At 46.3% G+C, this 115,343-nt stretch carries 104 protein-coding genes, 1 pseudogene and 1 CRISPR repeat array (1 of these 106 running past the window's edge); of the genes and pseudogenes, 59 read left to right on the top strand and 46 right to left on the bottom strand.

Going from position 1 to position 115,343, the window contains the following annotated elements; genetic code table 11:
* Positions 1-514 precede the first annotated feature (514 nt).
* Both HMPREF6485_RS06185 and HMPREF6485_RS06180 read right to left on the bottom strand, forming a co-directional pair.
* Complete coding sequence (locus tag HMPREF6485_RS06185; protein WP_004345453.1) at positions 515-829, bottom strand: helix-turn-helix domain-containing protein; 315 nt, start codon at positions 827-829, stop codon at positions 515-517.
* 11 nt (positions 830-840) lie between these two features.
* Positions 841-1,128 carry a helix-turn-helix domain-containing protein gene (locus HMPREF6485_RS06180; RefSeq protein WP_004345452.1) on the bottom strand — a complete coding sequence of 96 codons (288 nt, stop codon included), beginning with the start codon at positions 1,126-1,128 and terminating at the stop codon, positions 841-843.
* Between the two features lie 431 nt (positions 1,129-1,559).
* Between HMPREF6485_RS06180 and HMPREF6485_RS06175 the strand changes: the two genes are divergently transcribed.
* From HMPREF6485_RS06175 to HMPREF6485_RS06155, 5 genes are all read left to right on the top strand, one after another.
* On the top strand, positions 1,560-2,843 hold the full coding sequence (locus HMPREF6485_RS06175) for a VapE domain-containing protein (RefSeq protein ID WP_004345450.1): 1,284 nt from the start codon (positions 1,560-1,562) through the stop codon (positions 2,841-2,843).
* A gap of 198 nt (positions 2,844-3,041) precedes the next feature.
* Positions 3,042-4,043, top strand: coding sequence for a toprim domain-containing protein (locus HMPREF6485_RS06170; RefSeq protein ID WP_004345449.1), 1,002 nt, complete (start codon positions 3,042-3,044; stop codon positions 4,041-4,043).
* Positions 4,044-4,048: 5 nt separating this feature from the next.
* The gene (locus HMPREF6485_RS06165; RefSeq protein WP_004345448.1) at positions 4,049-4,546 is read left to right on the top strand and encodes a DUF3408 domain-containing protein; all 498 of its coding nucleotides are present in this window, start codon (positions 4,049-4,051) and stop codon (positions 4,544-4,546) included.
* A gap of 363 nt (positions 4,547-4,909) precedes the next feature.
* Entirely contained in the window at positions 4,910-5,341 is a 432-nt protein-coding gene (locus tag HMPREF6485_RS06160; protein WP_004345447.1) for a plasmid mobilization protein, read from the top strand.
* Positions 5,325-6,389, top strand: a complete 1,065-nt coding sequence (locus HMPREF6485_RS06155; protein ID WP_004345446.1) for a relaxase/mobilization nuclease domain-containing protein — start codon at positions 5,325-5,327, stop codon at positions 6,387-6,389. Before HMPREF6485_RS06160 ends, HMPREF6485_RS06155 begins: the two co-directional genes overlap by 17 nt.
* A 521-nt stretch (positions 6,390-6,910) precedes the next feature.
* On the opposite strand, the gene HMPREF6485_RS06150 is transcribed toward HMPREF6485_RS06155, so the two are convergent.
* Entirely contained in the window at positions 6,911-7,573 is a 663-nt protein-coding gene (locus tag HMPREF6485_RS06150) for a DUF4923 family protein (RefSeq protein WP_004345443.1), read from the bottom strand.
* A gap of 123 nt (positions 7,574-7,696) precedes the next feature.
* Here HMPREF6485_RS06150 and HMPREF6485_RS06145 point away from each other — a divergent pair, with 123 nt between their 5' ends.
* From HMPREF6485_RS06145 to HMPREF6485_RS06130, 3 genes are all read left to right on the top strand, one after another.
* Positions 7,697-8,005, top strand: coding sequence for a hypothetical protein (locus tag HMPREF6485_RS06145; RefSeq protein WP_155814393.1), 309 nt, complete (start codon positions 7,697-7,699; stop codon positions 8,003-8,005).
* Positions 8,006-8,250: 245 nt separating this feature from the next.
* On the top strand, positions 8,251-9,423 hold the full coding sequence (locus tag HMPREF6485_RS06140) for an AAA family ATPase (RefSeq protein ID WP_004345440.1): 1,173 nt from the start codon (positions 8,251-8,253) through the stop codon (positions 9,421-9,423).
* Positions 9,424-9,963: 540 nt separating this feature from the next.
* Positions 9,964-11,256, top strand: coding sequence for an MATE family efflux transporter (locus tag HMPREF6485_RS06130; RefSeq protein WP_004345438.1), 1,293 nt, complete (start codon positions 9,964-9,966; stop codon positions 11,254-11,256).
* Here HMPREF6485_RS06130 and HMPREF6485_RS06125 read toward each other — a convergent pair.
* The 3 genes from HMPREF6485_RS06125 to HMPREF6485_RS06115 all read right to left on the bottom strand — a co-directional run bounded on the left by HMPREF6485_RS06125 (position 11,243) and on the right by HMPREF6485_RS06115 (position 15,154).
* Positions 11,243-12,127: a CvfB family protein gene (locus HMPREF6485_RS06125; protein ID WP_044125891.1), complete on the bottom strand. Its 885-nt coding sequence runs from the start codon at positions 12,125-12,127 to the stop codon at positions 11,243-11,245. The genes HMPREF6485_RS06130 and HMPREF6485_RS06125 overlap by 14 nt on opposite strands.
* 22 nt (positions 12,128-12,149) lie before the next feature.
* A complete protein-coding gene (locus HMPREF6485_RS06120; RefSeq protein ID WP_004345435.1) occupies positions 12,150-12,914 on the bottom strand; it encodes an ABC transporter ATP-binding protein in 765 nt (254 codons plus the stop codon).
* A 113-nt stretch (positions 12,915-13,027) separates the two neighbouring features.
* Positions 13,028-15,154, bottom strand: a complete 2,127-nt coding sequence (locus HMPREF6485_RS06115; protein WP_004345434.1) for a cation:proton antiporter — start codon at positions 15,152-15,154, stop codon at positions 13,028-13,030.
* A gap of 244 nt (positions 15,155-15,398) precedes the next feature.
* Here HMPREF6485_RS06115 and HMPREF6485_RS06110 point away from each other — a divergent pair, with 244 nt between their 5' ends.
* A complete protein-coding gene (locus HMPREF6485_RS06110) occupies positions 15,399-16,412 on the top strand; it encodes an aspartate-semialdehyde dehydrogenase (RefSeq protein WP_004345432.1) in 1,014 nt (337 codons plus the stop codon).
* A gap of 601 nt (positions 16,413-17,013) precedes the next feature.
* Positions 17,014-17,700 carry a porin family protein gene (locus tag HMPREF6485_RS06105; RefSeq protein WP_004345431.1) on the top strand — a complete coding sequence of 229 codons (687 nt, stop codon included), beginning with the start codon at positions 17,014-17,016 and terminating at the stop codon, positions 17,698-17,700.
* Positions 17,701-18,001: 301 nt separating this feature from the next.
* Positions 18,002-18,895: direct repeats of the CRISPR family, unit length 48 nt; unit sequence TGTTGTGATTTGCTTGAAAATTTGTACCTTTGTGGTAGCAACAACAAC.
* A gap of 122 nt (positions 18,896-19,017) precedes the next feature.
* Here the strand turns inward: HMPREF6485_RS06105 and cas2 are convergent.
* Both cas2 and cas1 read right to left on the bottom strand, forming a co-directional pair.
* Entirely contained in the window at positions 19,018-19,359 is a 342-nt protein-coding gene (gene cas2, locus HMPREF6485_RS06100) for a CRISPR-associated endonuclease Cas2 (protein ID WP_004345427.1), read from the bottom strand.
* 6 nt (positions 19,360-19,365) lie between these two features.
* Positions 19,366-20,297: pseudogene (gene cas1, locus HMPREF6485_RS06095) on the bottom strand (type II CRISPR-associated endonuclease Cas1).
* 316 nt (positions 20,298-20,613) lie between these two features.
* Here cas1 and HMPREF6485_RS06090 point away from each other — a divergent pair.
* From HMPREF6485_RS06090 to HMPREF6485_RS06015, 16 genes are all read left to right on the top strand, one after another.
* Positions 20,614-21,105, top strand: coding sequence for a helix-turn-helix domain-containing protein (locus tag HMPREF6485_RS06090; RefSeq protein WP_004345423.1), 492 nt, complete (start codon positions 20,614-20,616; stop codon positions 21,103-21,105).
* Positions 21,106-21,431: 326 nt separating this feature from the next.
* Entirely contained in the window at positions 21,432-21,569 is a 138-nt protein-coding gene (locus HMPREF6485_RS14155) for a hypothetical protein (protein WP_004345419.1), read from the top strand.
* Positions 21,570-21,572: 3 nt separating this feature from the next.
* Entirely contained in the window at positions 21,573-23,102 is a 1,530-nt protein-coding gene (locus HMPREF6485_RS06080; protein ID WP_004345418.1) for a DUF7833 domain-containing protein, read from the top strand.
* 38 nt (positions 23,103-23,140) lie between these two features.
* Positions 23,141-24,166 carry a toprim domain-containing protein gene (locus HMPREF6485_RS06075; RefSeq protein WP_004345416.1) on the top strand — a complete coding sequence of 342 codons (1,026 nt, stop codon included), beginning with the start codon at positions 23,141-23,143 and terminating at the stop codon, positions 24,164-24,166.
* Between the two features lie 112 nt (positions 24,167-24,278).
* A complete protein-coding gene (locus HMPREF6485_RS06070; protein ID WP_007410640.1) occupies positions 24,279-24,794 on the top strand; it encodes a hypothetical protein in 516 nt (171 codons plus the stop codon).
* Between the two features lie 169 nt (positions 24,795-24,963).
* A complete protein-coding gene (locus tag HMPREF6485_RS06065) occupies positions 24,964-25,542 on the top strand; it encodes a hypothetical protein (protein ID WP_004345412.1) in 579 nt (192 codons plus the stop codon).
* A gap of 11 nt (positions 25,543-25,553) precedes the next feature.
* Positions 25,554-26,066: a hypothetical protein gene (locus tag HMPREF6485_RS06060; protein ID WP_004345411.1), complete on the top strand. Its 513-nt coding sequence runs from the start codon at positions 25,554-25,556 to the stop codon at positions 26,064-26,066.
* Positions 26,067-26,245: 179 nt separating this feature from the next.
* The gene (locus HMPREF6485_RS06055; RefSeq protein ID WP_234396551.1) at positions 26,246-26,476 is read left to right on the top strand and encodes a hypothetical protein; all 231 of its coding nucleotides are present in this window, start codon (positions 26,246-26,248) and stop codon (positions 26,474-26,476) included.
* 22 nt (positions 26,477-26,498) lie between these two features.
* Positions 26,499-27,101: a MerR family transcriptional regulator gene (locus HMPREF6485_RS06050; RefSeq protein WP_004345409.1), complete on the top strand. Its 603-nt coding sequence runs from the start codon at positions 26,499-26,501 to the stop codon at positions 27,099-27,101.
* On the top strand, positions 27,098-27,412 hold the full coding sequence (locus HMPREF6485_RS06045; protein WP_004345408.1) for a hypothetical protein: 315 nt from the start codon (positions 27,098-27,100) through the stop codon (positions 27,410-27,412). Before HMPREF6485_RS06050 ends, HMPREF6485_RS06045 begins: the two co-directional genes overlap by 4 nt.
* The gene (locus tag HMPREF6485_RS06040; RefSeq protein WP_004345407.1) at positions 27,402-27,938 is read left to right on the top strand and encodes a hypothetical protein; all 537 of its coding nucleotides are present in this window, start codon (positions 27,402-27,404) and stop codon (positions 27,936-27,938) included. The genes HMPREF6485_RS06045 and HMPREF6485_RS06040 overlap by 11 nt, the downstream gene beginning before the upstream one ends.
* 51 nt (positions 27,939-27,989) lie before the next feature.
* Positions 27,990-28,331, top strand: a complete 342-nt coding sequence (locus tag HMPREF6485_RS06035) for a hypothetical protein (protein ID WP_004345406.1) — start codon at positions 27,990-27,992, stop codon at positions 28,329-28,331.
* 3 nt (positions 28,332-28,334) lie between these two features.
* On the top strand, positions 28,335-29,930 hold the full coding sequence (locus HMPREF6485_RS06030; protein WP_004345405.1) for a DNA cytosine methyltransferase: 1,596 nt from the start codon (positions 28,335-28,337) through the stop codon (positions 29,928-29,930).
* Positions 29,931-29,969: 39 nt separating this feature from the next.
* The gene (locus tag HMPREF6485_RS06025; protein ID WP_004345404.1) at positions 29,970-30,422 is read left to right on the top strand and encodes a hypothetical protein; all 453 of its coding nucleotides are present in this window, start codon (positions 29,970-29,972) and stop codon (positions 30,420-30,422) included.
* Positions 30,423-30,811: 389 nt separating this feature from the next.
* Positions 30,812-31,591, top strand: a complete 780-nt coding sequence (locus HMPREF6485_RS06020) for a ParA family protein (RefSeq protein WP_004345403.1) — start codon at positions 30,812-30,814, stop codon at positions 31,589-31,591.
* A 10-nt stretch (positions 31,592-31,601) separates the two neighbouring features.
* Entirely contained in the window at positions 31,602-31,961 is a 360-nt protein-coding gene (locus HMPREF6485_RS06015; RefSeq protein WP_004345402.1) for a hypothetical protein, read from the top strand.
* Positions 31,962-32,076: 115 nt separating this feature from the next.
* Here the strand turns inward: HMPREF6485_RS06015 and HMPREF6485_RS06010 are convergent, their stop codons facing one another.
* Positions 32,077-33,105 (bottom strand): toprim domain-containing protein, encoded by a 1,029-nt coding sequence (locus HMPREF6485_RS06010; RefSeq protein WP_004345401.1) that lies wholly within the window; start codon positions 33,103-33,105, stop codon positions 32,077-32,079.
* A gap of 100 nt (positions 33,106-33,205) precedes the next feature.
* Positions 33,206-33,691, bottom strand: a complete 486-nt coding sequence (locus HMPREF6485_RS06005; protein ID WP_232209187.1) for a hypothetical protein — start codon at positions 33,689-33,691, stop codon at positions 33,206-33,208.
* A gap of 789 nt (positions 33,692-34,480) precedes the next feature.
* Between HMPREF6485_RS06005 and HMPREF6485_RS06000 the strand changes: the two genes are divergently transcribed.
* The 19 genes from HMPREF6485_RS06000 (at position 34,481) to HMPREF6485_RS05910 (ending at position 53,838) form a co-directional block, all read left to right on the top strand.
* The gene (locus HMPREF6485_RS06000; RefSeq protein ID WP_004345395.1) at positions 34,481-35,008 is read left to right on the top strand and encodes a hypothetical protein; all 528 of its coding nucleotides are present in this window, start codon (positions 34,481-34,483) and stop codon (positions 35,006-35,008) included.
* A 3-nt stretch (positions 35,009-35,011) separates the two neighbouring features.
* Entirely contained in the window at positions 35,012-35,368 is a 357-nt protein-coding gene (locus tag HMPREF6485_RS05995; RefSeq protein ID WP_004345392.1) for a DUF4134 family protein, read from the top strand.
* 51 nt (positions 35,369-35,419) lie between these two features.
* The gene (locus HMPREF6485_RS05990; RefSeq protein WP_004345390.1) at positions 35,420-35,809 is read left to right on the top strand and encodes a DUF4134 domain-containing protein; all 390 of its coding nucleotides are present in this window, start codon (positions 35,420-35,422) and stop codon (positions 35,807-35,809) included.
* Positions 35,810-35,819: 10 nt separating this feature from the next.
* Positions 35,820-36,116, top strand: a complete 297-nt coding sequence (locus HMPREF6485_RS05985) for a DUF4133 domain-containing protein (RefSeq protein WP_004345388.1) — start codon at positions 35,820-35,822, stop codon at positions 36,114-36,116.
* Between the two features lie 33 nt (positions 36,117-36,149).
* Entirely contained in the window at positions 36,150-39,065 is a 2,916-nt protein-coding gene (locus HMPREF6485_RS05980; protein ID WP_004345386.1) for a TraG/VirB4 family ATPase, read from the top strand.
* 13 nt (positions 39,066-39,078) lie between these two features.
* A complete protein-coding gene (locus tag HMPREF6485_RS05975; protein WP_004345384.1) occupies positions 39,079-41,712 on the top strand; it encodes a coiled-coil domain-containing protein in 2,634 nt (877 codons plus the stop codon).
* A gap of 171 nt (positions 41,713-41,883) precedes the next feature.
* On the top strand, positions 41,884-42,561 hold the full coding sequence (locus HMPREF6485_RS05970; protein WP_248622245.1) for a hypothetical protein: 678 nt from the start codon (positions 41,884-41,886) through the stop codon (positions 42,559-42,561).
* Positions 42,554-43,333, top strand: a complete 780-nt coding sequence (locus HMPREF6485_RS05965; RefSeq protein ID WP_004345374.1) for a DUF5045 domain-containing protein — start codon at positions 42,554-42,556, stop codon at positions 43,331-43,333. The genes HMPREF6485_RS05970 and HMPREF6485_RS05965 overlap by 8 nt, the downstream gene beginning before the upstream one ends.
* A 52-nt stretch (positions 43,334-43,385) precedes the next feature.
* Positions 43,386-44,570 (top strand): hypothetical protein, encoded by a 1,185-nt coding sequence (locus HMPREF6485_RS05960; protein ID WP_004345372.1) that lies wholly within the window; start codon positions 43,386-43,388, stop codon positions 44,568-44,570.
* 12 nt (positions 44,571-44,582) lie between these two features.
* On the top strand, positions 44,583-45,200 hold the full coding sequence (traK, locus tag HMPREF6485_RS05955) for a conjugative transposon protein TraK (RefSeq protein WP_004345370.1): 618 nt from the start codon (positions 44,583-44,585) through the stop codon (positions 45,198-45,200).
* A gap of 20 nt (positions 45,201-45,220) precedes the next feature.
* On the top strand, positions 45,221-45,544 hold the full coding sequence (locus HMPREF6485_RS05950) for a hypothetical protein (RefSeq protein ID WP_004345368.1): 324 nt from the start codon (positions 45,221-45,223) through the stop codon (positions 45,542-45,544).
* A gap of 136 nt (positions 45,545-45,680) precedes the next feature.
* Complete coding sequence (locus HMPREF6485_RS05945) at positions 45,681-46,868, top strand: conjugative transposon protein TraM (protein WP_248622243.1); 1,188 nt, start codon at positions 45,681-45,683, stop codon at positions 46,866-46,868.
* Positions 46,869-46,893: 25 nt separating this feature from the next.
* Positions 46,894-47,742, top strand: a complete 849-nt coding sequence (gene traN, locus HMPREF6485_RS05940) for a conjugative transposon protein TraN (RefSeq protein ID WP_004345365.1) — start codon at positions 46,894-46,896, stop codon at positions 47,740-47,742.
* 205 nt (positions 47,743-47,947) lie between these two features.
* Positions 47,948-48,289: a hypothetical protein gene (locus HMPREF6485_RS14355; RefSeq protein WP_248622241.1), complete on the top strand. Its 342-nt coding sequence runs from the start codon at positions 47,948-47,950 to the stop codon at positions 48,287-48,289.
* Between the two features lie 12 nt (positions 48,290-48,301).
* Complete coding sequence (locus HMPREF6485_RS05930; RefSeq protein ID WP_004345362.1) at positions 48,302-49,075, top strand: hypothetical protein; 774 nt, start codon at positions 48,302-48,304, stop codon at positions 49,073-49,075.
* Positions 49,076-49,089: 14 nt separating this feature from the next.
* Positions 49,090-50,427 (top strand): hypothetical protein, encoded by a 1,338-nt coding sequence (locus tag HMPREF6485_RS05925; protein WP_004345361.1) that lies wholly within the window; start codon positions 49,090-49,092, stop codon positions 50,425-50,427.
* A 33-nt stretch (positions 50,428-50,460) separates the two neighbouring features.
* A complete protein-coding gene (locus HMPREF6485_RS05920) occupies positions 50,461-51,312 on the top strand; it encodes a M23 family metallopeptidase (protein WP_004345360.1) in 852 nt (283 codons plus the stop codon).
* Positions 51,312-51,596 (top strand): hypothetical protein, encoded by a 285-nt coding sequence (locus HMPREF6485_RS05915; RefSeq protein ID WP_004345359.1) that lies wholly within the window; start codon positions 51,312-51,314, stop codon positions 51,594-51,596. Before HMPREF6485_RS05920 ends, HMPREF6485_RS05915 begins: the two co-directional genes overlap by 1 nt.
* Before the next feature lie 10 nt (positions 51,597-51,606).
* Positions 51,607-53,838: a hypothetical protein gene (locus tag HMPREF6485_RS05910; RefSeq protein WP_004345358.1), complete on the top strand. Its 2,232-nt coding sequence runs from the start codon at positions 51,607-51,609 to the stop codon at positions 53,836-53,838.
* A gap of 197 nt (positions 53,839-54,035) precedes the next feature.
* Here HMPREF6485_RS05910 and HMPREF6485_RS05905 read toward each other — a convergent pair whose 3' ends face one another.
* From HMPREF6485_RS05905 to HMPREF6485_RS05875, 8 genes are all read right to left on the bottom strand, one after another.
* A complete protein-coding gene (locus HMPREF6485_RS05905) occupies positions 54,036-54,485 on the bottom strand; it encodes a hypothetical protein (protein WP_004345357.1) in 450 nt (149 codons plus the stop codon).
* Positions 54,486-54,549: 64 nt separating this feature from the next.
* Entirely contained in the window at positions 54,550-54,699 is a 150-nt protein-coding gene (locus HMPREF6485_RS14150) for a hypothetical protein (protein WP_004345356.1), read from the bottom strand.
* Positions 54,700-54,728: 29 nt separating this feature from the next.
* Positions 54,729-54,977: a hypothetical protein gene (locus HMPREF6485_RS05900; protein ID WP_004345355.1), complete on the bottom strand. Its 249-nt coding sequence runs from the start codon at positions 54,975-54,977 to the stop codon at positions 54,729-54,731.
* Positions 54,978-54,999: 22 nt separating this feature from the next.
* Positions 55,000-55,359: a helix-turn-helix domain-containing protein gene (locus tag HMPREF6485_RS05895; RefSeq protein WP_004345354.1), complete on the bottom strand. Its 360-nt coding sequence runs from the start codon at positions 55,357-55,359 to the stop codon at positions 55,000-55,002.
* Complete coding sequence (locus tag HMPREF6485_RS05890) at positions 55,356-55,667, bottom strand: type II toxin-antitoxin system HigB family toxin (protein ID WP_004345353.1); 312 nt, start codon at positions 55,665-55,667, stop codon at positions 55,356-55,358. The genes HMPREF6485_RS05895 and HMPREF6485_RS05890 overlap by 4 nt, the downstream gene beginning before the upstream one ends.
* A 143-nt stretch (positions 55,668-55,810) precedes the next feature.
* Positions 55,811-57,244, bottom strand: coding sequence for a class I SAM-dependent methyltransferase (locus HMPREF6485_RS05885; RefSeq protein ID WP_004345349.1), 1,434 nt, complete (start codon positions 57,242-57,244; stop codon positions 55,811-55,813).
* Positions 57,245-57,260: 16 nt separating this feature from the next.
* Positions 57,261-57,725, bottom strand: coding sequence for a MutS N-terminal domain-containing protein (locus tag HMPREF6485_RS05880; protein ID WP_044125886.1), 465 nt, complete (start codon positions 57,723-57,725; stop codon positions 57,261-57,263).
* An 18-nt stretch (positions 57,726-57,743) separates the two neighbouring features.
* A complete protein-coding gene (locus tag HMPREF6485_RS05875) occupies positions 57,744-57,980 on the bottom strand; it encodes a hypothetical protein (protein ID WP_004345345.1) in 237 nt (78 codons plus the stop codon).
* A gap of 742 nt (positions 57,981-58,722) precedes the next feature.
* Between HMPREF6485_RS05875 and HMPREF6485_RS05865 the strand changes: the two genes are divergently transcribed.
* The 4 genes from HMPREF6485_RS05865 (at position 58,723) to HMPREF6485_RS05850 (ending at position 67,593) form a co-directional block, all read left to right on the top strand.
* Positions 58,723-62,874: a zincin-like metallopeptidase domain-containing protein gene (locus HMPREF6485_RS05865; RefSeq protein ID WP_004345341.1), complete on the top strand. Its 4,152-nt coding sequence runs from the start codon at positions 58,723-58,725 to the stop codon at positions 62,872-62,874.
* Between the two features lie 43 nt (positions 62,875-62,917).
* Entirely contained in the window at positions 62,918-64,372 is a 1,455-nt protein-coding gene (locus HMPREF6485_RS05860; protein WP_004345340.1) for a glucosaminidase domain-containing protein, read from the top strand.
* A 29-nt stretch (positions 64,373-64,401) separates the two neighbouring features.
* A complete protein-coding gene (locus tag HMPREF6485_RS05855; RefSeq protein ID WP_004345339.1) occupies positions 64,402-65,013 on the top strand; it encodes a hypothetical protein in 612 nt (203 codons plus the stop codon).
* A 105-nt stretch (positions 65,014-65,118) separates the two neighbouring features.
* On the top strand, positions 65,119-67,593 hold the full coding sequence (locus tag HMPREF6485_RS05850) for an ArdC-like ssDNA-binding domain-containing protein (protein ID WP_004345338.1): 2,475 nt from the start codon (positions 65,119-65,121) through the stop codon (positions 67,591-67,593).
* A 146-nt stretch (positions 67,594-67,739) separates the two neighbouring features.
* Here the strand turns inward: HMPREF6485_RS05850 and HMPREF6485_RS05845 are convergent, their stop codons facing one another.
* Both HMPREF6485_RS05845 and HMPREF6485_RS05840 read right to left on the bottom strand, forming a co-directional pair.
* Positions 67,740-68,342, bottom strand: a complete 603-nt coding sequence (locus HMPREF6485_RS05845; RefSeq protein WP_004345336.1) for a hypothetical protein — start codon at positions 68,340-68,342, stop codon at positions 67,740-67,742.
* 17 nt (positions 68,343-68,359) lie between these two features.
* Positions 68,360-69,121, bottom strand: a complete 762-nt coding sequence (locus HMPREF6485_RS05840; protein ID WP_004345335.1) for a DUF4099 domain-containing protein — start codon at positions 69,119-69,121, stop codon at positions 68,360-68,362.
* A 213-nt stretch (positions 69,122-69,334) separates the two neighbouring features.
* Here HMPREF6485_RS05840 and HMPREF6485_RS05835 point away from each other — a divergent pair, with 213 nt between their 5' ends.
* Genes HMPREF6485_RS05835 through HMPREF6485_RS05825 form a run of 3 tightly spaced genes read left to right on the top strand, consistent with a single transcriptional unit; the run spans position 69,335 to position 74,165 of the window.
* The gene (locus HMPREF6485_RS05835) at positions 69,335-70,348 is read left to right on the top strand and encodes a glucosaminidase domain-containing protein (RefSeq protein ID WP_004345333.1); all 1,014 of its coding nucleotides are present in this window, start codon (positions 69,335-69,337) and stop codon (positions 70,346-70,348) included.
* A 36-nt stretch (positions 70,349-70,384) separates the two neighbouring features.
* The gene (locus HMPREF6485_RS05830; protein ID WP_004345332.1) at positions 70,385-71,596 is read left to right on the top strand and encodes an OmpA family protein; all 1,212 of its coding nucleotides are present in this window, start codon (positions 70,385-70,387) and stop codon (positions 71,594-71,596) included.
* Positions 71,597-71,618: 22 nt separating this feature from the next.
* Positions 71,619-74,165 carry a hypothetical protein gene (locus HMPREF6485_RS05825; RefSeq protein ID WP_004345330.1) on the top strand — a complete coding sequence of 849 codons (2,547 nt, stop codon included), beginning with the start codon at positions 71,619-71,621 and terminating at the stop codon, positions 74,163-74,165.
* On the opposite strand, the gene HMPREF6485_RS14350 is transcribed toward HMPREF6485_RS05825, so the two are convergent.
* Entirely contained in the window at positions 74,162-74,326 is a 165-nt protein-coding gene (locus HMPREF6485_RS14350; protein WP_232209192.1) for a hypothetical protein, read from the bottom strand. The two genes, HMPREF6485_RS05825 and HMPREF6485_RS14350, sit on opposite strands and share 4 nt — an antisense overlap.
* On the opposite strand from HMPREF6485_RS14350, the gene HMPREF6485_RS05820 reads away from it, so the two are divergent.
* From HMPREF6485_RS05820 to HMPREF6485_RS05805, 4 genes are read left to right on the top strand one after another with little or no spacing between them, the layout of a single operon-like run.
* Positions 74,252-74,683, top strand: a complete 432-nt coding sequence (locus HMPREF6485_RS05820) for a PH domain-containing protein (protein ID WP_232209191.1) — start codon at positions 74,252-74,254, stop codon at positions 74,681-74,683. The genes HMPREF6485_RS14350 and HMPREF6485_RS05820 overlap by 75 nt on opposite strands.
* A gap of 37 nt (positions 74,684-74,720) precedes the next feature.
* Entirely contained in the window at positions 74,721-75,404 is a 684-nt protein-coding gene (locus HMPREF6485_RS05815) for a hypothetical protein (RefSeq protein ID WP_004345328.1), read from the top strand.
* Entirely contained in the window at positions 75,401-76,120 is a 720-nt protein-coding gene (locus tag HMPREF6485_RS05810; protein ID WP_004345326.1) for a hypothetical protein, read from the top strand. The genes HMPREF6485_RS05815 and HMPREF6485_RS05810 overlap by 4 nt, the downstream gene beginning before the upstream one ends.
* Before the next feature lie 5 nt (positions 76,121-76,125).
* Positions 76,126-78,369, top strand: coding sequence for a type IV secretory system conjugative DNA transfer family protein (locus HMPREF6485_RS05805; protein ID WP_004345325.1), 2,244 nt, complete (start codon positions 76,126-76,128; stop codon positions 78,367-78,369).
* A gap of 75 nt (positions 78,370-78,444) precedes the next feature.
* Here HMPREF6485_RS05805 and HMPREF6485_RS05800 read toward each other — a convergent pair whose 3' ends face one another.
* The 14 genes from HMPREF6485_RS05800 to HMPREF6485_RS05725 form a co-directional block, all read right to left on the bottom strand.
* Entirely contained in the window at positions 78,445-79,284 is an 840-nt protein-coding gene (locus HMPREF6485_RS05800; RefSeq protein ID WP_004345324.1) for a Fic family protein, read from the bottom strand.
* Between the two features lie 83 nt (positions 79,285-79,367).
* A complete protein-coding gene (locus HMPREF6485_RS05795; protein ID WP_004345323.1) occupies positions 79,368-79,769 on the bottom strand; it encodes a hypothetical protein in 402 nt (133 codons plus the stop codon).
* A gap of 63 nt (positions 79,770-79,832) precedes the next feature.
* The gene (locus tag HMPREF6485_RS05790) at positions 79,833-80,159 is read right to left on the bottom strand and encodes a hypothetical protein (protein ID WP_004345322.1); all 327 of its coding nucleotides are present in this window, start codon (positions 80,157-80,159) and stop codon (positions 79,833-79,835) included.
* 40 nt (positions 80,160-80,199) lie between these two features.
* A complete protein-coding gene (locus tag HMPREF6485_RS13160; protein WP_004345320.1) occupies positions 80,200-80,613 on the bottom strand; it encodes a hypothetical protein in 414 nt (137 codons plus the stop codon).
* Between the two features lie 567 nt (positions 80,614-81,180).
* Complete coding sequence (mobV, locus tag HMPREF6485_RS05775) at positions 81,181-82,704, bottom strand: MobV family relaxase (protein ID WP_004345318.1); 1,524 nt, start codon at positions 82,702-82,704, stop codon at positions 81,181-81,183.
* Between the two features lie 642 nt (positions 82,705-83,346).
* Positions 83,347-83,724 carry a hypothetical protein gene (locus tag HMPREF6485_RS05765; RefSeq protein WP_004345314.1) on the bottom strand — a complete coding sequence of 126 codons (378 nt, stop codon included), beginning with the start codon at positions 83,722-83,724 and terminating at the stop codon, positions 83,347-83,349.
* A gap of 85 nt (positions 83,725-83,809) precedes the next feature.
* The gene (locus HMPREF6485_RS05760; RefSeq protein WP_004345312.1) at positions 83,810-84,520 is read right to left on the bottom strand and encodes a hypothetical protein; all 711 of its coding nucleotides are present in this window, start codon (positions 84,518-84,520) and stop codon (positions 83,810-83,812) included.
* Positions 84,521-84,527: 7 nt separating this feature from the next.
* Positions 84,528-85,007 (bottom strand): hypothetical protein, encoded by a 480-nt coding sequence (locus HMPREF6485_RS05755; RefSeq protein WP_004345311.1) that lies wholly within the window; start codon positions 85,005-85,007, stop codon positions 84,528-84,530.
* Positions 85,008-85,019: 12 nt separating this feature from the next.
* Positions 85,020-86,036 (bottom strand): hypothetical protein, encoded by a 1,017-nt coding sequence (locus tag HMPREF6485_RS05750; RefSeq protein WP_004345310.1) that lies wholly within the window; start codon positions 86,034-86,036, stop codon positions 85,020-85,022.
* Between the two features lie 238 nt (positions 86,037-86,274).
* Entirely contained in the window at positions 86,275-86,553 is a 279-nt protein-coding gene (locus HMPREF6485_RS05745; protein ID WP_007411086.1) for a hypothetical protein, read from the bottom strand.
* A 60-nt stretch (positions 86,554-86,613) separates the two neighbouring features.
* A complete protein-coding gene (locus HMPREF6485_RS05740; RefSeq protein WP_007411088.1) occupies positions 86,614-86,769 on the bottom strand; it encodes a hypothetical protein in 156 nt (51 codons plus the stop codon).
* 1,006 nt (positions 86,770-87,775) lie between these two features.
* A complete protein-coding gene (locus tag HMPREF6485_RS05735; RefSeq protein WP_004345305.1) occupies positions 87,776-88,144 on the bottom strand; it encodes a single-stranded DNA-binding protein in 369 nt (122 codons plus the stop codon).
* A gap of 1,015 nt (positions 88,145-89,159) precedes the next feature.
* The gene (locus HMPREF6485_RS05730; protein ID WP_004345304.1) at positions 89,160-89,501 is read right to left on the bottom strand and encodes a hypothetical protein; all 342 of its coding nucleotides are present in this window, start codon (positions 89,499-89,501) and stop codon (positions 89,160-89,162) included.
* Positions 89,502-89,548: 47 nt separating this feature from the next.
* Positions 89,549-89,857 (bottom strand): hypothetical protein, encoded by a 309-nt coding sequence (locus HMPREF6485_RS05725; protein WP_004345303.1) that lies wholly within the window; start codon positions 89,855-89,857, stop codon positions 89,549-89,551.
* Between the two features lie 142 nt (positions 89,858-89,999).
* Here HMPREF6485_RS05725 and HMPREF6485_RS05720 point away from each other — a divergent pair, with 142 nt between their 5' ends.
* The gene (locus tag HMPREF6485_RS05720) at positions 90,000-90,344 is read left to right on the top strand and encodes a hypothetical protein (RefSeq protein ID WP_004345302.1); all 345 of its coding nucleotides are present in this window, start codon (positions 90,000-90,002) and stop codon (positions 90,342-90,344) included.
* Between the two features lie 568 nt (positions 90,345-90,912).
* Here the strand turns inward: HMPREF6485_RS05720 and HMPREF6485_RS05710 are convergent.
* Both HMPREF6485_RS05710 and HMPREF6485_RS05705 read right to left on the bottom strand, forming a co-directional pair.
* Positions 90,913-91,491, bottom strand: coding sequence for a hypothetical protein (locus HMPREF6485_RS05710; protein ID WP_044126292.1), 579 nt, complete (start codon positions 91,489-91,491; stop codon positions 90,913-90,915).
* A 76-nt stretch (positions 91,492-91,567) separates the two neighbouring features.
* Positions 91,568-92,056 carry an LPD11 domain-containing protein gene (locus HMPREF6485_RS05705; protein WP_004345295.1) on the bottom strand — a complete coding sequence of 163 codons (489 nt, stop codon included), beginning with the start codon at positions 92,054-92,056 and terminating at the stop codon, positions 91,568-91,570.
* Between the two features lie 543 nt (positions 92,057-92,599).
* Between HMPREF6485_RS05705 and HMPREF6485_RS05700 the strand changes: the two genes are divergently transcribed.
* Complete coding sequence (locus tag HMPREF6485_RS05700; RefSeq protein WP_004345294.1) at positions 92,600-93,547, top strand: IS30 family transposase; 948 nt, start codon at positions 92,600-92,602, stop codon at positions 93,545-93,547.
* Here HMPREF6485_RS05700 and cas9 read toward each other — a convergent pair.
* The 9 genes from cas9 to ruvA form a co-directional block, all read right to left on the bottom strand.
* The gene (cas9, locus tag HMPREF6485_RS05695) at positions 93,544-97,917 is read right to left on the bottom strand and encodes a type II CRISPR RNA-guided endonuclease Cas9 (RefSeq protein ID WP_004345292.1); all 4,374 of its coding nucleotides are present in this window, start codon (positions 97,915-97,917) and stop codon (positions 93,544-93,546) included. The two genes, HMPREF6485_RS05700 and cas9, sit on opposite strands and share 4 nt — an antisense overlap.
* A 292-nt stretch (positions 97,918-98,209) precedes the next feature.
* A complete protein-coding gene (locus tag HMPREF6485_RS05690) occupies positions 98,210-98,584 on the bottom strand; it encodes a RidA family protein (protein ID WP_004340102.1) in 375 nt (124 codons plus the stop codon).
* Between the two features lie 4 nt (positions 98,585-98,588).
* Positions 98,589-99,809, bottom strand: coding sequence for a threonine ammonia-lyase (gene ilvA, locus HMPREF6485_RS05685; RefSeq protein ID WP_004340101.1), 1,221 nt, complete (start codon positions 99,807-99,809; stop codon positions 98,589-98,591).
* A gap of 56 nt (positions 99,810-99,865) precedes the next feature.
* Positions 99,866-100,597 (bottom strand): LytR/AlgR family response regulator transcription factor, encoded by a 732-nt coding sequence (locus tag HMPREF6485_RS05680; protein ID WP_044125876.1) that lies wholly within the window; start codon positions 100,595-100,597, stop codon positions 99,866-99,868.
* 31 nt (positions 100,598-100,628) lie between these two features.
* Positions 100,629-101,753, bottom strand: coding sequence for a sensor histidine kinase (locus HMPREF6485_RS05675; protein WP_004345289.1), 1,125 nt, complete (start codon positions 101,751-101,753; stop codon positions 100,629-100,631).
* 296 nt (positions 101,754-102,049) lie between these two features.
* Positions 102,050-103,900 (bottom strand): carbohydrate-binding domain-containing protein, encoded by a 1,851-nt coding sequence (locus HMPREF6485_RS05665; protein WP_004340098.1) that lies wholly within the window; start codon positions 103,898-103,900, stop codon positions 102,050-102,052.
* Between the two features lie 122 nt (positions 103,901-104,022).
* On the bottom strand, positions 104,023-106,122 hold the full coding sequence (locus tag HMPREF6485_RS05660; RefSeq protein ID WP_004345286.1) for a glycoside hydrolase family 43 protein: 2,100 nt from the start codon (positions 106,120-106,122) through the stop codon (positions 104,023-104,025).
* Between the two features lie 615 nt (positions 106,123-106,737).
* Positions 106,738-114,429: a T9SS outer membrane translocon Sov/SprA gene (gene sov, locus HMPREF6485_RS05655; RefSeq protein ID WP_004345285.1), complete on the bottom strand. Its 7,692-nt coding sequence runs from the start codon at positions 114,427-114,429 to the stop codon at positions 106,738-106,740.
* A gap of 30 nt (positions 114,430-114,459) precedes the next feature.
* Positions 114,460-115,077: a Holliday junction branch migration protein RuvA gene (gene ruvA / locus HMPREF6485_RS05650; RefSeq protein ID WP_004340095.1), complete on the bottom strand. Its 618-nt coding sequence runs from the start codon at positions 115,075-115,077 to the stop codon at positions 114,460-114,462.
* Between the two features lie 233 nt (positions 115,078-115,310).
* Between ruvA and HMPREF6485_RS05645 the strand changes: the two genes are divergently transcribed.
* A protein-coding gene (locus HMPREF6485_RS05645; protein WP_004340094.1) for a diaminopimelate dehydrogenase crosses the window boundary here: on the top strand, positions 115,311-115,343 show its 5' portion. It continues 867 nt past the right edge of the window; the window shows 33 of its 900 coding nt (coding positions 1-33); its start codon is at positions 115,311-115,313; its stop codon lies beyond the right edge, outside the window.

Genomic DNA, 115,343 nt, shown 5'->3' with positions numbered 1-115,343 from the left:
ATGCGAGAAATAAAGAATGATAAACACCCCTATCTTAAACGTAATTCTGGATAAATTTACAATCAAATGTTATATCCTGTTCCCCCCTCAGTTTGGGTTGAAATAAGCAAGAGAAAATTTATAATAATAAAAAATAAATTTGTTATTATAAATTTTTTATTTATAATTATATTTTGTGTGATTTATAACCTTAATTCCGCAGCATAAATTCTTGTAAGAACTCTAAGTTTCTGAGAAACAAAGTTCTCAAAACACTTGGATATAGTCAGAAATTTCACCTATCTTGGTGCTGCAAACATAACAAGTAAGCAAAAAACTGACATGACAAAGGTAGCAATTAAAAACGAGAATATCACTTCTTTCGGTGGAATTTACATCATTTCTTTGTGGCTTTTCATACTTCCCCATTGGTTTGGGTGGGGGATTTCATGACTATGCAAGAACCATGAACCCCAGAAAATCCCCATATCAATGGATAAATCCCAAAAATGTCACTTCAATATATAAAAGTACCTCACAAGGAATAATGCTGCGGAATTGAGGTCCTATAACAATCCTCCAGTAATCTCTCCAAGTCCGAAGCCTTGTAGAGAATCTTTCCTGCAAACTGCGTGTAGGGAATAATCTTTCTGTCTCGATAGTCTTGCAAGGTGCGAGGGCTTATATACAGCCGCTCGCACACCTCCTTTCCCGTTAGGAAATGCTCACCGCCAAATAGAGGCTTGTGCGTCTGTGCCACTTCCTTAATTCTCCTGTTCACACTGTGGATAGCGGACAGCACCACCTGCATCTCGTCCGCATCCATGCTTAAATCTCTAACTGTTTCCATCTTTTCATTGTTTATTTGTTGTTCTTGGTTTTCTCTGACTTTATCTGTAACAACCGTTCCACGTCTTCACGCTTGTAATAGCACTTGTGTCCGATTTGTGTAAACGGAAGCATGCCCGTATCACGGTAATGCTGCAAGGTGCGCTTGCTGATGTTGAGTAACCGACACACATCTCCGTTGTGCAGCCAATCAGTGTGCTTACTCGATTCTCCAAATGCCTTGTGGCAGGTCTGGGCAAGAACGACAATTTCGTCCCTCAGCATTGCCCATTGCTTGTCGGTAATGATAAAATATCCCATAGCGTTATATTGTTTTGTTTATATTTTCCTTTTGCGATTTGCTTTCCATCGCATGTTTCTGCGTGCAAAAGTATGCGCTTCTTTCCATTCCACAAAGCGGCAAGGAACAGCAGGGAAGAATAGGGAAACAGAAGGAAATGAGGTTATCTTTCTTACTCTTCTTCCGGTCCTTATCTTCCTTTTTTCTACGTTTGTTTTAGTCAAAGCAATACAGTGCTGATTGAAGCAAACAGGTACAGACATTTCCTATTACTTTTCTACACTTGTGCGCTTGTTCTTGGCTTAAATCCTTATTTTCCTGCTGTTTCCTGAAAGAATTCCGTAAGAAATCTATTGCCAATGAGCGCAACATTATGCAAGCACTCTCCGAATGCTTGGAACATTGACATTCTCGCCGTAACTTCATTCTAGGAAACCAAAACGGATAAACAATGAAAAATGAAGCAGATAAAAGCAGAATGAAAACAACTGGCAATTCTACCGAACGCAGGGGAAACACCTCCAAGAACAGCGAGATAGAAACCTATCTCCGGACGCACTATGCGTTCAGGTACAACACCGTGCTGGGCAGAACAGAATACCGTAGCTATAAAGATGCAGGCAGTCGTTTCACAAAAGTAGGTCGCTATGAAATCAACTCTCTCCGTAGGAAACTTGACTTCGACGTGGGTATCGTTACATCGTCCGACAACCTCTATTCCATCATTGAAAGCAGCTTTTCACCACGCATCAATCCCATACAGGAATACTTCAAGGCTTTGCCAACGGTTGATGCTTCGGAAGTACTGCGCAAGATAGAGATAGGTCAAGGCGCAATCGCCAATCTCGCTTCGTGTGTTACCGTCCGCAACGCTGAAAAATGGCTGCCGTACCTCACCAAGTGGCTCGTGGCAGTGGTTGCCAACACCATGGACGACCGAGAGTGTCGTAACCACACCTGCCTTGTACTGACAGGAGAACAGGGAAAGTTCAAGACAACGTTCCTTGACCTGCTCTGTCCTTCTGCCCTTCACGGTTACAGTTACACGGGTAAGATATATCCTCAGGAGAAGGACACGCTCACCTATATCGGGCAGAACCTCATCGTAAACATTGACGACCAGCTCAAAGCCCTCAACAAGCGGGACGAGAATGAACTGAAGAACCTTATCACCTGCCCGATGGTCAAATACCGTATGCCCTACGACAAGTATGTGGAGGAACATCCACACCTGGCGAGCTTCGTGGCTTCGGTGAACGGCAACGATTTCCTGACTGATCCCACGGGCAGCCGACGATTCCTGCCCTTTGAGGTGCTATCCATTGATATAGAACGAGCAAAGGCTATTTCTATGGATGCCGTCTATACCGAAGCCAAAGTCCTGCTAAACTCAGGCTTCCGATATTGGTTTGACGATGATGAGATAGTGGAGTTATACAAAGAGAGCGAGGAATTTCAGGTGCAGACCGCAGAAATGGAACTCCTGCTACGTTGCTTTGAGAAGCCTGCGGAGGATAGTCCCCACTGCTCCTATATGACCACAACGGAGATACTTACCTACTTAGGTACCTATACACATCATCCATTGTCCTTAAAACACATGGGCGAAGCCTTGAAAAGGACAGGCTTTGAGAAAGTGAGCAGGAGGCGTGACGGTGGCAGTCCCATCTATGTGTACAAAGTAAGGAAGATACTACCCTGTCCCCTGCTTGGTAGTTGTAGTAGCCTGATGTAGTAGGGCGTGTAGTATTGCTGTGCACTACAAATTATCACTGATTATCAATAACTTACAACATATTAGTATGTAGTAAGAAGAAAGATAAAAAAGTTTGGAAGGGAAAAACTTTGGAAAAGATAATCAAGGAAGTAGAGTCCTGTCGAACAGAATATTTTGAGATAAGAAAGAAATGTTCAACCAATAAATATCGCAATAATGAAAGAAGATTTATCACTCATCAAGCGATACCCCATCGTGGAGTATCTTGAAAGGAAAGGCATCAAGCCTGTACGCAGGACACCAGCCTATGCCCTTTATCGCTCACCGCTTAGGGAGGAAACGCATCCGAGCTTCAAGGTGGACACGGAGAAGAACCTCTGGATAGATTATGCCGAGGGACGTGGCGGAAGCATCATCGACCTCTGTATGCGCATGGAGCGATGCAGCCTGTCGGAAGCCATCCGCCTTTTGGGGCGGAACGCTCCCGATACAACGTGCAGTCCTCGTATGGTATGTGTACATGGCACTTCCAATCAGGAAAGTATTGGACAGGCTACATCGGCAAACGGGACAAGGAGACTGACAGGCATATCAGACACCTTGCCGCCACATTTGCAGGACTACCTCATGAAAGAACGCTACATTGATTTGGCAAAGGCAAAGCCATTCCTCAAATGTATCAGCTATGAGGTAAGGGGGCAGCATTATCAAGCCATCGGCTTCGCCAATCAGTCGGGTGGCTATGAGCTTCGGGACAGCGGCTCGTTCAAGGGAACGATTGCCCCGAAGGACATTACCCCTATATTCATGGATAGGTCGAGAAATAAGGTGACTGACAAAATACAACCGGTCTGTGTGTTCGAGGGCTTCATGGACTTCCTTTCTTTCCTTTCAATGAAAGAAGAAGTAACGAGTGCCTGTCTTGTGCTGAACTCCGTAAGCAACGTTGCAAGGGCTATCCGCTATCTGAACGACAGACACCTAACCCATATCCGTGCCTTCCTTGACAATGACGATGCTGGACGGAAAGCAACCAATGATTTCATCAGGGCAGGTTTCAAGGTGGAGGATATGTCCGTGCATTACGGACGGTTCAAAGACCTCAACGAGTACCATATCCACAGGGTGCGTGGACAGCAGAAAAGACAATCACTGAATACATTACAACCGCAAACCAATTCTATCAAGACAAAACAAGTTAAATATAAAATGAGATAAAGACAATGGAAAAGAAGAAAACAACAGACGAGGAGCATGACCTCTTATATTACCTGGGTGGTAACGAAGAAGATACTTCTTCAAAGACAACTGAACAAAAAGACATACTTATCCCTAAATGGGAAGAGGTCAGGAAGCAGGAAAAAAGAGCACCTATAAACCAGTCGGGTATTCCATCGGAGAACTCGGAACATGAGCAGCATGTTGTATCATCACAGGATGCAGTGCCATCACAGCACACAGAGAACACAGCCGTTCAAAGACGCATCAGCGCCAAGATGAGAAAGGAAACGCTTGAAGCCTACAAGCAAGCCTATCTTGTTCCAACCAAATTGATAGGCCGAAAGGCGGTCTATCTGAGCAGGGAGACACAGGAGCGGGCGGACTTCATCGTGCGCAGATTGGGCGACAGGGGCAGCAACCTTTCAAGTTTTGTGGAGAACATCGTGCGCCTTCATCTGGAGGAATATGGTGAGGATATAGAGAAATGGAGAAGATTGTAAACCGACAGAAAGGGACGAGGGGGATAAGAGGAGGAACATCTCTTTCATTTTCACTTCTCCCTCAACCCTTTTTCGGGAGTATGAAAACGGACATTTGTCAAGCATACTGAACGGTGGGAATGCCACGAACGCAGTCAGACACGGAATGCCGTGCATTCACTTTTTGGCAACAAAACGCCTTATGCGTAAACGGTCTGTTAGGGTAGCATTGCAAGACGTCAGTTTGTACCCACAAACTGCGCTTGCTCCCCTCGATAAACAGCCGGGGAGATTAGACCGTAATCACTCCGTTCTCATCGGTCATCATTCAGAAATTAAGCAGCAATGAATCATCTATAATGATTAACTTTCGGAGAAATTTATATGAATAAATACAGAAGAAAAGCTACCCAATGGCAGCAGAAGGACAATGAAGAAAAGCAGATGAACAAGACGGAGTTCATCAAGGTTAGGTGTACTTTGGAGGAGAAGCAGCGCATCAAGGCAAAGGCAGAAAGCACAGGGCGGAAGTTCTCCGAGTACTGCCGTGAGATTCTTTTGAATGGTGAAGTGGTAGCCGTTCCCAAGATGACCGACAATGAAAAGGAAGCCATTGCCGTACTCCACCGAACGGGAATGTACTACGCACAGGTTTCCAACCTCATCAGGATAAAGGACGAGTCATGGGTGCCGATAACCAAGAACCTTTCGATATGTGCCAAAGAAGCATTTAAGCGTTTTTTCGACCCTCACTTCCGCATTGGTGACGATATATATAAGGTCTTAAATCTGCCGAGATATGATAGGAAAGTGTAAGGCGATAGCACACGGAAGTACTGCATTGGACTATATCTTCAGAGAGGGCAAGCTGGGTAATCGGCTTGCCTTCCATAACCTTTGTAGCAGAGAATCAAAGGCTATTTACGAGGAAATGAAGGTAGTCGGCGACTACAATACCCGATGCAGGAACAAGTTCCTGCGCATTGAAATCGGCATCGCACCACAGGACGAGAAGAAACTATCAGTTTCTGAACTTGCCCAAATAGCCCATCTGTTTGCCAAGAAAATGGGACTTGACAACCATCAGTGGGTGGCAGTAACGCACAAGGATACAGACAACAGGCATATCCACATCATCGCCAACCGCATCAGTCTGTACGGTGAGGTATATGATACCACTTTTGTGAGCAACAGGGCAGCAAGGGTGGCGGAGGACATTAGCAGGGAGAAAGGCTTGACCATCGCAAAGGAGGTCAAGGCGGAGAGAAAACACCAAAAGGCAAAAGTCAATCCCACAAGGGAGGAAGCAAAGAAAGAACTGCAAGGGATATGCTATAGCCTGCTTGATAAATACAAAGGTACAGGCATCACGGGACATTCCATGTTCCTCTATGAGTTGAACAAGCAAGGAGTAACCATAGAACGCATGAAAAACAAGCAGGGCAAGGTATATGGCTTGAAGTTCTCATACAGAGGACAATCTTTCAAGGCATCGGAAGTAGGCAGAGAGTTTGGCTACCGTTCTTTGCAAAAGAACTTCGAGGCAGGTAAGAAAGCCGATACGAATATATCTGACCAAGTAATACGCAAATCGTCAAAGCATACAGATACTAAGGATGCTGGCTATCAACTCGTACCCCCAAGCCGTTCATACAGTCCACCACCAACTAAGGAAACGCCAAAAATCGCACAAACTATAAGAGATATGGCAGATGCAGCCATCAGCACAGCCGATGATTTGGTGGAGGGAGTAGGCGGAATGATTACGCCAACTACACATGGCGATGACTATGCCGAGACCGCATGGCAGCGCAAGCTCAGAAACCAAGCTAACAGAAAGAAGAAGCGAGGGAGAGGATTATAGCAACTCCAACAGCAACAATCCAAAATGCAGATATGTGAATATTTCTTTGAAAACGCTTGTTATTCGGTAACAAAGTATTATCTTTGCAAACAGAATAACAAGCGTTCTTTGTTAGGCAGAAAACAGCGACACCAAGTAGTTCGCTCGTTTCCAAATCGTTACCTATTCAGTTTGACAAACAAGCTAACTTTTTTATTTCCAATAAGTTGTATTTTAGATATTATCTTGCGCTGCAACTGTGGCCCTTTTAGTTTCCAACTGTGGCTCTTTCGCAAGCCCGAGGGGCCCAAATGGCAAATCGGAGGGGCTTTCGCAGGGTTCCAAGTCCCGTGTTCCAATCTGGTTGGAGAGTTTTCGTGGAAGTGTTTTTGTAAAGGTTGTTCGTCATCAAGAGACACTTCCTGCCGGCTTCTCAGGAACGGTCGGGGCATCAACGGTTTCCCGAACACGGGAAAGGGACGCACTCGGAGCTCTCTCCTCATGCGTCCCATGCTTGTTATTACCGTCTTTTGTTACTTGGATTATTGCTTCATGTCAAACCCTAAACGCACACCGTCGTAGTTTTTGCTGATTTCGCCGATAGAAGCTATCGTGGTGTTGCCGCTCATGGCCGAGAGGGTTTGGATGAGCGTGAGTAGTTTTTTCGATTCAAAAAGTATGCTGATGCCCGAACCGTTGCGCTTGGCATAGCCGGTGAGGTTGAGCAGTAGTCCTTGCAGGCGCAACTGTGAGGTGGCGGTGTCGAAGGTGTAGGTGCCGCTCCAACTCTTACCGTCGAGTTTGGCCGCGAAGGTTCCGTCGCTTTCAAATTGGATATAGGTGTTGGAACGAGTGAACCCTAATTTCTTGTATTGCACCTCGAGTTTTTTCTCCACTTCGGTCGCAGCCACTTCGCCACCGGCCTTGGCCAAAGCACTCTGCGAGGTGAAAGCACAACCGGGTCCGTCGTAGCGCCAAATGCCCAGGAGTTGTTTGGAGGTCAGCTTGTCCAGTCCGATGACCGAAGAGAGCACGTTGCCGATGGTCTCGCCGTCGGTGGCGGCCCCCAATATGCCTCCGAGCACGCTGCCCGTAGACAAAGTTGTCGATGTGGCTTGAGACGAAGTGTCTCCCATTGTTCCCATTCCTCCACAACCAGACAGCAGCAGGGCCGCGCCCGCAATCATCAGTGTTATCTTCTTCATTGTGATGTTTCGTTTAAAGCAAGTTCTCTTTAAAATTTAATTTCCGTGCGCAAAGGTCGGCTTTTTCTTCCAATCGTAAAAGGGGAAAATCCTATTTCGCAGGAGGAAATCCCTATCGGGGACATGAAACTGCCTTCTTGGAGACCTCTGGCGAGGCCGCGGGATGGGGAGAAAAAGCCCGCATTACACCACAACGGAGTTGACATAGGTCAAAAAACGACCGGCAATGACACCGTTTTTCGCCCGAAAAGATGGCCGAAAGGAGAGAAAAACATACCTTTGCAGCTCAAACCAATATTTAGTAAGGATAACATGATGGATAAAAGTTTGATTCAAGTAAATGCCAAAATCGGCGACCAGACGGCCAGCCGTTGCCGGCAAATGCTGAAAGAACGCCGTGAAGCTTTGGCTTCGAAAGGCAAGAGAAAGTAAAGTTGTTGCCGTCCGAAAGGGCTGACAACATGAGACCGACAGCTGTTTTAAGCACCATACACACATCGGGAGCGTCCTGCAAGGGGTGCTCCCGATGTCTTTATGAAGTAACGAAAGGCAAGAAGACAGGAAGCAAGTAGATAAAACGAAAAAAGAAATAAAAACAACAACGCGTTTACTGTCAAATGAAGATATTTTCCTATCTTTGCAGAAGATAGGATTTTGAGCTAAAACCATCATCAAATATGAAACACTTAGTAATTCGCCATTTTGGTCCAATAAAAGAGGCGGACATGGATTTAAGACGTGTCAATATCATTATTGGGCCACAGAGTTCCGGAAAGAGCACCATACTGAAGATTGCATGTTTCTGCGACTGGATGGAAAGGCAGATAGAACTAACTCAAAATCCTGATAAATACTGCGACTCAAACTTCTTCATCGAAAATCTTATAGGTTTTCACAAGTTGGAAGGCTATCTGCAACAGGAGACTTATATCAGATATGAAAATGATGCCGTTTCCTTTGATTATTCAGAGAAGAACAAGAAATGTACCTTCAAATGGAACGAGGCGAAGCGTTGGAAATACAAGCGGACCAAGATTGCCTATATCCCGGCTGAGAGAAATCTTGTGGCTGCAATACCAAACTGGTATCAAGTGAACATGAATAAGGATAACATTCTTGATTTCATGAAAGAGTGGGAATTTGCCCGCAAGGCATTCCTAAAAGGAGAACAGATACTTGATTTACCTGTCAAATACGAATATAATGCGTATAATCAAGGAGATCGCATAAAGCTGGAAAATGGAAAGGAACTTGATCTGACAGTCGCATCGAGTGGGCTTCAAGCCTTGACTCCTCTATATGTGATGCTTCGCTATCTAACTTCGGAATATTATAAGGAAGCTCATACCAACGTTGAACAAGACATGCTCAGACAAAACTTGCATGAAGTTGTGGCAAAGGAATGTGCCGGTCTGACCAAGGGAGAACAGCAGAATATCATCGACACGATTCTCACCCCCCACCACACAGACTTGTTCGTTGAAGAACCTGAAGCGCACATTTTTCCTTCTACACAGAAAAGTTTTGTGTATTCACTTGTAGAAATGCTTAATGGAAATGTGCAACATACATGTTTCCTCGCAACTCACAGTCCATATATCCTAACGGCATTCAACAATATCATTTTGGCGGGTGAGACGATGGCAATGTCTAAAGAGAAGGCAGATAAAGTTTCTGTGATAATGCCCAAACGCCAAACACTATGCTATGATGAAGTTGCAGCCTTTGAGATGTCGAACGGGAGAAACCATTCTATCATGGACGAAGACTTCCGTTTGATTTCCGCTGACGCCATTGATGCAGCCTCGCAAGAAATAAGTAACGACTTTGACTATCTGTTGAATATATGAGAAACGTGCCGGACAGCTGTGTGAGGAAAACAACAGACTCCATTATAAAGTTTCAGAAACTACGAAGCATTATCAGATTTCACAATTCTCAAAGGAGTTTATACAAAAAGGTAAAAGTAGACGGGGGTGCTTTACATGAGGGTGCGAAGTGTGACAACATGCTTTGCTCTGCCGATGAACATGAAGAAAGATATATAGAACTGAAAGGGTCTGACATTCCACATGCAATCGTACAACTTCGTACAACCATCCTTAAACTTGGCGAACATGATGGCAATCGTCACTCGTATGTTGTATGCACAAAGGTTGCTCCGCGAATTACGACTGCCATACAAAAAGCAAAAGTCGAGTTTCGGAAAAGGCTGAAGTCAGACCTTCAAATTAAGGAAACTCCGTTGGATGTACAACTGTAAAAATATGGTGTGCCAACAAGTCTCCGCATAAAACTTCGAGATACACTGCATGGCAAGGAGAGACTAATAATCTTCAGAAACGGCGGGCTTCATTTTCCGGCTTTTTTATCTACCTTTGCAGAACACTATGCATCATCGCGACCAACAAATACTCCGCTTGGCGTTGCCGTCGATTGTTTCCAACATCACGGTGCCGCTATTGGGACTTGTCGATGTGGCTATTGTAGGCCACATAGGCGATGCCCGGTATATCAGTGCCATAGCCGTAGGCACGACGATATTCAACGTGCTCTACTGGGTGTTCGGCTTCCTGCGCATGGGCACCGGGGGCATGACATCGCAAGCCTACGGCCGCAGGGAGCTCGACGAGGTGGTGCGCATCCTCTTGCGCACGCTCTCCATCGGCTTCGGCATCGGGCTGCTATTCGTGCTCTTGCAACGCCCCGTCATCAGCCTGGGGCTGTGGGCCATGCAGCCCGACGACTCCATGCTCGGCCTCTGCCGGCTCTACTGCAACATCTGTATATGGGGGGCTCCCGCCATGCTGAGTCTGTATGGGCTGACGGGATGGTTCGTGGGCATGCAGAACACACGCCTGCCGATGGTGGTTTCCATCTCGCAAAACATCATCAACATCGTGACCAGCCTCACGCTGGTGCTCGGTTTCCGGATGGACATAGCCGGTGTGGCAGCCGGAACGGTCATCGCCCAGTGGGGCGGACTGCTTATAGCCGTCTCACTGCTGTGGCGGCACTACGGCCGGTTGCGCATCCACGCCCGCTTGCAAGGGCTGTTCAATCGCGAAGCACTTGTCCGTTTCTTCGTTGTCAACCGCGACATATTCCTGCGCACACTCTTTCTCGTGGCCGTGTTTCTCTCGTTCACGGCAGCCGGTTCGCGACAGGGGGTGCTTATTCTGGCCGTCAACACACTGCTCATGCAGCTCTTCACGATATTCTCTTACTTCAGCGACGGGTTCGCCTACGCCGGAGAGGCACTTTGCGGCCGTTACCACGGGGCGGGCAACCGGCAGGCCTTCCACGAGACGGTAAGGAGACTCTTCGTGCTGGGGAGCATCGTCACGGTAGCTTTCACCTTATTATATATAAGTGGGGGACACGCTTTCCTGCACCTGCTCACGAGCGATGAGACGGTCGTGGAGGCCGCGGGAGCCTACTTCCCGTGGGCAGTGGCCATACCGGCGGCAGGCATGGCCGCCTTCATCTTCGACGGCATCTTCGTGGGCATCACCCACACCAAGGGGCTGCTGCTGTCATCGGTGATGGCTGCTGTGTGTTTCTTCGCCGTCTACATGGGCCTGAAAACAACAATGGCCAACCACGCGTTGTGGCTGGCCTTCATCGTTTATCTTTTCGCAAGGGGTGTTGTGGAAGCGGTCATCTACCTTAAACGAGCCTGATGCTCATGGGACTCACCTCGATGAGCCGGCGGCGATAGAGATCGCCCACAGCACGCTTGAACACCTTTTTGCTCACGTGGAAACGCGCATAGATGTCATCGGCCTCGCTCTTGTCGCCAAGGTCGCACGTGCCGTCGTTGTCCTTGAGATACTGATAGAGCGTTTCGGCAAAGTCGGTCGTCTGCTTCCGGCCCACAGGTTGCAGGGCCACATCAATCTTCCCGTCGGGGCGCACTTGGCTAATGTAGCCTTTCATGCGGTCGCCCGCATGCACATATTGAAATATCTGGTCTTTATAGAGCAGGCCGGCAAAGCGGTTGTCCACAATCACCTTGAAGCCGCGGTCGGTCTTCTTCCACACAAGCAGCTCCACTTCATCACCGGGGCGATAGGGCGGACGAGAGGTGTCGAGAAACTTGTCAACCTTGGCTGAAGCCATGATGCGGTAACTCTCTTCGTCGATGTGGACATACACGACATGGCTGTCGCCTATCACCATCTTTCGTTTCATCTCGTGGAAAGGACAAAAGAGGTCTTTCATCAGTCCCCAACCAAGGAAAGCTCCGTATTCATTCACCCATTTCACTTCCAGATAGGCAAAGTCTCCCACCTTGGCCAGCGGTTTCTCGGTGGTGGCGATGGGGCGTTCGTCTTGGTCGAGATAGATGAAACACTCCACCTCGTCGCCCGGCTGCAACCCTTCGGGCACATAGCGCTGGGGCATGAGGATGTCTCCCTCGCGGCCTCCGTCGAGATACATGCCGAACACCTCGCCATAGCCTTCGCGGCGGGCAACTTCTTTCACACGCAACCGATTGTATTCGCCAAGTCTCGGTTGGCGTGGGTCGTTATACTGATTTTCTTTTTCCATTATCTTCTCTTTGTTTAAATGATTATCCGGCATTTTCCTTTCCTTCTGTTACCGGGCTTTCTTCTGCCGGGGACGGCGTGCTTGGAGCCGGCTCAGCACCGGCAGACCGTTCAGGATGGGCAGCACCCAAGGAATCTCCAACCACCTGCCCGTCTTTCAGATGTATGGTTCGGTCGGTGATGGCAGCAAGTCCCTCGTCGTGGGTCACGATGACAAACGTCTGGCCGAACTTGTCGCGCAGGTCGAAGAAAAGGCGGTGGAGCTCGTCCTTGTTCTTGGAATCGAGACTGCCCGAAGGTTCGTCGGCCAGTATGACGGACGGATTGTTTACCAGCGCACGGGCCACGGCCACACGCTGCTTTTCGCCTCCCGACAGTTGGGCGGGCTTGTGGGAAGCACGGTCGGCAAGCCCCATAAAGTCAAGAAGTTCAGTTGCCCTCCGCTTGGCCTCTCCCCTACTCCGACCCGCGATAAACGCCGGAATCATCACGTTTTCAAGTGCTGAGAACTCGGGCAGGAGCTGATGGAACTGAAAAACAAAACCGAGATGCAGATTGCGGAAGTCACTCAACTTTCCCGTTGACAACTTACCGACATCCACACCGTCTACCACGACCTGCCCACTGTCGGGCCGGTCGAGTGTACCGATGATTTGCAAAAGTGTGGTTTTACCCGCCCCACTGGGGCCGATGATGCTCACCACCTCTCCTTGGTCTATACGCAAGTCAATGCCTTTGAGCACCTGCAACGAGCCGAAGCTCTTGGTTATACCTTTGATGTCTATCATTTGATGTCTATCATTTGATGTGATTTTTGTTACTTAATAGAGATGCTCGGACTCTTATTCCTGCCACTCCTGTCACCGCCAACCGTTTTTTCCGGCGACCTTTGACGCAGATTTCAACGCCGCCAATGGCGCTTTACCCACGAACTGAGCAACTCGTAGGCACTTACTTCCTCCTGATGCTGGGGCTCCGCAAAGGTCATGGAGTCGGGTGCTTCACCATACTGATCGGGGAAAATGATGAGCAAGTTCATACCCGAAAAGTGGTGTGTCAGCTCATCGGGCAGCCGGTCGAGAGCCGTCTTGTAAGACACCGTACCCTTTCTCGCCGCCACCACCACGAAGAGATGGTCGGAAGCTATGGTGGAAGCCAGGCGCGGAAGTTCGTTCCAATGCTCCATGAGAGCATAGTCGGCTCTCACGGCAGGATGCCGGTTTTGCACAAACTCGTTGATAAGGGCCAACGACTCCTTACGTCCATGAAACTGCACACGGCACTCCAGATTGCCGGCCAGACGCGACAGGCGTTCGAGCCAGCGATAGAATCCCGGTTCAAACTCGGCCCGTGAGGGCACAGCCACCTGTATGCGGCGGATGGTATTGAGCGGCTGGCGGAGGCGGGCCATAATTATCTGGCGGCGTAAACCATTAAAAAGGCTTTGATGGAACTCTCCCCAGAACTTGGTTGAGACCTCCTTGTGCATGTGCATACCGATGATGATTTCGGATGCCTGAAACTCGCTGAAGGCATGTTTAATGCCATTGGCGATATTGGCGGCAATGCGCACTTGGGTCTGCATCCTTACGTCAGTACCCGCAGCAAGCTGCATACAATGGTCAAGAAGGCGGCGGCCCTGCTCTTGGTTGTAGCGCATGTCCTTGTCGTCATAGACCACATTGAGCCCTATAAGTCCGCGATTGAGCTTAGGATTGCGCATGAGCATGGCCAGACTCATGAGCAGGTCGGCATATTCGGGATACTTCACCGGCACGAGAATCTTCTCATCGTCGGCCTGCCGGCCGTCATCTGCGGGCAGCGTGTTGTCGCGCAGGATGATTTTACGGGCCGACCAGTCGGTCATCATCGACGAGATGATGCACGTACAGAGTATCATGCACACCACGCCGTTGAGCATGTCATCGTCCACAAGATACCTCCCCGGAGCCACCACCAGCCTCATTCCCACCAGCACCATGGCAATGCTGCCGGCGGCGTGGGCCGAAGTGAGACCGAACATCATGTGTCCCGACGACACGGGCAGACGGAATCCCAGACAAGCCCCGTAGGCGGCAAGGGCCTTGCCGAGCGTGCCGAAGAGCACGATGCAGAACACCACCCACAAGATGTGGCCTCCACTGAAGAGCAGCCCCACATTGATAATCATCCCCACACCGATGAGGAAATAGGGGATGAACAGTGCGTTGCCGATAAACTCAATGCGATTCATCAGTGGCGACACATGGGGAATGTAGCGATTGAGGATGAGGCCGGCGAGGAAGGCGCCGAAGATTCCCTCCACACCGGCTATGTCGGAAAGGGCGGCACTCATGAAAAGAATGGCCATGACGAAGATAAACTGCATCACCGCATCGCTGTAGCGGCGCAGAAACCAGCGCGTCAGCCGGGGGATGAGCCATATCATCGCGGCACAATAGAGGACGAAACGCAAAGCAAACCACACCCAAAAGGCAGCCCCACCCGAGTTCTGATGGGAGGCCACAAGGCCTGCCAGCACGAGCAGGGCCATGAGCAGAGAGAGCATACTCGACCCCACACTGAGGGTCACACTGGGCTTGCGCTGCAACCCGTAGCGCGTGACGATGGGGTAGGCTATGAGCGTGTTGGAAGCCATGATGCACCCCAACAGCAGCGAAGCCGAACCGGAATAGCCGAGTAGGCAGGTGCCCATGAAATAGGTGAGGATGAAGGGGATGGAGAAAGTCAACAGACCGAAAGCGAGCATACGATACTTATTGCGCTTCACGCCCTGCATGTCCATCTCCAGAGCGGCCAAAAACATGATGTAATAGAGGCCCACACGCCCGAAAAGTTCAAACGAGGAGTCGCGCTTGAGTATGTTCAGTCCATACTGCCCCACGAGCACTCCGGCCAGCACCATGCCTATGATGTGGGGGATGCGCAACTTACCCATGATGATCGGCGCAAAGAGGATGATGATCAACACCACAAAAAAGATGAGCGTCGGGTCGGTGATGGGGAAATAATGCGAGATATACAACATAGCGGGCTTGGTGGACGGATCGTTCTATATAGAATATGTGCAAAGTTAATGCAAATCGTCTGAATATCAAAATCTTTTGTCCGCTTTTTGTCACCACACTCGCCATAAAGTCGCCTGTGGAGGCGTCCAAAACACCGATATTGCATCAAAGCAAAAGAAAAAACATCGATTTATTGTCTTTTATAGCGCAAAAAGTTGTAATTTTGCAACCGACATACTTTATTTCATTAAACAAAATCCGATTATGAAAGTAGCGATTGTTGGCGCAAGTGGCGCCGTGGGACAAGAGTTCCTGCGCATTCTCGCCGAGAGAAATTTCCCGATGGACAAACTGGTGTTGTTTGGCAGCGAGCGTAGTGCCGGCCGAAAATACACCTTCAAGGGAAAAGACCATGAAGTGAAACTCTTGCAGCATAACGATGATTTCAAGGATATCGACATTGCATTTGTCTCTGCCGGCGGCAGCACATCCAAAGATTTTGCCGAAACCATCACCAAGCACGGGACTGTGATGATAGACAATTCGAGTGCCTTCCGCATGGATGAAGACGTGCCCTTGGTGGTGCCGGAGGTGAACGCGGCCGATGCACTCAACCGCCCGCGCGGCATCATCGCCAACCCCAACTGCACCACAATCATGATGGTAGTGGTGCTGGAACCCATCAACAAGCTGAGCCCCATCAGAAAAGTGCATGTCTCGTCCTACCAGAGTGCGAGCGGTGCCGGAGCCGTGGCCATGGCCGAACTGCAACAGCAGTATAAAGAGATCGTGGAGACGGGAGAGGTGAAGACCATCAAGAAGTTCCCGCACCAACTGGCCTACAACGTGATACCGCAAATTGACTCGATGACCGAGACCGACTACACAAAGGAGGAGATGAAGATGTTCAACGAGACGCGCAAAATCATGCACAGCGATGTGCGCACAAGTGCCACCTGCGTGCGCGTGTCCTCGCTCCGCAGCCACTCCGAGAGCGTGTGGTTTGAGACCGAGCAGCCGCTCAGCGTGGCCCGGATACGCCAAGCACTGGAGGCAGCTCCCGGGGTGAAACTCGTCGACGACCCGCAAAACTATGTCTATCCCATGCCGTTGGAAAGTGCAGGCCACGACGATGTGTATGTGGGCCGCGTGCGCAAAGACCTTGCCGATGACAATGGCAACACGCTGTGGCTCACGGGCGACCAGATACGCAAAGGCGCAGCACTCAATGCCGTGCAGATAGCCGAATATCTGATCAAGGTGGGCGACATAAAGTAAATGGGCTCCGTTTTTGTCAGCATCTTTTATGCGACATTTGCAAAAAGCCACAAAATATCGTATCTTTGCATAAGCAAGGGAAGCGCATAGGCGTTTCCCTTTTTTTGATTACCCACCTACTTACAGTCCCCCACCCCCCTAAAAGGGGCTATTCAGGCCTGAATGGCCTTGCGAAAGGGGCTCTTCGAGCTTCTCATTCGGCCCGACCGAGCTTCCAAGTGTGGCCGTTTTGCAAGATCGTTTGGGCCGGATGTCAAAGAGAAGTCGCTTTTCCGGGAAAATCGTCTCAGCCGAATGGCAACCTCATCGGAATCCTCCAAAGCGAGGAGTAAAGCTTTTTCACGACCTCACTATACTTTTAACTTAGCGTAAAAAAGTTGATTTAGGGATATGCCTATGCTCAAATAGGCAAAATCCGTAGGTGGTTCACAAACTTTTGCCTAACTTTGCCAGCGTGGAGACTATGCGGAACATGCTTTCCGCCTGTCTGCACGTCCGGTATCATTGAGCTCCTCCTGTCCGTCAACCTTCTCCGAAGACGGCGAACGGATGGAGGCCTCATACCCGAAAACAACGTTTCACACTTTAAAAGACAAAAAATATGAAAAAGTTACTATTCCTTTCACTGGCCGTTATCGCCTCCATTCTGCCGGCCTCGGCACAGTATTATCCCGACGGCCGCCCCATTCCGCCCCGCCATCGCCACCACTCCGGCAGCAATTACACCATGGGTACATATCCCGAACAGGACATCTACTACGGGTTCCGCATAGGACTGGGGGTGAGCACCGTGAGCTCCGACTCGCCGCAACTCGACGGCAACAGTGCCAAGTCGGGCCTCAACGTAGGAGCCATTGTGGGCAAACGGCTCACCACTGCTGCCCCACTCTACTTCGAGACGGGCCTCTTCTACACCGAGAAAGGCGGCAAGAGCAACTACGGTTCGGGCAAGTTCACTTACGGCCTGAACTATCTTGAAGTGCCATTGGTGGTGAAATACAAGTTCTTTCCTGCCGACAACGTGAGTATCGAGCCCTACGGTGGTGGCTATCTGGCCTGCGGCGTAGGCGGTAAAATCAAGGACTACGGCAAGCGTGCGGCCTTCAGCAGCTTTGAAGACGGCTACTTCAACCGCTTCGACGGTGGTCTGAAAATAGGTTGCGACGTGAGTTTCCAGATGCTCACCATAGGCATTGGCTACGACATAGGTCTCGCCAATGTGGGCCAAGACGTTTTCGACGACACTCGCACGGGCTGCTTCAACCTCAATGTGGGTGTGACATTCTAAGCGACTATAGGTGCTGCTTCTTCATTCATATAGCCACGCCTCTTCCCACACAAACGCCTCACCCACCGACACAACATAGAAAGGTGACTGTACCGAAGTTCAATACATCGGTACAGCCACCATCCTTTTGCTTAAAATATGAATGCGAAGATTTGGATTTATGGAATTATTCGTATATTTTTGAGCCAACAACAACCCATCACGCAGAGGGTCGAGCAGACCAGGTGTTGTGATTTGCTTGAAAATTTGTACCTTTGTGGTAGCAACAACAACAAGGAGAAGTACACCGTCCGTGAGATGATGTTGTGATTTGCTTGAAAATTTGTACCTTTGTGGTAGCAACAACAACTGTATCTGACAAATCGCAGGTTGCTTTTTGGTTGTGATTTGCTTGAAAATTTGTACCTTTGGTGGTAGCAACAACAACAGGCCGGAGGCCGCATGGGGAGTATCTACTGTTGTGATTTGCTTGAAAATTTGTACCTTTGTGGTAGCAACAACAACCACTATGGGCAGGACGACAAGGCTAACTATGTTGTGATTTGCTTGAAAATTTGTACCTTTGTGGTAGCAACAACAACTCGGTTATCTTCCGCAACGGGGCGCACCTGTTGTGATTTGCTTGAAAATTTGTACCTTTGTGGTAGCAACAACAACGCCGACTATTTTCTGAAATCGTATATTTCAGTTGTGATTTGCTTGAAAATTTGTACCTTTGTGGTAGCAACAACAACGCTTCCGGCTTTCATTCTGCCTGATGGGGAGTTGTGATTTGCTTGAAAATTTGTACCTTTGTGGTAGCAACAACAACATGTGTAGGAATAGCCTGGCCGCACTTCGAGTTGTGATTTGCTTGAAAATTTGTACCTTTGTGGTAGCAACAACAACCACGGACACTCCACACTCGGCGGCCGGAAAGTTGTGATTTGCTTGAAAATTTGTACCTTTGTGGTAGCAACAACAACAATTTTTGGACACAAGGCGGTTGCTGTGGTGTTGTGATTTGCTTGAAAATTTGTACCTTTGTGGTAGCAACAACAACAGAATACGATCTCACTATAGAGGTCTTCCAGTTGTGATTTGCTTGAAAATTTGTACCTTTGTGGTAGCAACAACAACCGCGCACGGGCAACAGTAGTATACTCCAAGTTGTGATTTGCTTGAAAATTTGTACCTTTGTGGTAGCAACAACAACTCGATATCTATAATTCACTGAATTACAAATAGATACTTTGTTATTGCAAGAAAAATAAAATGACACCGCAAAGCAAAATCCCATTCGCAACGAATGGGATTTTCGCTTTCTATACAATACGTTCAGAATAGTTCCAGCTGTTGGAAAGGAGCATTAGGAAGGGTAGGCCTTTCCCCATAAAATAACTGTATGTTGGCAAATTGCTTGTCTGTAATACACAAAATTCCGACCTTTCCAAACTTCGGAAGATTATTGCGGATACGCTTGATATGCACTTCAGCATTCTCCATACTAGCGCAATGGCGCACGTAAATGGAAAACTGGAACATCGTGAATCCATCTTTAATCAGCACCTTACGGAAATCGATATAGGCCTTTTTCTCTTTCTTTGTATCCGTAGGCAAGTCAAAGAATACAAGAATCCACATAATTCTATATTCACTAAATCTGTCAAAACCAGACATAACAGGTTACATTTCGGGATAGCTAATATGCCGCACCTCTCCTGAAAAGCATTTAGCAAGTGAGGATGTTGTCTGCTGAGCAGCTATCATCAACGGACTACGCTTGCCATTCACGACCACATCCAACATCGAGATACCCAAAAGTTGTATTTTCTGTTCTTTGGTTATTTCGGACATATCAGATGTACGATGATAATACCAATTACCAACTGATCAACATATGGTCTGTATGGTTCCATAATATCATCAGCAAGACAATAAGCATTGTAGCGGTTATGATGGTGGATCCCTAAAGTCGGCAACAAACCACTCCCCACCAATGATCTTGCTATGACGGCACGCAAAATGGCATAACCGTAATTTAACAAGTTGTTGGGTGGCATTCCTTCCCGTTCACGCACAAATGAGGGAAGTGCAGGAAAGAGATTACGCCAATAATAAGCCGCGGCCCTTGCCTCCAAATTGTCAGGATCACCGCTACGCACTTCATTGGCCCAAACTTTCATGCAATTAGTTTCTTTGCCAGTGCTGGTTCTGAGTACATGCGCTTGATTAAGTATTTTCTGTTTTATGGTCTGTTGCCAGAGTTGTTTACGCAAAGGGAGGGAAGCATCCAACTGTAAACGAAACCGCTCATTTTGCGTTTTATTACCACATAAAGGGAGAAGCAAGCCAATAGGCATACCATTCTGTCCACAAGTGATAACGGCACAATTATTTTCCAACAAAGCCTCTAAGACACCTGATGTGACGGTGATACGTCGGTTGTCAAGTACGACCACCCCGATGTCTTCTATCGGGATGGTGCGCTCGGCATCTCTTTTCATCAGATCTGGTAAAGCTTCGTCTTTTTCCACTTCGGGCAAATGCAACACTAATTGAGCATCTCGCAAGCTCAGATAAATTGGATTGCTAAAGCAAAGTGTCTTTTTGATCATGGTGTAGAATTATTTTATAACTTTTAGAATATTCCCCAGACGGTCTATTTCAAGTTTCCAACAGACAGCTTTAATCATTTCACCCGTAAGAGCCCTTCCTATTTTATTCTTTGCCTCAAATTCCACCTTCCGATGTTCAAGTTAGAAGTACAATTTGTTAAAAGTGTTAATTGCGCGTTTGGACAATAGACTTTAAAACATTGATAATCAGTAGGTATTGAAGTCCTAAAACTTCAAGAAAAACACAACTGTTGATGCACAAAAAATAGAGGGAAAGAAGAGATTCTGACCCGTTTAACACTTTTGCATCAACAATATGGGAAAGCAATTAGATTCCAAACAGCGGCAAGAAATTGCCAAGCTCCTTCAAGAGGGGAAGAATTTCAGGGAAATTGCTGAAGTTCTAAAGGTTGACCGTACCACGATATTGCGAGAGATTAACCGCAATGTCGGAGACAACGGCGTGTATGATCCTGAATTAGCCGAAACCAAGAGACGAAGGCGAAAAAAACTCCAATCCGTATCTCCCGGTGCTGTTGCGCAACTTCCTCCCAATGTCCGGGAAGAAGTTGAGAAGGTATTGGCTTTTGAGACTCCGACTGTCAAGCGAAGGCAATTAATCGTGGATAAGTACATAAACGAATATGGCCCGATAATAGAGAAAAAACTTATTTCTCCAATGGCAGCCATGCGTGTGCTTGCAAACGAGTTCTACATGAGTGTAAGTACAGTGTACTATCTTTTGAAAAGGGAGGGTATCTACCGAGATAGAACCAACCCTGTCTGTATGCCTTCTCCTAAAGGATAACCTTTAAAAGCGGATTTTCATGTATTACATCATAAAAGAAGTCCATGTGCGCAAGAAACCACTATGGTTGGTTGACTTGCTCTTTCAGATAACCCCATCCTTGTATCGGGAGAAAGGGTCAAAGGAAACGGTTATTGGTAAATTCAACACCATTCTCTCTCTCATCTTAGATGCCCGGGTAAGGTGGCATCATGGTAAATCCTTGTTATCATCTATTCAAACCATCACCCACGATGAGACATGTATTTGGATCAAAGGAAACCGAGGCTCAAAGTTTCTTTCCTTTCGAATAGAATCAGACAATTGACTTTTAAAAGAACAGCAGTATGGAAATAGATAACAGTAGAAAGACAATTACAACATTTGTCCTCGTAGATCCAACCGGTAAGATCTTTGACGATTTCGAGAACATCAATGAGAATACAGAAGTAAGGGCGATAGCCATTGAACCCCAAAATAGCTGACCTATGGGAGATTACAAATGGATTTGTCTTATCAGAAAGTTCTATAATTGTTCTTTCTATAATGACAGCAACGCCGTGCAAATGTTCCTGCACATTTTTTTGAATGCTCAAAGGGAGGATAAGCCTTACTTTGACAAAATTACGATGAGGGGGCAGTTTCGCACCTCAATTAAAGACATCATGGGTTTTTTGGAGATAAGCCGTAAATCCGCCCGACGTTCTTTAGATAAGCTGAAGGCGGCAGGCATTATCCATGTTGCCTCTCTAAGACGTAACGGTGTTCTCATTACCGTTCGTGAATTTTCAAAGTTCCTGGCTTTGGAAAATGTGAGAGGTGGCTGGGTGAAGCTGTATTACGACCTTGACTTCCAAGATTTCTTTGTGAACGCACAGGTTCTTCATATTTATCTCCATTTACTTCTTCATACTTACTCGGAGAGTGAAAACTATGAGGATCCGCTATGGTTTGACATGAAGAAGATCAGTGCTTCGACCGGCATTCCTGTAGAAGGCATTAAAGAGGCCCTCCAGAAGCTACGCAAGCTGGGCATCCTGAATATTGGTTATAACGGTCAGAAGAAACTTTCTTCCGTTCGTTTGATAGAGTTCCCCGATTATGTCAAGGACACCTGTCCGGTAACATCAATAGGTCCCTCTGCCAGTCATGTCACATCAGTCGAAAGTTTCTCTGATTTGGAAAACTCCTCATCTAATGGAGCTGCCATTATAAGTTTCGAAGACGGGGGGATAAAAACTGAACAAAAGGAGCCAAAAGAAGGGCCAAAAGATGCCCAACAAAATTCTGTACGAAACAGTTACGAAATGTCTACCAAGTCTTTTGTAAATGACAGAAATACAGCTACTTACAAACCCAAAGGTCAAAAAGAGGGCCAAAAGAGGGAACAAAACCGTCCAAAAGTTGAAGCCACCAAAATGCTACCAAACAGTCATGGGGGCGGCTACGCGCGTGATCCTATTATAAAAGAGAATAGAGATAAGAGAATAGAGAATCTTCATTATTATAATTATTCGTCCGCGCGAAAATTTTCGTCAATTGAAGAATTGGTCTGTGATGACGAATGGGTGCGCTCGATGCAGCTGCTTTATGGCTTCCCGGATAAGGAAACGCTCTATAATGCCCTGACTTTGTTCTTGGCGAACTTGCAGTGTCGCAAAGAAGAAGTTCCAAAAGGACTGGAGGGGTTCCTTGACTATTTCTGTAACTGGTATAAACGAAATGAAAAGAAGCTGCTGCATAAACTGAAGGCGCAAACACCGTCTAAAGACTATGCAAAAGTTCTTTGGGACAAGTGTATGTCTGCCTTTGCCAAGATTGTAAGCGAACGTGCTTTTGCATCGGTTTTCCAACAAGTCTCTTTTGAGTCCTTCGACAATGTGGCCAAGACGCTGACACTTGTTCTTCCGAATAAGCGAATATTTGAGATATTGGAAGCTGATTACCTTGATACTGTTAGAACGGTGTTACACAAGTTTTTCGGTACAGGGTTACGGCTTCAATACCGCATTGCATAGGGTCAGAACTACAAACCATTTAAGATTGAATTACGCTTATGAATGAAGCTCAAAGAATATTACAGATGACCGATGGGGGCTTGGCTGTGTTCATTCACTACCTTGGTGAAAAGTGCCTTGCCCGGACTTTCCGTAACCCTTTCAGGGAGGACAGCCGCCCGTCATGCCATCTGTATGCCAACAGAGGCGGATATGGCAACGGCCAATACTACCTCCAAGACTTCGGAGACAGCAGCTTCTGTGGCAACTGCTTTACGATAGTGGGAAGGCTGTGTAATATCAACCCAAAAACCAACTTTCGCGAAGTGCTTCAAGTGATAGACAGAGACCTTGGGCTTGGCATTTTTGATGAACAACGAAGTGAGCACAATGTGTTGATGAAAAGAAAAGCCACACCCTCACAGAAGTACAAATGTTCTTCCATAGCGAGTTTTGAGGTTGTGACACAGCCTTTCATGCCATGGGAGGAAGAGTATTGGGGGCAATATGGCATTGGACTTTCAACGCTGGAACGTTACAACGTAAAGAGCATCAGCAGTTGTACATTCAAGAAATCGTCCGGTGGAAACTTTGCCGTTTACGGTTCAAAGGCTATTCCGACCTACGGATATTTCTTCGATGACGGACGTAGGCTGAAGATTTACAGGCCTAAGGCAAAGACACGTTTCATGTATGCCGGTCACTTCCCAAAGCCCTATATCTTCGGGCGTGAGCAACTGCCTGAAGAAGGAGCACTCGTTTTCGTCACAGGTGGCGAGAAAGATGTCATGTCGCTGTCGGCGCATGGATTTCCGGCCTTGACATTTAACAGCGAGACGGCCAACATTCCCGAAGATGTAATGGATAAACTTTCCCAACGATTCCGTCGAATCATTTTTCTCTATGATACAGATGAAACCGGGCAAAGGGAATCTGCTTTGCGGATACAACAGTACGGCGAGAAATACAACGTTCAGAAACTTGACCTACCGCTGTCCGGAGAGAAATCGGAAAAGGACATCAGTGATTTCTTCCGTCTGGGGCACACCGCAGAAGAACTGCAAGCAATGATAGAAAAGCTATAATTATCGAAAAATGAAATTAGGAAAAATAAGTAAAACTATATTCAGGCACGCAGGAGGAAGCTCCGATAATATTCGGATCAGAACCTTGACAGATGCTGCCACGCCAAGTATAATGGGCATTGATGTTAAGGAGTTTCCGGAGGTTCATTCGGTCTCCTATCGTTTTCTCTCCAAGACCTATCACGGGGTGGGTGTCATAAACCAGAACAACGGGATAGAATTTGTTGGCCAAGACCTGACAGACTCCCCCATGACGTTGAATAGTTCCGGTGTGACTTTTCTTCCCATGGAGAAAGAGCACAGGAGCGACAAGTTGTGTATGTTCGCAGACATGATGGATTATTTGGCCTACCAGACCTTGCAGAAGAATGGCTTTGTCAGGCTGCCTTCAGACTGTGATTTCATGATTATGTCGGATGTAAGGAACTTCATCCACATCTCGGTCGAAGGAGATGACTATGATATGGTTTATCTCTACTTTCCCAATGATGTCATGGGCTGCACCATAACCAAGACGTTAAAGGATCGGTATGGCAAGCATGCCATTGAGTGTAATCCCCTGTACAAAGGTTATAACAACCTGTTGCAGTTCGTAAAAGCCATTGAGATCACCACAAACAGCAAATAGAGCCGTATGGTATATGTCATAATCATCCTTGTCCTGCTGATAGCTTTGGGGGCAGCTTTCTATTATGAAATCACCCATAGCTACGACGACGACAAGTTCAGGAAATGAAAGATAAAGGGATTGATGTAAGTGCATCCTTTCCAAGTATAAAACGCTAACAAGTAAAAGTATGATTAATTATGTTTTAAGTATTGAAACCGGAGTTACGGATCTCATCCGTACCCCCGAGTACTATCAGACAGACACTTTTGTGCAAAAGAAAGAAGAGCTCTTGGCTCTGATTTATCAAAAGAAGAAACTCAAGCCTTTTGCCAGCATGAAGCTCATAAGGAGTATCAGTTTCTTTATCAAGCGCTCCATCAGCCTTTGGCAATTACAAGGTCTTGCAAACAAGATAGAAACGATGTTCGGCCCATCTTGTTTTCAAATCTCCATCGACAGAGAGAACAACACCGTACACATGCTCTGTGGCTGGATAGACAAAGAGACTGGTGAGTGCATCGTGCTGAACCGTACAGAACAGAAGAGACTTTCCGTCCTGATCCTGGATTATTTGGACTTGCCACGTCCCCGGTGTGCCGACATGTGGTTGAGATACTTTCTGCTGAACAAATTTGACAATGACAATTCTGTCTTCAGCAGACAGATAGAGTTTCTTGAAAGGTCTGAATATGAGAGTTTAAGTTATCCGGTATTACGGGATAGTCTCAAATACGTGGAGATGGTATGTAAAGGATTACTGAAATAAAAAATACACTTATGAGATTTTTAAAGATTTATTTAGCCAGCAGCTGGCGGAACAAGCATTTCGAGAATTTATTGAACGCCCTACGGATTCAGGGTTACTATACCTATGACTTCAAGCATCCCGAGGACAATGAACTAAGCGGATTCAGTTGGGAGAAAGTCGATAAGGACTTCGAGAAGTGGACTTGTAGGGATTTCAAGGAAGGGCTTCACCATCCCGAGGCTGTTAAGGCATTTGAAAAAGACTTTCACGCCATGCAGGAAGCGGACTATTGTGTCCTCCTCTTACCGTGTGGCCGCTCTGCCCATTCTGAAGCCGGTTGGATGAAAGGGCAAGGCAAGAAAGTGTTTGTCCTTGATATGTCCGAGAAACCAACGCCCGAGCTGATGTACCAGATGTTTGATGCGTATGTGACGAGACCGATTGATTTGGTAGAACACATTGAAGCAGCATTCCATAAGGACAATATGCTACTTAAAGAAAATTTCAGCACACATGGACAGAGTGACAAAGAGACGGACTAACCTCTTGTATAATTTAAGAAAGAAAGGAGTCAGATGTTTGACCAAGGAGCGTATGATTTTCTTTCCCTATGGAGAGGACCCCAATGAAGTCAGGCAAATTGTCTGTTTATGCAACGAGTATCATTTCCATGTACAATTGGAACTTCAATAGCACATTTAATATTAAAAGTATACACAGAATGAAAAAGATAAAGGATTTAACCGTAACAGTAACCTATACTGTTGGTTTGCATGACGTAGAAGTCAGCGAAAAGGTTTATGATGATCTAAACGCCTTGGCAGATAAAGGGCGTGTAAACTGTGATCTTATGAATTTGGACGAGCAAGTATGTACTGGTTTCGAGTGGCTTTCTGATCATATTCACGAAAGTGACGCTTGTGATTGGAATTATGAAGTTGATATGGAATAATCTTAAATGTGGCCAATAGAAAATGAAACATATATATCTTTTTATAGGTGCTGCCATTATTACCTACCTCTTAATATCGCTGGCAACATTGGATTTGATGTGGTGTGTGCACAACACTCCTTGGATATGGATAGCGGTAATACCACTCTTTCTATTCTTATATTTCTTCGTATTCATGTGCTTTCATGAAGAAATGGGATTTAGGGAAGATCGCGCAATGCAGCAGACTCTCGCGGTAGCCAAAGCCAACAAGCTGATAGAAAAGTTGCAAGAGCAACTTCCAAATATGTTCCAAGGATTGGTTGATATGTCAATGGCAGAGATTAGAGACAGTCTTAGAGCGGTGAATGAAGAGCAAGCTCGCAAAGTTGCTACCCTTTCAACTGATATTTACAACGTGCTGGAACGACGTCAAAAACTTCTCGACCTGGAACGTAAGGTCAAGCAACATAAAGGACAGCCTATGCTCTTGACAAAAAGAGAAACAGCATCCTTGTTACTTGTTGATTATTCTACCCTTAGAAAATGGGCAAGGAAAGGATTTCTTGTCCCCACAAGGATTACTCCCCACCGTGAGTTATATCGTTATAGTGATGTTCTAAAAATATTGGAGGGCAAGGTATGAAACATTTGCTTTATTTCATACTCGCTGTACTCATTGTATATTTGATAGGTTCACTGCTAATGGCAGATTTCTTGTGGATATTACATACTGGTTTCTTAGGATGGATAGGTGCCATTTTTATTATTCTGTGGTTTTTCCTGCAAATTGAGAAAGAGTATGATGGATGGAATATAGAAGAGGAAGAAGTAGATTCATGGAATGAAGAAGATGAAAGCGATGACCAATACATTTCCAAGAAAGAAGCCCGGAAAATAGCAGAGGATGTCTGTAAAGAAATGTTTAACATAAAAGAAAACAAATATGATAAATAGCCCAATCCTTGATACCTGTTGCGGAGGTAAGATGTTTTACTTCGATAAGCATGATGACAGGGTTCTGTTTCAGGACATAAGGAAGATGGAGACAACATTATGTGACGGAAGGCACTTCGAGGTCAACCCCGATGTTCAGGCCGACTTCACAAACATGCCATACCCAGACAATAGCTTCCGCATGGTTGTTTTTGACCCTCCACACTTACTAAGAAGTATTGAGAACTGTAAGACATGCGATATATATAATGAACCAAGTCCAAAGAACAAGGTAACAGGCTACCAAATGATAAAGTATGGTGCTCTTGGCAATGCAGACTGGAAAGAAGTCTTGCGAAAAGGCTTTGCAGAATGCTTTCGAGTATTAATGCCTGGAGGATTCTTAATATTCAAATGGAATGAAACAGACATCAAGGTATCCGAAATATTGAAACTTACCTCGGAGACGCCTATTTTTGGGCATCCATCGGGCAAACGTTCCAATACTCATTGGATTTGTTTCATGAAAGAAGATTGCAATAAATAAAAATAGCCACACAACGGCATCGACTTATGCTAATCAAATAGCATTTAAATTATGAAAGCAAAACTTAGAAAGACAGGTGAGGTGGTAGAGTTAAGGCAATACTACTGTGATGGTACGGCAATGGATATTAATGGGAAGTTGTATCATCAAGGTGATATATCTGAATTGTTTGAAGACACCAATTCTAAAGGATTAGAATACGAGTTTGAGCAATTAGGTAGGACAAAGAAATGCAAGTTCATATCGCAGCATGTAGATTTGGCTTCTCCTGAAGCTATTGCCAAGTATGTAAAAGGGTATCTTTTTGACGTACTTAAAGATGTTGGTGATGATGAGTATATCGCCACATATCTTCGGAATAAAGGTTATAAGGTAGAGGGTAATATAGAATAGCAAATGGAAAACATCAAATTACTCTATATAGACTTGTTCTGCGGAGCCGGTGGAACTTCCACCGGTGTTGAACATGCAAAGTTAGATGGAACAAAGTGTGCGAGGGTTGTCGCCTGTGTCAACCATGATGCGAATGCAATCGCATCACATCAAGCAAACCACCCCGACACATTACACTTCACCGAGGATATTCGCACACTTGACCTTACTGCCCTTACAGCTCACTTGAACCGAATGAGGATGAAATACCCATCGGCTTTAGTTGTCCTATGGGCTTCACTTGAATGCACCAACTTCAGCAAGGCCAAAGGTGGTCAACCACGCGATGCAGACAGCCGGACGCTTGCAGAGCACCTTTTCCGTTATATCGAGCAGCTGGATCCTGACTATATACAGATTGAGAATGTGGAAGAGTTCATGAGCTGGGGTGATATGGACGATAAAGGACACCCTATTTCAAAGTTAAAGGGATGCAGCTATGTTCGTTGGACAAATAAAGTTATCTCTTACGGCTATCATTATGATTGGCGTTTGCTGAATGCCGCCGATTTCGGCGCATATACCTCACGCAAGAGGTTTTTCGGTCAATTCGCGAAGAAAGGCCTCCCCATAGCTTTTCCTGTTCCAACATTCTCGAAGAATGGTGACAGTGGCATGTTTCATGCCTACAAGAAATGGAAGCCTGTTCGTGAAGTGCTTGACATGGATGATACCGGCCAAAGCATCTTTGACAGGAAGAAGCCACTATGCGAGAAAACCTTGAAGCGAATTTACGCAGGCCTAATCAAATTCGTCGCCGGTGGAAGGGAAACGTTTCTTGTTAAGTATAATTCAATGAACCAGACAGGAAAATACACAGCTCCTGGAATTGACGAGCCTTGCCCAACTGTCGCTTGCCAAAACCGTCTGGGGATTGCCAATGTCAGCTTCATGTCCAAGGCGTTCAGTGGAGATCCGTATTCCAAGAACCAATCGATAGACATTCCTGCCGGAACTGTCACCACTAAGGATCACCATTTCTTTGTTACTGCTTACTATGGTAATGGAGGGAACCATTCTGTTGAATCGCCATGCCCTACGCTTACCACAAAAGACAGGCTGGGATTGGTTTCAAGTCGTTTTTTGGCAAATGAATACTCCTCTGGTGGTCAACTTTCCAGCATTGATGCACCTTGCCCTGCAGTGTTGACAACACCGAAGCAAAAGGTAGTTGACTGCTTCTTGATGAACCCACAGTTCAACTCTGCAGGTGGAGATATCAATAAGCCGTGCTTCACTTTGATTGCCCGGATGGATAAGATGCCCCCTTACCTTATCTCCACAGAAAAAGGTATCGGTATAAGGATATTTGAAACGGACAGTGAAATGACTTGCAAGATAAAGGAGTTCATGGCCATGTATGGAATCATAGACATCAAGATGCGCATGTTGAATATAAATGAGCTGAAACGCATCATGGGTTTCCCTGACAATTATATCCTTGTAGGGACACAGGCCGAACAGAAGAAGTATATCGGCAATGCCGTTGAAGTTAACATGAGCAGGGTACTCTGCGAGTCGCTTTGCGCAGCTCTTATTTCCAAGGCAATAGCAATATAGAACTAACATTCGAAAGATAAGACAACCAAAAGAATAGATATGAAAAGAACTATTTTCACACATTACTTAAAAAAATATGCAAAAACCATTCAGGGAAAATCCGACAACCAATTAAGAGGATACATGGATGGTTATATCAAAGCTTTGGAAGTTGTCGAAGGCAAGCTTCCTGAGCTTGACCCCCAGACAGTTGACCAAGATTTTCAATTCGAGGCCTACAAGTATTTTTTTGAAGAAATACAACATATGGTTAATCTGGAAGCTTGTGTCGTAAAGGATGTAGAGAAGTTTGTTAAAACTTACAAAGTCCCTACCGTAGGTGTCAAAGAATTGTCCACAAGGGAATGCTTGGATATTCTCTACGAAGTTGAAGATTACTTTTGGGGAGACCGTAGTGGTTTTGATAAGATAATGCACGCTCAAATGGTATTCGCAAAGGAACTCCGTAAGAGAATAGCAGCACTACAACCAAATATTAAAACTCAAAAATAGATCGTTTATGAATCCGGAATGTAAACTTTCCTCTTCAGGAGTCAACCAATCGCAATCAGGTAAAACTTTTTATTATGTTGCCACATGCCTATTGCTCTTGCTGATGGTCAATAAGCCATACAAAACCTCTGCAAAGGGTTTCCGTCTATATCTACGACAGTGCAGGAGAGTCAGCAAGCTGCTCCTTGCTCAAATACTTTGTGGAATCTTCAAGTTAATAGATAAATGTATAAAATCCCGTTATAATAAATAATTTGGCGTAAAAATTTTGCGAAATAAAATATGTTATGTATCTTTGTAGGCGTATAGCTGTATATACGGCTATACGTATATAAATCAATAAAGGAATACGATAATACGTATATATAAAAAAATATAAATCAAACGGTATGGAAAAGCAAGCAAAAATTATCTCATTTGCCAACCACAAAGGAGGGGTTGGCAAGACTACCACTACTGCCAGTGTAGGTTCTATCCTTGCCTCTATGGGAAACAAGGTGTTGTTGGTGGACATGGATGCCCAAAGCAATCTTACTACCTCCCTGTTAAAAGATAATCAAGTTGATCAGACCATCTATGATGCTCTTTCCGCCTCTTGCAGGGGTACGGCTTACAGCCTGGCAATCTATCCGATAGCAGAAAATCTTGACATCGTTCCATCTTCATTGCGTCTTGCATCTGCCGACCTTGAACTATCTTCTGTCATGGCGAGAGAACACATCCTTACAGACATATTACAGGAAAAGAAGGCTGATTATGACTACATCTTAATAGATTGTCCCCCATCTTTGGGGCTTCTTACTCTTAACGCAGTTACAGCATCAGATTTGGTTGTCATACCTCTGCTTGCAGAAGTACTGCCTTTCCAGGGTCTTACTATGATCAGCGATTTTGTCAGAATGGTAAAGCAGAAGCTAAATCCAAAGATTGAGATTACCGGTATTCTCCTCACTCGTTGGGAAAAATCCAATTTGAGCAGACAGATCGAGGATGGTCTTAGGGCCAAGCTTGGCGATAAAGTGTTCCAAACCAAGATCCGAAAGAACATCAAGATTGCCGAAGCTCCTCTGGAAGCTGTCAATATTGTTGACTATGATCCGAAGAGCAACGGAGCTGCTGATTACAAGGCTTTCGTAGGAGAACTTTTAGACAGGACAAAGAACCTATAAATTTACATTTATGAGCAAAGGTATTAACAAAAACTCCATGAGCAGTCTTTTGGAAGGACTTACTTCTGTCAGGAGTACAACTCCGGAAGATAATCACCAGCCAAATCCAAGCTCCAATTCAAAGGAGAAAGTAACATCCATCCCAGGGGATAAACCGATATCTAAAGGTGGTTCAAAGGAAAGAATATGTACCTCCGTCGATAAGAACGTCATGAATAAGATACGTACCATATCAGAAACAGAGGGTATTCAAATCAATGAACTTATTACCTTAGGTCTTGACATGGTTATATCTAAATATGAAGAGACGCATGGGGCGGTGCGACCTAAAAAGATTAACAAAGGCAATATAGACAACATCTTTCGCTAAGGATGGAAGTCTATACTATCATCTTTACACACATAAAAAGGAAGAGTAATCAGGAATGGTCACTCGTCCTTTTTGCTTTATGCAAGCAGAAATACTGGAATACATAATATGGAATTTATGGTCTTTCACTATTCAGGATAGTAGCTAATTGTTCTGCGGTGTGCCCCAAACGGAAGAAATCACTGATGTCCTTTTCCGATTTTTCACCTAAAAGAGGAAGCAGGACTCTTCTTACACTATATTTTCCAGTATATTCCTGTACTCGCTTTTTTGACTCACTTTGTCCTGTTGCATCCATATCATAGAGGATAACAATTGTCCGGAACCTTCCGGCAAGTTGTTGCATAAGACTGTCAGGAAGCTTGGCAGTCTCGCTATTCAGGCATATCGCATGGAACCCATGTGCTGCCAGCGACATGACATCTTTCTCCCCGCCGGTGATGAAGACATATTCGCCTTGTGGCGGTAGCTGTTCCCAACCGAAAATGTATGGTCTCGGAAGGACACCAGCATAGAGAAATCTGTTTTTGGAGCAAGGAGAATAAATCTTGATACCATCATTGTTATTAAAGAGGTATCCAAAAGTCGGATACTTTGGTGTGCCATAAACCGTAAACTCCTTTCCATTCTCTTTTGACATTCTGCACGACGAAAGGCTTGCAACATGATAGCGTCCCAGCGTATCCTGATCAATTCCATAACGCTGCCAAAAACACAGTTCCTCCATGGTAAAAGGCTTTTCCTTGTATTGGAATGAAAGTGTGGAGGAAGTCTCCGGCTTCTGTCTCTTTACAAGTCGTTTATAGATGATTTCTGTTTGTGGAAATGGATTATTGAACAATCCCAGGCAAAGCTCTTTGTCTATCACCTTCAGGATATCCTTAAATGCAGTCTTTACATTCATATTGCACAGTCTGGCCACAATGGCAAAGCAGTTGCCACAGAAGCTGCTATCGCCAAAATCCTGTAAATAATACTCCACTTGTCCGTATGTGTTTTTATTCGCATACAGATGGCATGACGGGCGGCTGTCCTCCCTGAAAGGATTTTTAAAGATTCTCTTCAGGCATACATCGCCTAAGTAATGTGTAAACACATCCAGTCCACCACCAGTCAGATAAAGTATTTGTTGTCTTTCGTTCATTTTTTCTTGTTGGAATGTTAGTTGATCATATTGCCCGTCAAGCCGATAGCACAGCTAAAAATGTAATACAGTGAATGAGATTGTAGTCTACGGTGAGCTGTTAATCCTCATTGTCCCAGTCAATCAGTCCGATAGCATAATGATGCGTATCAAAGTAGTAGCTCATGGAATGCAGTTTTATTTCCTCATACAAGCTACCCTGATATGTCACCACGGCTTCGTCTTCTCCAAGAGCGCAAATAGCGTCATACACCTCTCGACGTTCTTTCAGAAAATTCTCTACATCATCGAAGTTGTCGAAATCTGATATGATTTCCTGCACTTCGTTCTCGTAATAATTATTGGCATCATCGGCTGTAAACAACAGATAGTCGTCACCATAGTCCTCGGCTGTGCGAGTAAAAGGATCGTATGCCCGATTACCTGTTCTATACCAAAGACTCCAACCATCGCGTTTGTGGAAGATCTCAATACAGAGATTATGCTGTTCTGCATATTCACGTGCTTCTTCCATAGAGTCAAAGCCGATGATGGCCTTTTTCAGATAGCGTGGATAACCATTACGCTCCGATGTCGTTTCAATCAACTCAAGGTCAGCTTTTGCCGCCAAATCAATAAAATCAAACTGTGTCATATCATTTCCCCGTCATGCCGGTAGGTCAGCTTTAATTGTTTATGATTTAATATTTTATTCTGGGCCTCCTGATTCTCAACCTTTTTATAGGTTTTTCGTTTCTTCGACCCGAACTTTTTTTTATCATTCCGGTGTAACCGTCATCTCGAACCTTTTATGTGCAAGGTGAAATCGTGGGCGTTAAGGGAACCTAAGGCAAACAATTGGCCGGTAAAAGTTTTCAGGAAACCGTAATCTATGATTTCGGAGGGTCATGAAAAGTTTTCCGCCAATAAGGAGTATTCCGGTGTTTGCCGTGTTCCCTGCCTGCGATACCTTTGCAAAATAAAAGTCGAAGATGACTACAAGCGGATGAAAAGTGAGGTCGAAATCAGAAACGGAAATGGAAAGATAGATATAAGTGAATGTAAAACAAGCACCGCAGGTAAGTCAGGTATATGTATTGTCCTCCATGCGTATATATGTATTGTTGTATATACGCCAATATGTATATACGGTAATAAGTATATAAGAATGATATAGGAATAACAAGATAAGAGGAGCAGCCCCCATGACTCATCTAATTTACTCGTTTTAGCAAAAATCGGGATAATTCATAATTTTAAAGTCCCGAATTTTAACACAAAAAGGCCGTAAATCCGCCTAAAACATTTTGAAAATGTTAATATAAGAGTTTCTTTTTTTTAAGGCTGTCTTTCTGATATTAAGTCATTTATTTTGTAGCCAATAAATAAAAAGAATATGGGATCATTCGGTATATACGCAATCGTAGTGACATTCATCTTTGTTATCTATTATGTAGTCATGATCTGCCTGGATTTGTTCGGCCCGAAAGGAGAGAAGAAAGAAAGTGTAGAAGTTATTCGCGCCAGCGTGCCTATTAACAATGCGGATGCCACACCAGCAGTCTCACCTGTCAGAATCAGTGAGACCGGTGAAGGCAAGTATCAGATAGAACGCCCCGGTGAAGAAGAACCGGAGAAATACGGACATGAGACAGAAGAAGCATCTTACAATAAGGCCAGTGAAGGTGCGGAGACTTCTCAATTTGATCAGAATCCTCTTACGGCTGAAGATATTGCAGCGTCCGACGCCGAGGAATTGGCCATGCAGGCAAAAGCCAAGGCAGACTCGATAAAGCAGAACTTCAACAGTGTGTCTCCGGACATTCAGGGAGCTGTGTATGTAGACGAGTTCGTTGAAGATTATGCAGCCGCCTATTTGAAAGCCAAGAGAGAAGACGAGCAGGCAGAACAATTTAGTTTCTAAGTTATGAAGACATTCAAATCCAAGACATATTTGCTGTTGTCGGCATTACTGTTGCTCACGCAACCCGTCATGGCCACCTGTGGTACGACGGATTACAGTGGCAATTCAGGCCGGTTATATAATATGGTGGTATTCATCTTGACATGCTGTACAGCCGTATTGTATCTGCTTTATGCCATAGCAGCCCTTTTATCCATATACAGCGCGACGAGCATCTATATCAAGATGCAGGCAGGGGAAGAAGGATTTACGAAAAGCATCATTATTTTGGTCGGCAGCTGCCTTTTCCTGCTTATAGCGACTATCGTCCTTCCAGCCTTCTTTGGTTTCCAGTTCGGCGTGACCGACAGACTTTGGTAATTGTTTTATTACATATTATTTATTAATTATTTATTTAAAAAATCAAAGACAATGAATCAGACTTTGTCAGTAATGGTAAGCGGAGCCAAGAGCTTTTGTATCTCCGCAAGTAAGAAAATCAAGGCCGTAGTGATGGACCCCCGCTTTGTAGCAGTTATGCTGTTGCTGGTCGTTTGCACGGTAGCAGCAGATGCCCAGAGCATGGACTCCGGTGCACAGGCAATCGGTAAGGCAACTGATGCGCTGAAGAAGTACATCCCTGTTATAACGAAGTTGTGCTACGTCATTGCAGGTATTGTTGCCATTCTCGGTGCCATCTCCGTTTACGTCAAGATGAACAACGAGGAGCAGGATGTCAAGAAGAGCATCATGATGATTGTTGGTGCCTGCATCTTCTTCGTGGCGGCAGCCCAGGCATTGCCACTGTTCTTCGGACTCTAAGACGAGGAATATGGCAACAGTCAAAAGCGACTATCCCGATTACCCGGTATTCAAGGGGCTTCAAAAGCCTCTTGAATTTCTGGGGCTTCGAGGAAGATACATTGTATGGGCCGCTGTCACCGTTGGCGGAGGTCTGTTGTCATTCTTGATTGGCTATGTGATTTTCAGTTTTCTTGTTGCATTAGCGTTGCTGACAATTTTTCTGTCAATAGGAGGAGTCTCCATTTTTGTCAAGCAACATAAAGGTCTCCATTCCAAGAAATCCCCGAAAGGTATCTACATTTTCAGCCATTCAAGACATTATTAGAATATTCATATTGATTGTAAGCAAAACAAATTCATGATTACCCTAATCGTCATATTAGTCTTTACCTCCATCTTGTTGGGAATATACATTTCCATCAAAGCCTTCGGTACTGGCAGCAAACGCGCCAAGGTGTTTGAAGACATCTACTTCAGCTTTGAGGATGTCAATGAGATCGGTGTGGTCTACACAAAGAAAGGCGATTATTCAGCCATCCTTAAGATGGACAATCCCGTCAGGAAGTACTCTGCTGATACGGACGGTTATTACGAGTTCACTTCCCTTTTGGCATCCGTCCTACAAGTGTTAGGTGAAGGATATGCCATTCACAAACAGGATATTTTCGTCCGTAAGAACTTCAATATGTCGAGCATCGCAGGAAAGGACACCGATGTGAGAAAGCATTTTCTTTCCGATGCCTATTTCAAGTTCTTCAACGGTCGTCCCTATATAGATTCTGAAACCTATCTCACCATCTCCCAACGTGGTCGAAATGGCGGTTTGAAGGCATACGATGCCGACAAGTGGCGCGATTTCCAAGTCAAGATACAGAAAGTCCATGACCGTCTGAAGAGCGAGAACATCAACTGTCGCTTTCTCACTGGTGACGAATGTCAGGAATATACCGAGCGTTTCTTTGCTGTTGATTTCAATAACGAGGTTGTTTCTATGAATGACTTCAAGGTGGAGTCCGAGAAGATCGGCATGGGCGATGACCAGTTGAAAATCTACAGCCTCTTGGATGTAGATGATCCCGGTCTTCCCGGCACCCTTCGCCCTTATGCCGACATCAATGTCAACAACTCCGTCATGCCGCAGGATCTGCTTTCCGACCTTAGCACACTCCCTGATGTAGACACGCTTATTTACAATCAGGTCATCTTTCTTCCCAATCAGAAGCGGGAGATCTTAAAGTTGGAGAAAAAGAAGAACCGTCACGCTTCCATTCCCAATCCGAATAATCAGATTGCCGTTGAAGACATCAATAACGTCCTTAATGAAGTAGCTCGTGACGGCAAGCAGTTTGTTTATGCACATTATAATCTTATCGTAAAGACCTCGGCAGACAGAAACCTGCAAAAGATCACCAACTGTTTGGAGAACCTTTTGGCAAGATACAGCATGCACCTGTCAAAGCGTGCCTATAACCAATTGGAGTTGTTCGTTGCCAGCTTCCCCGGCAACTGCTATGAACTCAATGCCGACTACGACCGTTTCCTGACACTTTCCGACCCTGCACTCTGCCTTATGTATAAGGAGCGTCAACAGAAAGGGGATGACACGAACCTGAAATGTTACTACACAGACAGGCAAGGCGTACCGATGCCTGTTGACGTGTCAGGCAAGGAAGGAAAGATTAGATATACCGACAACTCCAATTTCTTTGTCCTTGGCCCTTCCGGCAGTGGCAAGTCCTTTTTCATGAATACCGTCATGCGGCAGTACTACGAGCAGGATACCGATATTGTCATTGTAGATACCGGCGACAGCTACGAAGGTCTTTGCAGCTATTTCGAGGGCATATACATCACCTATTCAAAGGAACACCCCATCTCGATGAACCCTTTCAAGATAGAGAAAGCCGAGTATGAGCAGAACTTCCAGGCAAAAAAGGACTTCCTTAGGAATATCATCTTCCTGATCTTCAAGGGAAACGGCGAGCCCACAAAGCTCGAAGAAACCATCATCAACCAAACCCTCATAGAATACTTCGAAGAGTATTTCACCCCATTTGAAGGCTTTACCGAAGAGCAGCGCGACAACATGCGCCATGTCATGGAGCTTGAAGACAAACGTACCGGCAAGTATGAGGAATACGAACAGGAGCTGGAAAAACGTTACGGAGTATCTGATGATATTGACGATATAGAAGAAGATGATGACGATGAAAGGAAGAAACAGCGCGACCTCCGTCTCCGTGACAAGCTGCAAGCCGTCATCGACGATTCCGCCGCTACTGAAGGAGAAAAAGACAATGCGAAGAGCCAGCTGCTCCGTCGCCTTACTCCCGAACTCATAGAGAGTAAGTATCTTCAGCGGATCAACAGGAAAATCGACAAGATAGAACGCCAGCGTAAGAAGATGAGGGTTACGGAACTCAACTTCAACACCTATTATGAGTTCGCCATTGAGCGTATTCCTCAAATCATGAAGCAGGATCAGGTTAAATTTGCCATCAACGAGTTTGCCACGATCCTAAAGCCGTTCTATAAGGGAGGGGAGATGGAATACACACTCAACAACGAAATGGATTCCTCCCTGTTCAATGAGAAGTTCATCGTATTCGAAATTGACAAAATAAAAGAGAATCCCGTCCTTTTCCCTATTGTCGTGTTGATCATCATGGATGTCTTCACACAGAAGATGCTCTTAAAGGAAGGCCGGAAATGCCTGGTCATAGAAGAAGCATGGAAAGCCATTGCCACCCCTGTCATGGCCACCTATATACAGTATCTATACAAGACAGCCCGTAAACACTGGGCCATGGTCGGCGTGGTAACGCAAGAAATACAGGACGTTACCGAGTCCAAGATTGTTAAGGAAGCCATCATCAACAACTCCGGCGTGTTCATGCTACTTGACCAGAGCAAGTTCAAGGACAAATTCGATAATATCAAAAAGACCTTGGCTCTGACCGACATCGACTGCAAGAAGATTTTCACCATCAACCGCTTGGAGAATAAGGAAGGCCGTTCCCCATTCAAGGAAGTGTTCATCAAACGTGGTCAGGAAGGCGATGTGTACGGCATTGAAGAACCGCCGGAGTGTTACATGAGTTACACGACGGAGAAGGTAGAGAAACTTGCCCTGAAACTCTACAAGAAGATTCTCCAATGTGATCATCAACACGCCATTGAAGCCTTCGTGCGTGATTGGAAACGCTCCGGAATCAAGAGTTCCTTGGAATTTGCACGGAAAGTACTGAAAGAAAGAAAAGTGTTAGACAATTAAACTCATCAATCATATGCGTCGTTTCATCGCTATCATCCTTTTGATCCTCTCGGTGACATCCATGTCAGCGCAGTCGTATCATGCCATCAACATTGATGCGAAGACCGTGGCAGCCATGACCGCCGCATATGCGATAGAGGAAGAGACAGAACGGAAGACAGCCTCTGATGTAGACTCCATCTTAGGACACTACACCAAGGCCAGCCTTTCCACAGCCGGCATCTACCTGTCAAAGTTGAAAGACAGGAACGCCATGCGTGAAGTCGGAGTTTTCGGCAGCGATGAGAACTACTATTACCAACGCATCCTCTATTTGGTGAAGGACGGCATCATGCCCAAGCTCATTGTCGTTGCAGCCAAGATGGTCAAACAACCCGACAATGCCCTCTATTGGGGGCCATACCTGTTCAAGACCACCAAGAATGTCGAGCAGCTCTGCAAGCAGTTTGAACTTGTCGTTACTAATGGAAAATTGTCGTTCAAGGATGTAACTTTCTTAGTTATCAACGAGAAGCTGCAAAAAGTCTTTGACTTGGCCCAGCTTGGCAATGTCAACTGGAAAGAACTCTTGGAGAAAGTCGGAGATTTCAACATCAAAGCAGCCAAGGAGGATATCAAGAACGACATCGGCAAACTCGGAGGTGTACTTGCGACCGCAGGAAAAGGTGCTGTGGACAGCAATATGAGGGACTTCTCCGCCATTGGCAGGATCTTCAAATCCAAGCCAAGTGAGATTTACCAGTTATATCAGACTTTTCGGAGCAAATATGAAAGCATCCGCAATGCCGGAAATGTCAAGGCCATTTTGATGAGTGTCATCGGTTCGAATAGTGCAGATGCCGTTTCACGTCTGTTCCAAGTAGACAATTACAGCATCACGGGTTATGTGAGCAACTATATCAAGGAGTTGCAAGGCCAGCACTACAAGCAACGCTGGTATATCTATTCAGAGGATAAAGGTCAGAAAGTGGTTGCTACCTACCATCCCTCCCATCCTTCGAATACGAACAACAGCGATCATTGGGACAACTGGCTCTTTAAGGAGAATTATATGAGGACCGGTACGCCAGACTATCCCACGCTCACCACTTCTGAATACAATCAGTTGAAGGCTGCTGCAGAAAGTGCCACTGGCTGGAGTCCTACACGAAAAGGTGAATATGAAAGGAACAATCCCGGCCATACAATAACCCTAAAATACGAAACAGCCTCCTACACTTATTCATATGATAAAAAGGGAGGTACTTTCAGCCATTCAAAACATTGGCGAGGCAAACACTGGACAGTGTATATGACGGTGACAGACTCATGGAACATCAAACACGAGGTGCATGAAGAGATTTTCGATTCCGAGTCTATGGACGAAGAAACATTCAGAAAGCGTATGGAGAGCCAACTCAAATACTACAACAGCTTGGAGAGCGACAAAGCCGCTTCCCAACGCGTTGTGTATAAGTTAGGCTTCGATGCCAGGAAATACTACACCATAGCAGACGAGAACAAGATGAAAGGCTGCAACTCCGTAGTGTTTTTAGCCAAGTGCGACGATGGTGCAACCCTTGCAGAGGGGTCATTTAATTGGAAAGAGAATGGAAATCAGGGAAGTCATTTGGAAGACCCCAAATCGAAGAATTTCGCTTTGGACTATACACAGGTGAGCACGAATGGGGCCAACGAGCTACAGCAGAAAAAGAAAGGCTGTCAGGACGAGATTAAGAGCCTTGAAAATCAGATTCGCTCCATGGACAAACAGATGAGTTCATTGGTCTCCCAGATGAACCAAGCCAAGATGGCCCACGATAACAACAAGGTTGCCGCGCTCCGTGCACAATATGACGCTATCAGCAACAACCAAGCTGCATTGAAACGTCAGCTTTCGCAGGTTCAATCCAACTTGGCGCAGATAGACAACGCCATAGCGGAATACTATAAAGATCTTAGTGAAGATAATGGCGGTCCTTACCGAATCAATTCCAATATGAGAGAGTTGGAGAGTCTGTTCCAGCTTTCCTGGCAAGATGCCGGAGAATGGGTTAACGGCGATGGCCAATACATCTTTGTCCGTCATGCCTATTGCGCACAGGTAAAGAGCCAGGTGACCTATACGGCAGTCTTGAAGCTCCAATCGAAGCCCAAGCATTTCCTTGGCATCCGCATCCACCGTGCCATATTGAGTGTCGATTACAAGCTCTCTGCCGCCTATTCAGCAGAGAATGTCATAGAGACGATGAATCTTGATATGAGTCTGTCCGAAAAAGAGCGTGCCGCGAAAGTCAACGAGCGTCAGAAACAGTTGATGGAAGACATGCCGGACTGTTCCATCACGGTGAGATACAACTATGCCAAGAATATGCCTAATGAGGAAGGTTCAGATGCCATCCATCTGCTTTGGGCAAGCGACCGGTTAGATGTGGCAAGGGATGTGGAATATCAGCTTAGCGTCATCTATTCCCAGTTAGTTCTTTTGGAAAAGGTCATGAATGACCGCCAGACTATCAAAGATTTCCTGACTAACCAACTGTTGAATCCCATTACGAGAAAGTCCCGTGGCACTATTGCCGAATACGCCTTAGGGCGATGGACGGACGCAAGTGACAAAGCCAAGAAAGCTTCTTCAAGCCCCACTTCTCAAAAAGCAAAGCCATAGGCAGCAATTAAGACATTAACATAGATAACAGCAGACATGAACAAATGGATATACATATCGTTGATGAGCCTATGCCTTCTCTTCGTTCCAAGAGAAACCAAGGCAATAGACATTCCTACTGACCCTGTCTCTTTGGAGGCCATGATCAGTAATCACAAGACGGTTAAGGCCATGTTAGAGCTACGTGCTCTCGCAGAGGAAGGTGTGCGTGCCTATCATAAGAAGAGTATGAAGACAATGGAAGACTATACTTCGGTTAACAAGAAGTTGGACAGATACAGGAAGTGTTTCGACATCATTGACCTCATTCTGAACAGTACTGCAACAGGCTTTCATGCTTACAACAGCTTTGGCAACTGCAAAAGAAATCTTTCCGCCTATTACAAACTCCTGGATACATATAGGAAAGAAATACTCCTGCATGGGGCAGTCTGGTCAAGCGACACCATCATCATTAATGCCAGCCAGCGAGCCGTCGAAGGAGTCTACAAAGGCGTTTTGCAGTTAAGGAAATCTTACATCGAACTGTCCGAGCTCGTATCGGGTGTGAGGAACTGTACCACGTCGGACTTGATGATCATTTTAGGTGACATCAACGGTTCCATTGACGAGATAGACGGCAGCATCAGGCATTCCTACATGGAATTGTGGGCATATATGACCGTGAGGATGGGATTTTGGAAGAAAGAGTTCTTCATGGCAAGGACTGTCAAGGAAATTGCCACTGATGCTTTGGGACGATGGCTTGGCAACTCCGTCCAGGCATTTCAATGTTTGGAGCAACACAGGTCATTCCAGCACGCCCCATTGGGTGGTGGCGGTATCATAGGAGGAAGACACTATGACTAAATTCAAAAGAATACATATCCTGCTTAGGAACAGGATTACGCTCTTGATAGGACTGCAGGCAACAGTTCTTCCGGCTTTCAGCCAAGGTTATGTGCAAGTCACGAAAAACCATGAGGAGTACATCATGCAGCAGTTCACCACAATGGAAACCGGTGCAGGGGCTTTGACCCCACGCTACTATTACAACGCATTCCACAAGAAATATCAAAGGACAGCCAATGCAGAGAATAAGCAGATTTTCCGTCTTCACATGAAAGCCCGTGTGGCAGACGAAAAGGTCTATTCCGACAGCATCAAAGCCTTGACCTCCCGTCGTGCCAAGGTGGAAGCACAGAATATCGTTGACCGCAGTCCCATGACCGATATGGCATGGACGGTCGAGAAAGGCAAGATAGAGGGCAAGTTGGACATCTTTCAGAAGAACATCAATAAAATCATGCCCTACGGTGGAACGGCAGAAGACTATCGTCAGTGGAAGAACATCTATAACTGCCTTCAAACCGCCATCAAGATTACCCGTGAGTCCTATCAGGACTTAGGACGCAGGAAAAAGGAGTACATGGCCATCTATAGGGATGTGGTCAGGCGTAATTACCAACTTACCAAGCAGCTGCTCGCTTGGAACAGCGTAAAATCCGCAAAGGAAATGCAGAAGAACAGCAAGTCTCCCCAGCGACTTTCATCTATCAACACGGTAGCTTTCAATGCCCTGAACCGTTGGAAAGTGGCGATGGCCGTAGATGGTTTTTCCAGCAAGAACTACAAAAAGTAGAAGATAATAAAGTATAAAACAAAATATAAGCTAACAAGTAAGAAAATCAATTATGGCATTCAGTTCCTTATTATTACAAGCACAGCCATCAGGTTCGCTTCAAGGATTGTCGAATACGATTTCCGACTTATCCCAGACTATTGGAGTTGATCTGTTTGAGGAAGACATCGACAACGTTGTCTTTCAGACCAATGAGTTTTTATGTAATCCAGATTTTATCGGGACACAAGGTCCGTTCTGGTGGATACTTCAAATGAGCATGGCATTAGGAGCCTTGTTCTCTATTATCGTAGGAGCCAGCATGGCTTACAAAATGATGGTTAAGGGTGAAGCCGTCGATGTATTCAAGATACTCAAAGTAATGGGTATTGCGCTCATCATGATTTTTTGGTATCCCCCCAGCATGACCGGTATGGGCAGTGGCAATGGCAGCATCTTGGATGCCTTAGCCTATATACCCAACTGTATAGGAAGCTACACCCACGACCTCTATGAGGCAGAAGCCGTGCAGGTCAGTGAAAAATACAACGAATTGATGCCGTTGCTGCAGAAACGCGATACGATGTATCAAAAGGCATCTGAAGTGGAAGCGGCAGAAAGTTTTGTTAGTCATCCAACAAGTATGGATATAATATCAGAAGTAACTGGAGGTTCTGCAGCATCTATTGAGAGTTCAAAAGAAGCTATGAGAGCCAAAAAGTCATCAGTCTTTGCCGGTCTCATCATTGGCTTTGATAAGATAGTAATGTTTCTTGCGCTGGTACTGTATCGGGTCGGCTGGTGGGCCACCATATTCTGTCAGCAGATATTATTGGGCATGCTGACTATCTTCGGCCCTATCCAATGGGCGTTTTCCGTTCTTCCTAAATGGGAAGGAGCATGGGCTAAGTGGCTCATCCGTTACCTGACAGTCCATTTCTATGGAGCCATGCTCTATTTCGTAGGTTTCTATGTGCTGCTGCTGTTTGACATTGTTATCAGTGTTCAGGTAGAAAATCTTACCGCCATTACATCATCTACTGGTACAATTAACGGCTATATACAAAATGCCTTCCTGACTTGTGGCTATCTCCTTGCAGCTTCCGTGGTTGCTTTGAGATGCCTGAACTTGGTTCCAGACCTTGCCGCATGGATGATCCCTGAAGGCGACACCGCCTTCTCTACCCGCAACTTTGGTGAAGGGGTGGCATCCTCCGTCAAGTCAAGTGCCATGTCTGTTATGCCCCGAATACATTAAAATGACAATGCTATGGCTGTATTAAAGAAATTAGAAAACAAGATAAAGTTGGTGTTGATTATTACCAGCCTGTTTTTGATAGGTTGTGTCGTTATCAGCCTTGGGAGCCTTTTTGTTGCCAGAGGCATGGTCGCTGATGCCCATAAGAAGATTTATGTCCTTGATGGCACCGTGCCCATTCTTGTCAAACAGACTACCATGGACGAGACTTTTGAAGTGGAAGCAAAGAGCCATGTGGAGATGTTCCATAATCTCTTCTTTACATTGGCTCCCGATGACAAGTATATTGATTATACCATCAAGAAAGCCATGTACCTTATAGACGAGTCCGGTCTTGCGCAGTACAACGCCTTGAAGGAAAAAGGCTTTTATAACAATATCATCGGAACGAGTACGATATGCAGCATTTTCTGTGACTCCATCAAGTTAGACAAACAGAAGATGACCTTTACCTACTATGGCCGCCAACGCATTGAGCGTCGTACAAGTATCTTGATGCGTCAGCTCATTACCGCCGGAAGCCTAAGGAGGGTTCCGCGCACTGAGAACAATCCTCACGGTTTTATCATCTTTGGCTGGAGGACGCTTGTCAATAAGGATCTCTCCGAGAATCAGAAAACCAATTTCTAACATTAAAGTATTGAACATTTATGGGACTGAAGAAAATCATTATGGGCGAACCTATGCCAGACAAGAACGACCCGAAATATAAGGAGCGTTATGAAAGAGAAGTGGAAGCCGGTAAACAGTTTGCAGACAAGAGCGGTTTGAGTTGGCTGGCCATGAAGATACAGACGTTGGCCAACCGCCATCGTGTAGGTTTCCTCGTTACCGTATTCGGTATTGTGATAGGTTGTTTTGCCATTAATATCTTCAATATGGTACGTAGCTACAACGCTTCTAAGACTCACCGATCTACTGCCGTAGAGCAGGTAGATTCCGCATTACATCAAAGACGTATCATAAATAGATAGTAAAATGGATGTAAAGAAAATTAATTTCAAAGACCGAAAATATGTCTTTCCCGCAATTCTATACCCGTTGATTTTGTTTGTGGGATATTTCATTATTGATACTGTAAATACTGATGTGTCCGATAATGACCCTCGTTTGAAAACAACGGATTATTTGAATTCCGACCTCCCCGCAGCCAATACAGACAGTGTATTGGGTGGCAAGTTGGACAATGCCGAGCGTGAGTACGGACAAATCAATGACCTTTCTGGTGTCGAGAATGTCGAGAACGACCGAGACTCGGTTAACAAGAAGGAGGATTACAGTTCACAATACAGCGACAGGGAGGCTGAAATGGTGCGAAGGCAGCAGGAACGGCAACGTGCGCAGCAGGAAGAACAGCGTAGGATACGAGAGATGCAAGATCGTGTCCGCCAAGGTAATGCCCACTCTCGCAGTTCCTCGCCAACCGATAATTTTGTCGCTCCTGTCAACGACTCCGAGATTGCACGTCTTGACCGTAGGAGAAGACAGCGTGAGATGGAGAATATAAATGAAGATCTCAATGGTGTCGCTTTCGGTTCCCCTTCACGTCGTGTCAGATATGGCAATGAAGACAGTTATGGGGGTGATGGCGAATATGGTCTGCCCGTAGCCGGCTCTCAGAACGGTGCTAACAACCTATCTTACGGAAATAACGGCTCTTTGGCTTCTTCCAGAACGGAAGATAATGTTCGTGGAGCGGGAGAACAGCCGGAGGGAGTACCTGAAAAGGTAGTCAAGAAAAGAAAGACTTCTTCTGACTATTTCAATACCATTTCCTCTTCTTCCACAGAAGAGTCCAAGCTCATTAAAGCCATCATAGACGAGGATGTGAAAGCACAGGAGGGCAGCCGTGTGCGCCTTCGCTTGTTGGATGATGTAGAAATTGGCGATATGACCGTCAAGAGAGGGACTTATCTCTATGCCCAGATGTCAGGTTTCGGGCATCAGCGAGTGAAAGGAACCGTGCAAAGCATTTTCAGCAAAGAAGAGATTATCCGCGTCAGCCTTTCCATCTATGACACGGACGGTCAGGAAGGGCTTTATGTTCCATTGTCCTCCTTTAAAGAGACCGGCAAGGAAATTCTTGGTTCAGCTACGCAGGGCGGAACGAACATCGTAGACAACACCACCTCTTCAACAGGTGTCAAGGGTTGGGCCAGCCAAGCTGTACAGAATGCCTCGCAGCAGGTGATGAATGCCGTAGGCAAAGTCATTCGCAGGAACAGGGTGAAGCTGAAGTATGGCACGCTCGTTTATCTGATAGACGGAAGCCAGCAAGAGAAGAGACAAAGAAAGTAAAACGCTAACAAGAAAAATAAAAGACATGAAAATTTTTAAGAAGAAAATCATTGCAGTCTTGGTAATGTGTACCTCTGTTCTAAGTGCACATGCACAAAAGACTTATTCTGACATGGAAGTGTTGACGGTAAACGAAAAAGTTTCTACCATTGTCACGGCTTCCGAACCAATACGGCTGGTCGATATATCTACCGATTCTGTGATAGGTGATAAGCCTTTGGATAATGTGATACGTATAAAGCCCGTGTCTGGCAATCATGAAGATGGTGATGTATTGGGTATTGTTACAATTATCACCGAGCGTTACAGGGTTCAATATGCGCTCATCTATACACACCGTCTTGAAGAAGCCGTTTCAGATAAAGAAGTGGAGCTTGTGGAACGCAATGCTTTTCATAATCCTGAAATAAGTATGTCTACTATCGACATGGCTTCTTATTGCATGAAAGTCTGGAACACTCCGGCCAAATACCGAAGTACATTCACCAAAAAGGATAAGATGATTATGCGTTTAAATAATATCTATGTTGTCGGCGAGTACTTCTTCATTGATTTCTCCGTGGAGAACAAAACGAATCTGCCATTTGATATAGACGAATTGCGTGTAAAGCTCCAGGATAAGAAGCAGGAAAAGTCTACCAATGTACAGATTATTGAATTGAAACCTGCATTTATTCTTGACCGCTCTGTAAAGTTCAGAAAAGGTTATCGTAATGTGATAGTCCTGAAGAAGATGACATTCCCCAATGATAAGGTACTTACATTGGAGTTGTCAGAGAAACAGATTAGCGGTCGGGCCATTTCACTGAATTTGGATTATGAGGATGTATTAAGTGCCGATTCTTTCGACACGTTACTTTTGAAAGAACAATAAGAAAGGGGGCGTTATGAAAATCCATAAAGAGTTTTTCCATTTTCTGTCTTCAAGGGCAATAGTTTTTTTTCTTTTCAGTCTGTTTGGCGTCTCTGCTATGGGGCAGGGACATGGTAACCATTTAATGGTTGGCATAGGGGCATCCTACCCGAAAGGATTTGAAGCTACACTGGCATATGAGCATGAAATGAACTATCACAACGCAATGGAGTATTTTGCGAACTACTACATTCAGTATGAGACCGACCCTGAAGCAGGTTATGTCACCAAGAAATCTTTTTGGCACAGTTACAACATTTGGAATGTCGGTTTTGCCTATAAGCCCTGCGTGACACGTGGCCGTAACCATCATGGCAACATCAGAATCGGTGTGAGTGGCGGCAGTGACTTGCACAAGTTTGTCGGTGTTGGGTCGCTTGGCTACGAACATACTTTCAATCTCTATAATGGCTGGAGTGTTTTCTTTCAGGTAAAGGAAGATGTGACGATGCGAGGCAAGGATTTATTCCGTACCGGTGGAGCCATCGGCGTTAAGATTCCATTATAAACAAAGATAGATATGAACATATACAAAATGCTTATGGCGATTATGCGTGTGATAAGACTTTCTCGCAGGATCATGCGTGTCTCTTATAGAGTACGCCACCAGTCTTCACATAAGAGATTTCGCCACAAAAACAGAGCAGTATGGGGACTTGCCGTATTGGTTGTTCTCATGGCTTTTAGTTCATGTGACGATTATCAGCCTGCCGACAATGCAATCCATGTAGGATATATCTTGTGTGAGAACCATAGTTGTATGGATCCGGAGACCTACTTTTCTCAAACTACCCATAAGGCCGTGGGGGTTGTTTTTGCAGAACAGACGGAAGACCATCCGCTCATGGCAGTCATGTTGAAAGAGCTTAATGAAGTCTTCTGTGATTCTGTTGGCCTTCCCAACGGAACGAGCGGCAGCCTTACCGCTTTTGACGGCTCTGCCAATACACGAGCCATGCAGAAGAGTTATAATGCCGGGACAAAGAAAGGCAGCCCGCTGGCCATGAAGCTCTTTACTTTCCATGCTGGTGGTCAGAGTGACTTCTTACCCAGCGTTGCGGAACAGCGTCTACTGAATGTCTCTGCCAGAAGCATCAATCCCGTCATAGAAAGATTAGGTGGCACGCCGATAGCTTTAGATGGAGACTGTTGGTATTGGACTTCCACTGAAGTAAGCGAAAATAGCGGTTTACAAGCATGGCTTTGCTCCTCTGCCAACGGTGGTATCATAGAGACCCCGAAGACGGAAAGCCATAAGGCACGTGCGATCGTTCAAATAAAATATTCTAACTAAAAATACAGAAGATTATGGGCTGGATGAAAGAACTTGGTAAAGCAGCCGCCAAAGTTGCAGAAAAGCCGCTTGCCAAGGTAGGAGTTAAGTTTGCAGAGAAATCAGCGGAAAGTGCTGAAAAATCTGTCGGTAGGGCTTTGGCCAATGCAGCTATGAAGGAAGGGCGTTATGCCAGCAAGGCCAACTATACCAAGTGGATAGAGTCCATGGGAGGCAAGGCGACCAAGGTGGAGTCAGGTTTTAAGAGTTGGGAAAAAAGCCTGCCCCAATTCAAGACCGGTTTCAAGTCAGCCGAGCATATCGGATCTAAAACCGCTCAAAAGACAGAACGAATCATGGTCGATGGCACCAAGGCAACCGGACAGGGTGTTGTCCATTCTACAAAAGCAGCTGAAAAGGTTGCTGAAGAGACCGCGAAAAAAGCAGCCCTTATCAATAAGGAGACACTTAAGAATGCGACAAAGGTTGGTTGGCGCGAAGGTGGAAAGGTAATCAATAAGACAGCCGGATGGGCAGGTCAATATGCAAAATATTCGGCAAACCACCCTGTGGCAAGCCTTATTCTTTCTTCCGTTGCCTACCGCCAGCTGACAGGACGCACCCTGCTACCGGACATGATGAAGTCCTTAGGCGGTGAGGATGCTGCCAAAAAAGGTCTTGTCGGTGTTCTTGGAGAAACGACATTGGGCAAGAAAGTGGACGGTCAAGGAAACGAGGTCGGCATGGTCGCAAATCTGACGGATGTCCTTTTCGGTGATGGCACTTATGGGAAGGTCAGTTCCGGGGTAGGTTCCGTTGCAGGTGAAGCTGCCGGGGTATATCAAGGCGTTAAAGGCGGCGTTTCCTCTGTCTTGGGTGAAGGGGCTCATCTCTACGAGACAGGTAAAGAGCAGATTGGTCAGTATTTTTCGGGTAATGGTATGGTATCGAACGGCAACGGAGGTTACTATGATCCCACGACTCCCCAATATCCGTCAACATCCCAAATAATGGGCTCGGGAATGACACAAGGTGTTCCACAACAAGGAGGACTTACAGGTACGATGGTGAACGGTGTACATTCCATTGCCAATGAACTTACGGGAGGCAATGTCTCAAAGATGAATTTAGCATCCCTGGCACTTTCATCTTACATGATGTTCGGGCCTTTTGGTTGGCTTGGCAAGATGGCCAGTCTGATGTTGGGCGGTATGACCATGCGCAACATCAACCATCGACAATCGGAGAGCCAGCCTATGCAGCAGATGCAACGTTATGCTGCCGCACCAGCTGTATCAGCAGGACAGTCTGTATCACAGGTAGATTTTTCAGTATCGGAAGAGCCGGTGGTGCGACGCTCTCGTGGAATATGAAGTTAAAAATTAACAAGCTAACAAGTATAATATATGGACGCAACAGATTATAAGGACATGCTCCTGGAGTCCGCAAGCGGCTTCATGATGCCTTTTGCTTTAGACGAAAAAGAAGAGCTGAATGTCATCCTCCCTTTCGGTGAACAAACCCACCCCAAGACAGGAGAGAAGTTTCAGCACCAAGGTGTTGATTATGCCATCAAGGACAAACCCTTGTATGCCATTGCAAGCGGCATGGTCATCGGTGCCGGGCATGATGCGGTTCACGAAAACTATATCATCACCAGATACGGCAAATACGAGGTTACCTATGGACACATATCCGAGGCCTACACCCCTTATGGTACGAATGTAAAGGCCGGGCAAGAGATTGCCCATGCCGGTGAGTTCCTGCACATGGGAGTCCGATTTAACGGCAAAGAGCTTGACCCTGACAATTTTATTGCCATGATTTGGGCAAACATACAGCAGTTGGCCGCCATGGGTATTACCCATCAGCCTACAGCCGAAGTCCTGGGGAACAAGAAAATTGTCACCAAGTATGACGATTGTCAGGATGAGATCATGGCATTGATGCTCCGTTGGCTGCCCACTTACATGAACGAACTTCGTACAAAGGCCTATACGCCTCCTAAAAAGATGGAAGCATCGCTGAAGAATATCCTCTCGAAAGCTGCCGATAAGAACTACTTTTACGAGACGATTCCCGACTTGGGCAATCCTTTAGGATTATCCGGGCGTAGTGCCCCTTTGGTAGAGAAGATTCAGGAAATCCTGATAGAGGACTTTCTTGGATTCTTGGCCGTCCGTCAAGGTATCTATCCCCAGTCGTGGGACGAGTCTCAAAAAAAAAACTTTCTGAAGAAGCTGCCGCCAACGGATTGATGGAGGATCCTTTGCAAAATCTTGAAATAGACATTCATAGTTACGACATCAGCCGTGAGGCATCCATCTACTTCGACACGACGGGGACTCGCTGTTGGACGAAGGCATGGTTCAATGGCAGGGAGAAAGGAGAGAAATCAATAGAGATCACTCGCCAGCTGGCAGTAAAGTTCATCAATGACGAAATCTTGTTGGATGATTGGCTCGCACGTTTCTATCCCAAACAGATGAACGTCTGCCACAAGGCTATCGAGCAGGCACGCAAACAGTTATTAGGTATATAAAAACCATCACATGGCACGTAATAATCAACATTTCGGAGAGTTGGAGTATTGTTTTAACCAATACTTCAGCAAGTATTGTGCTCCTGTCATCGCCAAGGATTACAGATATTATCACCGTAAGCAGACAGAAGAGTTCTATAAGGCCTACAATGAAATGCCGGCTAATATCGGTGCCGGATCCGTCATGCAAGGAATGATACGTGTACAGACTGCAAATGTGAACGCATCGTCTTCAGGGAAATGGAACAAAAAAAATCTCGACGATTTTATTGGTGGGGTCGTAAACAAGATTGTTGCCGGCAAGAACTTCCAAAAGGACTGGGGGCATTTGATAGACAGGTATCGGGAATCTCTTATCGCCAAGTTAGGAACAAAAGGCTACATAAGAGTTGAGGAGGAGTTGGAAAAGGTGGAAAAACGGAAATTCGTCGATCCCGCAGTCCACTATGGACAGATTCGTTTTATGGAGCTGCTCAAAGAGCATTTGGCCAGAACCGATATGCCCAAGTCCTCTTTGGAATATATCCTGAAAGAGGGTGCCAACAGTTCTATTATGATGACATTGGCCGGTAGGTTCATGCGTGGTCGCGACCTCTCACCTGCAGAAGAAGAGAATCGTGAGCTGGGCAATAAACTCTATAAGCCGTCAAAAGTGGAGAAAGCCGGGGCTTTTGCCTTTGGAGCTGTTATGGACGCACCGGCATTGGATGTTGTCGGTTCTGTAGCTGCCGTACCATTGAAAGCTGCTGCCAAGGGAGCAGCCGGATATGTCCTGAAGGGAGGTGCGGTAAAATTCGGAGGTTGGCTGGAAGAAAAGGCCGCTTACAAAGTAGCTACTAAAGCTTCCTATGTAAAAGGATTGATTTCAGGTGCAGCTGTCGATGCCGGATTCAACTATTGGGCTTCTTCCAAAATCAGCCTTGATGCAGCCAAGAAGCAGTACAGCAAAGCGGTTTTCGGCAATGAGGATACATTGGGGAAATACCAAAAGGGTGCATTGGGATATAGGAAGAGCGGTACCGAATACATTTCCAATGTAAATGATGGCTTGGGTAAAAAAATCAAGGTTGCCCCGATACGCCCTCATGTGAGTGATTCCGTCACTCATAAAGATTCTGGTCAGTTATTGACAGCGACAAATGGCAATTCAAGAAAGCTCTTGAAAACCATTACCACAGCGTTAAGCCATCAAGCTCTGCCTTACGATAGCCGCGCACCCATCCCCGCTTGGATGCTAAACAAAACAGCCAAACAATGCCGTGCTTTTGCCACCTCGTTTTTTTCCATTGCCAAGCAGATGTCGACACAAGGTTTGCCGGTTTGGAATCTGAATGGCAGAAATATGACACTTGCACAAGTCTCACAGCGTGCCAGCGATTATGCAAGGGCTGCTGTTCAGATAGACAAGATAAATGCCGAGAAACAAGTGGCAAGAGCAGCGGTATATAGCCGGGATCACCAGGATTCGAGACAAGAGAAAAGAGATCATTATGACACTGGGGCATATAACGCAGTCGGTCAATCTGCCTCGCCGTCTGTTGTTTCAAGCGCAGTATCTCCTTCAGAACCATTAAACACCCAACATTATCAAGACATGGCCATGGGGACGCAACAAATAAAAAATCCAATGTCAGAGACTTCTCCTTATTCCAATATGCTCCAGACATCAGGATGGGGTAAATATTTGGATAATGCAGGGTTGAATGGATTTAGCGACATAACAAAGAACCTTGGTTATGTCTTTGCAATGCTTCCTGATATGCTTATCAGTATGTTTACAGGAAAATCTTCCTCGTTCACCATAGGGAATAACATACTACCTTTAGCAGCAGTTGCCGCTGGAATGTTCAGCCATAATCCACTGTTAAAGCTCATGCTGATGGGTTTTGGAGGTGTCAATCTCTTGAACAATGCCGGCCACGAAGCCTTAGGCCTATCCACTCCTAAAGCCACTCCAAGAAACTACAAGCAATATGCTGACGAACCTCTCAATCCAAGATTAAATAATGTTTTTATGAAAGGCCGTTCTTTGATTGCAGATATAGACAATCGACCTGTTGTCATTAACATTTCTGACACGGTTGTTGACGCATATGAGAAAAAAGCCATACCTTTGAACACCTTGGCAAATGCCGTATTAAGGAAGTATGACGAGAACAGATCCGTGGCTTCAAACACTTATGACAAGAGTTTGGCAGCATTAGAGAGTCAGGAACAACAGCGTAGTTATGGATTGAAATAGATTTTGTTTACAATATTACTTGTTAGCGGCCCCTGCTGGCGTAGTTAGTTGCGTCGGTGGGGGCTTTATTTATAAAAGGTGGAGTAGATTCCCCACCTTACATGTCAGTTCTTGTAAGTCCAAATGACGGTTATCTTATTTTACAAAGAATGTGTAACAGCGTATAGCATGTTTTGGCTCAAACTAATTACCCAAAATCACTCATAGGTAATATGAGCCGCTTGCTCTGCCAGATCAAGTTGAATTTTTGGAGTTTCTTCCAAATAAAATGTATTTGAATTTACTGATTGGGCTAAAACCTCACGAGAGACTTTCTTTCTTGCAACCCAGTTGCTTATTCTTGCTTCTGTTCTTGGTTCAAATAATTCCCAACCTTGCAATGTCAGATAATTTAGGCCATCTATTTGGCTGTTAAAAACAACAGTTCGTCCAACCTCATTTTTTAAAATAGATGGTTTGGAATTAGTTCCATTCCCTGAAGACATTAGTATGACAAAACATGGATCGCCATTAGCTTTATTTGCTCCACGTACTTGTATCCATGAATATATATAATAGTCATGTTGAGTACTATTTTTAGTCTGTGCCTCGCTTGGAATTGCCAGACATATCATCATTACTGTAAGAAATAATTTCAGCTTCTTCATCGTGTTGTATATAAAAAGTTATGAGTACGCCGATTAAAGCGTACCCACGGGTTAATGATTATCGTTAAAACAATTTCTTGTGATTGTCGTGTGACCATCCCATAGCATCCTTGTAGTTGCTATTCTTCTTTCCGCCTTTTCGACGGGTGTCACCACCCACAATAGCTTTCAATCCTGCTCCCAATATCAGAGCCGATGCTACTAATTCTAACATAGTATGTTTCCTTTCTTTTTATTTGAGTTTCACTTATCTTTAAGTCCTTCTGACCGTTCCGTCTCCAATTCCAATTTCGCCTCCGGATTTAACGCCAACAGCATTTGTATTCTGTCTTGCAGTCTCCCGATGGTCTTTCGGATATCAACCACATTGTCTTCAGGTATTTCTTTGAGTTCACGGATAATCTCCATGTATGAGTTTATCTGTCCCATCGTATATGTGACGGACAATGTGTTCTCAATATGTTCTCTGTCAACTTCAATTTCAAATGCCATAATCGTTCTTCCGTTTTATTGGTTATAAACTTAGCATTGCTTCAGGCATGATGTCGAGCACCCTGCAAATCTCTCCTGCCGTGGCCAAAGTCGGTTCGCTCTTTCCCTGGGTGAAGTCGCTTATCCTGCTGGTGCTTAGTCCTACGGCCTGGGACAGATCTTTTTGTGTCATTCCCTTAGCTTTCAGCCCTTGCTTTATGACTTCTGCAAGCGTGAGTTTCTCTATTGGGTGATGCTTTTTCTCGTATTCTTCCACAAAAGTACTCATGATAGACAGCTCCATACTCTCCGGTGATGTCGGCAGCGTCGTGTCAGTTACAACCTCCAACAGTTCCTCCACCCGTCTTTGGGCATACTTATATTGAGCCTCTGATATTTTCATATAGTTCTTTTTACATCCCTCTCATCAAGAAGTGCCTCCCAGTCAGAAGCGGATCCCACAAACCGCACATACACACACCCTGTATCGAAATATATCGAGGCGGCTACCTTGTATTTTCCTTCGCCAATGCTGAAGACATATAAGCCTTTCTCTCTTACAGTATCACCGAAGTCTACCAGTATTTGGGCAAAACTCCTGTAATCCCTGTTCCTTATGGTGTAGTACCACTGTTGCAAAGGTATCTTTGCTTGTTCATATTGTGGTAGTCCATAGAAGTCCTTAATCTTCTTTTGTGAGATAATTCTCATTAATGACCTGTCTTTATCTGTTACAAAGATATGAAGATATTCCTAAACCACAAAATAAAAGAGCAATAAAATACCGCAAGACAGAATGTTTTTATATTCAGGGAGATTGCAGGTTGCCCTTGCAACCTCCCTAATACTCATGTTTATGCAGATTTCTTCTTTGGAAGCACCCATCCCCGCTGTTTGGCCACTTCACGGTTGAACTTCATCCACACCTCTTCATCTTTAAACTCAAAGTGCATTGTTCCTTTCTTAAAGCCCTTACACTTGAAGAACCCCCACTCGAAAGTCTTTCCCCATTCCAAGTTGTTATCTCGTACAAAACGGTCAAGGCTTCCAATGCTGTCGTAGTTCCTACCCGTAATGAAGCAGAGAGCCTTACAAACGTCCTCCATTCTGTTTGCCATCCCTCCATATCCAAGATCGAGATAGTCTCTCGGCCATTTAGGATCATAGGAAGTCATGTATGGAACGATAAACTTACGGTTGACCATATAGTTTGCGTTTGTCTTCCATTTCTCCCCGGCAGTGGAATTCTCGTCAGAGAAAGAGCAAATCAGGTCGAATGCTTCGAGTAACGCTGTGTTCATCCGCTGCCCCGTCGTCTGGATTACCATGTTCAGCACCTGATAAATGTTGTGCATGGTAAAGGGGACGTATGTCTGCTGCTCCACGAACTTGTTTATCTGTTCCCGTAATTTCTGCGTGGCATACTTTTCCATATTCAGCTTCCCGAATATCCGCCTCCAATAATACTTCTGCAACTCTTTTTTGTATTGCTGTCGGCTGATACGGACAACGCTATTGGAAGCATCTACCACGGCAAACCTTACTGGGAGATACCCGTCACTCTTTCCACCGAAACATGCCACGGAGTTGATTTTCTCCGCTGCAGCCATCGTCTCGTCGAAAAGCCTTACAGCTGAAATATAGCGGTTTACCATGTCACGCACCACATTATATTGCACCAGCCCTTCCGTCTCGTTAGCATCGAGCGAGTCCTTTTCGTTGGAAAACATATAACCGTCAAACTCGTCTTGCCCCTCACCCTCTTTATACAGCTTTATCAAGCTAACATGTACATCCGTCCTGCGCTCCGCGTCGTCAAACACTCTGCCCAAGAACTCCTTGCACCCATAAAGCTCAATCGTCTCTATCAATTTCTCTTTGGTGGCGTTCCGTTCCCAGCCTTGATTTACGCTTTCGCTGTTACACAAGGCAATGATGGTGCATCCTGCCGGAGCAATCTCAAACGCATGAAGGATATGTTTTGCTCCTTCTGAAAAGGGAGGGTTCATTACGATATAGTCCACATGACTAATTTGTTCTGAAGAAACGGTCAGGAAGTCATCCGCTATAATATCGCACTTGCCATTCAAAAGTTTTTTGATGTTAGTGTCCTTTTCGCAAGCAATCACCTTTCCGGCTCCGTTCTTTTTGAGCCAGTCAACAATGTTGCCTTTCCCTGCTGATGGTTCAAGGATAGTCTTGCCGACAAAATCCTCACTCATCATCATCGTGTTTATAACCTCGTCGGGAGCCGGGTAGAAGTCTGCGTTATTTGTAAAAATGTTCATCTTGTCTTATTTTAAATTATTCGTTTATCAATTCTCCGTTCTCGCCAATCCAAAGCATTGCCCCCTCACCGTTCCAGTAGAAGTCGAACGCCCTGTTCAGAGGGTTGTATATACCCTCGACAATAGTTCCCTCTTTAAGACCCTTGATTTCTGCCAGATACCACTTGCCGGCTTCGGTAAGAACTTTCACCCTTGCTTTTGTTTTGTACCTCACAAGATCTTTGGTGTCACATACAGCAACCTTATAACCATCACGAACCAATCTTGGCAAATAGGCGTCAAGACAATGATGTGGAAATTCCACAATATTAACAGGGGTTTCTGCAATGTCCGACCGGGAGTGCATGTCCGTTCCAAGGCACTTGTTTCCGGCAACGGCATCCTTTTCAAACAGGAAGTAACAATCTCCATCCCCAATCAGCAGTAAATGTTCAGGATGTTTTGCTTTTATCTCCTTATAAAGTTCAAATATCTTTTTCATACTTTTTATTATTTTGAATTAAACGGTAAAATCATTCACGAACTGGCGTTCAATCATGACTTCAAAGTCCCTATTGTTGCATGAAGTCTGTCTCCACTGGCTAAGCTGTTTCGCATCCTCTTCGGTTAATGAAAGGAAATCTACCATCTTACGGATAGTTTCTTCCAAGTTCTCACCAATGTAAACAAGTTTTCTTGTCTCGACAGAGTGCCAAGCATCTGTCTGATAAACCAAATAAATAAGTTTCTTTTCCATTTTCCTATTTTTATGAAGTTAAAATTTTATTCTGGGCATCCCGATTCTCAACCTTTTTAGGTTTTTCGTTTCTTCGACCCGAACTTTTTTTTATCATTCCGGTGTAACCGTCATCTCGAACCTTTTATGTGCAAGGTAAGCTCGCAGGTATTAAGGGAACCTAAGGCAAAGAATTGACCGGTAAAAGTTTTCAGGAAACCGCAATCTTTGATTTCGGAGGGTCATGAAAAGTTTTCCGCCAATAGGGAGCATTCCGGTGTTTGCCGTGTTCCCTGCCTGCGATACCTTTGCAGAATAAAAGTCGAAGATGACAACAAGCGGATGAAAAGTGAGGTCGAAATCAGAAACGGAAATGGAAAGATAGATAAAATTAAATGTAAAATAAGCACCGCAGGTAAATCAGAAGATGTGTCTTCAATACATATAGACATATTGCTTTATAGCTACCAATACATATATACGGCTATACATATATACGTATTGCCGCATGGCTGACTCAAGGAACAGCCTTTTATTCTCGCCTTGCTGCTATATGATTAGTTATAGAAGGACCAACAAAAGAGAGTCAGGTAGGGCAGATTTCTTGGATTGCGCAAAAAAAACAAGAGCCATTTTTAACACAAAAACCGCCACGATGCTGAAAAAAGGTTCTGAAAACGTTAATATAAGAGTTTCTTTTTTTTGAGGATGCTTTTTTGACATTAAGTCGCTTATTTTGTAACAATCAATAATCATAAAAATTATGGCCGAGACTGAATACAAGCATCGCAACTCTTCCGCTGGAAGAAAGAATAAGTCAGATGAAATTCTGAAGAAGTTCGCAGACATGATGGTTAAGATCATCAAGAAAGCCAATGCCAACAACTGGAAGAAAGGTTGGATGGGTGTCAACGGTTCCATTCAGGGACTACCGCAGAATATCAGCGGTCGGACGTATTCCGGTGGCAATTCTTTTTTTCTTATGTTCAATACGGCAGAGAAAGGATACAAGACACCCGTCTATATGACCTTTAAGCAAGCCAAGGAGCAGAATCTCCATGTCAAGTCAGGTGAGAAATCTGTTCCCATCTTCAAGTGGGGCTTATCCATCAAAGATGAAAACGGCAAGAGGGTGTCAGAGGAAGACTATAACGCCATGTCCCAGGAAGAACGTGCCACGATGGACGTTCGTCCTTTCCCTAAAATGTTTCATGTCTTCAACATCGACCAGACCAACCTTGAAGAGGTCAATAAAAAGAGGTATGATGCCATTGTAGCACGTTTCCAAACACCCGAACAAGAGGTCAAAGACACCGAGGGGATGTATGTCAACGAAGCCCTTGACCGTATGTTCGAGCAAAAGGCGTGGCATGCCAATATACAATATGACAAACCTGCCGACCAGGCCTTTTACCGCCCATCGACGGATACCATTGTTCTTCCGATGAAAGAACAGTTCAAACTTGGGAAAACTCCTGAAGAAGTCTATCACGACGGCATGGAGTATTATTCCACAGCTTTGCACGAGATGGCCCACTCGACAGGACACGAGAGCCGGCTTGACAGGAAATTCGGTGCCCAAGGGACAGACAACTACGCCCATGAGGAACTGATCGCAGAAATGACTTCTGCCCTTGTCGGCAGCACCATGGGCTTTGACAGAAAAATATTGGAGAACAACGCCAATTATCTAAGTGGATGGTTAAGCAGACTTAGGGACAAGCCCGAGACCATTACAACCATCATGACTGACGTAGGCAAAGCCTCGGATATGATTATAGAAAAAGTTGACGAACAGCGGATCGCCTTGAACCAGACTCCCCTCAAAGCCGGCAATTTGGAGGGGCTTGATGAAGAACTTTCGGAAACAAAGACAAGGGGTAAGACCCTATATGACCTTACGGAGCAGTGGAGTAGTATCAATGCACAATATCCGTTTTCTGTTGATGATGAAAGAACAAGACAGATAGCAAAGCGTATAAGGCAGGCGGAGCAGGTCATTACGGCTTATAATGCCAACGTAGCCGCCGCATATGGCGATGAGTTTCTGTTCTCCGAGAAAGCGAAGACTACCATCATTCCGCCTGCCGTGTATTCCGGGCATGAACAACCGCCTTTGGAAATCCAAAGACAAGCTGTTGCATCCGAGCCGGAAAATCAAAATGTTGGAGATATGAAAGAACAAAAGGCTGAAGAATTACGAGAGTCACAGGAAAGACATATTGACCCTGACCGTAACCCCGGCAACTCTGCCGACGATTATGATGATCTCTCTGGAGCTTTAGCCAAAGGAATTGGCATGGAGGAAAGTAAAGAAGACGCGACAGAGAACATCTCTCTGTCCGAAGACAGTAACCCACAAACCGATTTAGCCGGTGTAGCTGAACATATTATGGAAACGAACCATGTATCCAAGGGTGTAGCCGAAAAGATGGCCGCCCCGATCGTCGAAGAACAACAAACCGCCGTGAATGAAAAGAGGCAGAAGGCAGCACAAGCCAAGCAAGAGGCTGTCAAGAAAGCCGATGAAGCCCGTAAGGCAGAGGATGAGCGTCGCCGTGAAGTCGAGGAACAGAGACGGCATGAGGAAGAGAATAGAAAAAACGACAAGGATGGTGGTCAAGTGTCCAAGATATTCCTGCATGCCGCCTTGCTGCTTGGAGCCTTGGAACTGGCAAAGGGCAACAAAGGCGTGTGGATGAACAAGGCTGGCAAGAGCAACGCAGAGTTTCTTTGGGCAAAGACACCAATTACTCCGTATAACAATCTGATGATGAACCTTCAGTCCGATCAGAAGGGCTACCGTTCCAATGTTTATGCCTATTTCGACGAGCTGAAGGATGCGGGCGATTCTGTCAGAAGTAATGAGAAGGCACTCCCTTTCAATTGGACGCGTTGGGATTACCAGAATATTGCTACTAAAGAGGTTATCACCAAGGGTGAATATCAGAAACTTCCCGAGGATGAGAAGTCGCTCTATGTCAAGCACCATAGCCGTCAGACCCAGCAGATTTTCAATATTGACCAGACTTCTATGACCGGCAAACAGATGTACGGTGATTTGCTGAAAGAGACCGGTGCCAAGTATGAGGAACTCTCCGAACGGGGCGTGACAAGTATGATAAAGTTCTCCGAAAAGCTGAAATCAAACCATCCAACGGCCATTGTCGTTGCGCGTGACGATAACCAGTATCATATTTACGGTAATGATGCCACCAGAGCTGCTAAGATATTAGGCTTACCGGTAGGGCAAACAGAGGTCGATGGCCAAAAAATCAAGTCCACGGGTTTTCCTCTTGACAGAATCGACGACTTCCTGCCAAAGCTCGTTCAAGCCAAGCAGTGGGTTGTCGTTGCCGATAACCTCGACAGTGCAGAACTCATAAGAAGAGTAGCCAACGAAAAGGACGTGTTGAACAAGGCTTATTCAACCGCCCAGACCGTAGCCAATTCCGCAGGAATAGGTTATGAACGCGTCATGGTGCTGCAAGATGCAGAATACGACAAACAAGCCGACAAGATCATTGTCAGCGGCATGACGGATAAGGATAGCGGCAACAGCCGGCAGGCCGCCATTGCGAAAGCCAATGACATTTACCGTGCCATTGTAGCAGCCACAGGCAGCGAGCAGCGTTTAGACCGCCTGGGGCGCAATAATCTTCTCCCCAACGACGATGCGAAATACGAGAGATTTGTTCAAGACCTATCTGCCGGAATCCTGATGGCACGCCAGGGGCTTCCTGCAAGCCTTTCAAAAGAAAGTATGCAACATATCGACTATTGGCAACGCGAGATCAAGGAAAATCCCAAATTGCTTGGACTGTTGGAGAAAGATGTCAACAATGCCGTCGAGTCCATCGATAAGCACATGCAGAAGCAGATTGTCAAGTACGAAGATATTCGTAAGGACTTGCCCCTGAAAGACTTGGCCGTCAGTGAGAGACAATATCAGATTTCCACCGATTTGGCTAAGCTCCCGGATATAGATTCAAAAGAAATCGTCATTGTCAGAGATACGGCAAAAGGTTCAGCCGATGTCATTCTTCCTGAAGGGGCTTCTCTTGAAGACAACGTAGAGATCTCGGGCATTCGCAAAGATCGTATCAAGATAGCATTAGGACACGAGGGCATCACTGATGTCAAGTTCTATAATGCCGGTGGTGCTTTAGGACTCAAAGAGCCTGACGACTACTATAAGGATAAGACCGTTTCCGTAGACCGGTTGAGACAATATGAGTTCAGTCAGCATAGAGATATAGATGTGAAACCGCAGATTGCGGCAGCAGCCTTGCCAAAGATTGAGATTTTCACGCCTATCCGTGACGAGAAGGGACAGTATGCCTTTTTCTTCAAGGCAGAGAACGAGCCTTCGTTCTCCGTCTATCCCAATGACACCCACAAGAAGCTGTACTTCGATGTCAGGGGAACGGACAAACAGATGGATATACACAATGCCCTTGCACAGAAATACTACTCCGTTGCCAAGCTGCATCCAGAAATCAAGGTAGATCTTATCATGCCTAAAGTTTCTAATGTAGACATGAGCAAGATAGAGCGTCCGACCATTACGAAAGACAGGGAAGACCCAAGCAAGAAATATGTCATGGCCACCATTGACGGTAAGTTCATGAAGAAAGAAATCACCAAGGCACAGTGGGACAAGATGTGGTTGGCAGATGACATGTCAGCCTACAAGAAAGCTGTTGCCGCTGTTGTCTTTGCTCCTTTGCTCAAAGAAGATGTGCAGAAGGAGCAATCCACAAGTATGGCAGCACGGTCAACTTCGACAGAAACCGTTAAAAAGGAACAGGGTGCAGAAGAGAAAACTGCAGAAGGAACTTCAGAATCGATTTCTGAAACGGCTACCGAAAAGGAGGCAGAGACCACCCGGAGAGAAAGTACCTTTCGCAGATAAGGAATAATGCAGTAATCATCAGACATGACACATTATCAGAAACATGGCCATATCCACCTCTGATTTCATCAACAGATATGCTCCTCATGCCATGGAGCAGCAGATTAAGTACGGCATTCCCGCTTCTGTCATTCTCGCCCAGATGGCTATCGAGAGTTCATGGGGCACCTCTGCCCTCGCTCGGAACGATAACAATTTCTTCGGTATCAAAAAGGGTTCATCGTGGACAGGCCGGGTGAGTTACTATGACGATGACCAAGCGCATGAAGCTTTTCGTTCCTACGACAACGTGGGGCAAAGTCTTAGCGATCACTCTGCCACCTTACTCCAACCCCGCTATCTGCGTTGTTGTCCCACGGACAGTACAGATCACTTGGGTTGGATAAAAGGCATCAAGGCCGGTGGTTACGCCACGGCAAGCAATTATGTAGACAGCGTAGAAAGTCTAATCTGTAAATACGGATTAGACAAATTCGACCGTCTCGCCGTACAGAATGCACAGCAGCAAGGTTTGCAGATAGGTTACATGAGAGGCCGTCAGCCCGACACCCCGCAAGCCGTCCCTGCCGGTATTCTCCTCACGCCTCTCCAAGGGAGTTGGTGCATGCCCATCAACTTGGAAGGTTTGAAGGTAACGGGAGTGTATGGAGAGAACCGCCCCGGACATCATCATAGCGGCATAGACCTTAGCACTGGCGGCAAGTATCTTCCCGTTTATGGAACAGAAGATAACGGCAGGGTCATCGCCGTCAAGCCCAACAATGGTGCTGCCGGTAACATGATTACCGTGGAATACAGCCGTTCTGACGGCAGCCGTCTTCAGTGTACCTATATGCACCTTAGTGAGATTGGTGTTAAGGTCGGTGATGCCGTCAATGCAGGGATGCAACTGGGCTATTCCGGTAATACAGGACGCTCGACCGGGCCACACCTCCATTTTGAGACCAAGTTCTATAATGCCCAGGGAACACTCCAGAGTTATGATCCGGCAGAATACATTGCCGAGCTCTCGTTCCGTGGAAATCTCCCGACAGTGTTGAACAAAGGCGGACAGAACTTAGCGGCACGCTATTCCTCTCAAATGGCATACAACAATACTCCGGCCACCGGTATCGAAGGGCCGCCTATGGATACCCAAACACAAATGTTGCTTGCCAATATCACCAAATCAGACGATCCTAACAGATGGTTGGAATATCTGATGAACAAGAATGGCGATAGTGCAGGGCTGTCCAGCGGAAATCCTGTCTCCAATCTTATCTCAACCCTTTTCATGAGCATTCTGACGCTTGCCCAAGATTTGAAACAGGGAGACGAAGACATGGGCGAGTCCCAAACCTCCAAAGAGGCAAAAGAAAACAAAGAGACAAAAGAAGCTGCCACCCTTAGAAGGGACAGGGAAAGTATCAATGTCAAACGGCTTGCCCAGACAGCCTCTTTGAATTTCGATTCCGAACTTCCCGAAGAACAGCAGACAAACGCCATCCGGCGAACTTAGACAAACAATTCACCAAAATAACGAGTAATATGATTAAATGCAATGTCACAGCATGCGGAATCATCAGCAATTCTGCAGTAGAGAAACAGAGTAAGGACGGAAAGTCCTTCATTTCTTTCAGTATCACCATCCCCATTGCCGGCAGCGATGGTTCCGGCGCGGAGCTCCAAGTCTTCGTTTCCGCTCCCGGCAATAAGGAAACTGCCGAGCGGTATTCCACCGGGCGTAGGGTGAGAATGAACGGTACACTCTATATCAGACGGATAGACGACCGTACGTATTATAACCTCCGCACCGATGAAGGAATAGAGATCGTCAAGTCCACCGAAGCAGACTCGCTCACAGGGTCTATCGATTTCAAAGGTAAGATAAAAGGGGAGATTACGGAACGTACCAACAAAAATGGGCACAAGTTCCAGACCTTTTCCGGCGTTTCGCAAGACAAGGATGGAGAAAAGAAAGGCTGGGTTTGGGTTCGCTTCCTTTCTCCGACCTCGATTCAGCAGGACTTCTTCAAGCCCGAGGCCTATGTTGAAATAAAAGGAGAGTTGCAGTTCCATATCTATCAAGGCAATGTCAACATCGAGTGCCGTACCAGCAGTATCGAGCCCTGGGAGTTGACTGCCACACAGAAAGAATAATTGCCATAATATTGAAGTTTACATGAACACCGGCATTATAGAGCGTTGATTATTCAAGTCTTTATAGGCCGGTGATTTTATTCCGTACAAAAACCTAACAAGTATATGAGTGAAAATGACAATCCAGCAGGAATCTTCGGCAACCGTCTGTTAGGCGGCTGGAGTAAGATATTTGGCAAAAAGCACGATAACGGTAAAGGCGAAAAACAAGGACATGACCATGATAAATTAAAATTAAAGCCATTCCCGCCCAACCATTTCTTCTCCCAGGAAGAGCTGTGTTTCCTTGCAAAGAATCAAGAGCAGTGTAGCCGTCTTCAGAGTTGGGCTTTGCAAATGAGCTTATGGGCACGATCCAAGTCCAACGAGCAGGACAGGAACAACCCACAGTTTTTCCCGGCCGTTCAATGGCAGGACGGTTTGATGAGCACATGGATAGACTCGGAGGCAACGCCTGACAGCATAGACCAACAGGCTGACCGTCTTTACCAATTACAGCTGGATGGCTATAAAATGGATGCCGCTTTTGTAAGAATGATAGAGGCAAGAGCTTGTAGAAGTTTAGTGGGCAACCTCTTTGTGGATGAGAGACAGAATGAGACCGCTACACGAAAAGGCGGTAAGCACTTTATATGGATTAAAGCCGTTGTTGACAAGTCTGGTGAGGACTTGGCTTTGTCCATATATCATTACAACAAGATCAGCCACCATCATGAATCAGAAGAAACAGTTTCATACAAACAGTTCAAGCCGCTTCTTGAAAACAAGGAGATGACAGCCCTTGGCGGTGAGGGGCAGCGCAAATGGAACGATGAAGCCACCGCAAGAGACATGGCGGAGGAAAAGTTTACAGAGTTAGTCTGTCTGATGAGACGGAGTAATATCTGTCAGGGGATGTTCCCTGCCCACAGTTCCATCTCTATATGCCAAGAGGATGAAAAAGACTATGTCCCCATGGCATGGGCCCTATCAGGAGATGGGATAAAGATAGACTTCGATCCCCAAGTATCCATTAGTAAAAGTTCACTTTTGGTTACCTCCAATGATTCCTACCGGTTTGTCGACGTGTTGGACTATATAGATAAAACGATAAGTGAGCAGGATGCCAGTCAGGAACTGCTGACCTTTGTCAGGATATTCGGCAAAGACTTTTGTGGAGACAAAGTGCTCTCTTCCGGAAAGTATCCTCTTTGCCGGATAAACGGCATAGAGATAGACCGTGTCACGGCAAAGGCTTCGGACACAATAGTCGCCTTCAACAATGATACTTTGGAAACCGTGACGCTTTCTTCAGAAGACAGGATAACCCTGTTAAAAGCAGTCATACGCCGTTCGGATGAACTACTGACAGGATTGAAGTCCGACCTTCAGAGAACAACGGACGAAAAAGTCCAGGATATATTGCAGGACAGGCTAAATAACATCCATCAAGGGCTGTCAGCTTATAATACTGGCGACAATTACCATACTTTGGATGAGTTATGGCAGCATATCACCTCAATTTTCAGGGTGAAGCAAAGCGCGGAGACGGCAACGGTCGTCCCTGTATCAGCAGTCAAAGTTATAGAAGCTCCGCAATCCACCGAAGTAAGGGATAAAGAGCCCTTAGTCCACAATCAAAATGAAGTTCAAAGCGTTCAAGAACCTATTGCTAAAAGTGATGACGGCATCAAAATGCCCAAGCAAGTTGACGAAGCCCCGTCAATTGAACCTAAGAAAAGTCAGATGCCGGAAGGCTATATCCGGATTGAACCATCTTCCAAAGGCAGGTGGCACACAGCAGAAATGCTCCGTAGGGAAGCCTATCGTGTTTATGGAAAGCTGTTAAGTGCAAAACTTAAAAAGCAGCTTGATAATGACAACAACCCTTGGGTTTCAAAACAGATGTTGACACCAAGAGATATCAAAGGCACTGTTTATACCGGGCCGAATGCCATCATGCTTGCGTTATGGACAGAACAGCAGGGGTTTGAGCTTCCTTTCTTCATTACTGAAGAGGAGCTAAGAGCGAACGAACTCGGTATTCTTCAAGATGCCAAGAGCCTCTTTATCCTCCATAAGAACGGAACGTCAAGGGTGTACAACATTGCACAGACCACCTTTCCCGTTACCCAAAGGCGTTCCTATGAGTCTCTCAAACTGAATATGATAGCAATAGAGCGCAAGAAGACTTCTGGGTATCAGTTCCTCGACGCTGACGGCTTTTGTAAAACAGCGTTGAAGTTTGATGGAGTCCCCGGCCTTTCTGTCTATGATTATGCCGAGAAGGTCATCCATATAGCCCCGAAGAGCAATTTTGAAACCGAGGACGACTATTACCGTGACTTGGCCGTGGCCATGGTGGAAAGCACCCGTGAAGTTGATTTCGATACGCTCCGTCTGGACACCTATCTCTTTGAGAATCTCGTCTCTCATCTGGGTAGTGGTATTATCAGCCAGAGTTGCCGTTTTAATGCCACCAATCCCGAATATTCCCGGATATGGAGAGAGAGGTTAGAGAACAATCCTGAATACACCAAGAGAATCTTGGAACAATCAGACGCAGCTTCAGGCCAAGTCCTTCAATCGGCATTGACATAGGACTATCAATAATCAGTCCCGGTTCATGTTTAATTATGGCAAATTCGCCATAATTAAAATTGGGATGATTAAATGAAAAAGGCGACCTGCATCCCTGCAAACCGCCTTCTGACATTATTTAATTAAAGTTTATCGTCTTGTTTTATTCATTCTTTCTCCGCTATTTCAACAGCTTGAAGGATTGTCCGTTTGATGACATCATGTTCGAGTCTTATGGGATGTACGTGACCACCATCAGCAATGGCACCGTCAATGAAATAGCGGATATTCCACCATTTCTTTACTGTATTTTTAGATGTGTTGATTGCTTTTGCACAGGTCTTAAACCCTCCTTCTGGATGAAGGTATCTCCAAAGAGTAATTTTCACCGCTTCTTCAGAGTTCTTTAAAGTAGCAAGTAAAACCTTATTTTTTCTCCACTCTTGAAACAGTTCCACTGAAGAGAGATTGCTTTCCTTGTTTTGGTTACTACCATTGGTCATATCAGCATTTTCCAACGCCTCGTTGGAAACCTCGTTGATTTTATCCCACACTTCTTGTGGCCAGTCGTTATCATCAGGCTCATCACCATAGCGAAGCTCATTGATGAACTGTTCCGCTCCGTCTTCATCACCTTCATCGAAGCCCAGTACCTGGCACCACTCCTTATAGTCGTCTACCATTTCCTGGCCGTGCATTGTGATACACTGCAGATTTGTTATTTCCTCACGGTCGAGTTTACCAATCAAATCTTTTACTACTTTTGCCATATTGTAAAACTTTAAGATTATCTGTGCATACCTCTGCTTCTCTGCTCCGCTTTCTGCGAGTTCTCATCTCCTAAGTGGTAGAACTCCTTTTGCATTTCTTCTGTATAGTCCTCTTCAGGAACATAGTTCTTGAAAGAGTTGTCCGATTCTTTGACCCAACATCCGTAGATGCCGAAATTATATGTAGGCAACTCACGGGAAGCAATACTGTCATATTCCTCCCTGTCACCACTTACCACCTTGATGCCACCGTCAGCGAGGAAATCCAGTCCGAATGTGAACTGGCCTTCCTGCTTGTCTATTGAAATAACATTGCCTGTACACATCTGTGCCACTTGCTCATTGGAAAGTTCCATCTCGTTTTGAAGTGAAGCCAGATTATCCTCCATTAAAGAAACGGGAATATAGAAAACCCTGTTTGTCTTGTCGTCAAGCTGTACGAAACACTGTTCCTTACCCGGCATTTTGGTTATGATGATTTTCCCGCTTCGCAGCGTGTTCTGTTCCTCTGGCGTGAAGTCCTCCAAATCAGCCATTTCACTTCTCGGGGCAATCAGGATGTCAACAGTGCCACTTCTTCTTTCAAGTTTAAGACGGGCCTGAATTGTTCTCTGTATGCCGTCACCCAAATCCACGCTGACGGGTAAAATAGGAGTCCAATGTCCCTCCAATAGTTTTTTCATCACCATTTCAGGCAGGTCATCCACCATTTCTTGAGACAGCCCGATACTTGCAAATTTCTCGTATGGTATCTCATTCTCATCAAAAGTTGTTCTCATAATTTTCCTGTTTATTGTTTTTGCAAAGATAGTTTCTTACTTGAAAAGTCCGTTCTCCAAAAAAATAAACCTTTTATATTAACATTTTCAAAACGTTTTTGGGCGGTTTTACGGTGTTTTTCGTTTTTGAAATGTTAATATAAGACTTCCTTTTTTTTCGAGCCCACTATTAAAACGGTTTATTTTATTTTTGTAATCATAAAATACGAGTAGATGGTTATACATTTTAGACATATCTTCATGGCTGTTTTGAGTCTGTTCAGTCTCTTTTGTCATGCACAAAAGAATACCCCCGATGCCAGTCATCAGGATTACTGGATAGACAAATACCTTAGTGTCAGTTTCCCCTTACAACGTGTCGAGATCAATTCTGCGTTCGGTATTCGTAAAGATCCATTCACCGGCAAGGAAAAAGAACACTGTGGCTTGGATTTGAAAGCTCATTATGAGAAAGTCCTTGCCATGTTTGACGGTTACATCGCAAATATAGGCTATGACTCCGGATCCGGCAATTACATCATCATGCGTCATGGTGATTACACCATCAGCTATTGTCATCTTTCTCAAATCTGGGTAAAGAAAGGAGAGAGAATCTATGCGGGAGACCCCGTTGGCGTCAGCGGTTCTTCCGGTCGCTCGACGGGGCCACACCTTCATGTCACCAGCCGGTTAAGGGGACGGCTCGAAGACCCCTATAATCTTCTTACTTACATAAGAGACGTAAAGTTGCAATGTATTACTGCTCTCCATGTCAGCGAGGAGACTCTTCTTTCTCCTGACGCATTTTTCAAGAAATATGCCCATGCCGCCATGAGACAACAGCAGAAATACGGTATCCCCGCTTCCGTCATCCTTGCTCAAATGGCACTTGAAAGCCGTTGGGGAAACAGCAGTCTGGCCCAGGCAGGATTCAATTATTTCGGCATCAAGGCCAACAGGAACTGGCTGGACAGCGGACTTCCATACAGTGTCCATGACGATGATCGCCCTAATGAAAAATTCTGCAATTTTGCCTCTCCGGAAGCCAGCATGGAATATCATTCAAGACTGTTGATGAGCGATCGCTATAAGCAGTGTTGGAAATACAGTTCCACGGATTTTCACAATTGGCTCGTTTCCATCAAGTCTGCCGGATATGCCACGGCAAGGGACTATGTACAGAAATGCGAGCGCATCATCATGAAGCACAAGCTCTATCTCTACGATGTAGCCGCCGAACGGCTATAATACTATATAAATGTGTATAAACAAAGAAAAAGCATAATGAAAAAAATCTTCTTTTTATTGTCAGCCCTTACATTCATAGGGCATGGCATCCACGCACAGGTCGTGTACGGTAATGATGAACGAATCTATGTGAACTCCCTGCACGAGATTCCGGCAAGCTCTGCAAGTCATCCGACAGGCCTGCCAAGTCCGATAGACGGTCAGACGAAGTATAAGCTGTCAGGATTGGGCGATAACTGGTTTGTCTCCGCGCAGGGCGGTTTTATCTCTTTCTTGGGAGATCCCGTCTCACACACGGACTTTAACGGTAGAACCAAGGTGGGGTTGGAACTTTCCATAGGGAAATGGCACTCGCCGTATTTTGGGACACGACTGGCCTATCAAGGCTTTAAGTTTGTCGATTCCCAACGTGCCCCCCAGTCCTTCGGCAGCTATCATACAGACCTACTTCTTAACGTGTCTTCCTTCTTCCGACCTTCTTTTGAGAAGCCGGCAAAATGGAACATAAGCCCCTATATGGGAGCTGGGATTATCCGGCATAATCAGTTGAAGAAAAATTCCTTTGCCTTTTCCTACGGCATCTTGGGAACTTGCAGCCTAAGTGAGCGTATCAGCATCTCTGCCTCTTTTGGTGGAACGACAACCCGTCGGGATTTTGACGGATATGGAGAGAAAGGCCGTTTGGGAGACAACCTCCTTTCGGGAAGTATCGGTTTGTCCATCGGGATTGGACATTTAGGCTGGAAAGTCAAAAAACACAAGTTGGTGTCGGCGAATGAAGATGTATTGCAGAATCCGACAATAACCGATCTGACCACCTATCCGCGCAATAATTACAGTGGCCTTAAATCGCTTCAGGAAAGACTTGCCAACAAGAATACGGAGAGTGTTTCCGGGAATGGCGATGAAAACATTGCGCAGTTTGACGCTCCAATCCTGTTCTTCTTCAAGCGCAATACCACGGAGCTTGTCGACAAACAGCAGTTGGTCAACATTCAGGAGATTGCAGCTGCCGTCAAGGAGTATAACTTGGAAGTACGTATCGTAGGTTCCGCAGACAGCAAGACAGGAACACCCAAGCATAACAGGAAACTTTCCATCAAACGCTGCCGTTATGTTGCCAAGCTGCTGATAAATGCCGGTGTACCGAAATCGAAGATGACCGGAGCGACCAGAGGCGGTATCAATCTCTATAAACCTTATACGGCCAACCGCCACACCTGCGTGATCCTGTATAAGCAGAAGTAAGAAGAATTTAAAACAGAATGATATGGCCATTTTAAGAAAGAATACCAACTATGGTGTAACGGACATCTCACCGCGCCTGCAGGACACCCTCAATGCCAACGGCATGCAGGCTCATATCACCATGACACAGACCGGTGATTATGAACTTGTCACCTTGTCCCATAATTCATCCGAACCCAGACGTTATTCTCTCGACCAACAACAGGTTGAGAACCTGATGAACGGAGGTACATCCGCATGGGACAAGAAGGCCTACAACACCTTTGTCGGCATCGTTAAGGAAGATTATTATATCCCTGGCTCATTTGTCGCAGCCCGCAATGCCAACAGTCCTGTCAACATGGGACTTGACGGGCACAGGCTTGCCCCGGGAGAATATGGATACAGAGAACCGCGTTTCTTTTACCCTTTTGAAGGGCCGAGATACGGGCGCTTTGATAGCATCATAGACGGTTTGATGGGACTTGCCCATGGTGGGCGCATCAGGCGCATAGACGGAAGACCATTCTATGCAAATAGCGCACCTGTCGTTATAGACCGTCCTGACGGGCGTTTGCGTCCCGGAGAGATGAAGACAGGTGCCTATGGGTTCTATGATAAGGGTATGAAGCAGAAACAGGACGTTCTTCAGTCCATGAGTATCAGCGAACAACAACTTCCCAAGGTGGAACGTCCGAAAGGACAGTCCGTTCCCCTTAATTCCATCAGTTCACCGGTTTATCTGTCGGCAGAGAAATTTCAGCAGGTATTGTCTTCGCACGGTATTGTCATAGATGAAAAGAAAAATCTGCTGACCATCAAGTCTGCGTCCGTCCCCACCAACCTTGAATACAAGTTGAACCCTAATGAGACGAAGAAACTCATGAACGAGAAATTCAAGTACAGCGACAAAAAGGGTATACAAAACAAGGATGGCGTATCTGTCAATGAACGGCTTGCCATCCTGAATGCCGTCATAGGGAAAGACTTTACCGATAAGATAACCGTAGAGATGCTTAACAGCAAGGACTATGTAGACATCAAGCTAAAACCTGAAGTGGAGAAAGAGCTGGGACTTCATCAGGAAGCAGCCAATCAATATATGGCATCCAAACTTGACATCATAGACATGAAAGACATGCGCGAGGACTATCGGAGCGGTTTCTTAGATCTCTGGAACTCTATCGGTGTCGTCGACGGACGTGTCCTTAATCCAAACGAAGGTTTCTATCTTCCGGTAAAGGACGGACGTGCCGTCTCTGTCGGTGAGATTCAGGTGTCGCCCGTCAATGACGGCAAGAGTGCGACTACGTTTCGCATGACTGCCGTAATCAACAATCAGTTGATGTCACATGACATCTCCAAGGAGGACTATATCAAGTTCATCAACTATAATGACGAGTACCGCCTGAAACTGTTCGACAAGGTGTTTGATGAAGTCAAGATAAAGGACGCGTCCAACGGTGTCTTGGAAGATCCTGTGCGTTCAGGCAGGATTGAGGATGCAGACGGTGTTGCCGTATTGAACGGTCATTACAACCTTGTTAATGACAACGTTTCCGCTGCAATCACAGGAGCGATGGCCTACAAGGATCAGATCTCCGGCAATTATATGCTGAATATGCGGGAGAGCAAGGATATTGGTATGTGGTCATATAAAATTACCGAAGAGCAGTATCTTGCTTTCAAGAATGCAGATGATGACGGCAAGGCAAAGCTGCTTTCCACCATCATTCCCATAACCGATGAAAACAAGCAGCCCTTGTCTGTTGTCAAAGAAATCCGGCTGCCCCTCTCCACCGCAGAGAGACGCGTGTCTTCTTATTCGGAGAATATAGATATGAAGGACGCATTGCAAAGCGGTGTCGGAAGACCATACAATGAGCGTATGGCAGATGCGTTGAACAAGACGATCTTTAAGGATACGGAACATATCAAGGCCACAGCCCTGTCAGGGACAGATATAAAAGCCGTCACCCAAGGCGAAGCGAAATTGGTGGCAGATGGAAAAGCTCAACCCACTTTGGCTGAATTACGGGAAAACGTAAAGATTGCCCTTAAAGGAGAAGCCGGCGTAAACGGACAATCATTGGAGAACTTGAAGCCCAACAAAGAATGGGTCAGAAGCGGTGGCCATGGCAGGGCAACCGAAGTCGGAGATATTGCCGTGGAACGCTTGCGTGACACAGAAGGCAAGGTCATAGAAGGAAAGTACAAGATGACCGCCGTCATAGACGGTAATGTCTTTTCCCATGAGATCACCCAAAAAGATTTCGACAAGTTCCGCGCCATCAACGACACCCAGCGCATGAAGCTCTTCGATAAGATATTCCCCGAAGTGGAGATGAAGACAAAAGCGGGCCACGGCTTCAACTTGGGGGCTGCTATCCTTGCTGCCGTCTCCGTGGGAATGGATGTTGTCGGTTCTGTCATGGCAGAGCCACGTCCCCGCCCTGAACTCTATGCAAGCCGAAATGTCTTCTCCAAGCCCGGTGTAGCCTCTCCCGAAGCGGTCTCTGCTGCCCTTTACGAGTCAGAGAGTGAACATCTAAGAAGAGGGCCATCGGAAGGCAGGGGAATGGGCATTTAATCATCAATAACGTCCGCAACATGTTCAATCATGAATTTATGCCCTTCCAAACGGTGACCATCCGTCCCCATTGGGGGCAGTTCTGCATCAATGAACTGCCGGTAATCTTGCTGTGCCTGGCAAGTTATTGGATAAGCAGCTTTATGGAGTTTCGTTTCCATGAGCTTTTGATATGGCCGGCATTGTTTCTTACTTTCTACCTGTTTTTTCAAGTGGTCTATATGGCAAGGATCGAATATGTCCTGACAGGGGAGCAGCTAATCACCCTTCACGGTGTGCTCTCCCACTCAACGGACTATATCGAGCTTTACCGTGTCGTCGACTACCGGCAGCACCAGTCGTTGCCACAGCAGCTCTTCGGTCTGAAGACCATAACCATCTATTCCGGAGACAGGAACAATCCCCAGCTGGATATGATAGGCATCAAGGCAAGGGTGGATATTGTCAGCGAGATACGCAAACGTGTGGAGTTTAACAAGAAAAGGAAAGGTATTTATGAGATTACAAACAGGCCTTAGGTGCATTTTCTTATTGACTGTTCTCGTTACTGGAGTCATGACTGTGTCAGCACAAGGTGCATCTCAATCCAACCCGCTTGAATATGCGGCTATTGCTTCTGGAGAAACACTTATTGACAATCAGATAAAGAAGCAGTCAAAAGCCATGACGGCCCTTGCTGTGGAGCAGGGAGCTATGACGGTGGCCAATACCAAGATGAAACAGTGGGAACAAAAATACAATTCCTATTTGAAGACAGCTTCCGGATATGCTTCCGCCATAAAAGCTGCCACCTCCCTTTATGCCGACGGGATGCAGACGCTCACGGCACTATGGGAAGTCCATACGGCATGTAGAATCAATCCCCAAGGAATTGCTGCTTCCCTGTCGATGAACAATCTCTATTTGGAGACGGTGACAGAGTTTATCCGTACTTACAGGGCATTGAAGAATGTAATTGCCAAGGGAGGGGAAGGCAATATGCTCAACGGTGCGGAGAGGACGCAGATGCTGTGGAATCTGACAAACAATTTAGAACGGTTGAACCGAAAACTCCGGCTGTTGTCAGTGAGTGTCACAATGCACTCCTTAGATGATGTGTGGAACAGGGCCATCACGGGTAAGATTAACAAGAGCAACAAGGTGCTGGCCAAGGAATCGTCCAAGCGGATGTGCAGGGCAATCAGCAATGTTGCCAAGTTTTATAAATACAGACAGACACATAAACCATGGGGACAATGAACAGCATCAGGCGGGCAGCCATCAGCGTCATTTTAGGATTTTCCCTTTCCATAAGCCTGTTTGCACAGAATGGGCCGGATGGTGTCAGGGCCGGGATGTTTGCCACTTATGCCAAACAGGCAAAGAAAGCCTTAAAGGCGCAAGATGTTTTGTTGGCTGGAAACCTTACAGGACACAAATATTTGAAAGAGGAAGTGGCAGCGACAACGAACTTCCAACGTCAGTTCAACGATTACCTTAACAGCTTTGATGACATACTGACCGTGGCAGCCGACATATACGGCATTTACATGGAAGTGGATGAAGCGATGAAAAACGTGAAAGTTGTCAAAGGTATTGTCGTTCGGCAACCGGCTAATGTCCTGGCGGTTGCTCTCTCACAGTCAAAGAACAACATCTATACTGACATTATCGAGAACGGTCTGAAACTCGCAGCAGACATCGAGCAGATTCTGCCGCTGAAGAAAGACCAGGACAAGAATGCCAAGATGACCCAATATGAACGGCTCAAAGTTATGGACAACATCCGCCTGAACTTGCGTACGCTCAACAGGAAGCTCCGTAATCTAAGCCGTTTGATACATTACACAACAATCATGGATTCATGGTATGACCTGAAAGGAACCGGAAAGGAATACCAACCTCGCAAGATGGGATCTATAACAAAAGATTGCCTGAAGACTTGGATGAAACATGCCAAAGGCGTTAAATACTAAAAGCAATGGAAGAAAGTAAAGAAATACAGGGAACGTACAGTATTTTCAGGACGACCATATACGTATCACTCCTTTTGGAGTTCTTCATGTATGCCTTGGATCCGACCGCATTGAGCGGATTAGGCGGCATTGTAAACAGCTTTCATCACCGGCTCGGGGTACTGTCCATGTATCAGTTCCTGCCCTACTCGAAGATGGTTACGCTCATGCTGGTAATCATCACCTGTATAGGCACAAAGAACAAGAAACAGATAGAGTTCGATGCGCGCAAGATGGTATTCTACCCACTCGCCATCGGCTTTGGCTTAGTAGTGGCTTCTGTGCTTGTCTATAACAGTGATTGGCATGTCAGGTTATGGATCCTGAAAGCCAATGTGTGGGTTTATATGGCCGTGTCTGTCATAGGGACAATACTTGTCCATACTGCTCTTGACAATGTATCGAAATATTTCAAGGATGGCATGCTCAAAGACCGGTTCAACTTTGAAAACGAAAGTTTCGAGCAGACAACAGAGCTTGTCGAGAACAAGTATTCCGTCAATATCCCTATGCGCTACTACTACAAGGGCAAGTTCAGGAGGGGTTGGATCAATATTGTCAATCCCTTCCGAGGCACATGGGTTGTGGGCACGCCCGGTTCCGGAAAGACATTCTCTGTCATAGAGCCTTATATCCGTCAGCATTCGGCCAAGGGTTTTGCAATGGTTGTCTATGACTACAAGTTCCCGACGCTTGCAACCAAGCTCTATTATCATTATAGGAAAAATCAGGTGCAAGGTAACCTGCCAAAAGGCTGTAACTTCAATATCATTAACTTTGTCAATATTGAGTACAGCGCACGCGTCAATCCTATCCAGCAGAAGTACATTGCAAATTTGGCTGCAGCACAGGAAACAGCGGAGACACTTATTGAGTCCCTTCAAAAGGGACAGAAGACTTCCGGTGGCGGTTCCGACCAGTTCTTCCAGACATCTGCCACCAACTTCCTTGCAGCCTGTATTTTCTTTTTCGTCAACTACAACAAGAAGCCTTTTGATGAGAACGGCAATGAACTCTTCCCCGAATACGGCGAGGATAAGGAAACCCACCATAAGCGGTTGACAGGAAGGGTCTTCAATGATGCGAAACAGATTGGCAACAAGGAATACCAGGTGCAACCGGCCTATTGGAAAGGTCAGTATTCTGACATGCCTCACGTGCTCTCGTTCCTGAACCACTCCTATGATGAGATCTTTGAAGTCTTGAAGACCGATCCGGAGGTCTACCCGCTTTTGGGGCCTTTCATGACTGCCTTTGACAATGGTGCCATGGAGCAGTTGGAAGGTATGATAGGTACGTTGCGTGTGCAGACTTCACGCTTGGCCACCAAGGAATCCTATTGGGTTTTTAGCGGGGACGATTTTGACTTGAAGGTGTCGGATCCCCGACATCCAAGTTATCTTCTTATTGCCAATGATCCGGAAATGGAAAGCATTATTGGAGCACTCAATGCCCTGATTCTGAACCGCCTTGTCACCCGTGTCAACAGCGGCATGGGAAAGAATGTCCCGGTAAGCATCATTGTCGATGAGCTGCCGACACTCTACTTCCACAAGATCGACCGCTTGATAGGAACCGCCCGAAGTAATAAGGTTGCTGTGACATTAGGTTTTCAGGAACTGCCGCAGTTGGAAGCAGATTATGGAAAGGTGGGCAAGGATAAGATTATTACCACCGTAGGTAATGTCGTTTCCGGCTCTGCACGCTCAAAAGAAACGCTTGATTGGCTGTCGGGCGACATCTTCGGAAAGGTCGTACAACTCAAAAAAGGCATTACCATTGACAGGGACAGAACATCCATCAACCTCAATGAGAATATGGACAGCCTTGTTCCTGCCTCCAAAATCAGTGATATGGCTTCCGGATGGCTGTGTGGCCAGACTGCCCGGGATTTCGTCGTAACGAAGACTGGCAGACGGGACTCGATGGATATTCAGACTGCTGAAGAGTTCAGAACCACCAAGTTCTTTTGCAAAACCTCTTTTGACATGGAACAGATTAAGGCAGAGGAAACAGACTACAGCAATTATCCTATCCCGAAATTCTACCACTTCGATTCTGAAGACTCCAAGGAGCGTATTCTATATGCCAACTTTGAGCGGATAGACCAAGAGGTAAAGAATATGATAAAGATTGTCCAGACAGAGTTCAAAAAGGAAGAAGGCACTCAAACAGCCCATAGGAAGAGCAACAGGAAGTCTTCCAAATAAATTCTTCCTTTGTTTTTATTACATGAGAAAGGGTCACTTGAACTGTAAAGTTCAGATGACCCTTCATTTAATTTCTTATCTCCGGAAATGTCGGCGAGGTTTCTGTTCTTCTTCCTCCTCTTCTTCATCTTCCATGGATAACTTATAGTTCTCGATTTCCTGTTGGAGGTTGTTGGCGTGTTCCCGGAACATGAAGTTTTGGAACGGGGTATTTGATTCTTCCTCTCTTGACTTCACCAAGGCGTTGATATATTCGGCCTTGTCCTCCTTCAATACCTTATTGGGTACCAGGTCAAACTCATTCTGAAGATGATTCATGATCAACCTTGACATCCTGCCGTTGCCGTCTACCCATGGATGGATCGTGACGAGTTTCAGATGTGCGTCAAAGCTCAAACGGTATTGCTCATATACATCGGGGTTCTTTAACAGCTGTTCCCGTCTTTCGTTCATTTCCTTGCAGAAATCTTCTAACTTCTGTGGGACTTTCAGGTAACTCATATAAGACTTTCCCATAGTTCCTGCCGTAACGTTTACCCGACGTAAATCTCCCTTTGACGAGTCAAATACACCGCCAGGTGCATTGAATATCCCCCCGGTTCTTCTCATTACGATTGAAGACAGTTCCTTCAGCATATCGATGGAGAAAGGTGTGTGTTCCCTTGCCATTTCCATGCTTCTTTCGTAGGCAGCTTTCAGGTCGAGGTTCATATTCTGCTCAATGATGCTTTTACCCTTGGCAGAAAGCCCCTCGTCAAAGAGCAGCTGGTTCTCCACCTCGGTCATCGTCGAGCCTTCGATAGCAGTTGAATGGGTCACGATTGAGTAGAGATAGAACTTTTCATAGTCTATCTGTTTTTGGAAGCCCAATTCCTTGTGCTCTTCCAATATATCTAAAAATTCTTGTTTGTTCATAATTGCCTTATCTTTAGACAGCAAATATACTAATTTACGGTTGATTAAACAATTTTTTAAGGAGAAAAAGCCTGTACACCCATTTAAAGCACTTCGGAATGATATAGTTGCAACCACTCTGGTATCTCCCGAAGGACACGGGCTTCAGCCGACGCGGCGGAAGACGTATCTTTGAGATAGGTGATTTTCCGTGTACCATTGAAGTCATGTTCTTTAAACTTTATGACAAGCATACCCTCCGGATCTCCGACTACCCACCAACCGGGATTAGTTGCTCTCTGTAATACGAAACGGTCAGCCGGAACAGGTCGTACTGCTTCCTCGCCAACAAGAACGGCATCAATGACTTGCGCTGAACCGATAAACTCCGTTGTCTGTGGCAAAGCTAACAGACGCTCTACGGCTTCATCACGGCTATTGCCGACAGAGGCAGCCTGAATTTCATTACCATCAGACAATTTAATAATAAACTTGTACCTTTTCATTTTGTTTCCCCGTCACGCCGATAGGTCAGCTTTAATGGTTTATGAAATTTGTACAACTCAATACTAACCTAACACGCGCGGGAGACCATCTAAAATAATTGCTTTCGTCCCGGTTGTTTCCAACTGCCAATCGAAGTCAGCCACTTCGGAACCATTCTTTGGATAAGCACCCTGCCAATCCCACAACGTAAAGACAGTTCCATCAGGATATACAAGAATAGGAAGAGCTTGAAAAGAAGGTACATATCCATCTTTTTCCTTTTCGCAAATCACATCACAAAAATACATCATGACATGTTCTCTCAACTCTTCTTCCCGGATAATGGAAACATCACTAATGGTCTTTTCGCCAAAGTTAACCAACAAATCTTTCATTTTTTCGTTTGTCATTTTGTTTCCCCGTCATGCCGATAGGTCAGCATTGAAATGCCTATATTACTTTTTCTTCATAGACGGTTGTTCCGGTCTCGTTGCAAACGATTGACACGATACCGCCTGTGTAGTCTTCAAAATAGCTCTCTTCTGTCCCGTTGTTCATGTAGATATAATTGAGACAGTCTTGGAATGAAGACTTGAAGCCCTTTTCATTTGAAGATGTATCGTTGTTAAATACGACATCATAGGTAAGAACTTCCTTTTCAAGAAATTCCTCAAATTCTTCTCTCTGCTCGTCCGTCAAAGAGAAATCAAAATCGTCTTCAAACTCTTCTTCAAACAAGAATCTAAAGAAGTTAGGGTCGTTCTGACTCTCTCTTTCAACATATTTTTTGAAAGAAATGTCTGCTGGATTGTTTGCACTTTCATAGTTCTCAATCAGCTGCTGAATTTTGATGTTCTTAATCATTTTGTTTGTTGTTTTATGAAGTTAAAATTTTATTCTGGGCATCCCGATTCTCAACCTTTTTATAGGTTTTTCGTTTCTTCGACCCGAACTTTTTTTTATCATTCCGGTGTAACCGTCATCTCGAACCTTTTATGTGCAAGGTAACATCGCAGGCGTTAAGGGGACATAAGGCAAACAATTGGCCGGTAAAAGTTTTCAGGAAACCGTAATCTATGATTTCGGAGGGTCATGAAAAGTTTTCCGCCAATAAGGAGCATTCCGGTGTTTGCCGTGTTCCCTGCCTGCGATACCTTTGCAGAATAAAAGTCGAAGATGACTACAAGCGGACGAAAAGTGAGGTCGAAACCAGAAACGGAAATGGAAGGATAGATAAAAGTAAATGTAAAAAAACACCGCAGGTATAGCGTGTATAGCCGTATGCCCATATATACGTATATCCGTATAGATGTATATACGTGTTGCGCTATACTTGTATTGAAGTATAAGAAAATAGACATATATACAATCCACATCTTATTCGGATTCACAAACATCTACAATATTCCCCATGAAAAAACATCAACATTATTATCGCTTGATATTCCTTTTCTTACCTGATTTCAGCATGTGCATACCCATTAGGAAACAGCGTTGTCGGAACGCTATATCGTCCTCGTCAGGCTTCTTACCCCAGCCTCCATTAGGCGCGGAACCGCCGCCGGCACTCTGCGAAATCTCTGTTGCCTTATCAAGATAGCCAAGAAAAAGAGCCGTGGCGACCAAGGCAACCTGACTTGAATTTTCTGCCATCTGTTCGAACACAGAACCTTCAGAAAATCCTTTAGTCGCTTCATCAAAAGCCACTCTCTGCTCCGGCGGAAGAGACTCACGGTAAGCATTAAATTTGCTATAAGACTTTTGCGCTTCTATCGAGGCCATATTCCATCCAACAGCTTGCATGTCATGTAGGGCTTGCGTGTTCAGGTTCGGCACAATTGAATGTATGTCACCCTTGATTTCCTTATATCGCTCTTCGGTGGCTTCGGTCTGCCCCCTCACTAATTCAAGCTTTCTCTCCGCCTCTGCGAGCTTTCCTTTTTTGTCAATAATTTTCTCTTTTGTTTTTTCAATATCGGCGAGGATTCTCACACGTTCAATATCTGCCTGCTCCTTGGTTATCTTTCCTGCCTTGACATCATTTTCTAACTTCTCAATCTCACGGAGCAAGTCATTTTTATGTTTTTCAAGATTGGCTATCATGGTACCCAGCCCCTTCAATCTTGCTTCACCATGCTTAATTGCTTTTTCTTGTTCTGACAGTGTAACCTTGTTTCTCGAAATCTGTCGCTTTTGATCAGCGACATCGCCTTTCAGATGATCAACTTCTTTCTTTAAATCCTCTCTTTTTTGTGCATAATATTCTCCCATCGTTTTATGCTTGTGCCCCGTCTCTGCAATGCTGTCTCCCCGGTCAAGAGAATACTTCTTGTTGACCTCCGAGAGTTCATTGTGAAGAGCAGTCAGGCGCTGACTATATTCAAACTTACTCTGCCCTGCCATAACCATTTTCCAAGAGAATTTATTCCTCTCCGTTATTGGTAAAATTGTGCAATGAATATGAGGGTTTGTTTCATCAAGATGTACTATAAAAGCTGCGATATTCTTTTCACCATATTTTTTACTCATAAACTTGTACATGTCAACAGCCCATTTTTCTATTTCAGGGCTGCGGGTAATTTCCGAATTGTCAGCTCCCTTGTCCAAGTTCACCTGTTGTTCACCGAACGCCAAACGGTGCATCTGATCCCTCGAACCACCCAAGATGAAATTTGCAACAGTCCGGTACTTCGGTTCCGGAAGTCCGAGGTTAGGGTCTATTATATTCCTTGCCTTCAAATTGTCTTTGATTCGTTTGGGGATTGAGAGCTGCTTGTCGACTGGAGCTATCACATCTCCTTTGCGAACTTCAAAGTTAAGATGCTCACGTGTCGGGTCAAAAGCATACGATAGTTTTCTCCGGTATGCTTCCGCCGAGAAGTTTCGTAGATGCTCATTGCTTTGAGCAACAGTAATGCCTTTCGTAGGCATAAGATCCATTACTTGTTTTGCCATTTATCGTTATTTCTTTTACTTCATCGTGGGGTGGTTCCTGAATATAAACATTTCAGAACGGTGGAATTCAATATTTCACGAACTATCATTTTTAATCTTTTAGAGGGGTCAATGATTACGATTTGTTACCATTAGAGGGGTCAATGGTGGGGTCAATGTGACGAATTGTAATTTTTAGAGGGGTCAACCCTTTTTGTAAAGGAGTTTTTACTCCCCTCAAAAACACTGCAAATTCACGAACTATCATTTTTACACTTTTAGAGGGGTCAATGATTGCGATTTGTTACCATTAGAGGGGTCAATGGTGGGGTCAATGTAACTTTTATAGGGGGTCACCCCCTCCAAAGTATAAGACTGAAAGCTTCATCTCTATATTCGAAATGCCATTTCCGCTTTACCCCTCGGAGAGCCTAATATTGACACGGCTTGCCGCACGAAGTCCCCCCTCGCCGGGGTGGCAATACCCCCAAATTTTGATTTGGGGGGTATTAGGCTACCTCCCAATGTAAAACAATTCATTTCGTTTGCAAAACGATCGCTCATGCGCAAGCGCATGTACCAAGACTTTGTCTTTTCCATCTCCAAGTTCATTAAAAATGAAATGTCAAGCCGGATTTTCGGGATGGATAAAATCCCTCTCCGTCATTTCTCAACATCTTTTGCCGGGGCAAAAACGACGATATCTTTTCGGAGTCTGACCATTTTGCTTGTAACAACATTGAAGACTTCCAGAACATTCATTGTCTCTAAATTTTGGATGAACTTCATGACCGATGGTCGACTCCAGCCCCAAGACTTCGATAGGCATTCTATATTTGCGGCCGTGTCCTCTTGTTTCCTCTCGGAGGTACAATGTCGTGCCACAAGATCCCGAAAGGCCTGCAGGCGAGAAAAACGCTTTGCGTTCTTGTAAGTATAGTCTCCGCAGAGAAACTTAAGCAGGTCGGAAGACATTCTTACATGATAGTTCTTATAACCATTTTGAACGACTTCTTTATCTATCATTTTATCGTTAGTCATTATTATTTTATATTATCAATATTATATGTAAAAATCTACCTTTTTCCAATCCACATTTTTATATAAATGTTGTAACCGATAAAGGTCATGCAGCCTTCCTTTCTACCGTGTATCTTTGTGGTATCGGTTTCCTCCCTTTGGGAGCAGCAGGATCATGAAAATTGGGATAGAACAAGGCAGCCATTGCAATAACGAAAAGTACTTCAGAAAGCAAAATATACCTTCCTTCATCGAAGAAAGAAAACAAAATAATTACACAGGAAACACCTATCAGAATCCTTTTGCTATTATGTATTTTCGTGAGTATTCTGTTAGCCAACTTGTAAGAGAAGAACAGTAGTGTCATCCCGAAAGTAATAAGGTAAACGAGGGGGCGGGTCAGAAAGGGATAGAGATAGTTGTTCATCTTTCGTTGCATGAACGGAGCCGCCGTTTTCTTTCCGCTGATGCTAAGCTGGTCCAACCTCTTTTCTTTCGCCATGGTCTTATATGTGGCAGCCACTTCTCCTGATGCAAAGTTGTCTACACCTTGAATACCGAGAAGAAATAGTAAAAGTAATAATGTAAAAAACTTTCTTGGCTTTTCCCGATGCTTCATCTTGTCATAGAAGTTGATAAGATGAGTGCCCAGTCTCCAAACAGACTTCTTCAGCTTCGACATATGGGGCTGTGCTGCCGTAAAAACATTGCGGTATTTTTTCACGCTTTCCCTCCTTGGCTTGATTAGAAAATGATACAGGAAAGGAATGCTCGTCAGCACCACGAAAAGGATTAATTTTAATATTAACATCACCATATTTCTTTCAATTGAAGTTCGACAATGTTTCTGCGTATGATTCTTGTTCCAGAATGTTTTTCTGAAGTTTGGGCATCCGATTCCTTTCGGAAAGCAGCTGATAGTACATCGTTTCCAAACTATCAAAGAAGAATACCGTCATTGAGTCAACGATTCCGTAATTGGTCGATGACAGATAGACAACAAACATTTCATCTTCTACCGGAGTTGAGTATGCCACCACCTTATATACTTTTCCTTTCTCTTCCTTGGAAGCATAGAGAACGTGTATATGCAGTTTCTCCACCAAATCCGATACGAAATTTTCCAACACGTGTTGCTCTTCCATGTTAAGAACGACTTCCGTAAAATAAGCGTGTTGGATAACGCATATCTGCTGTTCTGTAAAATAGCCGGGGAGCAACTTTATCAACTTCTGATAAAGCAGGAGGATGGAACGCTTGTAGGTTCCGTCTTCAAGTGTGTTGTAGTCTAATGCTTTTTCCATACGATTTTCTATTTATAAAGTTGCTGAAATATACGATTTCAGAAAATATTCTGCCAAAGTGGCTATCAGCTTATTTTCCTCCTCCTTCGTTTTCTTTTTGTTGTCCAGGCGATTCAAAAGTATTGGCAGTTCCTTGGAAATTACCATCAGCTCTTCACGCTGTTTCTTGGTCAATGCAGCCGTTGAATACCCATCCAAGGACACATAGGGCTGAATCAGCATCCAGCGGTAACTGACCCGTTGTTCCTGGCTAAGCTGCTTGTTGTTCAGTATGTCTTCCCTGCACGCAATGGCATTTTGCATGATCCGGCGGTTAAAACGCATGGTCAGATACAGCATCGTCCTGTCATTCACTTCATCGTTTTTCTGACCGACAGAAGAGTAAAGCCGGTCAAAAAGCCTTGTTGTCTTTTGGGTCAACCGCTGCATCTCATCCATGGGTACATTACTAAGGTGTTCCATGAGCGAACGAAAACATCTGTCCTCCTGCCTGATAAAGGTAAGCAATTGAGACTCCTGCTTAAAGTCATGCGTACTGTTTAGCAACTTGTTGTAGATGGCCAGTATTTGTGGAAGTCCCTTTATCGTCTGTTCTTTGTCAAGTCCCCCATAAAAGTCAGACGCTTTTTTATAGGTGTCCGAACTTTCCATCTTTGCCCGTTCGGAAGCCGTATTGAGTTTAAGGTACATCACGTCCTGAAGCGAACGCTGCTTTGAAAAAGCAAGTCGTGTCAGCTCTGTTCTCACAGAATCGGAAATGACAAAATAGGCAAGTGCCACCGGACTCTTCAGGTTAATGGTAGAGTCTTTTGAAAAGACACTGTACGACGAGTCTTTAAGTTCCTGCCACTGTGCCGTAAGGTCAGTTACTTTTTCGATGTCGGCATCCTTGTAAGATTGGATTTCCGACAGCTTTGCTTTACAGGCCTCTATCGCTTCGGTAGAGTTCTGAAATGACGGATGCTTTGTACAGGAAGAGAAAGCAAGTGCCGTCAACGCGAGAGTTAATGATAAGTGATTTCTTCTCATAAAAAAATATTTTAACGACTGCGAAGATACAAACCTCACTATGAAAATGAGGTGTCAAAAAAATAAAAGTCTTATATTAACATTTTCAAAATCTTTTGGAAAAACTTCCTGCCTGCTTATTTTGTTAAGATACATTAAAAAAGTTCCAAATATTTATTATTTGGAACTTTTGATATTTTCAGATACTCTCTTATATGTTTTGCTTAAATGTTAATATTTTGAGGTATAAAAAAATAAGCTAATTACTAACATTGTTAATATTGTTACCCACACCATTCAAAATCCTGACACAAACGGCACTTGCAATGATTGCAAGGATTGATATGACAGGGTATGTCTCTACCAAAGCGGTACCGATTAGAAATGCCATAAGAATCAGGTGTACGAGTACCACCTCTTTATTAGTGAAGTTTTCTTCTGCGAGCAGAGAGAAGAATACATTCTTTGAGTTCCACCATTTTCCGACAGCTTCAGATGCCGATGAGGTCTTGCTTTTGTGGATTGATAATGTTTTCATCTTGTTTGTATATGAATCGTTTATATTAGAGTTCTTCGTATAGAGTCGCATGGAATAATTTCAACTCCATCCGTTGAGCTTATAGACTTGCTGCCGTGCTTCCTGCCAGCTGGCCACCCAACGTATGGCGATGATATAACCGTCCATTCTACGCTTCATGATAGTCCAACCTTTTTCGGCTTTCTTGAAGAAGTATCTGTTTGTCTTTATTTTCATAATCTCCTCACTTTTGATGTATAATAGAAAGTTCAGGCTAAACAGTATAGTCATGTGCATATCCACACAATCTCCAATTATCCCCCCATTTGTACATCTTGCGAAGGATTGTTGCCAACTTTACTTTCCTGACCTCGTAACTGTTATAAATTGCGTGGAGTTCTCTTGCTGCTTCTATTTTTTTCATACGACTTGACTTAACCGTGTTGTCGAGGGCTGAAGTTAAAATTTTATTCTGGGCATCCCGATTCTCAACCTTTTTATAGGTTTTTCGTTTCTTCGACCCGAACTTTTTTTTATCATTCCGGTGTAACCGTCATCTCGAACCTTTTATGTGCAAGGTTAAATCGCAGGCGTTAAGGGAACCTAAGGCAAAGAATTGGCCGGTAAAAGTTTTCAGGAAACCGCAATCTATGATTTCGGAGGGTCATGAAAACTTTTTCCGTCAATAGGACTTGTTCCGGTATTTGCCGTGTTCCCCGCCTGCGATACCTTTGCAGAATAAAAGTCGAAGATGACAACAAGCGGACGAAAAGTGAGGTCGAAATCAGAAACGGAAATGGAAAGATAGATATAAGTGAATGTAAAACAAGCACCGCAGGTGCAGCGTGTGTAGCCGTATGTCCGCATAGCTGTATATACACCTATATGTATATACAGCTATATGTATTGTCGGTAAAAGGTTGGGTGTATAGACAGCCGGATATAAAGGAACGGCACTTGCCTTCAGGCGTGTGCCGGTTCCGTTGCCGGGTGTGGGGCGGCAGGCTCCACAAGAAGTATAGTCCTCTCTCCCGAAGCAGCTCTGACGGCACGTCTGTGCTGTCTTGTGTCTGTTGGAGTTCCGGCACGGCACGGAAGAAGACACAAGAGGGTTTAAGAAGTAGGCCTGCTTGCATGAAAGATAGGTATGGACACCGCCGTATGGCGTGATAGCAGATGCGATTGCAGCAGACATGAAAAAAGGAGACCCTTGAAGAGTCTCCCGTCTTTCGGAGTAAGGCTTTTACTTGGCCTTCCGGTTCTTCGCTTTAGGAGCGTCTTGCTTTTCTTCCCTGACAAAGGCGGTAACCTTTGTGGCGATGTTCTTCAGAACCGTGACGTTCTTACCGTCCTTGGTGTAGTTCTCCGGCTTGAAGAATCCCTCTACCGTAATCTCCTTGCCCTTCTTCAGCAGTTCCAAGGTAGCCGTATCGTCGTTCTTTACCCAAGTTTCAAGGCCTATGATCGAAGAGACCGTAGTGGTCTCGTTGCCTTTGCGTTCTGTGTGTTTGATGATGATACCGAAGCGTGCGATGGCAGCCTTCTCAAAGTTTTTAACTTCTGCATCCTTGCAAACATAACCCGTAACTGTGAAATTGTTCATTGCGTTCATAATTGTAATTTTTTAAGTTGATATTTATTTTACGTGCATAAAGGAGCAGGCAAGAGGAAGGTGTGCAAAGGCAAGGGATGACCGTTATTTTTTTCATCTCCGACCATAGAGTTTTTGGATCAGGAGCAACCGCACCCCAAAAACTTGAAAAAAATCACGAGGCAAGTCCCGGAGGGCGACCCTTGCGGAACACCGCTTGCGCTAACTTTGCAAAGGAAAATGGATGTCGGACTTATCTGAAAAATGAAAAGAACGCCATGAATGATTTGAAGTGAAGGGTAGCTGAAAGGATGAAACCAAGACCAGGAAGCTGTCACCGCTACCGGTATCGGTAAACACACTTGACCGCACGGGAAAGAAAATGACAGTACCTCTGCCAGGCCCTGAAACATGGGTGAGTGAAGTTGTGCCAGCAAAGCTGCCGCTGCCGAAGAAGGGCAAGGACAGGTAAAGGGGTAAGCCGTCAGAGAACGTCCATGGACAGTAAGAGATACCATGATACAGTCTCGCCACTTGGCTCCACCGTCAGGGAGGAAGAGCGGAAGTCTCAAAGACAATGGTTGAAGAAGGCTGCAAGCCGTGCCATGGTAGGAGACGGAAAAGGGATGTACCACTATAAGGTCTGCAAGGCAATCCGCATAGATGTATGTTCGTATAGCCATATATATGTATATACAGCTATACAAGAATGCACCTATATGACAATATGGAAATAGGAATACGGCAATAAAGATATGCCGCTATGTAGAAAAGGGGTAAGTAGCCTATATCCAACAATGTGGGCAGTGTCTGCAAGTCTCTGCCCTTCCGCTTTTGGGAGCTTTTTCCTGTGGCGTGCCGGAAGGTGAAAGTGACCCCGGCGGACAGGAACCGACAATGTCCTTGATATTTAGTCCCGAAAGGAGCCGGTTCATAATCAGGGTGTGGGGCAGTAAGCCCCACCGATTTTTTCGGCATGAAAATTCAAGAAGTGAGATGCCGGGCGATACCTGACACCTCACTCATATCAAATTAGCTACATATCTGGCAACTCATCAAGTATGTTCTCCAAATGTCCTAAGACTATATCCAGCTTCAAATCGGTGATGGTTCCCTCAAAGCCATCTTCTTTGTCTTTTACCAATATTGACAGGAAACCATCTTCTTCCTTTACCGCCATTACTTTCAGGTCGGCAGGTTCCTCCCCCAAATATCCTATGATGTAAGGATGTTCCGCCTTTTCTCCTTGTTCTGCGTCGTCATAATCCATCCCAAAATGAAATTCATGGTTAGGGAAATTCTGCAAAGCGTCGATTAGTTCCTGCTTCTGTCGTTTGTAAATCTCTTCATAAAGAGGGGCATAATCAAAATGTTTCATTGTTTTGTCTGTTTTAATAAGGTGGGGTTTCCACCTTGCATTGGTTATTAATCAAGTGTTTCATAAAAGTAGTCTAATTCCTCGCCTTTCAGGTTTTCGCAACCATAATTGTCCGCTTCCTCCCAAAGGGCATTGTAAACACGTGCCAACTCGTCGTTTTTCTCGTACCATTGCCAAATCTTATGATTGAGCACCATAACAAGCTCGGTCAGAAACTTATAATTGTCTTTCCACTCCTCGAATGCTCGTTTGAATGTATCGTTTACCGCTTTTACGCCAAACTTCTCTGCAATTGAGAAATCACCCCAAAAAGTAGTAAGGGGTTTATAACCTGTCGTTTCCTCAATGTTCCACACAGATGTTACGATTTGAATTGTTGTTGTTTCCAGGTTGTTTCAAGATAACAATAAAAAAAATGAATGATGAAAACTTCCATATATTTAATATTTGGAAGTTTTATCAATAAAAATTGCTATCTTTGTATCCAAAAGAAGATATATGGAAGTACGTATTTTATTTTGCTGGGCCGGAAATGTTTATAATTGGCGTGGAACATGGCCGTTTTCATGCGTTCCGTCTCCTGGAGATACTTTAGGTATTCAAAGTTTCATAGAAGAGGGGCATATAAAGGCTGACGAAGAAGATGTCGTGTTCAAAGGCAGCGACCTTTACAGATATCGAGGCCTTGAAGTATCATTGGAGGGTCTGCTTTCCAATGAGTACAATACCAAAGTTGTCTCTGTAAATTGGACTGGGACAGGTATTGAAATTGAAATAACGACAGACATGTATCAGCAAAGAGACAGTATTGGTTCTAATCTTTGGGAAGAGAAGATAGAATAATGCAAATTTCAGACTTTAGTTGTTTTATGAAAGAAAAACTATTGAGGAAAGTAATCCATGTGCATCTCATACATAGCCGTAAGAATTATTACTTTGGCAGTGTGAATGCCATCTTTAAGAAGCTCTCCGAGAAAGAACTTGGGTGTACGGAAAATACTTTAAGTCACGTTTTAACGGAAGACGGTATGCACCATATCACATCCAAGGCACTTATCATAAGGTCACGTCTAATGACCTAAAATGACCTATTTACTGGCGAGACTCAATGGTTCGCCTATGGCTGCGACATTAAGGAGCAGCCCAAAATGTTTGAGGACATTTCATCCCCAAACATTTTCAATCAACATAAAAGCCGCCTTCACTTTGGGCAATATCCAACCATTCAGAATAATCTTCACTATTTTCTTCGCAGGGTTCATTGCCCATATCATCACAAAATTGAAGATAACCGTCGTATGTTGCATTTTAGCTTGCAATGGTCGTTTCGCGTGTCTTTAACTCAAACTTCTTGTGTTTCATGCTAAAAAGATTGCGGCAGGGTGGTTAGCTCTGCCATGACCTTTATTTCTTAGTCTTCAATCTCAAACTCGTGAACGTAGAGGAAATCATTGTCCCCTTTATGTTCTTTGTTCCAGTTCTTCAATTCTCCTTTGCTGACTTCCTCTTTACCAAGCAACTCTGCTGCATACGCCATTGCCTGTTTCTCTGTTTCAAAATAACCACTCTCATAGTTTCCGTTCACACAAGCGTCCACGTAGAACTTGTCTGTGAAGTATTTGCTATCGGCATCATTGGTAGCATAGACTTCACAGCCTGGCTCTTCCACGATGTAGTAGACGGTAAGGTCAGGCATGAGCTTCGTAAGCACATGACGGAAATCCGTTGCTCCCCATGCTTCATCCGCCTCTATGTTAATGATGTCTCCATCCATTTCATACTCTTGGATGAAACCACGGAGATAATTATTTTCCATCTGCTCGTCCGTCGCTCCCAAAACTCTGACGATATTTCCCTCCCATTCCTTGGATGCGTTTTCCTCGACAGGCTTACACTTGTCTGTCATAAAGCTGTCAATTACGTCGAACACTCGTTTCAAATCACTCTCGCTACCTTCAATACGGTAGCTTGTCCTTGCCCAATTTGCCATGTTTTTATAATTTAAGTTGTTTTTTATTCCTTGAAGCATTCTTTTGTCGGGAAACCGACAAAAGAACACATTATTATCAGTTAGCAGCCTTTGCCTTGCGCTCCAATTCAGCAATATCCTCGACCGTGCACCATTGGGGCTTTAAATCCTCGGGGATTATGTTCCAACGTCTTTTTACCTCTTCTATGGTTTCATCAACGGAATTTCCCCAAAGACCATATTTGTCGTTGTGGTAGCGAAAATCCTGTTTATCTTGCTCTTCATTACCAGTCTTCCCAAGGTATGCAATCAAATCATGGTATATTTTTGAAAGCATCATATATTTATCCCTACAATTGTACTCCCTTATTTCCTTTTCAGTATAAGGGTTTACAATCATAAAGTTTCGCTTCAACTCAAAACCTGCTTCACCGTCCATATCGTTGGCAGGACATGCACAATATAACGTTGTTGGATTACTTTGTGGGGACAGCGACAAATCTAAGTAATAGTTTCCTTTCTCATCCTTGTAAGCAGTATAACCATTGTAGTTTATACCAACTCGTTGTAAAGTGATTTTTCCCATTTTCCTATTTTTATGAAGTTATTATTTTATTCTGGGCATCCCGATTCTCAACCTTTTTATAGTTTTTTCGTTTCTTCGACCCGAACTTTTTTTTATTATTCCGGTGTAACCGTCATCTCGAACCTTTTATGTGCAAGGTAAGATCGCAGGTATTAAGGGAACCTAAGGCAAAGAATTGGCCGGTAAAAGTTTTCAGGAAACCGCAATCTATGATTTCGGAGGGTCATGAAAGGTTTTCCGCCAATAGGGAGTATTCCGGTGTTTGCCGTGTTCCCTGCCTGCGATACTTTTGCAGAATAAAAGTCGATGGATGACTACAAGCGGACGAAAGTGAGGTCGAAACCAGAAACGGAAATGGAAAGATAGATATACATCAAATAAATAATACAGGAAGAGACTTTTTGCAGTAGCCTATTGAATAAAAAAGACTACAAAGCGTAAGTATTAAAAAATCATAAACATAGGCATTATAAGCCTCGTGTTAAAATTATTTAATTAAAATAATAAGATCAATTATCTCATTAAGTAACAGATTATACATTTATGTACAACCATTTAACTTCACAGCAAAGATACGCAATTTCAACTTTTATTCAAAACGGATGGAGCAGGGCAAAGATAGCAGACTCGATAGGAGTTAATCATTCTACCGTTACTCGTGAAATCAACCGCAACAGCGGAGTCCGTGGAACTTATAATTGGGAGACTGCCCAGAAAAATGCCGACTATAGAAAGATACGAAGACCAGGCAACCGCGCCATTTCTCAAGAGATAAAGGATGAAGCAGTGCGGCTATTAGTGGAAGAACAGTGGTCTCCGGAACAGATTTCGGCAGTTTTAAAGGAACGGGGTATGTCAATATCTCATGAGACTATATACAAGATCATCCGCACAGACAAGAAGAATGGAGGGGCTTTGTATCTTTACTGTCGTCATAAACTTAAACACCGGGCACGTCCAGTAAGTAGCAGTGGATCAATTATTTGTAATAGGGTAAATATAAGCGAAAGACCGGAAGAAGCAGATGGTAGACGCTTTGGTGATTTCGAGATGGACACCATTGTAGGCAAAGGGAACCATGGAGCCATACTGACCCTTACTGAAAAAAGTACAGGCATGTTGTTTATGAGAAAGTTGAACAAAGGAAAAGAAGCCAAAGAACTGGCAAAGACGGTTGTTCGAATACTAATGCCATATAAAGCTTTCCTTAAATCAATAACGACTGATAACGGTTTGGAGTTTGCCTGTCATGAATACATTACAAAAAAATTGGGTGTTACGGTCTACTTCACCGATCCGTATTCATCATGGCAAAAAGGTTCGATTGAAAATCAGAACGGTCTTATCAGGCAATATATCCCCAAATCATCCACTTTTGAAAATATCAGTCATCAGTTTGTTACCAAAGTTGCTGACAAAATAAACCGTCGCCCAAGAGAAAAATTAAATTTTCGTACCCCTTTTGAGTGTTTTTACGAAAATATTCTTTAACTTTGCGGGCGGTGCATTTGCATGTTGAAACCGCCCTTGTTATAAATCACATTCGCGACATAATAAGGTATAAAATGACATTCGTTTCCTGTCGAGCTAACCATCTTGTATATCCTATCTTTATTCAACTTGCACTCACGTAGCTGCAACTCTTCTTCAGTAGGCACATACACTAAATCATTAGGCGACAGGTAGAACTTTAATGGCACATCGTTTTCATCTTTCTCCGGAACCGGCGAAAGTCTCTGCTTCAGACGCTCCGCCACCTCATCCAATGGAACTGTGGTATAACTGCGTTTACCTTCGCTATCTTCATAGATAGCAAAATAGAGATTCGTTCCCGATTGAGCCTCGACATATTTAGCCATTTTATTTCCTGTTTGCCCTACTCGATACTTAGCTCCCATCGGCTCCGTTATTCTCACTTTCAAAATTGGCTGATGCGGTTTGCCATCATTATACTTTGAGATATTCTGATTCATTTCCGCAATCCCTTCAGGCGTAAAAGCCAAGGTCGCATTGCCACCTTTTGCTTCAAGATAATTACGAAGTATCTTCTGGATACCGGTATCGGTAATAGTGCCTATTCGTTTGGCATCGAATGAAGTGTCAAGCAATTTTCTTGTAGCAACCAAAGGCTTTATATCATCACTAAAAGTCCACACATACACCTTATTTACATATTGCTTCTGCCAATAATAATCCGTACTCTTGAAATGGGCAAGCAACTGTCGCTTATTGAAGTGCTTTTCAACCAACGCACTGATATAGTCTCTCAACTTCTTGTCACAAATGGACGGAATATCATCGAGAGCCTTCTGAAGTGTGACGAGTTCTTTACGACGCAGATTGACATGACCATAGTAAGTCTCCTTGTGCATTGGTTTCCTAATGGCCCACAACTCACTTCCCTTCTGTTGCACAAACCTCTTTTTACCATTCTCATCATAGTGTTCATAACGATTGGTCGCCTTATTGATAACTCGTACGTAATTTTTAAAGCTGACCACCACATTTTCCAATGCATTATAGGCATCCTGCGTGAATGTTTCCCAAGGCTTGCGAATAACCCTGTTCTTGTCGCACAGCTGACGACGCAAATCTTCCCGCTTTTTCGGGTTATTGGCAGACTCATTGTTCAGATAGTTGACGATGTTACGAGAGGCACAAGCAATTACAAGGGCGTCCATCGCATGATGGCGGTGATCTATACGCTTTTTCCTAAAACCACGCTGTAATTCCAAGGGCATAGAAGTCTGGAACACCCGCTTACCGTCCTTATTTTCCCAATGTCCGAAAGCCTCCGTCCCGGTAAGTCTGTTGAGTCGCTCAAAGCGTGAATAGACAATACTGTTCCATACATCATTCAGTCCCCAATCTTTTTTGAGGCGGTCTGTTACACCTCCGGTACATACAATCACAGACTTGGAAGTAGCTTCCGATTCATCTGCCATTCGCACAATATTGGAAAGCAGCGTCTTTACCACCTTGCTAATATACCTACTATCGTTCATCTGCCGACTCAAGAATTCCTGTGGAATATCCTCCATCAGCAATTTATCTTTTTTCGACTTGTTGTTGGCATAATGATCCATTACAAAAGCCTTATATTCACTTTCACTAAAGATTCTTACATCGCCCAACGTGGTACAATGAATAATCTCACCACCATGCTTCTTAATAAACTCATAACCAAGAAGGTTAGACTTCAAAGTGTTTACCTCTGCCTCACATATCACCTTATTCGTAAACGAGTCGTCAAAGTAGCGGCTCTGCGGAATAACATGTTCTATTTGATAGGCCGGCGTAAAAAGTTTAGCAAGCGAGATAGCTTTTCCCGTATAAGGCGAACGATATTTCTGCTCAAGCCACAGCTTATATCTGTTCAACTCCTTTCCCGAAGGTTGAGACATTTGCGAAATCTTGGAAATTTCCTCAAAATCCTCGTCTTCCCTATTCAATTCTTGTAGTGCCCCCTCTTCATAGATGCGCAATATCTCTTGCTGCATCGGCGAATAGGGATGTACATTACATATATCCGTATCGTTCTTAAGTTCTATCAGCAAGCTCTTAATACGCAGATTGGTATTTTCATTCCTAAGAACATTCTGTGTCCGACGAGCACGCTCTTCAGAGGTACTTTTCATTTCACGTCCCAATTCTACATGAATCTCATCTATCTGCCCGGTTTCTTTCCATATATCATGTACTGTCCGTAATGTTTCAAGAATGCATTGTTCTACAATCGGATTACGCAACGAATACTGTTTGAAATTATTAATATAGGCCATGAGCCTTTCGGGTGAATCCCAATGTTGAATATCCATCGCTTCGGAATGTCTGCCATACACGACATAACAAGCCAGCCACTCAGGCAGTCCTTGAAAATCGGAAACTCGGTCAAACGAATATGCCGCATGCCCCATCCGTTCTTTGACTTTCTCATCAACATCTCCTTTTATAATGATTTCAATACGCTTGCGCGTTTCATCACAGATGTCTTGCTCGTTCCATAAAAAGCCTTTACGCATGACGGCCAACAGCCTTTTGATTGCTTTTTCCGAATAGGCTCCATACTCCTTTTTGAACGGTTTCACCTTCAAAAACGAATTAACAAAGGCATCATCATTTTTCAGCTTGCGTAATGCTGTCTCCGATTCACTCTTCACTTCCACAGAATAGAGCAGATGCCATAACCGATATTCCAAATTATTGTCATCTAACCATTTGTGTTCGATACCGGCTCTATCTAAAGCCATCAGCAACTCGTAACGGGTTTCGTTGCAGGGGTATTTCTTTTCTTTGTCCTCTATATAATTCCACCGAATAGGGTATTCCTTCTCATTACCAATTTTCACCTTCTTCAATTTGAAGTAATCTTTGAGTAAGGTTTCTTGGTTTATTTCCTTTCGGTCATTCAGATAAGTAAACAATCGGGCATGGTCATCCGCGGTTGGCAGATAATTTGCCGTCACCTCCTTATCTTCCACACGATCGAATAGACGAAGATTAAGTACAAATTGCCACAAACGAAACTCTTGAAAGTATGGATTAGACTTGGCTATACATTTAATGTTTTGCCGTTTTATCTCGCCCGTCTCTTTATCTACATATTCATAATATTCGTATGGACAGTTGGCTATTAGCGCTTTCTTGCTTTTCAAAGGGCGTTGATAGAAAATCAAGTCGTACAAAAGCAAATAAGTCATGTCCTTCTTCATCAGGCTCCGCTGATGGGGAAGGTTATTCAGATAAAGCTCTCGGGCACAGGCTTCCAACATCTCTTTATCCCTCAACTCTATGTGATACTTGCATTGTTCCGCCAAAATGGCTTCAAGTTCTGCTTTATAGTAGTGGCGTTCGATTGTGCGGATGAAGTTTCCTCGTATTTTGTCTGCAGGTTCTTGCAGCAAATGGTCATAGATGAAAGCACCTACCGTTTTACCCGACATTTCCAACAGGGTTTCCGTACGTTTTTTCCGCAGTCCCCAGTCATTTTCGTTCGGGGCACGGAACGAACGTTTCACATAGCCTTCTTTATCGGTCTTCAAAGTCGCACCATCTTTCTCATATTCAGTTGTCACGATAAACTGTTTCACTTTCCCCACCCAATCATCAAGCGAGATTTTACTACTACGGCGATAAATCCATCCATTCTCCAAATGGACATTATACCACGTATCATTGCCTTTCCGACTATCAGTGGCTTCTACACTTACAACCTTTAATTCGTAATACTCTTCTTGTTTAGTCGGATTTTCCTCTTCTTCTTCGCCACGCAATTGGTAGTAGCCGCGCTTTTGGTTGAAATTAAGCAATATCCAAGCCAATTCTTCTTTCGTAATAGCTTGTGTAAGAGCCTTCTTGCGCAGGTAGTAGATAGTCCAATCAAGCGGAATTTTCTTTCCATCTGCCACCAATGCCGGTTGACAACGTGCAAAATCAGCTACCATTTCGTGGAATGAATCCATAAACAGAAATCTTCTTTTCCCATTTCCAAGTTCCTCCCATGCCAATTTGGGTTCAGCATGATTAAGAAACTTTCCGTAAGTTACAGCCTCTGTCCTATCCCAGCCTATGGCTGCATCATAATGAGCAGGCAAAAAGTCCAGCACGTGTAACACTCTATGCAACCTTTCACGACGTTGCAGATTGCGCTGTACCAACCTGCGTTTACTACGAAACTCCGTTCGTTGGGCCGTCTGAGATACCGTCACCCCACTGTCGAAGTTGCCAAGTACATCCTGACTCATCGGAATAATTCTGCTTCCCAACTTAATGTCATGCAGGTAATTTCCATAGTCATCCACAGAGACTTTAGCCCAACCAATGCTATTGGTTCCCAAGTCTAATCCTAAAATTGTTTTCATTTTTTCTACTTTTTATTTGGATATCAATTATTAAGTTGCTATATTTGCATCAGAAATTTTCAAGCAAGTCACAATAAGGATTATTCCGTTGTGACAACAAAACAGAGCGGGGCAACTCGCTCTGTTTTGTTGTTTGCCCAAAATTACGACTTATGATTTGTTTTACAAAAGATTTGGTCAACATTTTATAAAAATATATGTTTACAAGTACATATCATTCTCCTTTTGTCCAAGGAGAACCATACGTACCTGTAAACAAGTTATTATGTCCTCTATCCCCTATTTCGGCACGTTATTTGGCGGCCAGCACTTCCACCTCCACGAGTGCGCCTTTGGGCAACTTCTTCACGGCTACGGCCGAACGGGCCGGGAATGGATGCGAAAAAAACTCGGCATACACTTCGTTCATGGCGGCGAAATCGTCCATGCTGTCGAGATAGACAGTGGTTTTCACTACGTGGGCAAGGTCGGTTCCGGCAGCTTTCAGAATGCTGGAAGCGTTGGTGAGAGCCTGCCGGGTCTGCTCTTTGATGCCTCCTTCAACAAAAGTCCCGGTCTTAGGATCCAATGGAATCTGCCCCGAGGCAAATACAAAACCATTTACCTCGATGGCCTGGCTATACGGTCCGATAGCTGCAGGCGCGTTGTCTGTGTGAATTGCTTGCATAAGTCTAATGTTCTATTTTAAGGATTGAATTGTTCAGTATCGTGATTCCTTTCTCTTCGAGTGCCCGGCGTATCTGGTCGATATGCTCCTGATTGCGGGTCTCCATCATCACCCGCAAGATGCAGGCATCCACTTTCTTGCGGTTGGCCGAGCGGTCGTGATGCACGCTGGTGATATTGCCGCCCAACCGGGCTATCACCGTGCATACCTCAACGAGTTTGCCGGGCTTGTCGTCGAGTTCCATTTCGAGGGCGCAAAGGCGACCTGTTTTGGCCAGTCCACGGTTGATCACGCGGTTGAGGATGGTCACATCGATATTGCCTCCGCTCACGACGCACACGGTTTTCTTGCCCTTCACAGGCAATTTATCAAACATCACTGCTGCCACACCGGCTGCTCCGGCTCCTTCGGCCACCATCTTCTCGGTTTCGATCAACCGCAGGATAGCTGCACTGATTTCGTCTTCACTCACGGTGACAAAGCCATCCACATATTTTGAACAAGCCTCGAAGGTCAACTGTCCGGGCTCTTTCACGGCGATGCCGTCGGCAATAGTCGACACGGAAGCCAGTTTTTCCAACCGATGTTGGTGGATGCTCTCCACCATACCGGCTGCTCCGGCTGCCTGCACACCATAGACCTTCACCCGCGGATTGAGGCTCTTGAGAGCAAAGGCCACCCCGGAGATGAGCCCGCCGCCCCCGACAGGGATGACGACCGCCTCCACATCGGGCAGCTGGTCGAGCAGTTCGAGCCCGATGGTGCCCTGTCCGGCTATCACATTCTCGTCGTCAAAGGGATGGACAAAGGTGTAACCGCACTCATCGCGCAGCCGGATGGCCTCGGCGTAGGCATCGTCGTAGACACCGGGCACGAGCTTCACCTCTGCTCCCAGGCGCTTCGTGGCTTCCACCTTGCTGATGGGAGCCCCCTCGGGCAGACAAATGAGACTCTTCACGCCCATTGCCGTGGCGGCAAGAGCCACCCCCTGAGCGTGGTTGCCGGCCGAACAGGCTATCACGCCCTTCTGCTTTTCAGCCTCCGAGAGTTGTGAAATCTTGTAGTAGGCACCGCGTATCTTGAACGACCCGGTCTTTTGCAGGCATTCGGGTTTAAGGTACACGTCAACATCGTCGTTGATTTTGCCTGCATGGATGAGCTCCGTCTTGCGCAAAACCTTGCCCAACACGTAGCGTGCTTTATAAAAATTGTCTAATTGCAACATGCTATCCGTTGTGTTACTGATGTTGCAAAAGTACAAATAAAAAACGAGCCCATGGTTTATTTGCCCAAGAATTTCGTCTCAAGATACTTAGCGAAAGTATCCCGATAGAGGTCACCAATGGGCAGATAGGCATCCTCGCCGAGTATCACCCGGTTTTTGTTCACCTCGGCTATCTTCTTCAGATTGATGATATAGTAGGAACGGTGTATGCGCATGAACATGGCGGGCAGCCGCTCCTCCATCTTCTTCATCGAGAGCAGCACCACCAGAGGTTTCTGCCCTTCAAGATAGATTTTGAGATATTCGCTCATGCCCTCAATATAGCGTATGTCGCCGATATTCACCTTCAACACACGGTGTTCGGTTTTGAGAAAGAGCACATCATCGGCCTGTCCGTCGGGTATTGATGCCACGGGCCGGGTGCTGTTTTCCAGTTCATACTGCCGTTTCACCTTGTTGGCAGCCCGACGGAAGTCGTCGAGCGAAAAAGGTTTGAGCAGATAGTCCACAGCATCTACCTTGTAGCCCTCCACGGCATACTCGCTGTAGGCCGTGGTGAAAACCACCATCGGGGGCGCAGCAAGCGACTTCACGAAGTCCATGCCGTTGAGGTCGGGCATGTTGATGTCGCAGAAAATGGCGTCCACGGAGTCTTTTTCGAGCAGCTTGCGGGCCTCCAGCGCACTCTGGCACGCGCCCGCAAGTTCCAAAAAGCTCACCTTGCCAATGTAGGCAGTCAACTGCTGCAGAGCCAGCGGTTCGTCGTCGATGGCTAAAACTCTGATCATAAGCATAGCGGTCTTGGTGTTAGAAATGTGATCATGTGGCAATCGGGAGCTCCAACTTCACCGTGTAAGTATCTGTCCCGTCGTCGATGTCAAGGCGGTAGGTGTCGCCATAGATGAGGTCGAGCCGACGGTGCACATTGGTCAACCCCACCCCACCATGCTCGGCCGTACTCTCACGATGCTTGCTGTTGACGCACTCGAAGTGGAAACGGTCGCCATCCACCCTCATGCCGATAGTGATAAAACTCGGTTCCCGATAGCTCACCCCATGCTTGAAGGCATTTTCCACAAACGTGATGAGCAGCAGTGGCGGCAGCCTCCTGTCGGGCAATGAGACAGGAATGTCGGTATCTATCTTCACCTTGTCGGTGTAGCGCAGCTTCATCAGCGTGATGTAGTTGCGCAAGAATTCCACTTCCCGATGCAGCGGAATGAGCGAATTGTTGCCTTCATAGAGCAGGTAGCGCATCATTTTCGACAGTTCCACGATAGTGGTCTTGGCCTTTTCCGGGTCAATGTCCACAAGGGCATGGATGTTGTTGAGCGTGTTCATGAAAAAGTGGGGGTTGATTTGATACTTCAGATACTCCAACTGTTGGTTGAGGTTTTCTTTCTCGAGCAGCCTCATCTCGGCACTTTCCTGCTCCGATCGGAAATAGAGTTTGATGCCGAGGTTCATGCCCAACAGCAGCACCAGCGTGATGGTGCTCACCAAGTCGCCCTCGCCGAAGAAGAGCGGAGGCCCCATGCGGTGGTCTTTCATCCTGTCACGCCCCGGTTCATGCAGTCTGTCCCCTTCGGGCATAGGTCTGTGGCGCATTCGTCCTTCCATCTCCATAGGGTGCATGGGACGACGGGGACGGTTGCTGCACTGATAGAAGGCGAACATCATCACCAGACAAAGTGTGGTGGCAAAATACATCGTCTTCCGATGCTTGTAGAGCAACAGGGGGGCAAGGACAAAGTTGTGGACAAGGAACATGACGAGATAGACGACGAAGAATTTCCATACATGAAACACCTCCATCCAACTGAATGCCTTGACCAATCCCGACTCCACCTTGATGCACATGCTCAACAGCGGAGACAGAAAGAGAAGAAGCCAAAGTCCCAAATAGGTGATGTTTTCTCTGTTCAGGCGTAAAAATCTCTTCATAGGCCCATGATTTTCTTTTAAACGTTTGATTCGTGGAAATATTATACAAGCCAAGTGGGTTTGGCCGACTCTGCCCCCGGAGACCATTCCAAGAGAGATGGAGGAGCCGAAAGAGTGGAGGGGAAACGATATCTGCCTCGCTCAACAGAAGGGGCATCGTGCGGTGTGGCGGGAAAAAGGCAATGGGGTTATTTCTTGGGCACACCTGTCGGGCTCAAGCGATAAAACCATTGTCCTCATATTCCTTAGCTTCTCCATCTTCTCTTAAATCCAAGAGGTGGTTTTGCCCGTCTTTGCTATCTCCCGCCCGGGCGACCGCCTCCTCCGAAGCCTCCCATGCCCGTGGTGCTACCGGCCGAGGAATAAGGCGACGAGAGTGAGGAGATGGTGGCTGCCGATGTGCCGGTGCTGCTCACGGTGGTCCCGACGTAGAGTCCGTGCCAGTCGGTTCCGCTCACACTCGCTCCTGTGTAGACGGTGTAGCTGCCGCCTTTCGACAAACTGGGAGAAGTGAAGAGGATGCAGACATTGCCGTTATAGCTGCGCCCCATCGTCAAGGCGAGAATGTTTGTCGAACCACTGTTCAGTGCCACCGTAGAGCCATTGGAGACACTTCCGCCATAGACAATGCTTGGTTGGGTGGACTGGCTCGACGGATAGGACGTGCCACCGCCGATGCCCACGAGCGTACCGCCGGTGACTATCACGCTGTAGCCCTCCTCCTCGTTGGCATCAATGCCACACTCGGGGCTGCTTGTGCCGTAGGCCACAGTCGTTCCGCCTTGTATGTAGAGGTTGCCATTGGCGTCGATACCGTCGTTGCCGAGGGCGTATGCGTAGATGTAGCCGCCTTTGATGTATAGATGGCTGGCCGAATTGAGCGCATCGTCGTAGGAATATACCTCAACGGAACCGCCCGTGACCGTCAGCGTGCTCTTGCTCTCGATGCCCTCGCTGCCCTCTCCGCCGGTGGCGCGCACCATCACACTGCCGCCGTTGATGGCCAAAGCCCCGTCGGCCTTGATGCCTTTGGCTTTCGAGTCGAGGCTGCTGCTATAGGTATAGGTGGCCCCGGTGGTGATCACTTTCACCTCACCGTCGTTGATGGTCAGCGACTGGTCGGTGCTGATGCCCTTGCCTCCGACTCCCGTACTCTTGCAGTAGAGGGCTCCACCATTCATCGTGAAGGTGGAGTCGGCTTTCACTCCGGCTGCCGCACTCACGTCGTTGTCGTCGCTGTCATATTCGCCTCCGCCTGTAGTGATGGCCGTCACGCGACCGCCATCCATCTGGAAATAGCCGTCGGTGGACAGTCCTTTGGCTGCCGTACCGGAGGTTTCGACATTCACCACACCGCCCTTGATGAGCAATCCGTCTTTGCTCTTGATGCCATTGCCCTTCGTGGCCTTAACATAGATGTTGGTGTTGGGCCTTATCATCACGTAGTCGTCGCTGGCGATGCCGGCCTTGGTGTTGGCACTCACCTTGATGTGCCCTTTGCCACTGAACAGCAATTCGCCCTCACTGAAGATAGTTCCCTTTTGGTCTTCGGTGCTCAAAGCGTATGAAGTACCGTCGGTGAACGAATTGTAGGTGCCGTCAGCGGCCACCACATAGCAGCGTTTGCCCACTTGTATGTTGATGGCCGGGCCATCGCTGTTGTTGATACTCACACCGTTGAGTGTGAGTCGAAACTTCTTGTCACTGTCACCGGCGGCCATTTTGAACGACCCTTCGCTCGCCGTGCCACTGAGCACGTAGTTCACCCCCTTGGCCGTAGAAGTCACCGTGACATCGGCACCACTTACCGAGATGCTCACCCCATCTACACTTCCGCTCACCGTGGCCGTCGTTCCGCTATACACGATATTGATGGTGCTGGTGAAAGAGTTGTTCTCCACATAGTCTTCATTGTCGGAGGGAATCGTTTCGGTCTCCGACAAGGCTGTCGAATCCACCGCTATCGTGAAAGTGGTCAGGTCGCCGGCCGTGGTGGGCGTCGTGGTGGAGGAAGAACTGCCTCCGCCGGTCGGTGTAGTTGTGGTGGTAGAACCGTTCACATAGTCGTCTAAATCGCTCGTATCAGAGCAGGACACGGCCAAAAGGGCGGCCGATGCCCAAAAGAATGATTGCCAATAGATTTTCATATCGTGTCGTTTTAAATGCGTTAGACATCTTTATCTTACGAATACAAAATTAACATTTGCAGCCATAACAGTCAAAAACATTCAACCAACGGCACGATATCTTCAACCAACCGGACCTGTCGTCACTCCTCTACCGGCTCCCAGCGCAGCACGGCCCCGTTTCTCCTTCCGGGGTCGGCCCCCTTGAAGTCGAGCGAATAGGGACTGCCAGTAGTGGGACTCTTACCTATATAAAGATGTGTACGGACGGACAAGAGCATAAACTCACGGTCGAGGAAATCCTGATACATGAACACCTCGGCTTTGTCGGCATCGGTCGTCATGCGCACATCGCCGGGAAGTCCCCAACCGGCCGACATCACGTAGCGGCCGTCGGCACACTGCAAGACCACCTTGCCCTGTCCCTTGTCCACCAACCGGAAACGGGTGAACAAGCCTTGGTTGTCGGCTCCGGTGTCGTAGAGCACGCCATGCTTCGTTGCCTCCATGGGTTTGTCCGTGGCCAGATTGACAATACGAATAGTCTTTCCGTAGGGGATGTTGCGGTTACGGTCGGCCTTCGGTTCGTCCACACGGAAGTTGTCAAACTCGGCATATCCGCCCTTCCTGCCCTTGTGGTTGAACGCAAAAAGTCCCATGCGGCTGCCCTGAAAGGTAACCAGTTGATAGCTGAGCGTCATCTCCCGGCCAAGGTCGGTGAAGGTCTTGCCGTCGAGCGAATAGGCATAGCGTCCCCGGTCGTTGTCGAAATCGCCGTTGAAGCGCAGCCAAATCCGGTCGCCCTTCAACTGCACGGGCATGTCGAGTGTGTCGTTGTCCACCTGTTGGAAGCATCTGAGCATGAGCCGTTTCCCGTCTTTCACGATACCCGCCCACGAACAAGGCACATTGATGTTGCCCAGTCCGGCCACATCGCCGTCTTTCAAACGGCCCACGCGCAATTCCACCGTGGTCGTCGACTCGGGGCCTATGACACGCTGCGTGAGCGTGTTACGAGCCCACATCAGTTGTGAGGCGGGTAGGGCGTGGAGCCGCAACCGCCCTCCCGTGAGCTGCCATTCGCTGTCGTCGGGGTTATGGTTCCACTGCCAGATGCGCCCTAACCGCGGCCCGTTGAAATCTTCATTGCGCTCGTATGGGGCGCGCAGGGGCTGTCCCTGCACGGGTTTCGTCCACGTGCGGGGTGCCCGTCCGAGGTTGCCCTCCAGCCCTACCATCGGCCACCCGTCTTTCCACGTCACGGGCATGAGATCCACCGTGCGACCAATGGAGTGGAAATCCTGCATGAGCAGGGCCCACCACTGTCCGTCGGGCGTGGAGACGATGCCCCCCTGATGGGCGTTGCTGCAGCCGGTGGCATCGGTCAGTGCCGGCTCTATGCGGAAGGGATGGCCGTCGTTAACGATGCGCCCCTGCCAGCGGGTCATGGGCGCAGGATGATAACCGTAGGTTTCGTCGGCTGTTATCGTGATGGTCTCGTAAGGCCCCCAAATGCTTCGCGAGCGACTGCAAAGCGTCCGGCCATTCGGAGCGTAGTCGGTGGAAATCAGATAGTACCACCCATCGATCTTATACACATGATGGCCCTCGCCCACCCCTGTGCCCTCGGGAATGATGGTGCGCTCAGTTTCGTATATCGGTTCGGAGAGGTCGTCTTTCAACTGCACGCACTTCACCTCACCATAACCATGGATCGCATAGATTTTGTCATCGTCGTCGAAGAGCACGCCGAGGTCATAAATGCGGCCTTTCATGTTGATGTGCTTCCAAGGGCCGCGCGCATCGTCGGCCACATACACCTGAAGTCCCTTGCCGTTGATGTTGCTGAACACATAAAACTTGCCTTTGTGCCAACGTATGCAGGGTGCCCAAATACCCTGTCCGTAGACTTCCTTGCCGTCGCGGAGGGAGAAAGCGGGGTCGGGAAAGTCGAAACGATCGAAGCAATAGCTCCACTGCTCCCAGTTCACAAGGTCTTTGGAGTGGAGTATATTCACGCCCGGCACGGTGTGCATCGTGGTTCCGGCCAGATAATAGTCGTCGCCTACGCGCAGGATGTCGGGGTCAGAGAACTCATCGTAGAAAAGCGGATTGGTGAAGGTGCCGTTGCCGTTATCGGCTGTCCACGACCGTTGTGGGGACAAAGACTGTGCTTTCGCATGGACTGGAGAAGCCACAAGCAACAACGTGGCCATCAAAAGTTTACAGGTGTTCTTGTTCATTGTTTTGTTGATATTAGGTCTGCCGCACTCGCAGCATTAAATGGCGAGATTACGATATGTCGGCAAAGATAGTGTAAATTCTACACACTACCAAATAAAAGACGGGGAAAGACAAGGAAAATCAGGCGTGCCTACCTTCTCTAAGACAGACGAGGGGACAGTCGGTGCTTGGCGGGGGAGAAATCCGGACGACAACTGTCAAACTATTTGTTCGTTTTCGGCCTCTCATATTTCGATATTCGCAACCAACAACCTGCTCGGCGCAAATAAGCGATTTTGAAGATGTTTTCAATATGCTGATAATCAGCCGTTTGAATTTTACTGACACATATTAATGGCCGGAAACGAGCCTGAAAGGGCCAGAACGGGCTTGAAAAAGGGCCACAGTTGCGCTGCAACTGTGGCCCTTTCAGCGTTCAAGTGTGGCTCTTTCGCAAGTTCGGAAAGCCGGAATGAGAGAAGAAGAGGACTTTTCCGATAGTTTAAGGCCGGCCTCCCACCCTGGTTGGAGAATTTCTACGGATGCGTTTTTGTTGATATTATTCGCCACCATCCGACAACCTGCAAAGACTGTTTTTAGGGATATGGGAGTATTTACTTCTCCCCTTTTTACCATTACCGCGTGAGACTGAACTTCACACTGAGCCCGAAGTCTTGTGTGGTGGTGGGATAGCTGCTGGAGGAGAGAAGCGGCGTGTTGGTCTGACGGTCGTAGTAGAAGCTCATCGTGAGCAAGCGCGAGAGCGTGTAGTCGGCCATGAAACTCAGTTTGAAGGCCGTGTTACCGCTGCTGGCAGCACTGGTGAGCGAGGCAATGTCGCGGGTGATGGCCGCTTGTCGGCGATAGCTCAGGTCGAGGCGCATGTTGAGGTTGTGGTTGGAGGTGCCCGAAGCGTTGCGTGAGTTGTTCTGCGCCCCGTTACGGTTGTCGGCATTTCGCGACTTGGCATTGCTCTTGGCCCGTCGCGGACGGGGGCCCCAGCCCAGCAGATTGGCCAGACTGAAGTCGTTGATGCGATAGCCCATGCCCACTACCCAGTCGTTGCTGAAGGCCTCATTGACCTGTATGCTCGTCATGCTCAGACTGAGCACGCGTGTCTGCCGATACTCCAATTTGGCCGTGAGATTGTTCTCAAACGTCATGTCCACACCGAGCAAGGGAGAGAAAGCCTCGTTGACACTCACCTGAGAGATGTTGTACATGCTGCTCGGAATGGGCGTTCCCTCCGTATTGTTCACGAAACCGAGTCCGTTCATCACTTCTTGGAAAGTGCTGTAACTGTTGTAGGAGCCCACGGCATAGATGCTCCTGTAGGCATGGTTGATGTTGAAGCTCTTGAACACATCGCGGAACCACGGGAGTTTTCCGAGTCCGCTGTAGCGCAGCGACCAGTTGGGCAGCAGGCGCGTCAGCGCAGGGAAGATGCTCAGGCCGTTGCCACCGCTGCTCGTGTAGGCAGAAAGAAATGCCGGAATCATCACGTCGCCCGAGTAGGTATTCACTCCACCATTGGCGGCATCGAACTCCTGACCGGCGTAGGCCGTGCCTTGCGGATAGCGCAAACCTCGGTATTGGTCTTCCACCCGGTCTCGGAAAGAGGGCAACGAAGCCACAAACTCCTCAAAGTTCTTACTGCGATAGCCGTTGCCGGCATTGCCAATACTCTCGAAAGCCCCCTTGAGCGAGATAGTGGTCATGGTGAAAGTGCCGCTCTGCGTGGTGGGCACTCCCTCGTACATATATTGTATGCTTTTGGCACGGCTCTCGGTGCGGCTGGCGTTGAGGTCTATCTTAAGATTTTTGATGGGTTCGAGCGTCATGCGCAGTTGCAGGTCTACGGTCTTGTTGGTCGTAGCCGGTGTGGCAACAGAGTCGTTGAGGAGCAGCCAGTTGTGCTCCCGCGCCTTACCGATGTAGTCATCGCCCGTCAGTCCGAAAGCAAAGTCGAGGCCCGGTGAGAGCACAGAACCCTTTCTCTGGCCGAACACGTTGCCCACTTCGGGCAGGAATCCGGGCAGCGACATGGCATATTGGTTGCGATAGGCGACACTCACGTTGCGCACCATCATCAGTACCCGGGCTACCGACTGGGCCGTCTTGTACCATGTCTTGTTCTCGAGCGGCTCCTTCGGCGTGACAGTGAGTTTCACATGCGTGGCCGAATCCACCTTGGAGCGGATACGGATGCGGTTGCGGTCGAGCTTGCGGTAGTTCAACTGGTAGGCCTTACCGTCTTGCGTCTTGGCCGAAAGGATGAACCGGCGGGTGTTCTTGCCGTGGCTGATGATAAATGTTGTGTCGGGCATGAGGGTGATTTCCCGCTCATAACTGCGCTGGTTTTTGGGCAGTTCCTTCTTCTGTTCGGCAGCTTTCCGGTCTTGGCCCATCGGTCTGCCGTCGGCCTCCGTGCCTCCTTCCTTAGCTTTCATCGCCTGTTCGCGCAGTTCCTCCTCCCGCCTTTTGCGTTCCTCGGCTCGTTTGCGTTCGCGCTCCTGCTTCTCGCGTTGCAGTTGCGAGCGGTTCTTCTCTCGGTTGAAACGGTCGTTGGCCGCCTTGAGGAAGGGAATGTGATTGTAGAGCTTCTCCATGTTGAACGTGCCGTTGATGCTCAACTCGCGGTTGTTCATGATGGTGTTGCCCAACGAGGTGCCATTGTCCAGCGAAGTGCCCCGGTTCCAGTTGTAGGTGGCATTGTAGTTGGCATCGGCATTCATCCAGTCGAAAATGGGGATGAGATTGAGCGGCGACTGGTAGGAAAGCGTGAAAGTCTGGTTGTAGGTGAGCGGTCGGCCCATGTGCCTGATGCTCTGCGTCACCGAATCTTTCCAAGCCGAATAGCGGTCGGGGTAAAGGTCTTTATTCACCGGCGTATAGGGTTCTTCTATCTCGGCATTGGTAGCACTTTGAAAACTTGTATGCAGGTTGCGAGTGAAATCCCATCGCAAGGCAAACTGCCGGTTCCACAAGAAACTCTGATCCCATGTCAGAGGAAGTCCCGCGCTTTCTATCGCCTCCATGTCACGTTCCTGCAATTCGTGGTAGTGGCGGGTCATCTCGGTGTTGAACGACAGGTTTTGAGGCAGCCAGTTGAGACCGAAACGCTTGAGTATGTCGAGCCACTTCGACTTGTTCTTGATGCCCTTGAAAGGCTCCCAAGGTTTGTAGACGGGTGTCCAGTTGTAGTCAAGTGCCCCCCGCCAGTTGTCTTCTTTCTCGTAGACGGTGGTCTGTCCGGTAGTGTACTCGTGTGAATGACTGTAAGAGAAGGAGAAATTGGCGGGGTCGTAGGGCATGGGATGACGCTTGGTGGCGATGCCCACGCGAGCGTTGGACACGGCGAAATTGGTGATCGTGTGTTTGGTCACGGCTATGCTCTCGATGGAGTCGCGTTCCTGTCGCGACGATGCGGCGTCGAGCGCATCCTTCAGTTCCAAGTCGGTGTCGAGCGGATTGTATTTGGGCGAAATCTTGTCTTTCGTCACACTGTAGTACAGGGGGATGGTCACCTTGGCCTTGTCGGGGAAGAACTTGCCCATCTCGAAACTGGACGTGACAGAATAGCTGCCTGAGTTGTCGGTCGTGCGCTCGCTCACGCTCTGTTCCAATCCGCCGAATCCTTCGGTGACATAGCGTCCCAAGACATTCACAGTGCCGAAGTCAGAGAGCTGCACATTGAGGTTTCCGTTGGCCGCCCAGCCACCGTTGTTGTTGAATTCGAGCAGACGCAGCTCGTTCACCCACACCTCGCCGCTCTTGGCCTCACTGCTGTTGTTGCGTATTCCGATGACCATCGTCTTCACCTCGCCCAGTGTCGGGTTGCCCATGATGGTCACCTTGTTGGCCGGTTTGTCAGCATCGTAGGTGCTGTAAGCATAGTTGTAGGAGGCTTGCCCCAGCCCTTTGGCTCGGTTGCGGGCCTTCTTCAACGAGGTGAAAACGGTCAGTGGGACATTGAGCATATTCTCTTCGGGCCACACCAATTCCCTCTCCGCACGACTGTACTTGTCGTATTTTCTGGGGGCGGTGAGCTTCAATGGCACCTCGTATTCGTAGTAGTTGCTCTTGTAGTCGCTGCCCAAACGGATGAACACACTCAACTGGTTGTCCTGCAAGTCGGTCGTGTTTGGCTCCATGGCGTTGGCATGCACGAACATTTGCAGACGCTTGTAGCGGCGCAAGTCGAGCGTGGTGTTCTTGTAAGCAGCCTTGGCCTCGCCCGTCGCCAGATTCTTCACCACCATGTTCAGAGCCTGTTCGTTAGCCTCTGTGAGCTGGGGTTGGGTCGGATCTTGCTCGCGGCTGATACCCGGAGGCAGCACATAGTTGACCGGTGTCTTGTCGCTGTTTTCCTCTATATTCACCGCACTCATTTCCAGTGTTCCCGCACCTTGGGTGCCCCCAATGTTCTGCTGGTATTGCCGCCATTCCCCTCTCACAAGGTCGAGGTTGGCAAAGCGCATCACGATGGGCTTTTTGAAACCCGTGAGGAACATGCGCATGAAGCGGATGGAGGTGAAGTCGCTGATGCCGCCCACGCGCTTCTCGTATTCAGAGAGGGGTATGCGGAACTGATACCAAGTGGCATGACCGGGCGTTCCGTTGCGCAGGGTGCGGTTCACTTCACGCTTGTCCACGATGTAGTTGTGCCCCACCACGAGGTCTTCGGGGCGTATGCTAATCTTATACTGGTAGTATTTTTCGTATTCGTTGAGCGTGTAGTCTTGGTTGATGTCTTCCACATCAGGCGTCGTCTTATACGATGTATCGTAGCCCTCAGTGCGCGATTCTGTGTCCGGAGAGTTGCCCTGAGGGTTGTTGATGTACTTGTAGCGTTGCAGGATGGGAGCCTGTATGCGATCCCAGTCGGTGCCGCGGTAGTAGTGGTAGTTGTCGTTGGCGGGGTCGGCAAAGATGCTGTCGTAAACGGCTTGGTTTACTTTGCCTTGTATCTGAGAAAGGAAATTCTGGTAGGGGGCAAAGGTTCGCTCCTGCTCGTCGGTGAGTCCGTTGAATCCAACGTCCTGCAAGGCCCGGCTTCCCTTGGTGGTAGCGAAGGCATAGGTGACTGTCGACGAATTGGGAATGCGCCCCCACTGCGTGGTGGTCCAGTTCTCCGAACCGTCTACGGGCATCCCACTCTCATAGAACTTCTTGCCGTCGCGCAAGATGTCTTCGCTCACTTCGCCCAGATTGATGTAAAAGTCACCGCCATATTGGTTGGCATCGGCCTTGCTGTTGGAGTAGATAAAAGGGTCGAGCATCCAAAACTCGATATACTCGATGTTGGCTGCTTCAAAGTCGTTAGTGTCCAGTTTGCGCATCATGCCTCCCCAGTGCCGGGCCGGATTGCGCAAGGTGCCGTCGGCGTTGAGGTCGGGATTGAAGTTGTAGGGGCCCCGCTCGTCAGGGTAGTAAGCCAAGTCGAGCACTTGCAGGGTGCTGGTTGCCCCGGTGTAGTTGCTTTGGTTGCGTGTGGGATAGAGGTCGTGTACATACCATTCCCTCACATAGTAGTTGCTCAGCTGGTCCAAGTCGCTCTTGATGTGGCCCGGGGTGAGCGAACTGCTGCGACGGGTGAACAGCGGATCGACATTATACCAGGCCAGCCGACTGCGGTTGAAGCCGCTCGTGAGCCCGGTCTTGTCGCTGTATTCGGCAAAAGTGGAAGGCACACCCGAAATGATCCACGAAGTGGGTGACGACACATCGATGGTGTTTTTGGTGCCCTCAAAGTCATCAATGTAGGAAGCCTTGTCCTGCGTCCCGGCAGCCTGACCGGCCAGCAGTTGTGCAAACTCGCCCGTGAATGATATTTGCGAGGGCTGTGTGAGATGGAGGAAAGGAATCTTGTCGAGCACATTGGTGAGCCATTGACTCTCCTTTTTCCAGTTGATATTCACGCCCCAAAGGGTGTTGTTGAGCGGTTCCGCCCCCATTGCCACCTTGGTGGTGAGTGCCTGTTCGGAGAGGTGCTGTACCGTTCCGCTCAACTGTAGGTTTTTGGAGAAGTCGTATGCCCAGTTGAGACCGAACATCGTCTTACGCATCTGCCCATAGTCGGTGTTCGATTCGAGCGACACGTTGACCGCCGTCCCGGCATCAATGATGCTTTGGTTGAGGATTGTCACCTCGCCGGCCGAATAGTCTACGCTGTAGTCGGAGCCTTCCGTGAGCGTCATGCCGCCCGCCGTAACGCGCACCGAACCTTGTGGCACGTTGTAGGCTCCCAGCGAGATGACATTGGCCGAGGTGCCTTTGAACTGTCCCATGAGCATATACTTGTCCTTTTCAGCCATCTGCTTGGCTACGGTCTTGGTGGAATCATAGAGTTCGGTGAACGCATACTTCCGCGCATTGGCCTCCGGCACACCCTTACTCCGCAGGAAGTCGTACATGTAGCGGCCGAAGGGTTCGGCTTCGGGAAAGAATACACGGCCATTACTCACGGTGTATCCCTCCACGAAATCGAAGTAGCCGTTGGGGTGGGCCTTGTTGTTATTGTCAAGCCGGTCGGCCCCCAAGTCTTTGATAATAGACTGGTTTTTCACCTGTGGCTCGGGAATGTAGGTGAGATAGACGCCCGTGGTGTCGCTCTGATATTTCACATCGAGGCGGAATTTGGTCTTCTCCACCGTCGAAGCAAGGTAATACACGTTTTTCATCATGAGCCTCCAGTTGCCTTGCCGGGGATTGCTGCTCGTGTTCTTGAGCGACTTCACGATGAGTGTCTGGTCGGCATTGGTATTGTCACCGGCAAACTCGCCCACTTGGTAGGAGCGTCCGCCGTAGGTGTATTCGTAGGCTATGGCCAGCACCTGGTCGGTCTGGAGGGTGGAACGGAGCGACACGTAGCCCAACGCCGTGTTGACGGTGTACTCGGAAGGTTCAAGTTTGCGTGCGCTTTCAAGTTTTTCAAAGTCGGTCCCGCCCACAAGTCCTATCCCTTCGAGCGTGGTTGAAACCTGATCGATGTCTCGCACCCCTGCCCCCAAGCCGCTCACAGTAGCATATTCCGAGTTGGCGGCATTCGACGGCACGGGGGTTGCCCCGCCGCCCCACATCGGATTGCTCACGTCACGGTTTTCTCCGAGGTCGGTCAAGGCGACGATGCTGCGCGTGTTGCTCGTGATTCCGGTCTTGTTGGTCACCCAAATCTCCACCCGGTTGATGGTGATGCCGGTGGTGATGTTGGGCAGTGTCTTCATCGCCCCGTCGTAGATGGAGCGGAAGTGCTGCGAAAGGAAGAAGTGACGGTTTTCCTCATAGTCGGCCGCATCAATCTCAAAAGGCGTGAGCTGCACTCCTCCCTTCGACGAGACACTCTTCGACGAGCTCTTTTTCTGCGAAGCCACCATCTGTAGTTTGAGACGACCGAACTGCATGTCGGTGCGGAGGCCAAAGAGCGAGGAAGCCCCATTGACGAGTGACGAGTTGGAAGGAAACGACACATTGCCCGCTTCCACGAGCTTGATGATTTCGTCTTCCTTTCCTTCATATTTCAGTTTGAGATTTTGTGCGTCGAAATCAAAAGTGGCATCGGTGTTGTAATTGAGGTTCATGTTCACCTTGTCGCCCACCTTTCCGTTCACGTTGAGATTGAATTTCTCATCGAAATCAACGGTTGTCGTCTTACGGCTGCGCACGGGAAGCGACGGGTTGTCAATGTTCTTCAGTGTGGCTCCAAACTTCAGTTCGGCTGTTCCCTGCGTGCGTACACGCACACCGCCGGGGCCGAATATCTTCTCAGCCGGCCCGAGATCGAAGTGCATGTCGGTGAAATCAAACTTCTCCTTGCCTTTTTTTTCAAAAATAGATGAGTTTTGTTCGCGGAAGTAGGCATTCCACTCGTTGCGTCCGCTCCACGCCCGATACTCTTCCGGTGTCATCATGATAGGGGCCGACACCCACGTGTCGCCTATCTTGTTACCAATGATGTAGCGGTTGGTGGTGTCGTTGTATTCCACCGTCTGCTTCATGTTGTCGGGCCGTTGCAGGTCAAGGGCATTCCGATGCAAGTCGCCGAAGGTGACGGGAGTGGTGCGCTGTATTTTCCAGCGCGTGTTGAGCAGCGAGTCGGGGATGGTGTCTTCGTCTACAAGGATGGGCTGCACGGCTGGCGATGGTTTCCGGTCGTCGGGTGTCTGCCGGGCAGATGCGGGCGGCGACAGCCTGCGCTGCGCATTGCCGAGCGACAGCCCGCGCCTGCCTCTATTGTCCTGAAGATAAGGCACGGCAAGCGTATAGCCGGCGGCCGAAGCCAGCAGCAATCCCATCAAGAACGTATGCAGCGAGTCTTTTATATTCATCTTGCCTATTCCGAAAGCAGCTCTTTGTCGCTATTTGATTCTCTTCAAAGCCTCTTTCACTACCATTTCCACAGCCATGTCGGGCTGTTCCTGCAAGATGGCCACCACCACTTTCTGTGATGGGGCAGGAGAAAAGCCCAGCATGGTGAGCGCACTCACCGCCTCGTCGCGTGTGGCATTGTCCACCGGCATGGAAGGCAGTCCTCCGCTTGCCGGCAGTTCGTCAGCTATACCGAGCGAAATAATTTTATCTTTCAGGTCAACGATGATGCGCTGGGCCGTTTTCAGTCCTATGCCTTTCACACTTTTGAGCATCTTGTCGTTGCCCGTGGAGATGACTCCACATAGTTCCTTGGCACTCATGGCCGAGAGTATCATGCGTGCCGTGTTGGCACCCACGCCCGACACGGTGATGAGCAGACGGTAGAGTGAGCGTTCCTGCTTGGAGAAAAAACCATAGAGTGTGAACGCATCGTCGCGCCCGCCGGTGGTGAGGGCCTCATGCACATAGAGTTTTGTCTCTTTCTTCCCTTGTATGGCGGTATAGGTGTTGAGCGAGATGTTGAGCGCATAGCCCACTCCTGCCGCCTCAATCACAGCCAAGGCAGGCGTCAACTCGGTCAGTTCGCCTTTGATATATTCAATCATTCGTTTTCTGTCGTTTGTATTTATACCTTATTATAACGCGACTTTGGGTGGGATATTGTATCGGCGAGGAGTTAAGGAGTGAAAGGGAGTCCTCCCTCAACATCTAAATCTCTCCCTCCTTCTTTTTGCTACCGAAGTGTGATAAAAAGTATTAAATAGCCATGTTTTTCGTGGAAAAACCGTACATTTGCGGCCAACAGATTGTTACGATTGGAACTATACAAGATAAGCTTATGAAGAAAATTAGAGCAGCCGTAGTCGGTTAC

Source organism: Segatella buccae ATCC 33574, assembly GCF_000184945.1.
Classification (GTDB): domain Bacteria; phylum Bacteroidota; class Bacteroidia; order Bacteroidales; family Bacteroidaceae; genus Prevotella; species Prevotella buccae.
The sequence above is the reverse complement of the archived record's forward strand: the minus strand, read 5'-3'. Positions and strand labels throughout refer to the sequence as shown.

What these genes read in the sequence shown, in the direction of transcription:
- HMPREF6485_RS06185 (WP_004345453.1), bottom strand. Translation starts at nt 829, where the DNA reads ATGGAAACAGTTAGAGATTTAAGCATGGATGCGGACGAGATGCAGGTG.
- HMPREF6485_RS06180 (WP_004345452.1), bottom strand. Translation starts at nt 1,128, where the DNA reads ATGGGATATTTTATCATTACCGACAAGCAATGGGCAATGCTGAGGGAC.
- HMPREF6485_RS06175 (WP_004345450.1), top strand. Translation starts at nt 1,560, where the DNA reads ATGAAAAATGAAGCAGATAAAAGCAGAATGAAAACAACTGGCAATTCT.
- HMPREF6485_RS06170 (WP_004345449.1), top strand. Translation starts at nt 3,042, where the DNA reads ATGAAAGAAGATTTATCACTCATCAAGCGATACCCCATCGTGGAGTAT.
- HMPREF6485_RS06165 (WP_004345448.1), top strand. Translation starts at nt 4,049, where the DNA reads ATGGAAAAGAAGAAAACAACAGACGAGGAGCATGACCTCTTATATTAC.
- HMPREF6485_RS06160 (WP_004345447.1), top strand. Translation starts at nt 4,910, where the DNA reads ATGAATAAATACAGAAGAAAAGCTACCCAATGGCAGCAGAAGGACAAT.
- HMPREF6485_RS06155 (WP_004345446.1), top strand. Translation starts at nt 5,325, where the DNA reads ATGATAGGAAAGTGTAAGGCGATAGCACACGGAAGTACTGCATTGGAC.
- HMPREF6485_RS06150 (WP_004345443.1), bottom strand. Translation starts at nt 7,573, where the DNA reads ATGAAGAAGATAACACTGATGATTGCGGGCGCGGCCCTGCTGCTGTCT.
- HMPREF6485_RS06145 (WP_155814393.1), top strand. Translation starts at nt 7,697, where the DNA reads ATGAAACTGCCTTCTTGGAGACCTCTGGCGAGGCCGCGGGATGGGGAG.
- HMPREF6485_RS06140 (WP_004345440.1), top strand. Translation starts at nt 8,251, where the DNA reads ATGAAACACTTAGTAATTCGCCATTTTGGTCCAATAAAAGAGGCGGAC.
- HMPREF6485_RS06130 (WP_004345438.1), top strand. Translation starts at nt 9,964, where the DNA reads ATGCATCATCGCGACCAACAAATACTCCGCTTGGCGTTGCCGTCGATT.
- HMPREF6485_RS06125 (WP_044125891.1), bottom strand. Translation starts at nt 12,127, where the DNA reads ATGGAAAAAGAAAATCAGTATAACGACCCACGCCAACCGAGACTTGGC.
- HMPREF6485_RS06120 (WP_004345435.1), bottom strand. Translation starts at nt 12,914, where the DNA reads ATGATAGACATCAAAGGTATAACCAAGAGCTTCGGCTCGTTGCAGGTG.
- HMPREF6485_RS06115 (WP_004345434.1), bottom strand. Translation starts at nt 15,154, where the DNA reads ATGTTGTATATCTCGCATTATTTCCCCATCACCGACCCGACGCTCATC.
- HMPREF6485_RS06110 (WP_004345432.1), top strand. Translation starts at nt 15,399, where the DNA reads ATGAAAGTAGCGATTGTTGGCGCAAGTGGCGCCGTGGGACAAGAGTTC.
- HMPREF6485_RS06105 (WP_004345431.1), top strand. Translation starts at nt 17,014, where the DNA reads ATGAAAAAGTTACTATTCCTTTCACTGGCCGTTATCGCCTCCATTCTG.
- cas2 (WP_004345427.1), bottom strand. Translation starts at nt 19,359, where the DNA reads ATGTCTGGTTTTGACAGATTTAGTGAATATAGAATTATGTGGATTCTT.
- HMPREF6485_RS06090 (WP_004345423.1), top strand. Translation starts at nt 20,614, where the DNA reads ATGGGAAAGCAATTAGATTCCAAACAGCGGCAAGAAATTGCCAAGCTC.
- HMPREF6485_RS14155 (WP_004345419.1), top strand. Translation starts at nt 21,432, where the DNA reads ATGGAAATAGATAACAGTAGAAAGACAATTACAACATTTGTCCTCGTA.
- HMPREF6485_RS06080 (WP_004345418.1), top strand. Translation starts at nt 21,573, where the DNA reads ATGGGAGATTACAAATGGATTTGTCTTATCAGAAAGTTCTATAATTGT.
- HMPREF6485_RS06075 (WP_004345416.1), top strand. Translation starts at nt 23,141, where the DNA reads ATGAATGAAGCTCAAAGAATATTACAGATGACCGATGGGGGCTTGGCT.
- HMPREF6485_RS06070 (WP_007410640.1), top strand. Translation starts at nt 24,279, where the DNA reads ATGGGCATTGATGTTAAGGAGTTTCCGGAGGTTCATTCGGTCTCCTAT.
- HMPREF6485_RS06065 (WP_004345412.1), top strand. Translation starts at nt 24,964, where the DNA reads ATGATTAATTATGTTTTAAGTATTGAAACCGGAGTTACGGATCTCATC.
- HMPREF6485_RS06060 (WP_004345411.1), top strand. Translation starts at nt 25,554, where the DNA reads ATGAGATTTTTAAAGATTTATTTAGCCAGCAGCTGGCGGAACAAGCAT.
- HMPREF6485_RS06055 (WP_234396551.1), top strand. Translation starts at nt 26,246, where the DNA reads ATGAAAAAGATAAAGGATTTAACCGTAACAGTAACCTATACTGTTGGT.
- HMPREF6485_RS06050 (WP_004345409.1), top strand. Translation starts at nt 26,499, where the DNA reads ATGAAACATATATATCTTTTTATAGGTGCTGCCATTATTACCTACCTC.
- HMPREF6485_RS06045 (WP_004345408.1), top strand. Translation starts at nt 27,098, where the DNA reads ATGAAACATTTGCTTTATTTCATACTCGCTGTACTCATTGTATATTTG.
- HMPREF6485_RS06040 (WP_004345407.1), top strand. Translation starts at nt 27,402, where the DNA reads ATGATAAATAGCCCAATCCTTGATACCTGTTGCGGAGGTAAGATGTTT.
- HMPREF6485_RS06035 (WP_004345406.1), top strand. Translation starts at nt 27,990, where the DNA reads ATGAAAGCAAAACTTAGAAAGACAGGTGAGGTGGTAGAGTTAAGGCAA.
- HMPREF6485_RS06030 (WP_004345405.1), top strand. Translation starts at nt 28,335, where the DNA reads ATGGAAAACATCAAATTACTCTATATAGACTTGTTCTGCGGAGCCGGT.
- HMPREF6485_RS06025 (WP_004345404.1), top strand. Translation starts at nt 29,970, where the DNA reads ATGAAAAGAACTATTTTCACACATTACTTAAAAAAATATGCAAAAACC.
- HMPREF6485_RS06020 (WP_004345403.1), top strand. Translation starts at nt 30,812, where the DNA reads ATGGAAAAGCAAGCAAAAATTATCTCATTTGCCAACCACAAAGGAGGG.
- HMPREF6485_RS06015 (WP_004345402.1), top strand. Translation starts at nt 31,602, where the DNA reads ATGAGCAAAGGTATTAACAAAAACTCCATGAGCAGTCTTTTGGAAGGA.
- HMPREF6485_RS06010 (WP_004345401.1), bottom strand. Translation starts at nt 33,105, where the DNA reads ATGAACGAAAGACAACAAATACTTTATCTGACTGGTGGTGGACTGGAT.
- HMPREF6485_RS06000 (WP_004345395.1), top strand. Translation starts at nt 34,481, where the DNA reads ATGGGATCATTCGGTATATACGCAATCGTAGTGACATTCATCTTTGTT.
- HMPREF6485_RS05995 (WP_004345392.1), top strand. Translation starts at nt 35,012, where the DNA reads ATGAAGACATTCAAATCCAAGACATATTTGCTGTTGTCGGCATTACTG.
- HMPREF6485_RS05990 (WP_004345390.1), top strand. Translation starts at nt 35,420, where the DNA reads ATGAATCAGACTTTGTCAGTAATGGTAAGCGGAGCCAAGAGCTTTTGT.
- HMPREF6485_RS05985 (WP_004345388.1), top strand. Translation starts at nt 35,820, where the DNA reads ATGGCAACAGTCAAAAGCGACTATCCCGATTACCCGGTATTCAAGGGG.
- HMPREF6485_RS05980 (WP_004345386.1), top strand. Translation starts at nt 36,150, where the DNA reads ATGATTACCCTAATCGTCATATTAGTCTTTACCTCCATCTTGTTGGGA.
- HMPREF6485_RS05975 (WP_004345384.1), top strand. Translation starts at nt 39,079, where the DNA reads ATGCGTCGTTTCATCGCTATCATCCTTTTGATCCTCTCGGTGACATCC.
- HMPREF6485_RS05970 (WP_248622245.1), top strand. Translation starts at nt 41,884, where the DNA reads ATGTTAGAGCTACGTGCTCTCGCAGAGGAAGGTGTGCGTGCCTATCAT.
- HMPREF6485_RS05965 (WP_004345374.1), top strand. Translation starts at nt 42,554, where the DNA reads ATGACTAAATTCAAAAGAATACATATCCTGCTTAGGAACAGGATTACG.
- HMPREF6485_RS05960 (WP_004345372.1), top strand. Translation starts at nt 43,386, where the DNA reads ATGGCATTCAGTTCCTTATTATTACAAGCACAGCCATCAGGTTCGCTT.
- traK (WP_004345370.1), top strand. Translation starts at nt 44,583, where the DNA reads ATGGCTGTATTAAAGAAATTAGAAAACAAGATAAAGTTGGTGTTGATT.
- HMPREF6485_RS05950 (WP_004345368.1), top strand. Translation starts at nt 45,221, where the DNA reads ATGGGACTGAAGAAAATCATTATGGGCGAACCTATGCCAGACAAGAAC.
- traN (WP_004345365.1), top strand. Translation starts at nt 46,894, where the DNA reads ATGAAAATTTTTAAGAAGAAAATCATTGCAGTCTTGGTAATGTGTACC.
- HMPREF6485_RS14355 (WP_248622241.1), top strand. Translation starts at nt 47,948, where the DNA reads ATGGAGTATTTTGCGAACTACTACATTCAGTATGAGACCGACCCTGAA.
- HMPREF6485_RS05930 (WP_004345362.1), top strand. Translation starts at nt 48,302, where the DNA reads ATGAACATATACAAAATGCTTATGGCGATTATGCGTGTGATAAGACTT.
- HMPREF6485_RS05925 (WP_004345361.1), top strand. Translation starts at nt 49,090, where the DNA reads ATGGGCTGGATGAAAGAACTTGGTAAAGCAGCCGCCAAAGTTGCAGAA.
- HMPREF6485_RS05920 (WP_004345360.1), top strand. Translation starts at nt 50,461, where the DNA reads ATGGACGCAACAGATTATAAGGACATGCTCCTGGAGTCCGCAAGCGGC.
- HMPREF6485_RS05915 (WP_004345359.1), top strand. Translation starts at nt 51,312, where the DNA reads ATGGAGGATCCTTTGCAAAATCTTGAAATAGACATTCATAGTTACGAC.
- HMPREF6485_RS05910 (WP_004345358.1), top strand. Translation starts at nt 51,607, where the DNA reads ATGGCACGTAATAATCAACATTTCGGAGAGTTGGAGTATTGTTTTAAC.
- HMPREF6485_RS05905 (WP_004345357.1), bottom strand. Translation starts at nt 54,485, where the DNA reads ATGAAGAAGCTGAAATTATTTCTTACAGTAATGATGATATGTCTGGCA.
- HMPREF6485_RS14150 (WP_004345356.1), bottom strand. Translation starts at nt 54,699, where the DNA reads ATGTTAGAATTAGTAGCATCGGCTCTGATATTGGGAGCAGGATTGAAA.
- HMPREF6485_RS05900 (WP_004345355.1), bottom strand. Translation starts at nt 54,977, where the DNA reads ATGGCATTTGAAATTGAAGTTGACAGAGAACATATTGAGAACACATTG.
- HMPREF6485_RS05895 (WP_004345354.1), bottom strand. Translation starts at nt 55,359, where the DNA reads ATGAAAATATCAGAGGCTCAATATAAGTATGCCCAAAGACGGGTGGAG.
- HMPREF6485_RS05890 (WP_004345353.1), bottom strand. Translation starts at nt 55,667, where the DNA reads ATGAGAATTATCTCACAAAAGAAGATTAAGGACTTCTATGGACTACCA.
- HMPREF6485_RS05885 (WP_004345349.1), bottom strand. Translation starts at nt 57,244, where the DNA reads ATGAACATTTTTACAAATAACGCAGACTTCTACCCGGCTCCCGACGAG.
- HMPREF6485_RS05880 (WP_044125886.1), bottom strand. Translation starts at nt 57,725, where the DNA reads ATGAAAAAGATATTTGAACTTTATAAGGAGATAAAAGCAAAACATCCT.
- HMPREF6485_RS05875 (WP_004345345.1), bottom strand. Translation starts at nt 57,980, where the DNA reads ATGGAAAAGAAACTTATTTATTTGGTTTATCAGACAGATGCTTGGCAC.
- HMPREF6485_RS05865 (WP_004345341.1), top strand. Translation starts at nt 58,723, where the DNA reads ATGGCCGAGACTGAATACAAGCATCGCAACTCTTCCGCTGGAAGAAAG.
- HMPREF6485_RS05860 (WP_004345340.1), top strand. Translation starts at nt 62,918, where the DNA reads ATGGCCATATCCACCTCTGATTTCATCAACAGATATGCTCCTCATGCC.
- HMPREF6485_RS05855 (WP_004345339.1), top strand. Translation starts at nt 64,402, where the DNA reads ATGATTAAATGCAATGTCACAGCATGCGGAATCATCAGCAATTCTGCA.
- HMPREF6485_RS05850 (WP_004345338.1), top strand. Translation starts at nt 65,119, where the DNA reads ATGAGTGAAAATGACAATCCAGCAGGAATCTTCGGCAACCGTCTGTTA.
- HMPREF6485_RS05845 (WP_004345336.1), bottom strand. Translation starts at nt 68,342, where the DNA reads ATGGCAAAAGTAGTAAAAGATTTGATTGGTAAACTCGACCGTGAGGAA.
- HMPREF6485_RS05840 (WP_004345335.1), bottom strand. Translation starts at nt 69,121, where the DNA reads ATGAGAACAACTTTTGATGAGAATGAGATACCATACGAGAAATTTGCA.
- HMPREF6485_RS05835 (WP_004345333.1), top strand. Translation starts at nt 69,335, where the DNA reads ATGGTTATACATTTTAGACATATCTTCATGGCTGTTTTGAGTCTGTTC.
- HMPREF6485_RS05830 (WP_004345332.1), top strand. Translation starts at nt 70,385, where the DNA reads ATGAAAAAAATCTTCTTTTTATTGTCAGCCCTTACATTCATAGGGCAT.
- HMPREF6485_RS05825 (WP_004345330.1), top strand. Translation starts at nt 71,619, where the DNA reads ATGGCCATTTTAAGAAAGAATACCAACTATGGTGTAACGGACATCTCA.
- HMPREF6485_RS14350 (WP_232209192.1), bottom strand. Translation starts at nt 74,326, where the DNA reads ATGGAAACGAAACTCCATAAAGCTGCTTATCCAATAACTTGCCAGGCA.
- HMPREF6485_RS05815 (WP_004345328.1), top strand. Translation starts at nt 74,721, where the DNA reads ATGACTGTGTCAGCACAAGGTGCATCTCAATCCAACCCGCTTGAATAT.
- HMPREF6485_RS05810 (WP_004345326.1), top strand. Translation starts at nt 75,401, where the DNA reads ATGAACAGCATCAGGCGGGCAGCCATCAGCGTCATTTTAGGATTTTCC.
- HMPREF6485_RS05805 (WP_004345325.1), top strand. Translation starts at nt 76,126, where the DNA reads ATGGAAGAAAGTAAAGAAATACAGGGAACGTACAGTATTTTCAGGACG.
- HMPREF6485_RS05800 (WP_004345324.1), bottom strand. Translation starts at nt 79,284, where the DNA reads ATGAACAAACAAGAATTTTTAGATATATTGGAAGAGCACAAGGAATTG.
- HMPREF6485_RS05795 (WP_004345323.1), bottom strand. Translation starts at nt 79,769, where the DNA reads ATGAAAAGGTACAAGTTTATTATTAAATTGTCTGATGGTAATGAAATT.
- HMPREF6485_RS05790 (WP_004345322.1), bottom strand. Translation starts at nt 80,159, where the DNA reads ATGACAAACGAAAAAATGAAAGATTTGTTGGTTAACTTTGGCGAAAAG.
- HMPREF6485_RS13160 (WP_004345320.1), bottom strand. Translation starts at nt 80,613, where the DNA reads ATGATTAAGAACATCAAAATTCAGCAGCTGATTGAGAACTATGAAAGT.
- mobV (WP_004345318.1), bottom strand. Translation starts at nt 82,704, where the DNA reads ATGGCAAAACAAGTAATGGATCTTATGCCTACGAAAGGCATTACTGTT.
- HMPREF6485_RS05765 (WP_004345314.1), bottom strand. Translation starts at nt 83,724, where the DNA reads ATGACTAACGATAAAATGATAGATAAAGAAGTCGTTCAAAATGGTTAT.
- HMPREF6485_RS05760 (WP_004345312.1), bottom strand. Translation starts at nt 84,520, where the DNA reads ATGGTGATGTTAATATTAAAATTAATCCTTTTCGTGGTGCTGACGAGC.
- HMPREF6485_RS05755 (WP_004345311.1), bottom strand. Translation starts at nt 85,007, where the DNA reads ATGGAAAAAGCATTAGACTACAACACACTTGAAGACGGAACCTACAAG.
- HMPREF6485_RS05750 (WP_004345310.1), bottom strand. Translation starts at nt 86,036, where the DNA reads ATGAGAAGAAATCACTTATCATTAACTCTCGCGTTGACGGCACTTGCT.
- HMPREF6485_RS05745 (WP_007411086.1), bottom strand. Translation starts at nt 86,553, where the DNA reads ATGAAAACATTATCAATCCACAAAAGCAAGACCTCATCGGCATCTGAA.
- HMPREF6485_RS05740 (WP_007411088.1), bottom strand. Translation starts at nt 86,769, where the DNA reads ATGAAAATAAAGACAAACAGATACTTCTTCAAGAAAGCCGAAAAAGGT.
- HMPREF6485_RS05735 (WP_004345305.1), bottom strand. Translation starts at nt 88,144, where the DNA reads ATGAACGCAATGAACAATTTCACAGTTACGGGTTATGTTTGCAAGGAT.
- HMPREF6485_RS05730 (WP_004345304.1), bottom strand. Translation starts at nt 89,501, where the DNA reads ATGAAACATTTTGATTATGCCCCTCTTTATGAAGAGATTTACAAACGA.
- HMPREF6485_RS05720 (WP_004345302.1), top strand. Translation starts at nt 90,000, where the DNA reads ATGGAAGTACGTATTTTATTTTGCTGGGCCGGAAATGTTTATAATTGG.
- HMPREF6485_RS05710 (WP_044126292.1), bottom strand. Translation starts at nt 91,491, where the DNA reads ATGGCAAATTGGGCAAGGACAAGCTACCGTATTGAAGGTAGCGAGAGT.
- HMPREF6485_RS05705 (WP_004345295.1), bottom strand. Translation starts at nt 92,056, where the DNA reads ATGGGAAAAATCACTTTACAACGAGTTGGTATAAACTACAATGGTTAT.
- HMPREF6485_RS05700 (WP_004345294.1), top strand. Translation starts at nt 92,600, where the DNA reads ATGTACAACCATTTAACTTCACAGCAAAGATACGCAATTTCAACTTTT.
- cas9 (WP_004345292.1), bottom strand. Translation starts at nt 97,917, where the DNA reads ATGAAAACAATTTTAGGATTAGACTTGGGAACCAATAGCATTGGTTGG.
- HMPREF6485_RS05690 (WP_004340102.1), bottom strand. Translation starts at nt 98,584, where the DNA reads ATGCAAGCAATTCACACAGACAACGCGCCTGCAGCTATCGGACCGTAT.
- ilvA (WP_004340101.1), bottom strand. Translation starts at nt 99,809, where the DNA reads ATGTTGCAATTAGACAATTTTTATAAAGCACGCTACGTGTTGGGCAAG.
- HMPREF6485_RS05680 (WP_044125876.1), bottom strand. Translation starts at nt 100,597, where the DNA reads ATGATCAGAGTTTTAGCCATCGACGACGAACCGCTGGCTCTGCAGCAG.
- HMPREF6485_RS05675 (WP_004345289.1), bottom strand. Translation starts at nt 101,753, where the DNA reads ATGAAGAGATTTTTACGCCTGAACAGAGAAAACATCACCTATTTGGGA.
- HMPREF6485_RS05665 (WP_004340098.1), bottom strand. Translation starts at nt 103,900, where the DNA reads ATGAAAATCTATTGGCAATCATTCTTTTGGGCATCGGCCGCCCTTTTG.
- HMPREF6485_RS05660 (WP_004345286.1), bottom strand. Translation starts at nt 106,122, where the DNA reads ATGAACAAGAACACCTGTAAACTTTTGATGGCCACGTTGTTGCTTGTG.
- sov (WP_004345285.1), bottom strand. Translation starts at nt 114,429, where the DNA reads ATGAATATAAAAGACTCGCTGCATACGTTCTTGATGGGATTGCTGCTG.
- ruvA (WP_004340095.1), bottom strand. Translation starts at nt 115,077, where the DNA reads ATGATTGAATATATCAAAGGCGAACTGACCGAGTTGACGCCTGCCTTG.